Genomic DNA, 115,343 nt, shown 5'->3' with positions numbered 1-115,343 from the left:
GGCCGCTTCGGCGCGGTATTCGCTGCGGAGATGCTCGCCGAGGCCGTAGGCGTGGAGTTGGTGACCCGCGAACTCGTACCGGATCGATCGCGTACCCGGCACTCACTCGGCGTGCGAGATCCCGACGACCTTCGCAATGTCGTGTTCGGAGATTCGGCGAGCAGGGTGCGCACGGCGTTGGCTGCCCTCCCCGCCGACGACTATGCGAACGCGGTGGACAGGCTCGCGCCGCAGCGTGGCGCGCGAATCGGGTGCAATCTGTTGACGTCGTTCCTGTTCCCGACCCAGCACGAGTGGGTTGCTGCGGACATCGCGCGGTCGCAGACCGTCCACCGCTATTACCGGAGCTACTGCTATTACCTCTTGGCCAGCGTCGACTCGGTCGAGTCGGTCGAGAAAATTCTCGCGCTCGAAGAAACGCGAGATCATGCGATCTGGTCCACCGGGATGAGCATGAACTTCGTATACGCACTGTGTGCGAATATCGGACCGGGTGTCGAGCCCTTCGTAGCCGAGTTGTTCGAGGGCAACCTGTCTGCCCAGCACAAGAAATGGTGTGCCGGGATACTCGGTGAGATAGACACGGACTCGGGATTCGAGCACTTGGTGTCTCGGCTGGGTAGCAAGTACATCGAGCCCGCCGTGATCGAGGCGATAGCACGATCGCCCGAGCGAGCCGCGCGGTTGCTGGCCGACGCCTCCGGGCCGGAGGCGGAGCGGCTGCGCCGGGATCTGGAGCACGTTCATCCGGAGTCCGCGATGCGCAAGCGGGTATCCGGAACAACGCTCGAATCGTCGGATGTCCCTGCGCTGCTGCGTGATCCACCGTGGCTCGACCGCGCCGAATCCATGGATCGCGGAGACGTCCGAGAGCAGGTATTTCGTCTCGAAAGTCCCCCAGCGCCGCTGCGTGTGGCATGGCGGGGAGACGAGCAGCGACAGTGGGCCGAGGCCATCGACGTCTATGTGCCCTATCTCGGGCGCCGGGATTGGCCGGAGGTGGTCGCCGCGTTCGGTCGAGGCACAGGTTTCTGGTCGTTGCACGAGATCTCGTACGCTCCGGAGCATCTGCTGCGTCCGGTGCTGTCGTACGCCCCGACGCCGCGTTACGCGTATCGAGGTGCCATCTCGTTGGGCCGACTGTTGGCCCGATTCGAAGGCGATGCACTCGATTTCGTGCTTCGTGCCGTCCTCGCTGCACCGGCCGGTCAGGCGCAGGTGTTACTGCCCGTCGTCGGGGGACAACTGACGACGACAATGCTCGAATGGCTCGGCAAGAAGTCGCTCAGACCGGTCGCGTTCGAATGGTTCGATCGCCACATCGACAGTGCAACATCGGATCTGGTTCCTCTTGCTCTCGGCCGTACCGGACCGAGCCGAACCCTTGCCCGACGCGCACTGTGCACTCTTGCGCGACGCGGACATCGAGACGCCGTGGTCGCTGCTGGACGGTCGTACGGGGCGCCGGCTGGTGCGGCGATAGTAGATATCGTCGACGCAGATCCACTTCTGGCCCTGCCGCGGCACATTCCGGTCATCCCGGACTGGCTGGACCCGGCGTTGCTCCCCCCGTTGACGTTGCAGGGAGAGCGCGCACAGCTGCCGTCCGACGCGATCCGCACGATCTGCACCATGTTCTCGCTGTCACGAATGGACGAGGTGTACGCCGGCGTCGATATCGTTCGTGAACTCGTCGGCCATCCCGAACTCGCGAAGTTCGTCTGGGACATGTTCGAGAGGTGGTTGCGGGCGGGCGCTCCGGAAGCGCAGAGCTGGACTCTCGACGCCCTCGGGATAGTGGGTGACGACGACACTGCGCGGCAATTGACCCCGCTGATCAGGACCTGGCCGCTTCAGTCGGCGCACCGACGCGCGGCGATGGGACTCGAGGCCCTCGCCATGATCGGGAGCGACGCCGCGCTCGGACACCTGTGGTCGATCTCGCAGTCGCTCCGGTTTCCTGCTCTTCGCGCCAAGGCCGACAAACTGATTCACCGAATCGCCGACGAGCTGAATCTGACGCCTCTCGAACTTGCCGACCGATTGGTGCCGAACCTGGGGCTTGATGCGGACGGTACGACGACCTTCGATTACGGAGACCGAACCTTCACCCTCACGTTCGATCACGAGCTTCGAATAGTGGTCGAAGACAACGACGGTAGGGTCCGAGACCGGGTACCGAGGCCCGGCCGCACCGATTCCGACGGTGCGCGCGAGGAATACCGTCGGTACACCGACCTGAGGAAGGATCTCGAGGGGGTGCGCACCGAACTCGTTTCTCGGTTCGAGAAAGCCATGGTGAACCAGCGGCGCTGGACCCTGTCGCAGGTTCGGACCCATCTCGTCGGGCATCCGTTGACCTGGCATCTGTGCAGTGCTCTGGTGTGGTCGACGACGGACGGACGATACTTCCGATTTTCCGAGCTGCGTCGCCCCGTGGGCCCGGACGGCCGCGATATCGAGGTCGCAGACGGCGATCTTGTTGTCGTGGCCCACCCGGCAACGATGGGCGACTCGCTCGGCAGCTGGACCTTCATGCCGGAACAGGCTTTCGAGCAGGTCCGACGGGAGGTCTTCAGGACGGATGTCGCCGCCGAGATGGCAGCACTCGAGGGTCGTAAGACGACTACCGATCAGCTGCTCGCGCTGGGTGAAAGAGGATGGAAGCGTGAGGATCCGCAAGACAAGGGTGCCCAGATCTCGCTGAACAAGCGTCTGGATTCCGCGACGGCGGTGATCATGGCGTTTCCCGGCTTCAATGTGTCGAATCCGAGAATGTGGGGCGAACAGAAGATCGTCCACGTCTTTCACAGCGGACTCGAATTGTCGGTGATTGCGGCATCGGAACTGCTCCGTGATCTGGCGATGCTCGAGACCGAGCCGATTCGAGGCGACGAACCCGACCTTCGAGGTGAACCGTGAGTGTCCGTACGGTCGAGTTCTTCGAACGGCTGCAATTTCGACGAGAATGATCGACGATGATTCGGCGCGGTATGCGCCTGGCGAAGCGAGGAGCGCGACATGACGGTCGACAAAACGGGTGCGCAGGTCGAAATCACCCAGCAGGCAGATCGTTTCACCGTCTCGGTCGACGGCACGCAGGTCGGCTTCACCGAGTTCGTCGACGACGAGGATGCGCGACGGATCTTCTTCCATACCGAGGTCGACGCGGCCTACGGCGGACGTGGACTGGCAACGATTCTCGTGCAACAGGCGCTCGACGCCACCCGCGTCGACGCCAAGCGCATCGTGCCGATCTGCGAACTGGTTGCAGCCTTCGTGGGCAAGCACTCGGAATTCGACGACATCGTCGAGCAACCGACCGACGAGATCAGGCAATGGCTGGCCGACCGGCAGGGCTGACCGCGGGAATACCGCCGGACACCGTCGGGTTGAGGTCGGTATAGTAGTTGCAGAGTCAACTACATTGCCGAAAGGGACGCCCATGCCCGCAGTGACCGTCGACAACATCCTCGCGTTGCCCCGAATCCCCATGCCCGACGCCACCGCCGTCCCTCGGCCGGTCCGGTCCGTCACGACGGCACCGACGGGATACGAGGGCGAAGGCTTTCCGGTCCGTCGAGCGTTCGCCGGGTTGGATATGTCGTCCCTGGATCCGTTCATCCACATGGACCAGATGGGCGAGGTGAACTACGCGCCCGGTGAGCCGAAGGGAACGCCGTGGCATCCGCACCGCGGATTCGAGACGGTGACTTACATGATCGACGGCATCATGGAGCACAAGGACTCTCACGGCGGCGGCGGAATCATCAGCGGTGGCGACACCCAGTGGATGACGGCGGGCGGTGGCATTCTGCACATCGAGGCCCCGCCGGAGCATCTGGTGATGTCCGGCGGGCTGTTCCACGGTGTTCAGCTCTGGGTCAATCTGCCGCGTGAGAACAAGATGGCGCACCCGCGTTACCAGGACATCACCGGCAGCAAGGTCGCGTTGGCGTCGAGTCCCGACGGTGGTGCGTTGGTCCGCGTCATTGCCGGCGAGATCGCAGGAATGCAGGGGCCGGGTTCGACATACACTCCGATTGCGCTCTCGCACAGCACGATCGCACCGGGCGCGGCGCTGACGCTGCCGTGGAATCGTGAATTCAACGCACTCGTCTACGTTCTCGCGGGAGAGGGCACGGTAGGCGCGGAGAAGCGTCCGATCAGGATGGGGCAGACTGCGCTGTTCGGCCGCGGCGACACCATCGAGATGTCTGCCTCGGCGGTGGGGGAGTCGCTCGAGGTGTTCGTTCTCGGCGGCAAGCCGATCAGGGAACCCGTCGCGATGGCAGGCCCGTTCGTCATGAACACCAAGTCCGAAGTGCTGCAGGCATTCGAGGACTACCAGGCCGGTCGGCTCGGCGTTCCCGTCGAATGATCTCGCCCACCGTGCAACGATCTCCTGCATGAGCGACGCAGAACCCCGTATTCGCAGAACACGGCTGTATCGCCGATTGGTCACCCGCGCCGACGGCCCGCTGGAGCCGGCGCGGGCGGCCAGGAGGCTGTCCGCCTACGTCTACGGAAACATCCTGGTCCTCGCAGCGGTCGCTGCATCGACGCCCAGCTCGATCGAACACGGAACGGCCGCTGTTCTGGTTCTGGCCACTGCGGTGACGACGTTCCTGGCGCACGTGTTCGCGGATTTCGTCGCAAGCAGTCAGATTCCCGAAGCGCACGGTGATGCGACCGACGAGCAGCGCACGTTCAAGGCCTTCGAGGAACTGCGCGACGCCGTGCCCATCCTGAGCTCCGGCACCATCCCCGCGCTGATGTTGGCACTCGGTTGGTTGTCGGTGCTTCCTGGGCAGTGGTCGGAACTGCTGGCCGGTGGCGTCATCGTGGTGCGCATGGCCACGATCCAGCTGGTCACTGAACGAATTCGTGGCAACCCGTTGACCTTCCGCGCGATTCTGGGTGGGTTGGCCACTGCCGCGGTCGCCGCGCTCATCGTGCTGGCGAAAGTATTCTTCGGCCACTAGCCGCCGAGAACGATCAGCCCCCGAACTCCTCGTACAGCTCCGGTAGGAAACCGGCGAGGTGGTTCATTTCCTGTCCGCAGTGCAGCAAGAGATCTCGGGCGAGGTCGAGTCCGAGAACCAGGTCCGTCGGGTCCACCGACGCCCCACGGCGGACGGCGCACGCGGCCTGCTTGACGTCCGGTACGTGCAGCCCTCGCAGGTTCAGAAAGAAGCGGCTACGCATCTCGGCACCGCCGTCGACGGGGCGTACCTGGTGGGCCAGCCAGCCCAGGTCCACCGGTGCTATGGAGCTGCCCACTCGGCCGAAGACGATCGTCTGATCTTCGGGAACGTCGAAGCCGTGCGCAATCGGATCGCGAAAAGCGATACCCAGCTGCTGCAGCTTCGGCCCGACGTACTCGTCCACGAACGTCGTGTTGCCGACGTACTTGGCCTTGTCGGGTATGTCGAGTGCTGTCCGATCCTCCGCGAGAGCGGCGTACAGGTGGGCATCCGGGTGCCACAACTTGTAGCGGGCGGCCTCGGTGGAATGCCAGCCGAACCACCAGTCCCACATCGCCGCGGTCACGCGCGGCATCGCGGTGCGGACCGCCACGAACGTCACTCCGTCGGCGCGTCGACCGTATCCGGTTTCGATCGTGGAGTAGCCGGTGGGCGCGAGATCGGTTGTGATCGAATCGAATCCGGGAATCGACTCGGGCGCGAGCGCGGGGCCCGCACAGGTGTCCGCGACGACGGCCGGTGCCGGCGTCGTTCGCTGCGCCATGTATCGGGCGTACGGCAGATGTCGATCGGCGTCGCGATAGCCCTGATAGCGCTCGCCGCACTCGTCGCTCGAACCGGTCGCCGGCACCGCTGCTGCCCTGGCTACCGGGCCGACCACGGCGATGGTGGCCGCGGCGGCCGCTCCGATCATGATCTGGCGTCTGGAAGGCCCCCGGCTCATGTCCCCACCCTGCTCAACATTCGTTGAGGCTAGGGCCAGGAATCGGCGGATGTCAATGGCCTGGCACTACACTGCGCGGTATGAGTCCGGCACACCCCAAGGACGATGAGTCGAGAGTGCGTCGGCGCGACGAGATCGCCACCGCCGCTATCGAGGTGCTCGCCACCCAAGGGCTCCGCGGCTTGACGCACCGGGCAGTGGACGCGGCAGCAGGACTCGGTCCCGGGTCGGTGAACTACCACGCGCCCACCCGGAGTCGGCTGCTTCACCTGGCTCTCGGCCAATTGTTCGTCCGCGACTTCGAGGTGGCCGGAGCGACGTTCGGCAGCCTGGTCGACGTCAAACCACTCACCGCCGATGTCGTGGTGTCCCGCATCATCGATTTCATCGACGCCATGACGTCGGGAGATGCCGTCAAACGGGTGATCGCTCGCCACATCATGCTCGGCGAGGCGCAGCACGACGACGAGATCCGCGAGTTGTTCGACAGTCAGCGGGCAGCATTCGTCACGTACACCCAGTGGATCGTCGCCTCGCTGGACTCCGAGGATCCACCGTCCGACGCCGAAACCCTCGTGGTGATGATCGAAGGTCTGGTGCAGCGGCAAGTGCTGATCGGATCGCGCCTGTCCTCGAGCTTCACGGAGCAGATGTTGCGCAAGATCGTCGTGGCCTCGCCGCTGGTCGAGGGCTGAACCGGATCGGTGGCTTCACCCCAGCAACGTGCGACGCTCGGTGTGGGTGAAGGTGAAGATCGTCGCGCCCAAGCTGATCAGGGCGGTGAGGAGCAGTACCTGCGGGCCGGTGATGACGACGCCGATGAAGGCACCGATCGCACCACCCAATGCGAAGGATCCGAGAAGGGCTGTGTAGCAGAGCCAGTCGTAGCGCGTCCCGCCGCCGAACATGTGCCGCTCGATACCCTGGCCGAGTTTGACCATGGTGCCGGTGACATAGCTCAGGGGAATGTAGGTCTCCTCCTTCTTCGTGAACGCGGTGTTCAGTGCACCGAGTGCGAAGGCCACCAGCAGAATCGGGTAGAAGTTCACGGTGGCCGACGACCATCCGGATATGGCGATGTCGATCGCTCCCGCTCCGGCGAGCGCGATCGTGGTCAGCACCGTTGCTCCGTGTGGGTGGTTGGACCAGTAGCGACGCCGACAGATCGACGAGACGATCACGCCGGCCAGAAAAGACCCCATGAGCGAGAGAGCCGCGATCGGTGAGGCCCCCGGGGTGACCTCCTTGCCCTCGGGGTGCCCGAAGTGCCCGACCACAGCACGTTCGGTGTTGCCGGTCATGAAGGTCACGAAGTAGCCGGCGGAATGCAGGAAGGCGACTGCACCCACCATCCCCGCGAGTCCGGACAGAATCCAGGACAGACGAGCTTCGGCACCGACGGCTGTCTCCCGGCTGATCGTCAATGGGGAAGTCATGACTCGATTCTCCTGACCTGAAGCGAACCGGCAAGACTTTGAGTTGTCGGTCACACAACCGACGCAGGTTTCCCATTCGCGACCATTCCACGGTGCATCACCCTGTTTCCCGACACTGCGCTGTGATCGGCTCGATGCATCACACATCGGTTGTCCCACATCACCACATCGTCCGGTGCCCACGAGTGCGTCAGCAGGTTCGTCTCGCGAGTGGAGTGCTCGAACAGGTATCGCACGGTCTCGTGCGCCTGCTCGGTGGACATTCCGCTGATCGCCACGCACCGGGCGGGTGCCGACAACGCCAATGCGGTGCGGCCGGACACGGGATGCACTGCGAACAAGGGATGTTCGGCACAGGAATCGGTGTCCGACGCCACCCCGGTGACTCGGTGCGTCACCGTTCTTCCGGCCAGGTCCGCTTTGCGGTCGGCAGGCAAGGTGTCGTACGCCGCGTACTGGTCGCTGAACAACGTGCTGCCACCCGACTCCGGTACTTCGACCGCGCGTAATGCGGTGTAGGCAGGCGGATTCGCCACGTACGTGGTGTCCACGTGGAAGGTCGATTTCGGCGGTGTGGTTCGGCCGACGTTACTGATGACGTTCAGATCGGGAAAGCCCGGCACGGGCGTCTCGCCCTCGGTGAACATCATGTCGCCGAACCGTCGGAGGAACGCCAGGAAGCGTGCGTCGTCCAGGGGCTGCTTCCGCAGAATCAGCACGCCGTGTTCGGCCAACAACGTTCGCAGTTCTTCGATCGCGGTGGAGCTCAGGTCCACTTCGTCGATCTCGATTCCCAGCGTCACGAGGACATCTCCTTCACCGACAGTTCGTCGAGCGATCGTGCGAACAGTTCGTCCACGGCGATGCCTGCCGCCGAGGCCATCACCGCCAGCACGCTCGACGGTGAGTACGAGCAGTACAGGCCGGCCTCGAGAAACCACGGTCTACCGTCGGGGTCGATCCGGAAGTCGAAGAGACCGTAGTGTCGGCAGCCGAGCGATCGATAGCACGATCGTGCTGCCGCCCAGACCTTCTCGGTGATCGGATCGGAGACGTCGACCATCCACGCCTTGGTCTGTTCCTTCGCGACGAGATACAGATCCCCGTCCGACGTGCGATTCAACTTGTCGGCGCTGGTACGAATCGACTCGACGGCATACTCCTCGAGCGGTAGGCAGATCAGCTCACCGTCGCGTTCGACGATGCCGCAGCGGACTTCGCGGCCCAACGGGACGTACGACTCCACCAGTGCCGCAGACGAGTACGTCAACGCCTCGCTCACTGCGGTTGCCAGACGGTCGGATTCGCGAACGAGCGTGACGCCCATCGAATTGTCCGAGTCCACGGGCTTGACGACCACCGGCAGATCGACGTCGATGTCGTCGCCGCAGCGCACCACGACACCGGCGGGAACGGCGACTCCGGCCGCCGCGACGACGGCTCGGGCACGGGCCTTGTCGGCCGTCATCGCCATCACGTCCGGACCGTTGCCCACGTACGGCACACCCAACAGATCGAACAGGCTGCGGTATGTCGTCATGCCGGGTAGGCAGAACATCTGCGGCACCATGACGTCGAAATGCCACGACGAGATGACCTCCACCGCCTGCGCCAACGGCATCTGGTGCGCCGCAGCCACACTGGCGGCATCGATGCCACCGGGGAAGCTCCAGAGCCCACCGGGGGAGACGAACGCCACCTCGAACCGGTAGGCGGGATCACCACCGAGCGCCTCGAGGAATCCGCCCGCGTACACCCGGGACAGATCGCAATGGAACTCGTCCACCGACGATCCGACCAAAACCAGGACCGACAGGGCCATCAGTCGCCTCCGTTCTCCACGAGCTTGCCGATGTTGAAGTCGATGCGAGACCATCCGCGTCGTGCCAGCAGATTCCGCACGAGCAGCGACGGAATCTGGAGGTGGTGCACCAGCAGGTACGGCACTGGATCCCATCCCGTCAGGATGGCGTCCTTGCCGCGGAAGATGCTGCCCAGGCGCGCCTTTCGGTTGCCCTCGGTGAGCAGTCGCCACACCTCGTGGTAGATCCAGTAGGTCGGGCGGGCCGAGGAGAGCGGCACGATCTCGGGGTGTCCGTCCTCGAGGTACGCCGCAGCGACGTCGGGGTGGTCGTAGAACATGGTGATCGCCGAATGGGTGCGCGGATTGCACTCGATCGCATGGACGGCACCGTCCGCATCCTCGATGAAGTCGAACGACAGCTGGCCGGTGACTCCGAGGTCGGCGACGAACTTCTCGACCCAGGTACGTATCTCGGGCTTGTCGACCATCTCGTAGTTCACCTGGAACGCCGACGATTCGCAGCAGCCGTACACCTGCAGCCGTCCTCCACGGACGGTGCCGTGGGTGCAGTACTCCTGCCCGGCGATGAATTCCTGCAGAATCCACGGATCGTCCTCGGAGATCCCGAGACCGCGTGCGAACCGTACGTTGTCGGCAGGCGTGTCGCGGGTCAACCGCGTCAGGTCCATTCGGCCGACCGGGTTGTAGGAGATGCGTTTGAGGATGTACTCGCGGCCCGGTGGGAAGTCGAACTCCTCGATCTGTTTCACATCGGTGATGCGCCGCCAATCGGGAACGCGCAAGCCGAGCGCTGCAGCGCGTTCGGAGAATCGGGACTTGTCGTCGAGCATGCGAACCGTATCGCCGTCACCGTGAACCACCTCGCAGTGTGGATCGAGGAGTGCCCGTGCGTCGGCATCGTGAATGCTTGCAGCGGGACTTGCTACGGGGACGAAGACGTCGACGCCCTCGCGGAGCACCACATCCAGAAGTGCTCGGGCGTAACCGGGTTCGGTCGGCTCGGGTACGCAGTGAAATCGGTCGACCGCCCGGGAGAACCGATGCCCGGTGAAGCGGTACTTGGCCGATTCCACCAGGACGACGCGATGCCCGGCGAGGTGGAAAGACCGCGCGAGCTGCAGGGCCTTGGTCATCTTCCCGCCGCTGATCAGGACAGTCTTGGGTGAATCGGATCGGCGCGTGGCGGGCCGTTCGCCGCGAACGACAGCCACCCCGGCCGCCGCGAGATCGGCGGGAAGGGTGACTGCGAGGCCGAACAGCGCGGCAACCGTACGAATCATGTTCGACGGATCAGAGTCACGCCGTCGCGCAGAGGAAGCAGTACCTGCTCCACGCGGGGGTCGTTCGCCACGTAATCGTTGAATTCGGCGACGGCTCGGCCGTTCTCGGTGGGCTGTTCGCTGTACGGCTCGCCCTGCAGCAGGGTGTTGTCGACGGCGATCACGGCGTTCTCGGCCAGCAGCTCGCTACCGAGCAAGTGCTCCACGTATTCGCGGTATCCGGTCTTGTCGGCGTCCACGAAGACCAGATCGAACGTTCCGTCCAACCGGCGCAGGGTGTCCAGTGCCGGCCCCACCTCCACCGTGATGGACGAGCCCGCAGGTGATTCCGCGAAGCAGGACTGCGCGAACTCGGCCACGAACGGATCCACCTCGCACGCGACCACCTCGCCGCCCGCGGGCAGGGCCTCGGCCATCGCCAGAGCCGAGTAGCCGGTGAACATACCGATCTCGAGCACTCGCTTTGCTCGGGTCATGTGCACGAGGAACGCAAGGAAGCGTCCCTCCACGTGGCCGGAGAGCATTTCCATCTCCAGGGGCCCCGAGCCGGAGACGACGTCACGTGATCTCCAGTCCTCGGTGCGGGTCCGCGACGCCAGTGTCGCCAGTGCTGCGGATTGGGAGGTGGTGCAGGTGTCGAGGTACGGGTCGAGTCCCGCTGCGAGATCGCGGGCTCGATGAACACGGGTGGTCAGCTCGTCGGTGACCCCGACGCCGGCGGCGAGCAGATCTGCTATCTCGCTCAGCTCACGCGCCAGAATGGTCGTCGGGGTCACCGGTCGCGGGGCCTTCGTCACGGCGTCGGCGCGGTGAACATGTCGAGGCCTTCGCCTGCCCGCGGAAAGTCCAGGCAGATCTTCTTGTGCAGCGTCAGGACATCGGCCAGCTCGGCTGGGTCGAGGTCGTTGAGGAAGCGGCACGTACCGATCGGATCCGGCACCGCAGCCCGCAGAATACCGTCGCGAGTCTTGAGGATCGATGCCGTTGCCTCGGAGAGCAATTCGGGTGTCAGGTAGGGGCTGTCCAGTGCCAGGCCGATACTCGCCATCACGCCGAGTACGCGGTCGCGGTCGGCCGTGGACAGGTGCCCGCGCTGCTCGGCGACGGTCGTCGAGAGCGCCATGTCGATGTTGATCGCGTGGCCGTGGAAGAACGGTGCAGGCGGGGTCAGCTCGAGAGTCGGGCTCCAGGTGTGGCCGAAGGCGATGACACGATCGAGGTCGATCTCGTGGAGATTGGGGGCTTCGAGTTCGAGCATCGTCGCGATCGCCGAGTAGGTCAGTCTGTCTGCGACCGAACGCAATTCCGCTGTTCCGTCCAGATGACCGAATCGGGTTCGCAGCAATTCGGGACCGTACTGTTCGAGCATCTCGAAGATCTCCAGATTGCCGACGACGGAGATCTTGATCAGCTCGGCCATGCCGTTGCGCACCTGATCCTCGGGCAGCGTGCCGAGGAACGAGAAGTCCAAGAGCACCTTCTGCGACGCGTGGTAGGCACCGAGGCGGTTCTTGTGCTTTCCGTAATTGACGGCCACCTTGATGGACACACTCGCGTCGATCAGGCCGATCAGCGTGGTGGGAATGCGAATGTACGGGGTGTTGCGACGGTAGCTGGCGCACGCGAAACCTGCTACGTCCGTGGTCAATCCGCCACCGACCACAAGCACCGGCTCGGTGCGGACCAGGCCGAACGCATCGAACTCTCCCACGATGCGCTCGAACGTCTCCAGCGACTTCGCGGTCTCCGCGATGTGAACCGGAACCACCGTCAGGTCGATGTCGTAGTGGTCGAAGTACGCGCTGATCCGGTCACCGTAGATTTCGTGCACAGACTCGTCGACGACCATCAGCGCGCGACCGTACGGTCGGTAGCTGTCGGCCAGTTCGGTGTTCTCGATTGCGAACACGCCGTCGACGTAGATCAGGTCGTACTCGATGCGCTCGTATCCCTCGACGCGAAACGACCTGTCCCCGGCAACGACCTGGGCCTGAAGATTGCTCACAATTACTCCTGGGGTGGATGAAGGGTCAGGCTGCGATCAGAGCGCGTACGCGCTCGGGATCGAGTGCATCGACGGTGTCGGTGGCCGAGCCGAACTCGGTGCCTGCGGTGTTCTCGTTCGGGAATGCGACGCACGTGATGCCCGCGGCCGATGCCGCCGCAACGCCGCCGGCGTTGTCCTCGATGGCCACGCTGTCGGATGCGTTCTCGCCCAACGTCTTCAAAGCGAACTCGTAGGATGCGGGGTCGGGCTTGCCTGCGTCCACCGAGGATGCGTCGACGATGACGTCGAACGAGTCGGCGGTGAGCTCGGGAGACAGGGCAGCAAGCAGTGCGTCGATGTTGTCCCGCGAGGTGGTCGTCACGAAGCCGACTTTCAGGCCGTTAGCCTTCGCGGAGTCGATCGTGTCGGCCACGCCCGGTCGCGTCTTCACGTCGGATTCGCCGATCAGACGCTGGAAGATCTCGGACTTCGTTGCATGCACGGCGGCGGCGTCCACCTCGGTGCCGGTATCGGATGCGTACTCGCTGATGCGGTCGGCACCACCGTTCGAGCCGAGCATCGCCCGGTAGTCGTCACGGGACCAGTTCCAGTTCAGATCGTGCGCTGCGAAGGCCTCGTTGAACGAGCGGCGTTGCAGTTCGGACGTGTCGACGAGTGTGCTGATCGAGCCGAAAAGAATTGCGGGCATGGTTGCCTTTCGGAGCGAGAGACGTTGTACCAGTCAACGTCTCGCGCATGCGCGATGGGGTGAGTTGGTTCGGGGGGTATGCCCCATCGGCACCGAACGGGAAACCTTCGAATTTTTCGCCCGAGGTTCGGACGTCGGCGGGGACCCTCTAGCCCGTCTCCCAGAGCGAGTGCTCGGCTGGAGCGCCGAAGATCATCAGTGCGGTCTCGCCCTCGAACTCGTTCACGACACCGCCACCACGCTCTCTGTGTCCTGCACGCTCGAACTGTAGGGACGAGCGAAAAGAATCTGGAACTTTCTGCCGGAGTGACTACCTGTGTCGCTGAGTACCTGGTAATCTCCGTAACAGTTACCTACAGCTTTTCGACGATGGAAGGAACCACGGCGATGACCAGCACACTCTCCAGGAACGACGTTCTCGAGCCCGAGGACGTTTCCGCTCGTTTGCTCGATTCCGCCGCCCAGCTGTCGTACGACCCGTCCGAGGAGGTCGATTGGGAAGCCGATCTCGATCCCTCCCTCTACGGACTGAACCCGGAGTGGAGCACGCTCTACGGCACGAAGCTGTGGGACGAGATGACCGAGGAGCAGCGCATCACGCTCACTCGTCACGAGGTCTGCTCGATCATGAGCACCGGAATCTGGTTCGAGATGATCCTGCAGCAGATGGTTCTGCGCGATCAGTACTGCAAGGACTCGTCGAACTCGGACTTCCAGTTCGCTCTCACCGAGATCGCCGACGAGTGCCGTCACTCGATCATGTTCGCCCGCGCCTGCCAGAAGATGGGTATCAAGGCATACCTGCCGCGTCGATCGAGCATCGAACTCGGCCGTGGCTTCAAGGCTCTCGCGTCCGCCGAGGTCGCCTACGGAGGCATCCTCGTCGCCGAAGAGGTGCTCGACGTCATGCAGCGCGACTGGATGCGCGGCGAGAACGTGCTGCCGCTCGTGCGCACCACCAGCAAGATCCACGTCGTCGAAGAGTCGCGGCACATGACGTTCGCGCGCGCTCAGATGCGTGAGGAGATCGCCGAGAAGAGCCCGGCTCGCCGTAAGGCCAGCGCGCTCGTCGTCGCGATCGCCGCCCGCATGATCGTGTCCAACATGGTCAACAAGGAGGTCTACGCAGCAGCGGGCCTCGACGTCGACCGCGCAGTGAAAGAAGCGAAGAACAACGCCCATCACCACACGATGATGCGCACCTCGAGCGAGCACTTGATGGCATTTCTTCTCGACTGCGGTTTGGTCACCAAGCCGGCCGAGATGATCTACCGTCGTCTGCACATGCTCTGACCACTCTTTTCGAGGCCGTGAAGGACATCCGAGAACAATGCCGTTCGCGATCACGCAGAACTGTTGCAACGACGCATCCTGCCTGTCGGTGTGCCCCGTCAACTGCATACACCCGACGCCGGACGAGCCGGATTTCGGCAAGACCGAGTTGCTCTACATCGATCCGCGCTCGTGCATCGACTGCGGTGCCTGTGCCGACGCCTGTCCGGTGGACGCGATCACTCGCGTCTCGAGATTGACGCCCGATCAGCAGATCTACGCCGACATCAACGCCGACTACTACAAGGACAAGCCCGCCGTGGCGGAGTGGGGCGCGCCTCGGTTCCCGGTGGCGACGGTCAACGACCTACCGCCGATCGACATCGCCATCGTCGGCACCGGACCGGCTGCCTGCTACACCGCCCAGGCGCTGCTGCGCGTGCCCGGCACCAACGTCACGTTCTACGACCGGCTGCCCACCGCGGGCGGTCTCGCCCGCTACGGCGTCGCTCCCGACCACCTCGGTACCCGACGCATCAGCGAGCACTTCCGTGGGATCTTCGTGCATCCACGAGTGACGATGAAGCTCGGCGTCGAGGTCGGTAAGGACGTCGACCACGTCGAACTGGCCCGAAAGTTCGATTCGGTCGTCTATGCAGTCGGTGCCGACAAGGACCGAGCCCTCGAGATTCCCGGCATCGACCTCGATGGATCCGTCAGCGCGCGCACCCTGGTGGGCTGGTACACCGGCCACCCCGACGTTCCAGCCGATGCCATCGATCTCACCGGCGTCGACCGCGTCACCATCATCGGAAACGGCAACGTCGCACTCGACGCGGCTCGTATCCTCACGGCCGACCCGGACCGGCTCGTCGGGACCGAGATCGCACCGCATGCGCTGGCCGAGCTGCGTCGCCACCGCGTCACCGAGGTCGTCGTTCTCGCGCGCCGCGGCCCCGAGTTCGCGGCGTTCACCCGATCCGAGTGCAAAGCCCTCGTCGACCGCCCGGACGTCGACGTCGTGGTGGCAGGACCGGACGGAATCGTCGACGCCATCGATCGCCTGCCGTTGTCCGCTCCCGCATCGGCTCTGGCCGGGGCGGCGCGAGTCGAACTGGGGTCGCAGGCACAAGACCGCCGCATCGTCTTCGCGTTCGGCCGAGCTCCGTCCGCTCTCCACGGCAGCGGCTCGGTGCAGTCCATCGAGGTCGGCGTCGGTGAGCATGCGGTCGAGTTACCCACGGAGTTGGTGCTGCTCGCCATCGGCTACCGCGGAACCCCGTCACCGGGAATTCCGTTCGACGACATCAGTGGCACCATTCGCAACGACGGTGGCCGCATCACCGCTGCCGACGGCACTCCGGTTCCGGGGTGTTACGTCGTCGGATGGGCCAAGCGAGGTGCCACGGGTGGCATCGGCGACAACAAGATCGACGCCGAGGAAACGGCCGAGGCGTTGCTTGCGGACGTGCCGACACGCGGACCCGCGCGTCCGCTCGGGTGGTACGGAAAAGTCAGTGCCGCCCTGGGGGACCGCGTTTCCAGAGCGCGCTGACCGGCCGATATCGGCCGGTTCTGTTCACCTTGTGTAGCAGTCTCATTCGAGTCTGAGCGATTCGGATGTGTAGCACGGCGTACAGGGTTACCGTTGAGTATGGCTGAACGGGGGGCCAAGCCCCAGGTTTCTTTTGTGCGACGGACGATGCTGCGTGCAGTCCGATCGTTGTTCAATCCACTCCGGCCCGACGACTATCTGTCGATGATCAATCCGCTGTGGACCACGCGCGAACTTCGGGGGAAGGTCGAGCGGGTTGCTCCGGAGGGTTCGGAAGCCGTATCGGTGTACATCCGTCCCGGTTTCGAGTGGCAGGGCCACACACCCGGGCAGTACGTCCGGCTCGGAGTACTCATCGACGGTCGTTACCACTGGCGAGCGTATTCGCTGACGTCCGATCCCGATCCTGCCGACGGTCTCGTCAGCGTCAGCCCCAAGCTGGTGCCGTCGGGCACGGTCTCTCCGTATCTGGTGGGCAGCATCAGAACCGGCGACATCGTCCGCCTCAGTGAGGTGGAGGGTGAATTCACTCTGCCGAGCCCGATTCCGGACAAGATGGTGTTCATCAGCGCGGGCAGCGGAATCACGCCCATCATCAGCATGCTGCGGTCCCTCGATCATCACGATCAGGTTCGCGACGTCGTGGTGGTGCACTCGGTGCACAACCGTGAGCAGTTGATGTTCGCCGACACTCTCGACCAACTCGAAAGCAAGCACGACGGACTGACGGTGAAGCTCCGGATCACCAGCGACGAAGGTCGGATGAAGGCATCCGAACTGGACGAACTGGTCCCGGATTGGCGTGACCGAGAAGCATTCTGCTCCGGTCCTGGCGAACATCTGGACGATCTGCGCTCGTACTGGAAAGACCAGGGCGACTACGACAAATTTCATCACGAAAGTTTCCAGCCGGTCATCGGCGGTGGCGACGACGCAGGCGAAGGCGGCACCGTCACGTTCCTCAACAGCAAGAAGGACGTCGAATGCGACGGCGGCACAACGATTCTGGCTGCGGGTGAGGATGCCGGTCTGGATCTGACGTTCGGTTGTCGCATCGGCATCTGTCACACCTGTGTAGGTACCCTGAAGAAGGGGCGTTTACGTGACCTACGTAACGGGGATGTCTCAGAACCTACGGGGCAAGCGGTTCGGATCTGTGTCAATACTGCTGAGGGCGACATCGAAATCGAACTCTGATCTTCCATTCGAACAGGGGAATGTATGTCTATCGACGAAACCACGAGGCGCGTCACCGACACGGATGAGCCGGTGAACCCGCTGGCGCACCTGAGTGACGAGACGATCGCCGAACTCGCCAAGGAATTCGACGCCATCCACGACGAGGTCTACGCCAGCCTCGGTGACAAGGACCGCAAGTACATCACCTCGGTGATCGCCGCGCAGCGTCAGCTGCTGGTCGCTGGACGCGTGCTGTTGCTCGGTTCCACCAGCAAGCCCGCGTGGCTGGCCGGCACCGCATGCCTCGGGATCGCGAAGATCCTCGAGAACATGGAGATCGGTCACAACGTCATGCACGGCCAGTGGGACTGGATGAACGATCCGGAGATCCACTCGTCGGTGTGGGACTGGGACACCGCGTCCACCGCCAACTCGTGGAAGCACTCGCACAACTACGTGCACCACACGTACACGAACATCCGTGGCAAGGACAAAGACCTCGGCTACGAGATCATGCGCATCGACCCACGTCAGAAGTGGAGCCCGGTCTACCTGGCCCAGCCGTTCTACAACGTGCTGTTGATGGCGTTCTTCGAGTGGGGCGTGGCCCTGCACGATCTCGACATCGAGGCGATCCGCCGTGGCGAGAAGCCTGTGAAGGATCTGGTCGAGGATCTCAAGGGCATCGGAGTCAAGGCACGCAAGCAGTTCGTCAAGGACTACGTGGGCTGGCCGCTGATCAGTGCCGGAGCGTTCGCGTTGGCACAGCTGGCGTCGGGCGGTCGTGTGCCGGAGAGCAAAAGGTCTCGGCTGGCGTCCAAGCTCCGCGGGTCGGCTCGCTTCGGCAAGAACCGTAAGACGGCGGCGCTACTGGACAGTCGGTTCAGTGGTGTCGAGAGCACGTTCCTGTCGACGGTGGCGGCCAACTTCACCGCCAACATCATTCGTAACGTCTGGTCGAACGCAATCATCTTCTGCGGTCACTTTCCGGACCAGGCCTACACCTTCAGTCAGGAAGAGGTCGAGAACGAGACTCGCGGCGGATGGTACGTCCGTCAGTTGGTCGGAGCCGCGAACATCGATGGCGGTCCACTGTTCCACCTGATGAGTGGCAACCTGAGCTACCAGGTGGAACACCACCTGTACCCGGATATGCCCAGCACTCGGTACTCGGACGTCGCGCCGAAGATCAAGGACATCTGCGAGCGTTACGAATTGCCGTACAACACCGGGCCGTTCTTTCAGCAGTGGGGCATGGTCCAGAGGACCATCGCGCGATTGGCCTTCCCGGGCGGCAAGGTTCGGCCGAAGCCGGGCCCCTACCGTCCCGAGGAGAGCTGGCGTCGCAAGTTCGCCGAGGGTGCGACCAAGGACAGCGAGGCCGCGAAGACGCGTGGCCGCGTACCTGCGAGTCATCCCGCGGCGGGACCGGAACACAACTCCGGCGGCGTAGATGTCGAACCGCCGCCCCGCGGCGACGACTAGAGATCGTCCGCTCCGAAACGACGAGCAACCGCGGCCACCCGATCATCGGATGGCCGCGGTTCGTCGTTGTTGCGGTTCTTTCGCGGTGGATCAGGCCATGTCGACGTCCTTGGTCTCGATCAACCGCTTGGTGCACACCAGACTGAGTACCGACAGCAGTGCCAGCATGACGCCGATCGAGATGCTGCCGAACGCGGCCGTGAGCGGTGCCGCAAGCATCGGCGGAATCGCGCCACCGAGAACTCCGGCGAGGTTGTAGCCCAAACCTGCTCCGGTGTAACGGAATCGGGTCTGGAACAGCTCGGGAAGCAGGGCTCCGGTCGGTCCGTAGGCAACTCCGAAGATGGCGAGCGTGACGCACATGCCGATCACGAATGCTGCGGGTGATCCGGTGTCGAGGACGGGGAACAGTGCGATCGACCACGGTACCGCGATGATGCACGCCCCCATGATCACTCGGCGTCGGCCGACACGATCGGAGTAGGTCGCCGAGACTGCGATGGCGACGCCGAAGATGACTGCGGCACCGATTCCGGTGATCAACACGAAGGGGCGGTCGAACCCGAGTGTCTTGGTGCCATAGCTCGTCAGATACGCGGTCCCCATGTAGAAGAAGGCGAACAGGGATGCCAATGCGCCTGCAGCAGTGATGATTTCCCGCTTCTGGATGCGCCAGGCGTCGAAGATCGGCAGTTTCGTCGGTGCCGCGTTGGCCGGTGCCTGCTCCTCGGCGAGCTTGTTGGCCCGAAAGACCGGGGTCTCCTCGATGGCCAACCGCATGTAGAGGCCGATGAGTACCAGAACGGCGCTGAGCAGGAACGGGATTCGCCAACCGTAGTTCAGGAACGTCTCGTTGGTATCGCCGAGCAGCAGACCGGTTGCGAGGAACGTCGCGCTGGAGAAGATGAAGGCAGCCGACGGTCCCAGCTGGGGGAACATCGCGTAGAAGCCGCGTTTGCCGGGCGGTGCGTATTCGGCCGTGAGCAGGGTTGCGCCCGCCCATTCGCCACCGACCGCGAACCCCTGACCGAACCTGAGCAGTACCAGGATGATCGGCGCGGCCACGCCGATCGTCTCCGCGCCGGGCAGCAGACCGATGGCGAACGTGGACACCCCCATCAGCAGCAGCGTCGAGATCAGGGTCTTCTTGCGACCGATGCGGTCACCGAAGTGTCCGAACAGGACTGCACCGACGGGCCTGGCGATGAACGCGACCGCGAACGTCGCGAACGAGGCCACAGTGCCCGCGGTGGAGCCGAGTGCCGGAAAGAAGATCGTCGGGAAGACCAGCGCGGCTGCGGTGCCGTAGATGAAGAAGTCGTAGAACTCGATCGTCGTGCCGATGCCACTGGCGACAGCGACCCGTCGAACACTGGTCTTGGTCTGCACCACAGGTGGCGTCGGTGCGGACACACCCGGGTCGTCGGGTGAGACAGTGGTCATGGTTCCTCCGTTTTGTCGGGTATCGGGCGAATGTGCGATACCGAATGCGAGGAACGGTAGTGATCCGAGTCACCCCACGAATACCCCCGGATGGGGGTGTGGCGGACGCACGGGACCTCAGGCGCACCTCAGGGTTCGCCGGTACCGTCTGACCACAGGGGCGGGACGCTTGTGTCAGCGGTGTGGGAAGCGGAGGTGATCGCGTGTCCATAGACCACAATCGAGACGTGTTCGACAGCGCACGGGTGACCGCTGCGTATGTGGAGTATGCGGGTCCGACCGATGGGTTTCTCGACCGTGGGGAGGCGGCCGCCCTGGTCGCGGCTGCGTCGGTTGCTCGCGGAACGCCGGTACTGGACGTGGGGGTCGGCAGTGGCCGAACCACGGCGTTGCTACGGCTGATCAGCGACCGCTACGTTGCGATCGACTACGCACCCACCATGGTCGACGCCTTTCGTCGGAATTTCCCCGACCTGCAGGCGCACGTGGCCGACGCGCGTGATCTGGTGGACTTCTCCGACGGCGAATTCGGTCTGATCGTGTTCAGCAACAACGGAATCGACACCGTGACCCACGACGAACGAGTTCGGGTACTGAAAGAGTTTCACCGAGTTCTCGGTGAGTCCGGAATTCTGGTGTTCTCCACTCTCAACCGCAACGGACCGTCGTTCGGGGAGAAGCCGTTTCAGTTGAGCAGACCGACCCAACGGTTCACGTTCTCACCCCGACGCGTCGTGACGGCCATCGGTAGGCGACTGCTCGATCCCGCCGGAGTCGTTCGCAGCGTTGCCAATTGGTGGTCTGCGCGTTCTCGAGTAGTCGATCGCGGAACGTGGGCGGTCGCTCCGCTCGCCGCGCACGACTTCGCTCCGTTCATGCACTTCACCACTGTGGCGGACGTGCGACGACTGGTGACCGATGCCGGGTTCACCATCTCCGAGATCTTCGCCGACGACGGTTCGATCGTGGCACCCGACGTCCAGGCGAGCTCGGCGGACAACTTCACCGTCGTCGCACGTACGTAGGGCGTCAGCTCAGTCGCTCGAGCGCCTCGGTCATCTTCTCCACGGTGTCCGGCGCGACCTTCGCCTCGAAGCCCGCCTTCAGGAACGGGCCGGCCACCTTGGCAGCACCGTTGAACTCGATCTGCGCGTGGTAGTCGATCCGCGTCGATCGGTCACCTTCGGCCGTCAGCGTGATGTCGTCGACGCTGGTGGCCGTTTTGTTCTCGCCTTCGAACACGATGTGATCAGGCTCGTCCGTGACCAACGTGTAGGTCAACTCAGTGGTGATACCGAACAGCTTCGAGACGTTGTGCCACTGCGTTCCGACGGCGACCGGTCCGTCCGAAATCTGGGTGCAGCTCTGGGTTCCGGGATCCCACGACGGCGCATTGGAGAAGTCGCGAAGAAACGCGGCCGCCTTCTCCAACGGAACAGCGGCGGTGAAGGTGCGGGTGACGTCGACCATGAGAGTTCTTTCCTGCCGTTGAGGTTCAGTCTTCGAGTGGAACGCCGAGATGGTCGGCGAGCCGGCGCATGGTGCCGACGATCTGGTCCTCGGTGACCCGCGGAAACCCGGCCATCTTGCGGAACTCCGGGTCGGTGACACGCGACCAGTCGTACACCTGTGTGAGCGCTGTCCGGTCGTCGGCGACCTCCTCGAGCTCCCAGGACCACCGCGTGCCACGAGGTTCCATGCCCTGGCGATTGGGAATCCAACCGATGCGTCGGTCCTGCTCGAACACGAACAAGGTGTTCTCCATGACGTACTCGCCGATTTCCGGCTGGTACATGTCCATCGCGAAGGTATCGCCCACTGCACTCAGCGGCGTCGGGTCGATCGCCCCACGCAGCATTTCCGAGCCGTCGACTGCCGCCTGGACCTCGGGATTGGCGAGGGCGGTGAACACGGAGGCGGGGGGAGCGTCGATCACGCGCCGAACGGTCAACTCGTCGGTCATGGAACACGCCTTTCAGTTGTTTATGCTGGCTATGGAGTTACCCCCGTCTGCGGGGAAAGAAACTCCGATCGCCGTTATTGCCTCCCCGTCTGTTTTGCATCGCAGTGGACACAACGACGAAACACGACCGCCACGTCGCGTTCGTACAGTCGCCGGGTCGGACTCCGCAAAATCCAGCTGTGGAGCAGCACCTTGTCAAGGGGTAGCCATGAGTGGAAATACCGTACGCCTGCAGGCGATCAAAGACGTCGAGGCGTATGTGCCGCCTGCGGTCAGCTTCGTCGGAGACGAGAAGCCGGGCGAGATCTTCGGTGAGAACGTCTTCAGCAAGGTCGTCATGCAGAAGCGTCTGCCCAAATCGGTCTTCAAGTCCGTGATGGCGACGATCGACAAGGGCAAGAAGCTCGATCCCATGGTCGCCGACGCGGTCGCGTCCGCGATGAAGGACTGGGCTCTCGAGAAGGGTGCGACGCACTACGCGCACGTCTTCTACCCGCTCACCGGACTGACGGCCGAGAAGCACGACAGCTTCTTCGACCCCGTCGGTGACGGCAGCGCACTCGCCGAATTCGCAGGCAAGACGTTGATCCAGGGCGAGCCCGACGCCTCGAGCTTCCCCAACGGCGGCCTGCGCAACACGTTCGAGGCGCGCGGATACACCGGTTGGGACGTCACCAGCCCGGCGTACGTGCTCGAGAACCCGAACGGCAACACCCTGTGCATCCCGACGGTGTTCGTCTCGATGACCGGTGAAGCCCTCGACCACAAGACGCCGTTGTTGCGTTCGCAGCAGGCGATGGGCGGACATGCCGAGCGCATCCTGAAGTTGTTCGGGCACGAGAACATCGAGAACATCGTCTCGTTCTGTGGTCCGGAGCAGGAGTACTTCCTCGTCGACCGACACTTCTTCCTTGCCCGTCCCGACCTGCTCAACGCCGGTCGCACCCTGTTCGGCTCGAAGCCGCCCAAGGGCCAGGAATTCGACGACCACTATTTCGGAGCCATCCCCGAGCGTGTCCTCGGCTTCATGATGGACACCGAACGCGAGCTGTTCAAGCTCGGCATCCCGGCCAAGACCCGGCACAACGAGGTCGCACCAGGACAGTTCGAGATCGCCCCGATGTTCGAGCGCGGAAACATCGCAGCCGATCACCAGCAACTGTTGATGACGACGTTCAAGACCATCGCCAAGAAACACGGCATGGAGTGCCTGTTCCACGAGAAGCCCTTCGAGGGTGTCAACGGCTCCGGCAAGCACGTCAACTTCTCCCTCGGTAACTCCGACCTGGGATCGCTGCTGGTTCCCGGCGACAACCCACACGACAACGCGCAGTTCCTCGTCTTCTGTGCCGCCGTCATCCGCGCGGTGCACAAGTACGGCGGTCTGCTGCGCGCCTCGGTGGCGTCGGCGACCAACGATCACCGCCTCGGTGCCAACGAGGCTCCGCCCGCGATCATCTCGATCTTCCTCGGCGATCAGCTCGCCGACGTGTTCGACCAGATCGCCAAGGGTGCGGCCACGTCGTCGAAGGGCAAGGGCACCATGATGATCGGTGCCGACACCCTGCCCGTGCTGCCGACCGATCCCGGCGACCGCAACCGAACCAGCCCGTTCGCCTTCACCGGCAACAGGTTCGAGTTCCGCGCCCCCGGTTCGATGCAGACGGTCAACGGCCCGATGGTCACGATCAACACGATCATGGCCGAGGCTCTCGACTACATGGCGACCAACCTCGAAGCGGCCGTCGCCGACGGCACCGATTTCGACACGGCCGTGCAGAACCTGTTGACGGAGATCATCACCGAACACGGCACGGTGGTGTTCAACGGCGACGGCTACTCCGACAACTGGCAGATCGAGGCCGAGGCACGCGGCCTACCGAACCTGCGTACGACGCTCGACGCATTGCCCGAGCTGATCTCGGATTCGGCTATGGAACTGTTCGAGAAGTACAAGGTCTTCAACCACCGAGAGATGCACTCCCGCTACGAGATCGGGCTCGAGCAGTACGCGCTGACCGTGTTCGTCGAGGCGCGTCTGACGCTGGAGATGGGTCAGACGTCCATCCTGCCCGCTGCGGTGCGCTACCAGACCGAGTTGGCGCAGAACGTCAGTGCGCTCAAGGGCGCAGGCGTCGACGACGTGGACATGACTGCGCTGCAGGCGGTGTCGGCTCCACTGTCGGAGCTGCGCGCAGCGTTGGCGACGTTGAAAGCCGCTCTCGAAGCCGACCCCGGCGGCGAGGCCCTCGCGGAGGCCACCCACGCCAAGGACGAGCTGCTGCCTGCGATGGCCGCCGTTCGTTCCGCAGCGGACACCCTGGAAGCAATGGTGGCGGATGATCTCTGGCCGCTGCCGACGTACCAGGAGATGCTCTACATCCTCTGAGTGCCTTCGGCAGGAGCTGGAGCCTGCGGAACGACCAGATAGGGCAGTGGTGTGGATAAGTGCCTCAGGCGGCACTCAACCACACCACTGTTGTTTTCGGCGTGAGCAATATCTCGAGGCGGAATAGCTCGGTGGATCTTTCGGGTTCGGAGTGGACAGTGGCAAAGACTGTGCACGCACTCGTGAGGAGAGAGATCCATGAAGTTGTTTTCCCCGTTGGAGCTCGGTGACCTGAAGCTCGACAACCGTTTGGTGATGGCCCCGCTCACGCGGGTTCGGTCCGGTCAGGACGGCGTGCCGGGCCCACTGGTGGTCGAGCACTACAAGCAGCGCGCGTCCCTCGGCCTGATCGTCAGCGAGGGCACCTACCCGAGCCATGCCGGCCAGGGCTTCCCCGGTCAGCCCGGTCTGGTCACGGACGAGCAGATCGAGGGTTGGCGCAACGTCGCCGACGCGGTGCATGCCGACGGCGGACTGATCGTCGCGCAGGTCATGCACGCGGGTCGGGTCACGCACGAGGCGACGACGGGTGGCCGTGAGGTCGTCGGACCCAGTGCGATTGCCATCGACGGCGAGACCCACACGTACGAGGGCAAGAAGGCGTACCCCACCCCGCGCGCGTTGCGTGAGGACGAGTTGCCGTCGGTGATCGAGGACTTCGTGCAGGCGTCGAAGAACGCGATCGCGGCCGGCATGGACGGCGTCGAGATTCACGGTGCCAACGGATACCTGTTGCACGAGTTCCTCTCGCCCGCATCGAACCAGCGCGACGACAAGTACGGCGGCTCGCCCGAGAACCGGGCGCGTTTCGTCGCCGAGGTCGTCGAGGCAGTGGTCGCAGCCCTGGGCGCAGGCAAGGTGGGCATTCGAATCTCACCGGCGCACAACATTCAGGATGCGCTGGAGACGGATTCCGACGACGTGCGTGCCACCTACCGTGCGTTGGTCGACCGAATCGCACCGTTGGGGCTGGCGTATCTGAGCGTGTTGCACAAGGATCCGGCCGGCGAGCTGGTTCAGGACCTGCGGCAGGCCTTCGGTGGTGCCGTACTGGTCAACAGTGGCTTCGGTGAGATCACCAACCGCGACGAGGCGCTGTCGCTGCTCGACAACGGCATCGGTGACGCAGTCGTCGTCGGCCGTCCGGCGATCGCCAACCCCGATCTTGCCTACCGCTGGCGCGAGGATCTGCCCCTGAACGAGCCGGATCCGAGCACTTTCTACACCGATGGTGCCAAGGGCTACACGGATTACCCGGCTCTGCAGCACTGAGAGTGCTTCGCAGTGGTGTGGTTCACGTGCCCCGGAGGGCACTTAGCCACACCACTGCGCGGAGCGCACTCAGAAGTCGGCGGTCTTGCGGGCGCGGACCTTGCTGACGATCGAGAACACCACGGCGATGATCATCAGTGCGTACAGCACGATGGTGATGCCGCTGCTGACGAGGATCGACGGGTCGCCCTCGCTGACGGCCAGTGCGCGTCGCAGTGACTCCTCGGCCAGCGGGCCGAGGATCACTGCGATCAACACCGGTGCCAACGGAATGTCGTAGCGGCGCATCATGAATCCGACGATGCCGAGCCCGAGCATGAAGATCAGATCCACGATCGAGGCGCTCGACGCGTACACGCCGAGGGCGGCGAACACCGAGATGCCGGCGTAGAGGTAGTTCTTCGGGATCTTCAGCAGCTGCGCCCACAACGGTGCGAACGGCAGGTTGAGGATCAGCAGCACGATCATCGCGACGAACAGACTGGCCAGCAGGGCCCAGACGATGTCGCCGCTGCGCTCGAACAACAGTGGTCCGGGCTGCATGCCGTACTGCTGGAAGGCAGCCAACATGATGGCCGCCGTCGCCGACGTCGGCAGACCCAGAGCCAGTAGCGCTCCCATTGCCGTTCCGGCCGTGGAGTTTCCGGCGGCCTCGGGACCCGCGACGCCTCGGATGGCACCCTTGCCGAACATCGGCTTCTCGCGCTTGCGATCGAGCCGACGCTCGGTGCCGTAGGCCAGGAAGCTCGGCACCTCGGCGCCGCCCGCTGGTATGACGCCGAACGGCACGCCGAATGCCGTCCCGCGCAGCCAGGCCGGGAGTGCTTCGCGGAACTCCGCCTTGCTCAGCCACGGTCGTCCCTGCGACTTGATCAACGAACGATCCTCGGGCCGGCCGATCTTCGACGCGATGTGGATGACCTCACCGAGAGCGAGCATCGCCACGGTGATGACGACGATGTGGATGCCGTCGAACAGGGCCGGCACCTCGAAGGTGAATCGTGAAGCGCCCGAGGGTCCGTCGATACCGATCACCGCGAGGGTGAGGCCGATGAGCAGGGCGGTCAGACCTTTGAGGGCGGAATCCGAGACCACCGCCGAGGTGGCGATGAACGCGAACACCGCGAGTGCGAGATATTCGGCGGGTCCGAAGTTGGTCGCCAGCGCCGCAAGCGTCGGGGCGAAGAACACGACCAGGGTCGTGGCGATCATGCCACCGATGAACGACGCGATGGCCGAAGTCGCCAAAGCCTGTGGGGCGCGGCCGTTCTTGGCCATTCGATGTCCCTCGAACGTACCGGCGATGGCGGTGCTGTTGCCGGGGGTGTTCATCAGGATGCCCGAGATGGAATCGCCGAACAGGCCGCCGAAATACACTCCGGCGAACATGATCAGGGCAGCGGTGGGGTCGAGAGTGAAGGTGACCGGCAGCAGCAGGGCCACCGCCATGGCAGAGCCGAGACCGGGCAGCACGCCCACAGCGGTGCCGAGCAACGCGCCGACGAATACCCACACCAGGTTCATCGGAGTCAGCGCGGTGCCGAACCCGTCGAGAAGATTACTCAATGAATCCATCGGAAATTCAGCTCCGTCAGAAGATCTGGGCGAGAACGCCGCCGGGCAAGGTCAGGCCGAGGCCCGCGGAGAATACGATCTGGACGGTGCTCGAGACCAGCAGTGCGACTGCCGCGTCGAACACGTAACGGCGACCACCCAATCCGATCGAGACGCCCCAGAACAGCAACGCTCCGGCAAGTACCCAGCCGAGCGGGTCGAGCAGGGCGATGAACAGGGCCACCGATCCGACGGTGATCGACAGGGTGCGCCAATTGCTCACGGTGCCGGTGTGCGGCACGCCGTCGGCGTCGACTCCGCGGTCGATCACGTCGGGCTTGACCATCAGTTGGATGGTGATCAACAGTGCGACCACGAAGCAGCCGCCTGCAACGATGGCCGGAAAGACCTGCGGGCCAGGTGATGTGGCGGTGGGTGGAACCTGCATCGTGACGGTTCCGTAGACCAGGAAGGCTCCGAGTGCGACGAGAAGTGCCGGAACGATCAATCCGCTACGGCCCGTCCAGAACGATCGGGACGTACCGGTGTCCGTGTCGGTGGTCGTTGTTGTCATACCAGCCCCAACTCCTCGAGAATTCCGGTGATGCGTGTCTGCTCGACGTCGAGGAATTCTCCGAATTCGTCTCCGGTCAGAACGGATTCCTTCCAGCGGTTGCGCTCGACGGCCGTCGCCCATTGCTCGGTCTCGACCATCTCGGTGACGATGTCGACGAGCGTCTGTCGGTCCTCGTCCGAGATCCCCGGGGGCGCAACGATTCCGCGCCAGTTGACGAGGTCGACGTTGTAGCCCTGTTCGATGAACGTGTCCACGTCGAATCCCTCGAGCGGCTCGGGTGCAGCCACTGCGAGTGCACGCACGTTGCCTGCCTCGATCTGGTCGCGGAAGTCGTTGAACCCGCTGACCGCGACGCCGACGGTGTTCGACAGCAGCGACGTCAGCACCTCGCCGCCGCCGGAGTAGGCGATGTAATTGATTGCGGCCGGATCGATGTCGGCTTCCTGGGCCAATTGGCCCGCCACGATGTGGTCGATGCCGCCGAGCGACCCGCCGCCGATCGGGAGGCCTCCGGGGTTGGCGCGCCAGGCCTCGATCATGTCCTCGAGATTCTGGATCGGCGAGTCCTTCGGGACGACGAACACCTCGAAGTCCTCGGCGAGTTTGGCGATCGGAACGGTGTCGGCGAGGGTGGTCTCGGAGTTGTTGATCGCAATGCCGCCCAGCATCACGGTGCCGGTGATCATCACGGTGGTGGGCTGACCGCTGAGGTTCTCGAGTTGGCTCAGACCGATGGTGCCGCCGGCACCGGGGACGTTGACGACCTGGGCGTTGTTGACGATGCCATCGCTGCGCAGCGCTTGCTGCGACTCGCGGGCGACCAGATCCCAGCCGCCGCCCGCGGCAGCCGGAGCGATCAGTGTCAGTTTGGCTCGGGCATCGGAGCCGCTGGCACTGCGAGCGGCGTCGATTCCCGCCACGGTCACCGCTCCCACCACCGCCAGGGCACCGACTGTTCGAAGCAACGTGGGCGGTATCGCCATCAGAGACCTTTCGTGTGGTGTGTCACAGCGTCAGGTTAGATACAGTTTGTCCGATTAGTCCAGTTCACAACTCTCCGAGGGTGATCCTCGGTGGATACGAGCAACGAGCAACGGGAGAGAACGTGTCGGTAGCGAGCGCAGTGGCAGTAGCGATGAGCAACACACCGGAGGGTCAGGAAGCGTTGCGCCGCGGTGCCGCCGAGGCCGAGCTGCGTCAGGCCCCGTTGATCGTGTTGTCCGTGGTGGACCGAGATTCGGTGTCCGCGGACGATCGCAATTCGGCGCAGGCAGAGGTCGAGCGAACACTGCCGGGGATCGCGACCACCGTGCGTGTCGAACCCGACGGCGGCGACCCGGCCGGCGCTCTCGTCGACCTCGTCGCAGACGTCGGTGCAGGCATGGTCGTGATCGGCTCCAAGCGTCGTTCCGCGGTGGGCAAGTTCCTGATGGGCAGCACCGTGCAGCGGGTGCTCCTGGACTGCCCGGTTCCCGTACTCGTCGTGAAGGCGCCGTGACCCGGTAGTATCGGACAAACTTCACCCCATACGACCCCGAGGAATCATGGACAGCGATAAACCCGGGCCGGACACGGCCCCCCGCACCACAGCTACTACGTGCGAGGCGGTGTCCGGCGAATGAGCGTTCTGCTCACTCTTCTGCTCGGCCTGCTCGTCGTTTTCCTCATCACCGTCGCGACCGGCTACTTCGTAGCCCAGGAATTCGCGTACATGACCGTCGACCGGTTCCGGCTCAAGGCTCGCGCCGAGGCCGGTGACGCCGTCGCAGCTCGTACGTTGACCGTCACCAAACGCACGTCGTTCATGCTGTCCGGTGCTCAGCTGGGCATCACGGTCACCGGACTGCTGGTCGGCTACGTCGCCGAACCTCTGATCGGTCAGTCGTTCGGCGCGATACTGGGCGGCGTCGGAGTTCCGACGGCCGTCGGTGTCGGCCTGGGTGCCGTTCTGGCGATCACGTTCGCGACGTTCGTGCAGATGCTCTTCGGTGAACTGTTCCCGAAGAACTTCGCCATCGCCCGCCCCGAGCCGGTGGCTCGATGGCTCTCGCTGTCGACGACCATCTACCTCAAGCTCTTCGGGTGGTTGATCACCATTTTCGACCAGTCGTCGAACCTGCTGCTCAAGGCGCTCAAGATCGAGCCGGTGCACGACGTGGAGCATTCGGCCAGTCTGCGCGACCTCGAGCACATCGTCTCGGACTCGCGTGAGACCGGCGATCTGCCCGACGAGCTGTCGACGCTGCTCGACCGCATCCTCGACTTCCCCACTCGCACAGTCGAACACGCGATGATCCCGCGCTCTCGTTCGGCCACGGTCCGAGACACCGACACCCTCGCCGAGGTCGCGGCCCTGATGGGTCAGGAGCATTCTCGCTACCCGGTGCTCGACGAGGACGACGGCATCGTCGGCGTCGTGCATCTCGCGGACGTCCTGTCCGCGACGGTGCCGGCTTCCACGCCGATCTCCGAGCTCACGCGTGACGCGCTGATCCTTCCGGAGATCCAGAGCCTGCCCGACGCGATGCGCGAGTTGCGTTCGACGAAGAACCAGTTGGCTTGTGTCATCGACGAATACGGCGGTCTGACCGGCGTCATCACGATCGAGGACCTGGCCGAGGAGCTGGTCGGTGAGATCACCGACGAGCACGACGACGACCTGTCCGACCCGAGCCCGGTCAGTGCCGACGACGGCAGCTGGACCATGGCCGGTGAGGTGCACGTCGACGAGGTCGAACGCGCCATCGGTATCGATCTGCCCGAGGGCGATTACGAGACCATCGCCGGTTTTGCCATCGCGCACAACGGATCTCTCCCCGACGTCGGGGAACGGATCGAAGTGGACCTACCACCGGACAACGCCGATCTGGCGAACGACGAGGAGAGTCCCGTTCGCTTCGTGATCCTCGAGATCGAGGAGATCGACAGCCACGTCCCGTCCCTGCTGACTCTGACGCTCGGCGAGCGTGACCCCGAGCACGACGACGAGTCGGCCGAGACGAAGGAAAGTGTGCACCGATGAGCAACATCTGGGTCTTCCTGGCCGTCACGATCGGCCTCATCGCTGCCAGTGCGTTCTTCGTGGCCGTCGAGTTCGCGCTGTTGGCCGCCAAGCGGCATCGGCTCGAAGACGCGGCTCCCAATTCGCGCTCTGCGCGTGCCGCGCTCCGCAGCTCGTCCGAGCTGACCGTCCTGCTCGCCGGCTCGCAACTCGGCATCACGGTCTGCACCCTCGGCCTCGGCGCAACGACGAAGCCGGCGGTGCACTACTGGCTCACTCCGCTGTTCGAGAGCGGCGGCCTGCCGTACTGGTTCGCCGACGTTCTCGGCTTCGTGCTCGCGTTGATCGTCGTCACCTTCCTGCACCTGGTGGTCGGTGAGATGGCTCCGAAGTCCTGGGCCATCGCCCATCCGGAGAAGTCGGCGACGATGCTCGCAATCCCGATGCGCGGGTTCATGTTTCTCACCCGTCCGGTTCTGACGGCACTGAACAACATGGCGAACTGGTGCCTGCGACGGGTCGGCGTCGAGCCGGCCGACACCGTGGGTACCGGCCAGAACGCCGACGATCTACGTCAGCTGGTGGAGCATTCGGTGAACGTCGGTGCTCTCGACGCCAGCTACCAGGCGCAGATCTCGAGTGCGCTCGAACTGCAGGAACTGACCGTCGGCGACCTGGTGCGCCAGTTCGGCAAGCCCACGTCGGTACCGTCGACGGCCACCATCGACGACGTGCGCGAAGCCTCGCGTCGCTCGGGGCATCTGCGGATCCTGGTCAGCGACGCGGACGTGGTCAAGGGAGTGGTGCACGTGCGCGATACGTTGACCGCTCCGCAGACTCTCGCCGAGATCACGCGTCCGGCATACACGCTCGAGGCGACGACGCCGGTATACGTTGCCCTGCAGTCGATGCGCGAGACCCGGCATCATCTGGCCCTGGTGGTCGACGGTTCGGCGGCTGCAGACGATCCGGCGCGCAGCGTCGGCGTCGTGACTCTGTCCGATGTGCTGACCCGACTGTTGCCCCAACCGGTCTGATTCGATTCCGGTTTCGAACGAGGCATCCCCGCCCGGCCTGCGTGGCCGAGCGGGGATGCCTTTGTCGTGTCCGGCCTCAGAACTCAGACCGGGGCGACAACCAGCAGGTGCGCCCAGTACGACGCGACGTCGTGGCCGAGTTGGGGGAGCAGAACGTCGTAGAGCAGGTAGGACATCATTGCCGTCGAACTCCTTGTTCAGCGGGTCGTTGCCGGCCCGCGTTCCGAGACTGTGGGTGACCGAGACTGTAGGTCATTGAGACTGTAGATCACGCGGCCTTCGGTGACACCCATATCGCCCACTCGGCGCACTCCGTTGCGCAGAGCCCCCCGTAGCGCGCGTCAGCCGATGCAGCCCTGCAGAGTGGTGAAGCTGCCGGCAATTCCGGCACCGTCGCACACCGCGCCGGTCGGGGTGAGGGTGATGGTGGAGCCCGGTGCTGCCACCGCGATGGAGAGTCCGAGGCCGGCTGCGGTGTTCTGCGCGACGGCACCGGGGCCGAAGGCGATCGCTGCAGGCGCACCACCGAAACTGCCGTTGCTGACTGCGGTTCCACCATTCAGTCCGAGGGCCAGGGCGGCTGCGTTGTTCATCGCCTCGGCCGAACCCCACCCCTCGAGGCCGAGGCCGGCCGCAGCACTTGCGACGTCCGCGGAGCTGTCGCACTGCGATCCTCCGACGAGCGCAGCGACGTCGGCCCCTCCGGGTGCGGTGGTACAGGCGACCGGTGCTGCGGATGCGGTGCCGGGTACCAGTGCTGCGAACGCGCAGGCGAATCCGAATGCTGCCGCTCCGCCGACAATCCTCTTGGTGTGGAACATGGTGAATGCCTCCCCAGATCAGTGCGTCGGCACCGGTGTGCCGAGCGTGTCGGTCGCCGGGCCGAGGTTGCGGACGGCCCGCACGTCCTGGCTTCGAGTCTCGACCTGCCCGGGCGCGGCGCGGGTTCATCGGGATCTCGAAAGCGTCTCGGTAAAGTAACGCTGAGATAACGCAACCTGGTGCTGTTCTCGGTCCCTACGATGAGGCCATGATCGGACGCATCGACGAGGTCGTTTTCGACTGCCGAGAGCCGGCGGTGCTGGCGCGATTCTGGGCCGGGTGCTCGGCGGAGAGCCGACGGTGCGCGACGAGTCGTGGCATTTCGTCGACGTCCCCGGGTTCACTCGGTTGGCATTTCAGCGAGTCCCGGAGGGCAAGGCCGGCAAGAACCGGCTCCATCTCGACGTCGATGTATCGGATATCGACCGTGCCGTCGGGCAGGCTGTGGCACTGGGCGCGAGGGTGCTCGGCGACCGACACTCCGACGCAGCGGGAACCTTTCAGGTGCTCCTCGACCCCGAAGGCAACGAGTGGTGCCTGGTGACGCCTCCCGCGTGAGCCCGGCCGATCAGCGGGCGTCGTGTTCGGCGCGTGATTCGAGAACGGCAGGCATGTTGCCCTCGATGAGTTCGATGAGACCGCTCAATCGGGTGCCGACGTCGCGGCCCAGCGGAGTGAGGCTGTACTCCACCTTCGGTGGGATGGTCCCCTGCACGGTGCGCACCACGAGCCCGTCCCGCTCGAGGGTCTGCAGGGTCTGCGAGAGCATGCGCTCGCTGACGCCGTCGACTCGTCGGCGTAACGCATTGAATCGGTAGTCGCCCTCGGTGAGGGCGGCGAGCGCGAGCACACCCCACCTGCTGGTGGCGTTCTGCAATGTCTGCCTCGACGCACAGTCACGCGCGAAGACGGATGCTTCGAGTGATTCCGTGGGCTCTGGCATATCGCCATGCTAGCGCATGCGAAAGAGTGAGTGATGACGTGAGGGGTTGCACTGCACGAAAAGTAAGTGCATAGTGAGTGGGTACTTGAAACCTCAACCTCAGGAGTTCGATCATGACCACAGCGGTAACCGGAGCAACGGGCAACCTCGGCGGACTCGTCGTCGACGCACTCATCGAGCGTGGCGTCGCACCCGCCGACATCGTGGCGGTCGTCCGAAACGCAGACAAGGCCTCGTCGCTGGCCGAACGGGGCGTCGTGGTTCGGGTCGCCGACTACTCCGATTCCGCCGCGATGACGGCGGCTCTCGCGGGCGTCGACAAGCTGCTGCTCGTCTCGGGCTCGGAGGTAGGCCAGCGAATTGCGCAGCACATCAACGTGATCGAGGCAGCGGAGGCCGCCGGAGTGGGCCTCATCGCCTACACCAGCCTGCTCGCCGCCGACACGTCGGGAGTGAGCCTCGCGCCCGAGCACAAGGCCACCGAGGAACGCCTCGCCGCGTCCGACATTCCGGCGGTATTTCTCCGCAACGGCTGGTACTGGGAGAACTACCTCGGCTCGCTCGCACAGACCATCGAGGGCGGGGTGCTCCTCGGCGCGGCAGGCAACGGCAAGCTCGCCGCCGCGTCTCGCGTCGACTTCGCCGCCGCGGCCGCAGCCGTACTGACACTCGACGATCAAGGTGGAAAGATCTACGAGCTCGGCGGCGACGAACGCCTCACCTACGCCGAGCTTGCGGCCGTCATCGGCGAGCTCTCCGGCAAGTCGATCGTCTACAAGGACGTCACCGAGTCCGAGTACGCCGCAATTCTTCAGGGCGCGGGACTGCCCGACTTCGTGGCAACCATGTTGGCCAGCGCGGACGCAGGAATCGCTCGCGGCGAGCTGGATACCGATTCCGGAGACCTGCAGACCCTGATCGGTCGTGCATCCACCCCGGTCGCAGACGTACTCCGCGCCGCTGTGTGACGGGCACCGGGGGCGGTACTTGTAGCGTGGGCGCGGTGAATCACTCCTACACCCGCACCGTGTTCCTGGCCGCCTCCGTCTTGCTCGCCCTGCTGACGGGTGCGTGCAGCTCGGACTCCGACACCTCGTCCGCGGCGACCTCCACCTCCTCGGCGTCGTCCGCCGCCGGTGCCGCGGCCGCCTCGAGCACCTGCCCCACGGCGACACCCGACGCCGCAGCCACCCCCGGATGGACGCTGGCCGGGGACTCCGGCAGCATCGCCGTCGTCGGATCGACCGACACGGCCGCGCCCGCTGTCACCGTCGAGACGCCGTTCACCGTCGCCGAGACGCAGGTCGAAACTCTGACGGCGGGGGACGGGCCGGTCGTCGCAGCCGACGCCGAGGTGTCCGTCTGCTACATGGGCGTCAACGGACGCACCGGCGAAACGTTCGACAGCAGCTTCGAGCGGGGCGCGCCGGTCGAATTCCCACTCGACGGAGTCGTCGCCGGCTTCCAGAAGGCCATCGCCGGACAGACCGTCGGCTCGACCGTCGCCGTGGCGGTCACCTCGGCCGACGGCTATGCGAGCGGCAATCCGGCAGCTGGAATCGAGCCGGGCGACAGCTTGATCTTCGCGATCTCGATCCTGTCCGCGAGCTGAGTGCGGTCCGCACAGTGGCGCGGTTGAGTCCCCCCTGGGGCACTCAACCGCGCCACTGCGGCTCCGCCGCAGTTACACCGTCGAGAGCTGCTGAATCGTCGTCGCGCCGCCCGGGGTGGGCGTCGTGGTGATGAAGTTCGAGTCGTAACCCAGCGATTCGACGACGCTGCGGATCTCGCGGAACTGATCGACGCTGACGTCGGGCGTGCGCTTGAGCACAAATCCGGACGTGCGGGTGGGGCTTCCGACGAACGCCCACGAGTAGTCGTCAGCGATGTAGGCCACGATGTAGTTGGTCGGCCCCTCCTGGCTCTCCTGTGTGGGGACGCCCGGGAAGCTCACGTGCAGTTGGGCATTGGTGACGGTGTCGTTGACTCGTGCGTTGCCGACGATGCGGTTCTCCTGGCCCGTCCAGGTGGTGCAGGTGTTCTCGACGCGAATGTTGGACGCGTCGATCATCTGGTAGTTCGCCTGGGTGTCTCGGGCGCAGATCAGGTTGAACGGCTGCGGTACCGCGGCAACCTGGTTCCAGGTGCCCAGGTAACGCTCGACATCGAGCGACGGGATCGGAGCCAGTGGCTCGAGGCCGACCGATCCCAGCGGTCCGACCGGCTGTGCCTGAGCCGGGGCCGCGGTCAGCAGTGCACCCGCGGCGAGGGCGCCGACGAGTGCGGTGCGGCCGAATGCGTTGCGGATCTTCATGTGTTCGCTCCTTGAGTTGCGGTTGTGGTCGTGCTCGAGTCGATCCTGTTCGGCCACCAGATCCCCGGGCCGATGAGGGTGAACAGGGCGGGAATCACCACGGTGCGTACCACGAAGGTATCGAGCAGAATGCCGAGTCCGACGATGATGCCGAGTTGGGTCAGGGTGATCAGCGGTAGGACGCCGAGCACGCAGAAGACTGCTGCCAGAACGATTCCGGCGCTCGTGATGACACCTCCGGTAGCCGAGACCGCCCGCACGATGGCAGACCTGGTGCCGTGCCGAGGCGTCTCCTCGCGGGTGCGAGTGACCAGGAAGATGGTGTAGTCCACTCCGAGCGCGACCAGGAACAGGAACGCGAACAGCGGAGTGTTGTCGTCGAGGGCGGGGAATCCGAAGACGTGCAGGCTCACCCAGCTGCCGACTCCGATGGCGGCCACGGCGCTCAATACCGTTGTGGCAACCAGGATCACGGGTGCAACGAGGGCGCGCAGCAGTACCAGGAGCACGGCGAGCACGACCGCAAGGATCGCGGGAATGACCACGAGGCGATCGCGGGCCGCTGCGTCGCTGGTGTCGAGTGCTTTGGCGTCGCTGCCGCCCACCAATGCACGGTCCACACCGGTGAGTGCGGCGCGGAGATCGCCGACGACGGCGAACGACTCGTCGGATGCGGGGGCCGCATCGGTGACGACCGAGAGCCGGGTGAGTCCGGTGTCGGAATCCGCGACGCGATCGACCGAGACGACGCCGTCGATGCCCTCGGCGGTGCTGATGACTCCGTCGATGTCTGCGGTGGGAGCGAGGACCGTCATCGGATCGGCTGATCCGGCCGGGAAGTGCTGGGAGAGAGTGTCGAAGCCTTCGACGGATTCGGCGGTGACGCGGAACTGCTCGGTTTGTGAGAGTCCGATCTGAGTCCCGAACAATGCGCCGCAGCAGGCCAGTAGCGCAACGATCGTGACCGAGGCGGTGGCGACGGGGCGTCGGGCAACGCCTGCGGCGATCGAGTGCCAGACGCCTTCCGTGGTGGTGTCCCGGTCCGATTCCTTGGGAACGAAGGGCCAGAACAGCTTCGGACCGCACAGTTTCAGCAGGGGCGGCAGTACGAACAGCACGAACACTGCTGCGACGACGAGGCCGGCCGCGGCCAGCGCCCCCAGGCTGCGGGTGCTCGGCAGCATCGCGAGGAGCAAGGTCAGCAGTGCCAGCACGACGGTTGCGTTGCTGGCGAGGATGGCGGGCCCGGCCTGGCGAACAGCGCGGTGCAGGGCGAGGCGATGATCGGGCTCGCGACGCAGCTCCTCGCGGTATCGAGAGATGAGCAGCAGTGCGTAGTTCGTGCCTGCGCCGAACACCAGCACACTGGTGATTCCGGAGGTCGAACCGTCGAAGGAGAGGCCGGTGGCCTGGGCGAGCACGGTGCCGACGGTGGTGGCGAATCGGTCGGCGAAACCGATGACGGCCAACGGCACCAGCCAGAGGATGGGCGATCGATAGGTGACGATGAGGAGGACGGCCACCACGAGTGCGGTGACGGCGAGAAGTGTGAAGTTGGCACCGGAGAACGAGTTCGCGATGTCGGCACCGAAGGCGGGTCCGCCGGTGACCTGAGCATCGAGATCGGGTGACAGGCCGTCGCTCGCAGCGGACCGCAGTTCGGTGATCAGTTCGTTGAGCGTGAAGCCCGACAACTCGGAATCGACCTGGACCAGCGCAATCGCAGCTTTGCCGTCGGGTGCGACGATCGGGGGCGGGCCGGGCTCGTCCGGCACCGAGCGATCGACGGCGAGGAGCCTGCTCTGCGCGGCAGCTGCGCCCTCGATATCGGTCGGTGTCAGGTCGCCGCCATCGGCGCGGCTCAGAACCAGGATCACGGGTGCGGTGTCGGAGTCCGAGAACTGGGAGAGCAGCTCGTCCACCTGGTAGGACTCGGCCGACGTCGGCAACGAGTTCGGCGATTGGTCGGCGGAATCGTTGCTGCCGACCAATCCCATCACGGCGACCGCGAGGATGACGATCGCTGCCGCCAAGGCACCGGATCTACGCCCGGTGGCTGCGTCCGCGACACGGTCCCAGACGGTCTTGTTCTCGGTTCGAGTGCTGTCCACGGTCAAACAATCTCATTTACTTAGATATTAAGCAACTGAATCTCTTGCGGGCAGTAGTCTGACGATGACCGCAGCGAAGGAGTTACCACCGACATGGCCGACCGAAACCACCTCGAATCCGCGATTTCCGCGGATCTACGAGCGCTGTCGTCGGTCTCCGAACAGATCGGCCAAGTGTTCGGTGCTCTACACAGCCTGCGGCCCAACGACTTTCGTGCGCTTCTTCACGTCATGGTCGCCGACGTCGAGGGTGCGCCGCTGACGGCGGGGGAACTGGGCACGATGTTGGGGCTGTCGTCGGCGGCGATGACCTACCTCGTCGAGCGGATGATCACCTCCGGTCACATCCGCCGCGAATCCGACGCATCCGATCGACGCAAAGTCATTCTGCGATACGACGAGCACGGGATGGAGGTCGCTCGCGGGTTCTTCGGCCCCCTCGGCAAGCGCACGAGCACCGCGTTGGCAGACCTGCCCGATGATGATCTCGCCGCCGCGCATCGGGTGTTCGAAGCGCTCATCGGAGCCATGCGAGAACACCATGCCGACCTGGGAAACAGCGGTCGCGCGTAAGGTGCCTGCGCGGCGCGGTGTTCGAACTGCTGGTGGGCGGCCTGTGCAGAACCGATGCTGGACGCTGAGGCTGCCTGTGACGTAGGGTTGGCCCTGGTTGAGCTAACAGCCGGTCACGGGGAAACGCAGCGAAGTCGGCGTCCGGGTCAGGCAACATTCTGCTCCCGCTGCGTCAATCGGTTTCCCCCTCAGTTCGACCGATCGATGGGATCTGCCATGAGTGTTGAATCTTCAGGCAACAAAGTTCGAACCACCCCGGTGACAGTCGCGGAGAAGTCCGTGTCCGTCGCAGCAACCGGAGCAATCTTCACTGCGCACGACGGCCCCGACGGCTCACTCGTCGTCGCCGTCCACGGCGACATCGACATGCGCAGCGCGCCGATGTTCTCCGATTTCGTCTGCAGCCGCGTGTCCAGCAAACGGCATGTCACCCTCGATCTGCACAATGTCGAATTCTTCGGCATCGCAGGTCTCACAGTCTTCGATGCAGTCCGTGACTACACGGCCGGCATCGGCGCATCATGGTCGATCGTCGCCGGACGCTCTGTTTCGCGTCTGCTCCAGGTCGCCGATCTCGAGTCCACGATTCCGACGGCTCGTCCTACGAACGACCAGTAGTACCCCGGCGTTCATCGCCGCGACAAGAGGTGGGCAGCTCCAGTACCGGGGCTGCCCACTGTTCGTTCGAACCCCGATTCCACAACGGACGACCCTGCTCGACGGTATGGCCGTGGCTCAGGATCGTCCGAAAGTGTTTCGGCTCAGGCGAACTAGTCCTTGGTTCCTTCGGAGTCGCTGAAGAACGCCCACTCGCCGTCGTGCTCGACCTCGAGTCGCCACCCCAACTCCTCGTTGTCGGCGCGGCTGTCCTTGAACCAGGCGTGCGCGTCCTCGGAACTGGAGATGTCCTTGGTCTCGACAACGGTTCCGTGCGGATCGATAACTCTGTAATTTGCCATGCAGCCAGGGTGCCCCGATGTCGCAGAACCTAATCCACGCCAGAACGCCGAGAGGAAGCGGCGGCCGACTCCTGGGTGCGGGAATCGAGTACTTCGGTGAACCCGCTACGTACGCGAGAGCACCGATCGCGCGAAGAACATCAGATTCGCCGGACGCTCGGCCAGTCTGCGCATGAAGTAGCCGTACCACTGCGATCCGTACGGGACGTACACGCGTACGTTGCGCCCGGCGTCCACGAGTCGACGCTGCTCGGGATCACGGATTCCGTAGAGCATCTGGAACTCGAACTCCTCGGACGACCGTCCTGCGGCCGCCGCCAACCTGTCTGCCGCCTCGATCATCTCCGGGTCGTGCGAGGCCACCATGGGGTAACCGCGGCCGTTCATCAGGATCGTCAGGCACCGGAGGTAGGAGTCGGAGACCTCCCGTGCACCCTGAAATGCCACCGACGACGGTTCGTTGTACGCACCTTTGCACAGTCGGATTCGAGATCGCGGCCCGGACAGGTCCTGGCAGTCCGCTTCGGTGCGCCGCAGGTATGCCTGCAGCACCGTCCCCAGATCCGGAAAGTCCACGCGCAGTTCGCGGACGATCGACAGGGTCGAATCGGTGGTGGTGTGGTCCTCGGCATCCACCGTCACCCACACCCCGGCCGCAGTGGCAGCGGTGCAGATCGTTCGTGCGTTCTCCAGCGCCAGGGTTCGGTCGATTCCTTGGCCGAGCGCAGACAGCTTGAGCGAGATCTCCAGGGCTGTCGCATCGGCCCGGCGAGTCGAAAAGCGTTGTATCAGGGAGAGATACGCGTCCACGGTTGCTCTCGCCTGGCCTCGGTCGGTGGTGTCCTCGCCGAGGTAGTCCACCGAGACGAACCGGCCCGACGCCAGCAGGGCGTCCACTGCAGTGACGGCCGCAGGCTCGGATTCGCCTGCCACGAAACGGTCGACGAGGGATCGGGTGGCGCGTAGCCGCGTCACCGTCGCCTGCAGTTTCGGTGAACGTGCCGCCGCCAGCAGGGCAGGCCGCAGCGGATTGCTCAGTAGCGTGGTCATCGCGTGCCCTCGCCTTCCTGGTGTGGGTAGCCGTGGGTGGTCGGCGGAACGAACGTTTCCTTCACGGTGCGGGCCGAGGTCCACCGCAGCAGGTTCTGCGGCGAGCCGGCCTTGTCGTTGGTTCCCGACGCGCGGGCTCCGCCGAACGGCTGCTGTCCCACCACTGCGCCGGTGGGTTTGTCGTTGACGTAGAAGTTGCCTGCGGCGAATCGCAGTGCCGCATGGGCCTGTTCGACGGCGGTGCGGTCGGTGGCGATGACGGCTCCGGTCAGCGCGTACTTCGATCCGGAGTCGACGGCGCGCAGTGTCTCGGCATAGGCGTCGGGCCTGCTGTCGTCGTAGACGTGCACGGCGAGGATCGGGCCGAAGTACTCGGTGGTGAAGGCCTCGTCGGTGGGGTCGTCGCCGAGAAGCACCGTGGGGGAGACGAAGTACCCCTCCGTGTCGTCGCAGCTACCGCCGGCGGCGATGGTCAGGCTCGAGACGGACTTGGCTCGGTCGAGAGCAGCTGCGTTGCGGTCGAACGCCTTTCGGTCGATGACGGCTCCGCCGTAGTTGGACAGGTCGGTCACGTCACCGTACTTCAACGCCGAGACCTGCTCGATGAACGTATCGCCCATCGAGGCCCACAGAGATTTCGGTACGAACGCCCGGGACGCTGCCGAGCACTTCTGTCCCTGGAAGTCGAACGCACCGCGAATCATGGCGGTGGTCAGCACATCCGGATCGGCCGAGCTGTGCGCGACGATGAAGTCCTTGCCGCCGGTCTCGCCGACGAGCCGTGGATACGAGTGGTAGTTCGAGATGTTGTTGCCCACCTCGCGCCAGAGCGTCTGGAACGTCGCGGTGGACCCGGTGAAATGGATTCCGGCCAGACGCGGATCGGCGAGGGCCACGTCGGACACCATCGGCCCGTCGCCGAGGACGAGGTTGATGACCCCCGGTGGCAGACCTGCGGCTTCGAGCAACTGGAGCGTCAGATACGCGGCCACTGCCTGGGTGGGCGAGGGCTTCCACAGCACGGTGTTGCCCATCAACGCGGGCGCGGTGGGTAGGTTGCCTGCGATGGCGGTGAAGTTGAACGGGGTGATGGCGTAGACGAAGCCCTCGAGTGGACGGTATTCGACGCGATTCCACACTCCCGGTGCCGATACGGGCTGCTCGGCGAGAATCTGCCGGGCGAACGTGACGTTGAACCGCCAGAAGTCGATCAGCTCGCAGGGTGCGTCTATCTCTGCCTGGTAGGCCGACTTGGACTGACCGAGCATCGTTGCAGCAGCAATTCTTTCGCGCCACGGACCGGACAGCAGATCTGCGGCCCGCAGGAACACCGCGGCGCGCTCGTCGAAGGGGAGATCGCGCCATGCGGGGGCTGCTGTCGTCGCGGCGTCGATGGCGTCGCGCACATCCTGGTGGGTGGCCCCGGTGAAGCTGCCGATGATCGACGAGTGCTTGTGCGGTTCGACGACGTTCTCGACCGGGCCGTCGGCCCGGCGGTGAACCCCGCCGATGACCTGACGGATCTCCACGGGGGAGGAACGGAGTTCGCTCAGGCGGCTGTGCAAGCGGGCCCGTTCCGGACTACCCGGGGCGTAGGTGTTGACCGGCTCGTTGGTGGGGGTCGGTACGGATGTGACGGCGTCCATGGCTGCTCCTCGTCTTCGGCGTGTGCTGCTCATTGAAGTCCGATCCGCTCGTCGTTCAATCAGCCCGTCGGCCAAAGAATTCGTGATCTACTTGTCCGTATGGCCAATACGGTGTCGCTGCGTTCGATGCTGACCTCTCTGCACAGCGCCGTCGTCGAACTCGTCCTCGCGCCCGCGGGAACGGACATGGCCGTCGAGTCCGTCGCGCTGCTCGATACCGACGACCTGCGCCTGCCTCCGGGAACTGCGTCCGACCTGACGCTGCTGGTCGGCGTGACCGAGGCCGATGTGGTGCGGTGGTTCGACGATCTCGCGTTGCGCCCCGTCGCAGACCGACCGCTCGCGGTGCTGACCAAAGTCGCAACCTCGACGGCGCTGTCCCACGGTGCGCGGGAGACGGGTATCGCATTGGTCGCGGTGCACCAGCAGACACGGTGGGAGCTCCTGCTGTCGATGATGCGCGGAGTCCTGGACCAGGTGCGCGCCCAGAGCCCCGACGACGGATTGTTCGGAGCCGACACCGACCTCTACGAACTCGCGCAGACGGTGGCGTCACTGACGAAGGGCATGGTGAGCATCGAGGACGAGCGCTCACATGTGTTGGCCTACTCGGCATCCGACGACGCGGCCGACGAACTGCGGACCCTGTCTATTCTCGGACGTGAAGGGCCGGCCGACTACCTGCGCAGACTGCACGAGCGAGGGGTGTTCGATCGACTCCGCCGCACCGACGACGTGATCGACGTACCGGCCGATGCCGAACTGGGCATTCGTAGACGGCTCGCCGTCGGTATACGCCGAAGCTCAGGCAGCGCAACGACTCTCGGGACGATCTGGATACAGGAGGGCTCCGCCCCACTCGCCGCCGACGCCGACGCGGTACTGCGCGGTGCCTCGGCCGTCGCGGCCCGACTGATCACCCGCATCGCGAACGCCCCGACCAACGAGGCCCTGCAGATTCAGCGCCTGCTCGGGGCCAGGGGCGGCGGTGTCGACGTCCCGTCGCTGGCGTCGGCGCTGTCGATACCCACCTCGGGATCCGCGGCGGTCGTCGGATTCGCTGCCTGCGGAGAATTCGAGATCAGCGCCCTGGCACCGTCCATTCGACTGCATGCCAGCGCTTTTCGGCGAGACTCGTTGGTCACCATCATCGGTGAGAGAATCTACGCACTGTTTCCCGGGGTGGCGTCGGGCACGGGGATCGCGGCGTGGACCGCCGATGCCGTCGGGCGGATCGAGGTGCGTACCTCGCTGGCGCTGCGTGCCGCGGTCGCTGCGCCGATCGCCGATCTCGACGGGGTGGCCGTGGCCAGATTCGAGGTGGACCGAGTGCTCGACGGCACCACCGGCGAGGTGCGCGTCACGACGCTGGAAGAGTCGAGAACCTCGGTGTTGCTGGGCGAAATCCTGGAACTGATCACCAATCACGACCAGCTGCGAGACCCACGCATCACCGCCCTCGACCGCTACGACGCCACCAACGACTCCAGAATGCGCGAGAGTCTCGAGTTCTATCTGGCGTGCTTCGGCGACGTTCGGGCTGCCGCCGAGCGACTGCACATTCACCCGAACACCCTGCGCTACCGCATTCGACGCGTCGAGCAGATTCTCGATCTCGATCTCACCGATTCCGACGCACGTCTCCTCGTCGAGATTCAGTTGCGTATGTGAGCGCCGCCGGTGCTCGCTCGGATCACGAGGGTCGGTTCGATACTCGAACGCCTCGTGCTTCGGTTTCCGGTGTCGATCTGGTCGAGCAGAATTTCGACGCTTCGCACGCCGACGTCGGTGAATTCCTGGCGGATGGTGGTCAGGGGCGGCGAGAAGAATTCCGCGTCGGGAACATCGTCGAAGCCGACCACGCTGACGTCCTCCGGCACTCGCTTTCCGTGGACGTTCAGTGCGCGTAGCACCCCGAGCGCCATGGAGTCGTTGCCTGCGAACACTGCGGTGACGTCGGCGTTCCGGGCCAGTTCGCTGCCGGCCAGAAAGCCCGATTTCGCGGTCCAGTCGCCGCTGAGGGTCGCCGGTGGTTCCACGCCGGCATCCTCGTGGGCCATCCGCCATCCGGTGACGCGGTCGGCTGCCTCGTACCACCCCAGCGGGCCGGCAACGTGCCACACGGCGCTGTGTCCGAGCGAGAGCAGATGTTCGGTCGCGGCTCTGGCTCCGGCGATCTGGTCCACCGAGACGACGGCCAGATCACCGGCAGGCGAGCCCTCGACGGCGACCAGCGGGAGCTCCCCGGCCAGATCGGCTATGTCACCGCCGTCGGTTCGCAGAGGCGCGATGACGACGACGCCGTCGACACCCTGCTTCTGCAACCGGCGCACGCAGGTGATGATCGCCGACTCGTCGAACGAGGTGGGCACGCCGACCACCACGGAGTAGCCGGCGTGACGGGCTGCGTACTCGACGCTGTAGAGCGTCGACACCGGACCGTAGAGAGCGTTTCCGGTCCCCACGATTCCGATGGTCTTGCTGCGGCCGGTGACCAGAGCGCGTGCAGCAGTGTTCGGTCGGTACCCGAGCTCCGAGATCGCCTGAGCCACCTTGTTTCTCGTCGCTTCGGTCACGTTGGGATGACCGTTGATGACGCGGGAGACGGTTTGATGAGACACGCCTGCGAGCCGGGCGACGTCGGTCATGGCGGGTCCGCGAGTCGGTGTCATCTTTGCCGAGCCTCCCTTCCTGGTCGAAGACAATCACAGCATGCCCGGTCCTGCGGTGCCCGCGACCGTGTCGATTACGTGGGTGTGGTCACCGCAGAACCGGTCGTGGTGGGCGCAGGCTTACCGGGCTCGGCACCGGAGAACATCTCGGCAGGCACGGGCACCCCCAGATAGCTGCTCGGAGGCGCAGCCTTGTCACCCTTGTTGCCCTTGCCGCTCGCTGCTCGGCGCTTGGTCCAGATGTCGAACGCCACCGCGGCGAGGAGTACCAGGCCCTTGACCAGCTGAACGCGCTCGCTGGGCGAACCGATGAGGGACATTCCGCTGTTGATCACGGCGATGATGAGTCCACCGGTGAGCGCGCCGACGATGCGGCCGACGCCGCCCTGTACTGCTGCACCGCCGATGAATGCCGCCGCGATCGCGTCGAGCTCGAAGCCGTTGCCTGCGGTGGGGCCCGCCTGATTGAGGCGGCCGGCGAAGATGATTCCGGCGAGGGCGGACAGCACGCCCATGTTCACGAAGATCCAGAAGGTGACCGGCTTGACCTTGATGCCGGACAGCGATGCGGCGTGGATGTTTCCGCCGATGGCGTACACGTGCCGACCGAACACCGTCCGGCCTGCCAGCGTGGAGTATCCCATCACCAGTACGGCGAGAAGGATCAGCACGTACGGCAGGTTCTTGAAGCGCGCCAGCTGTACGGCGATGGCGAGAACCAGGCCGCCGGCCAGAATCATCTTGGTCAGAAACAGTGGCATCGCGTCGACGGTCTGCCCGTACTTCTGCCGACCCGTCCGAGAACGCCACTGAGTGAACACGATTCCGGCAACGGCAAGGATCGCGACGAGAAGGGTGAAGATGTCCGCGCCGCCGAGCGGCCCGAGGCCGACGTTGCCCATGAAGCCCGGGAGGAAGCCGTTGGAGAGAGTACGTACGGGCCCGGGGAACGGTCCGATGCCCTGGTTACCGAGAACGATGAGGGTGACCGCGCGGAAGATGAGCATGCCTGCCAGGGTCACGATGAACGCCGGAATGCCGAAGTAGGCAACCCAATAGCCCTGCCACGCTCCGATCAGACCGCCGATGATCAGCGTGATGAGCACCGCGAGCGGCCACGGCACGTTCTGCTGGACCATCAGCACACCGGAGATCGCTCCGGTGGCCGCGACGACCGATCCGACGGACAGGTCGATGTGGCCCGCGATGATGATCACGACCATGCCGATGGCCAGGATGAGGATGTACGAGTTCTGGACCACCATGTTGCTGATGTTCTGCGGGACCAACAGTTGGCCGCCGGTCAGAACGGTGAACAGCAGGATGATCAACGCGAACGCGATGAATATCCCGCTCTGGCGGAGGTTTCGCGTGAGCAGCCCCCGGACGGTCGACAGCTGATTCATCGAAGTACTCCTGTTCCACGGGTCATGAGGTGCATGAGGGATTCCTGTGTCGCGTCCTCGCGAGTCACCTCGCCGGTGATCCGGCCTGCGGACAGCGCGTAGATCCGGTCGCACAGCCCGAGCAGTTCCGGTAGCTCGGAGGAGATCACCAGAACTGCCTTGCCCGCGTCGGCGAGACCGTTGATGATCGAATAGATTTCGAACTTCGCGCCGACGTCGATACCGCGCGTCGGTTCGTCGAGAATGAGCACATCGGGATCACTGAAGATCCACTTGCTCAGCACGACTTTCTGCTGATTGCCGCCGGAGAGCTTGCCGACCACGGCTGAGACGTTCGGTGCCTTGATGTTCATGCTCTTCCGGAAGCCCTCGGCAACCTTGAATTCCTGGTTGTCGTCGACGAAACCGCCGGTCACCAGTTTGTCGAGGGCCGCAGTGGAGATGTTGCGCTTGATGTCGTCGATCAGGTTGAGGCCGTATCGCTTTCGGTCCTCGGTCGCATACGCGATCCCGTGATGGATGGCATCGCTGACGGACTTGACGTGAATTTCCTTGCCGTACTTGTACAGACGCCCCGAGATGTCGATGCCGTAACTGCGTCCGAAGACACTCATGGCCAACTCGGTGCGTCCGGCACCCATCAGGCCCGCCAGCCCGACGATCTCACCACGGCGCAGCGTCAGATTCGCCCCGTCCACCACGGTCCGGCCGTGCTGGGTCGGGCTGTGTACGGTCCAGTCCTCGATGCGTAGAACTTCCTCTCCCACAGTGGATTCGTGGGGCGGGAACCTGTGCTCGAGATCGCGGCCGACCATCAGTGAGATGATGCGATCCTCGGTGACCTCCGGGTTGCGCATGTCCAACGTCTCGATGGTTCGGCCGTCGCGAATGATCGTCGTCCGGTCTGCGATGGCCGCGATCTCGTTGAGCTTGTGCGAGATGATCACGCACGTGATTCCCTCGTCTCGAAGACCGCGTAGCAGGTCGAGAAGATGAGACGAGTCCGAATCGTTCAGTGCTGCAGTCGGTTCGTCGAGGATCAGCAGCGTCACGTCTTTCGACAATGCCTTCGCGATCTCGACGAGTTGCTGCTTGCCGACGCCGAGATCGCCCACGACGGAGACGGGGTTCTCCCGCAGCCCTACCCGGTTCAGTAGGGCTGCGGCCTCGGAGTTGGTGCGGTTCCAGTCGATGAACCCGCGCCTGGACCGCTCGTTGCCGAGGAAGATGTTCTCGGCAATGGACAGATGCGGACTCAGCGCGAGTTCCTGGTGAATGATGACGATGCCCTTGGATTCGCTGCTCCTGATATCGGAGAACGCGCACGGCTGACCGTCGAACACGATCTCTCCGTCGAAAGTTCCGTGCGGATACACACCCGACAGCACCTTCATGAGAGTCGACTTTCCAGCGCCGTTCTCACCGCAGATCGCATGGATCTCGCCGCGCTCCACCGTGAGCGTGACGTCCTGGAGCGCCTTCACTCCGGGAAACGTCTTGGTGATGCCGTGCATCTCCAGAATCTGGCTCGTCATCGCAGAACTCACTTCAATTGATCGTCGGTGTAGTAGCCGCCTTCGACCAGCAGCTGCTCGTAGTTGCCCTTGTTGACGATCTCCGGCTGCAGCAGGTACGCGGGAACGACCTTCTCGCCGTTGTCGTAGTCCGTCGTGTTGTTCGTCTCCGGCGTCTGACCGTCGAGCATGGACTGAGCCATCGAGATCGTGACTGCGGCCAGCTCACGGGTGTCCTTGTAGATCGTGGAGTACTGCTCGTCGGCGATGATGGACTTCACCGAGGGCACCTCGGCGTCCTGGCCGGTGACGATCGGGTAGGGCTGACCGGCCGTTCCGTAGCCGTTGCTCTTGAGCGCGGAGAGGATTCCGATCGACAGGCCGTCGTACGGCGAGAGCACGCCCTGCACCTTCTGGCCCGAGGAGTACGTCTTGGTGAGCAGGTCCTCCATGCGCTTCTGGGCGGTAGCCGGATCCCAGCGCAGCGTTGCAGCCGTCTCGAAATCGGACTCGCCACTGCCGATCTTCAGAGTTCCCTTGTCCAGGTACGGCTTCAGGGTTTCCATGGCACCGTCGAAGAAGAAGGTGGCGTTGTTGTCGTCCGGCGAACCGGCGAAGACCTCGATGTTCAGCGGGCCCGCGGGGGCGTCGGCCTTGTCGGTGCCGTCCTCGTTCTTCAGGCCGAGACCGACCAGAAGCGACGTGGCCTGGTCGACGCCGACCTTGTAGTTGTCGAACGTCGCGTAGTAGTCGACGTTGGGCGAGTTACGGATGAGGCGGTCGTACGCGATGACGCCGATGCCGTTGTCCTTGGCTTCCTGCAACTGCGTGGTGATGGCCGTGCCGTCCACCGAGGCCACGATGAGAAGCTTTGCGCCCTGGGTGATCTGGTTCTCGATCTGGTTGACCTGAGTGGGGATGTCGTTCTCTGCGTACTGCAGGTCGACCTTGTAACCCTGGCCCTCGAGCGCGCTCTTGAGGTTGTCGCCGTCGGCGATCCATCGAGCCGAGGACTTCGTCGGCATCGTCACGCCGATCAGCGCGCCCGCCGTGCTGCCGCCTTCGGCCGGAGCCTCGTCCGCGGTCTTGGTGCTCGATCCGCACGCGCCGAGCGTGAGGGTGAGTGCCACCGCGGCCGCGGCCATGGATAGGTGTCGAAACTTCATCGTTTCTCCCTGCGTAGTGAAATCGAACCGTGGGTCGCGGTCGAGGCCTCGTCTGTGCCTCACATCACATCAAGACGAAAGTGTGAGCGATAACATCGGCATTGTCAAAGATTATTTTCCGCAACCCCGCTCACCAGTGTGAGCGCTAACATCCGCCGCCGACGGTATCGAACCGTTGCCCTCTGCTTTTGAACCCTCAGCGACCTCCCCATCATGGCCAAGACGGCTGATGCCACGTGTGCGATCCCGGTTGTGCTCGACGGACCCAGCCTCGCCGCTCGTGCTGTCCCCCCTGCTCAGGGGTGACTGCACTCCCGCATGGAAAGAGGCAGTCCGCATTGCGGCTGGCCACTGCATCCCGCACCCGGCAATTCCGCCGCCGCCCGTGACTCGACCTGGCGACGATCGGGTGGTGCTGATCGACGTCGACGAAGTCCTAGCGGACCTCGGCGCCTACCAATCCCCACTTGCCGCCGAGGAACGGCCGGCCGAGCAGCGGTGGCAAGAGTTCTCCGCCCACATTCCCGACGCCGCCGTGATCAACACCGGCTTCGACCTCCCCGGACGAACTGCACCCATAACCAGCCTGGCAAACCAAGCGTTTCCACGCCCGAGCTGTCACCCACCAATACCGGGCCTGGCTCAGCGCATTCATCGACGACGACCCCGTTGTGCTCGCCAAACCGGCCGATGCCGAGATCTCCGCCGTTGACGCGAACCCTCCCTCGCACCTCTGACCACGCATGCCTGCGTAGTGCACTTGATCCACCGACGTGACCTGCTGATGGTCGGCCGCTCGCACGGACCCAAAATTAACGGCCGCGGGGTAGCCCGTGAACGCAGTCGACTCCGACACTGATTTCGGTGACGGAAACGTTTCTGGCACCCCTGTCGGGTCCCATCTTCCGGAGATCGATGATGGCCATAGCGAAGCACGGCGCAAGAGCTGTAGGAACCGCATACCGGATGGTCTCCTGTCGGGCTGCGCCGCTAGTGTCTAAAGCACTGAATCGGGTCCGGAGTGAAAGAGGACGGCGCACCATGAGCAGCTACGAGGTCGAGTACGCCAGAGGGTCTGAGTGGAGAAAGTGGGACCTTCATGTCCACGTCCCAAGCGCAACCGGTGCCGAGAACCGCTACACGATGCTGCCCAACGGTGAACCGGACTGGGACAGATTCTCCACCCTTGTCGAGGCTTCGGATGTTGCCGTCGTGGGAATTACAGATTACTTCAACTTGGATCGTTACTTTGATTTTGTAGCTGCTTTCAGGCTCAAATATCCCACGTCTGACAAACGTTTTCTTCCGAACATGGAGGTTCGCTTGAATGAGGCTGTCAATAAGGCGGGGGAGGAAGTAAATCTGCACCTAATATTCTCTGATAGCCTGACCGTAGACGATGCAGACCGGTTTATGCGTTCGTTGCGAACCGAGCTGCACACATCAGACGATCGGCAAATGTCTTGCCGTGACCTCAAGACTGCAGAGCACCTCGGTTCCGCGACGGTAACCCGGAAAGCGATTGCCGATGCGATTAGAGACACCTTCGGGATGAAGAACGACCAGCAGGATAGTGTCCTTATTTTGACCTCTGCGAAGGGCGATGGCATGCGCCCGCAGCGTGGAGCAAAACGCAAAGCAAACTTGACTGACGAGATTGATAAAATGTCTGACGGTTTCTTTGGTAGGTCGACGAGCAGCGAATATTTTCTCAACACGTCGCGTCTAGAGAATGAGCATGATGAAATCCGTGCAAAGCCGGTTTTCTCCGGCTGCGACGCTCATACATTCGACGATCTCAAGGACCGGCTTGGAAAATCGATCTTAGATGGTCCCAACCAAACTGAAGTGACTTGGGTTAAAGCCGATCCAACTTTTTCTGGGCTGCGTCAAACTTTGATTGAACCGTTGGACAGGGTGCGAATACAGCCGACGATGCCAGATTCTAAGGAACCGTACAACGTCATTTCAAGCGTGTCTTTCTCTGATACCAGTACTTTTCCTGCTGAAATCAAGTTCAATCAGAATCTCTGCTCCATCATTGGCAGTAGGTCTTCCGGAAAATCGTCTCTCCTAGCCTACATCTCACACGCAGTCGATCCGCAGCTAACGGTTGAGCAGCAGATCGCTGCGCGAATTGCGTCCAATTCAGAAGCGGCAGGTCCGGCAGCAGGTTACAGTTGGTCGCAAGTGCCTGCTGGCACGTGTCAAGTAAATTGGGGCGGTACGTCAGGCGGCTCTGGGCAGGTTATCTATATTCCGCAAAACTCTTTGTACGCGATCAGTGAGCGCCCTGACGAAATCACCCAGAAGATAAAGCCCGCGCTGTTTCGTGACGATGCCGAGTTTCGGGCTGCAACGGAACGGGCGACAGCCGACCTTGAATCGGCAGATTCCGCGATGGAACACGCAATCAAGCTCTGGTTCGACCTTTCTTTGAAGATCGAGAAGGCGGAGCAAGACCTGCGATCCATGGGCGATCCCGATGGAATCGCTGCGGTGAGGGATGAGCTAGCAGCCGAAATCAATAAGCTTCGGGATGAGTCTTCGTTGACGCCGGAGCAGGTGCAGCAATATGAAAAGGTTATCCAGGCCATCGCAACTTCGCGAGTGCAAGCAGCCGAGATTGAGGAGAAAATACGGCAATTATCGGTGTACGTGGAGCCTCAGGCGGACGGTGGGAACAGCGCAGGGCAGCTACAAAACTGGGCGGTAACGGAAGCCGTGGGCGTCCAAGTCGAAACCATTCCAATCCCTTCCGATGTGCATCAGACTCTCGCAACTGAGATCACCAACCTAGTATTGAGTACCCGCGAATCCATTCTCGAATCTCTCTCGAACTTGTTGGTCAACGCTCGTACACAACTGGAGGCTGATTTGCGTGAGGCCCGCCTCTCTGGTCAGCGACTGGAGGCGGAAAACGCCGATCTTATTGCAATGAACGCTATGAACGCCGAACTGGATTCGGTTGTCCAGCGGCATCAAAACCAGGTGGAGGCGCTAAAGCGCATAGAGGTCCAGAAGGACGCGATTTTACGACTGGCCGCACAGCAGGCTGAATCGGTGAATGCGGTAAAGGGGTCCTTGGGTACACGTAACGATGCGTTAGCAACGCTTCGCACTGTATTTGATCGGCGACGGCATGAGTTGGACGAAATGGTACTGGGTATGGAGATTTCCCTGAACCCTGACACCGTTGAGGCGCTGAGTCAAGATCTCCACAAACAAAACAAGAGTCCATTCTTGACTGAAGATAAAGTGCTCGATTTGGCGCATGTGCAAGCCAACCCGGAAGTATTCATGCGTGCTTTGTCGTCAGGCACGCAGAAAGTGAAGCAAGGAAGAAGTCCGGCAGATGTAGCGACTGCAGTGCTGCAAGCCACGCCCGAGGTTCGATATTTTGCGGAACTCGATGGGGACAGGGTGGGAGGTTTCGCGGTCTCAACGATGACCCCTGGGAAGCAAGCTCTGTTTGCATTGACGTTAATCCTCAACGAGTCAACCGACAAATGGCCTCTACTGATTGATCAGCCAGAAGACGACCTGGATAGCCGGTCCATTTTTGAACAAATTGTTCCTTATCTCGTGAAAAGGAAGTCAGACCGGCAAATAATAATGGTTACTCACGACGCGAACCTAGCAGTCGGAGCGGATTCTGAACAGATAATTGTTGCGAACAGGCATGGAGACGACCGGCCGAATGCAAATGGGCGGACTTTCGATTACAGATCTGGCTCTTTGGAGCACAGTGGGCCGATGATAGATCATGCGGAGGCTCTGAAAGTGTGTGGTACACGGGAGCATGCGTGCTTAATCCTGGACGGAGGTGAAGATGCGTTCAGGAAGCGGCGCCAGAAATATCAGATTTGAGATTAATTACTTTCGCTTGCCCGCTGAAGGTCGCGGGCCAAGCGCTTGCCGCCAACCGATCTTACTACCTCTACCTCTACCTCCAGCTGCAAATGGGAACCTGCCCGACCCTGCGTAGGCCGAAGCTGGCCTCGTAGCTGGTATCGAAAGACGGGAAGATCTGACTGACAACTACTTTGACTGGAGATGTCGATAGATAATCGGCCTTGTACCACTGAATTTTTTGGCGATCGTCGCAGACGGTGTACGCGCGCTTACCGTCTGCGACGAGTTCGTCATACATCGCGCGGGTCATCTGCACCTGTCTGGCATCGAGTTTGGGCGTCCTACCGCCGGTGCATACCCGAGCGCGAGCGGCCGTGAGACCGTCGGCCGTCCGCTCCGACATCAGGACATACTCGAACTCGGCAATCGCTCCGAGTATGGAGAAAAACATCCGCCTACCGGCGTCGAAGTGTCGACGCCCTGGTCGAGGACAACGAGATCCACTTGGCGGTCCCGCAGGAGCTCCGCCAACTCGATCAAGTTCAACAGGGAACGACCGAATCGGTCGTGCTTCGTGACGACGAGCTGATCGCTGGCCCGGGCTATCAGCAGCGCCTTCTCGAGACCGGGTCGTCGCGCTAGAACCCCGGAGGCGTGATCGGTGAACACTTCTTCGCAGTCGGCTGCCTTCAGCGCGTCTTCCCGTGCAAGCGGATGCTGATCGCGAGTGGACACACGTACAAGATCGATCTTCAACTCATAAGTGTACGTAAGCGATGGTTCGCGTTACATCGAATCGGTCTGAACATCGAATCGGTCTAAGAGTCGAGCTAAGTTCATAGTGTAAAGAAACTTGTGTCCGCAGCCGCACGAATGCGTAACCAAGGCAACATAATAGGTGGCATCGCCGATGCTCTCGGGTTGAGTAGACGCACCCTTTACAGGCGCTTCGAGAGCATCCGGCAAATCAGGCCATGACGTACGGGTGAAGTCAACACCGCCTCCAACCGACTGCGAGGCCAGGTGATGCGTGGCTTGGCATATGCGGTGTTGGTGCCGTAATCAGCCTGTGGTGTCCATCGGCAACTCGTTCCGCCGAGTTGCAACAACCGGGTACGAGAGTAGTTGGGCGATGACATCTGCGAGTCCCTCAAGTTCAGCATCTGGTATCAGATTCGATATGTCTGAATCATTGAGGCGTGCAACGATTTCTGTTCTCGAAGAGGGTTCCAATCGCAAGATATCTGTATCTTGCTCGCCCACGCTTTGGGCAGTACTACCTGTCACTGCCGCCAGATCTCTCCGGGCTTGATGCTCTGCGGTATTCGCTTCCGCCCGGGCTCTTCTTTCCTCTTCTTCGGCGGCATTTGCTTCCGCTCGGGCGGTCCGAGCGGCGAAGTACGCCTGTCGCTCACTAGGCCGTGCGAAGGTCAGCAGGAGCGACCAGACGCGACCGGCGTCCGCGGAACCGTCACGCAAGCTCTTGACCACTATGCCGGCAGTTGCCCCTACGCCTCCGGTCGCAAGATACGGCCAGACTGCATCCCACACCTCCACCACCAGTGGGCTCCCGTACTGCACGCGCTGCACGACAATAGGTGCGAACGAATCCCCGGCGGCCGAAATCAGTACAGCAGTCCCACCATTGCCTATGTCCCCGCTCAGCCGCCGGCCGAGCTCGACGCCGACCCGCTCCGACAACTCGGCAATCACGGCTATTGCGTTCGACAAACCCGCCAGCTCAGCGGGCCCGATGCCCGTACGGAGTTCTGGAAGTGCAATCCGGACTATGCCCGGATCCGGTACATCAGGCTGGACGGTTTTTGCCTGTTCGCTGGAAAGAAGGTCACCTATCTTGATGCCCTGCGTATTGACGGTATCGGGCGACATTCGCAGTCCGGCGACATACGCATTCGTCAATTTTGCGTTCGTAAATACCGCGTCGGTGATGTCTGCTCGGATCAGGTTTGCGTCAGTGAGGTTCGCCTCGCCGAGGTCTGCATCCCGCAGGGTCGTCTCAGACAGGTCTGCTCTGGTGAGGTCTGCTCTGGTGAGGTCGGCACCGGTTAGATCCACGCGGTGAAGATTTGCTGCACTGAGGTTTGCTCTAGCGAGCTGAGTGTAGAAGAAATACACCCCAGTGAGGTCTACGCCGTGCAAGTCCATATCCTCAAGGTGAGCATGGCTCAGATTTACTGCTGTTAAGTTCGCACTAGTGAGGTTTGCGCCAGTGAGCCTCGCGCTGGCCATGTATGCGTTGGTCAGATTCGCATTGGTCAGGTTCGCGCCTGTTAGATCTACAGAAGCTAGGTACGCGTTTGTGAGGTTCGCGCCAGTAAGGTCCGCATTGGCGAGTCTCGCGTATCGGAGGTTCACATTGGAGAGATCCGCATACGGGAGCGATGGATTCGCATACGGTAGGTCGGGGTTGGGAAGTTCTGCGTCAGACAGGTCTATTCGCGACGCGCTTTCTTGCCCCTGGGAGTGATCGGAGCGAAAGCGCGACCACGCCTCGACACCTGCCATTAACGCTTTGAGAGCCTGCTCATCCGCCATGAGGGCAAACAATATCTTGCAGCAATGGATCCTTACCCGGTGGACGGTAACGGCGAGCTCGGGGCCGACGGTAAATTCACCGACTAGGACTGCTAACGCCTGGCAGAAATGGGCCGATGGGCACTTCCTAGGGCCTCGATCTCGTACAACGACACGTGTTCTCCTCTATGTTCGACATCGGCGAATTGGGCCACGTCTCAGGACCGGCGGGCGTGACACACCGTAGCGAACTCGCATCCATCCTGCCAAGCTGAAGAACTCGTAAAGATGTTGCGCAGCAACCAAAATGAGAATAGAGCAGAGAATTTCCAATGGCCGCCTAGGTCCTACGGCGAGCGTGGCCAGGCGAGAAGGAAGGTTGCCGGTAAGCCCTAAGGTCTTACCGACGAGCTCCCGCGACACCGAGCGTGGCCGGTCTCTCGACGACGACACCGAAGTCGAACTCGGATGGGACATCTACGCCACCGTCACCGACTCCGCCCTGATCACCCGAACCAATAATGTCCTCGTCGCGGTCTCCGATCGAGCTGCAGCCCGCCGCGCACTGGCGGACCAGGACCAAACCGAGGACTCTGACAACCAGAACGATCAGGAGGGCCCACGATGACCACGACCGAAAAGCGCACCGACCGCCCCGCCGAGCGGCCCCGAGCCGCCGCTGCCGCAGCCCGCGCCTCGATCGCTCGCCGTGAACGCAGCGGCCGCAAGGTATCCCAATGGCTCCGTGGCTCCGCCGAAGCGCGCCCGACCACCCTACCGGCCGAGCTGACCTAACACTCGCTCACGGCGCGTAGAACCAGACAAGGCCCGTACCCCGATACACCGGGGCGGGCCTTCTCCGTTCCACAAGGACGGGCCAGCGGAGAGCCAGTCGGCGGTGCCGGCCACCGGGGGGCGTCAGTGCAGTTCGTGAACCGACTGCTTACCGCTCTTGAGCCAACGACTCGGGAGCCGTCCGACCAACTCTCCCAGTGGGTGAACCGCAGCCGAGAGGATCTCGACGGAATCCTGCAGGATGTCGATCGAGATGCTCATCCGCTCGATGTTCGGTGCCACCGACGTCAGCGTTTCCGACAGCTTGACCAACTGATCGAGCGGACCGCCCTTGGCCGTCAGTCGCTCGATGGCACCGTCCTCGGCGAGAAGTGTTTCGAGGATGCCCTCCTCGGCGATGGCCCGCTCGATGAGTCCGTCCTGACGCGTGAGCACCTCGAGCGGACCGTCCTTGGCCGTCAGTCGTTCGAGCGGTCCGTTGGTGGCGGTGATGCGGTCCAGCAGACCACCTTCGGCGAGCAGTCGTTCGAGCGGGCCGTCCTCGGCGAGCAGCCGGTCCAACGGCCCGCCGGGAGCCAGGATGCGCTCGACCGGCCCGCCCGGGGACAGCAGTCGCTCGAGAGTACCGTCCTCGGACGTGAGGCGATCGACGACGCCTCCCTGGGCGAGTAGGCGATCGAGCGGACCGCCTTCCTTGAGCGCGTTGCCCAGGGCGCGGTCGTCGGAGGTGAGCTGGCCGAGCTGGGCGAGCAGTTGCATCGTGCCGCCGCGCGGGTTGGCGAGCGAGGCGACACCTGCGGTGCCGGACGCACCGGTGGCCAACGCCATCCTGGTGGTCGCCAACGCGACCTCCGCGACGCCGATCGCCTGCTCGGCGATGGCAATTCCGGCGCGCGCAGGCAGTGTGATCGCTGACACCCAGTTCATCGTTTTACTGTAACTGCTCGTAGCTCGGAAAATCAGTGAAGAACCTTCAGTCCGACGACGCATCCGACGATGCCGACCAGAAGCGCAACCTTGAGCAGCGAGGCGGATTCGGCCCCGGTGATCATGGCGTACGTGACGGTGAGGGTGGCACCGATTCCCACCCAGACGGCGTAGGCGGTGCCGGTGGGCAGCGATCGCATCGCGATCGCGAGTCCGATCATGCTGAGCACCACCGTGACTCCGAAGACGACGGACGGTCCGAGTTTGGTGAAGCCCTCGGACTTACCGAGCGCTGTCGCCCAGACCGCTTCGAGGACGCCGGAGACGACGAGAATGAGCCACGCCATGAGAGATCACTCCTTGCACCGTCTTGTCGCTGTTCGGGTACGGTGCGCTCGTCCGATTGTCGGAAGTGACTTGTACGATCGTACCAATTTCGGCCGGTGGTGGCCACGGGTTTCGGGTTGTCAGTAGGCGTACGTGTTCGCCGGTGCCTCGATTCGCTCGACCGTCGATACGGTCATCGTGGGTGTGAATGCGGTGTCCTCGGTCGCCGTGGCAGCATCGACGGTTCCCGAGATCTGCAGCCACGTGCCGTCCGGAATGTCGTCGAGAACTTCGCTACCTGCGTCGAGATGGATTCGGACGGACCTGGCGTCGGCCGCGCAACAGATGATCAGAATGCGGGCGAGGTCGAGGCCGTCTCTCGTGCCGTCGGCCCGCGGCGAGCCTCCGTTCGCGGTGGCGACCGCGAATCCGGTGACGCGAATCTCCCGCCCGTCGAGGCTGCCTTCGGTGTCCCTGACCGCGCGTTGTACGACATCGAGCAGTGGAACCTCGGGCGCGCGCTCGTCCGGCAGGGGTGGAAACGCTGTCCTCTGACGATCGGCCGCCGACGTGACGGAACGATCGCCCACTGCCGAGACCCCCAGCGCGGGCGGTGCGACGAACAGGATGACCGCGAGCGGGACCAAGAGCAGCCAGTACGGACGCGAATCGTGATCATGACCGTCGTCGCCGGGCCCACCGCGGCGGATGTCGGCAACGATCGACGCGATCGCCAGGGCGACGATCAGCACCCCGGCGGTCAGTAGATAGGGATGCAGCGACGGTTTGACGTATCGCACAAAGCTGCCGTCCCACGAGATCTTGACCATGGCTCCGCCGAGGAGGAGTAGCAGCAGATTCTGCACCTCGCGCTTCATCGCGCACCCAGGAACACGTAGCCGCTCACCGAGGCGCACACGATCGCGACGACGAAGGTCAGCGGGGCGAAGCGTGCGACGAACCCGCGTCCGAAACTGCCCGCCTGCATCGCCATCAGCTTCACGTCGACGGCAGGTCCGACCACCAGGAAGACCAACCGCGGCAGCAGCGGCAGCATCGACATGCTCGCCGCGACGAATGCGTCGGCCTCCGAGCACAGTGCCAGGATCACCGCGAGGACGGCCATCACCAGGATCGACAGCAGCAACTGCCCGGCGAGATGGGCGAACACCCAGTCGGGAACCACCAGGTGCAGCAGCGCGGCGGCCGCGGCACCGAACACGAGGAAGGCACCGGCCTGGAGCAGGTCCGCACGCGCCGATTCGCGGAACGTCACCCACTTCGAGTGACCATGGTCGTGTCCGCGATCGACGAGTCGAGCGGTGATCCACTCGGCCTTGCCGAACCTGGTCCACAGCCAGCCCATCACCAGGGCGGTGGCGAGCGAGCCGATGAACCGTGCGAGAACCATCGCCGGTTCACCGGGAAAGGCCACAGCGGTGGACACCAGGACGACGGGGTTGATCGCCGGTGCAGACAACAGAAACGCCAGAGCTGCCGACGTCGGAACACCCTGATCCATCAGCCGCCGCGAGACGGGAACGGCACCGCACTCACAACCGGGCAACGCCATTCCCGCGAGACCGCTCACTCCGACAGCAGCGGTGGCGTTCTTCGGCACCAACTTCCGCAGCACACCGGGCGAGACGAACGCGGCGATACTTCCGCTGACGAGTACACCGAGCACCAGGAACGGTGTGGCCTGCACGAAGATCCCGGTGAACACCGTCGCTCCGGTCTGCAGGGCGGGGGACGAGTCGACCCACCGGGCGACGTCGGCGCCGAAGACGATGCCCAACACGAGCAGAGTTGCGAATACGTGCATGGATGACACCGGAGGCCGAGTCCTGATTCGGCCGTCCGTCTTCGCGTCGAGCATCTCTGCCATCATGCCCCCTCATCGGTGGCTCACAGCAACCTCACAGCGAGAGTGCAGCGATCGAGCAGCCTTTCGCGCGATGATGGACACCGTGAGCGAGACACCCGAGGCCCGAGTCCTGATCGTCGACGACGAACCGACCATCGTCGAGCTGTTGTCGGTCAGCCTGAGGTACCAGGGATTCGAGGTGGCGACGGCGTCGTCCGGTCCCGAGGCACTCGACAAGGCGCGCAACTTCAGGCCCGAGGCTCTCATCCTCGACGTGATGATGCCCGGCATGGACGGCTTCGGTCTGCTTCGCCGGCTGCGGGCGGACGGAATCGATGCGCCCGCCCTGTTCCTGACCGCGCGAGACTCGGTGGAGGACAAGGTGACCGGACTGACCCTCGGTGCGGACGACTACGTCACCAAGCCGTTCTCGCTCGAAGAGGTGGTGGCCCGGCTCCGGGTCATCCTGCGTCGATCGGGCAAGAGCGAGGACATGCAGCCGTCACGAGTTGCGTTCGCGGACATCGAACTCGACGACGACACTCACGAGGTGTGGAAGGCGGGCGAGCCGGTCTCGCTCTCGCCCACCGAATTCACGTTGCTGCGGTACTTCATGGTCAATGCGGGCACCGTGCTGAGCAAGCCGCGCATTCTCGATCACGTGTGGCACTACGACTTCGGCGGTGAAGTGGGAGTGGTGGAGTCGTACGTGTCGTATCTGCGTCGCAAGGTCGACACGGGTGACACCCGGTTGATCCACACGCTGCGGGGAGTCGGCTACGTGATGCGCCAGCCGCGGTGACGGCCATTCGAGGTCGGATTCGAAGTCTGCCGCTGCGTTTCACCTTGGTGGCAGCGTTGCTGCTCCTGGTCGGGCTGGGTCTGTTGGCGTCGGGAGTGGCGGTGACGTCGTCGCTCGAGACGTCACTGATGCGTCGCCTGGACAGTCAACTGATCGAGGCGTCCCGTGGTTGGGCGCAACCCGACGCCCGCCCGCTCCCACCCGTGGACGAGCCGAACCCCGGTCGTCCGCCGTCCAACTTCTTCGTTCGCTCGGTGGCCAACGACGGTACCGTCCGCGGCCCGATCAACGATGTGGCCGAGGATGTTCCGGATCTGTCGGGTACTCCGTCGGCAGTCCCGACGACCGTCGGTTCCGAGGGTGACCCGGCGAAGGAGTGGCGGGTGATCACGGTGACCAACAACGAGGGCTCCACCACCGTGGGAATGTCGCTCAACGCCAACCAGCAGACCGTCAGCAGGCTCGTGGTACTTCAGTTCTACATCGGCGCGGCGGTCTTGCTCGCCCTGGCCGTGATCGCCTACTTCGTGGTGCGGCGCAGTCTGCGACCGTTGCGGGAGGTGGAGACGACTGCTGCGGCCATCGCTGCCGGGGATCTGCATCGCCGAGTGCCCGAATGGAGTGAGAAGACCGAGGTGGGCCGACTGTCGGCGGCCCTGAACGGCATGCTCTCGCAGATCCAGCGGGCCTTCGCCGCAACCGCGGCCTCGGAGGAGGCGGCACGTGCGTCCGAGGATCGGATGCGCCGCTTCGTCGCCGACGCCAGTCACGAACTACGGACGCCGCTGACGACCATCCGCGGGTTCGCCGAGCTGTACCGACAAGGTGCGATGAGCGACATCGCCTTGCTGATGAACCGAATCGAGGGCGAGTCGGCGCGCATGGGACTGCTCGTCGAAGACCTGCTGATGCTCGCGCGCCTCGACGCCCAACGACCCCTAGAGGTCCGCCGAGTCGATCTGCTCACCATCGCCGCCGATGCCGTGCACGACGCGAAGGCAGTCTCACCCCAGCGAGACATCTCGTTGAAAGTGTTGGCGGGACCGGGGATTCCCGAGGTCGACGGTGACGATGCCCGGCTGCGGCAGGTACTCGCGAACCTCGTCGGAAACGCAGTTCGGCACACGCCCGAATCCGCGTCGATCACCGTGTGTGTCGGGACCACCCAGTCTTCGGTGCTGCTCGAGGTGCAGGACACCGGACCGGGTCTGCGAGAGGAGGAGGCTGCGCACGTCTTCGAGCGCTTCTATCGAGCCGATTCCTCGCGGACCAGGGAGAGCGGCGGCAGCGGACTCGGCCTGTCGATCGTCGCGGCGCTGGTCGCTGCTCACCGCGGCACCGTACGCGTGCAGAGCGTCCCCGGGCAGGGCGCGACCTTCCGGGTCGAATTACCCCGCTCCGACGGTTGATTCACTGGTCGTCCTGGCCTTCTTGCGTTCGGCCAGCTTCGTGTACGCGGCTGCCGCGAGTGGAGCGGCGACGAGCATCGACACCAGCCGAATCACCTGAACGCAGGCCACGAAGGTGACGTCCGATCCGGTCGTCGCAGACACCGCGAGCACGGCGGCCAGCCCGCCGGGTGTGGTGGCCAGGTAACCGGTCAGCATGCTCACGCCGGTGATGGCGGAGAGCGCCCAACCGAACAGCGCGCACACCAGGCCGATCGAGAGAACCAACAGCGCCGCCCACGGAAAGATACGACCGATCGCCCGCAGGCTCGCGGTCGTGAAGGCAAGTCCCGCTTGCCATCCGATGACGATGAACGCCACCGGCAGCAGGACCGTGGGCACCGAGATGTCCACGGGCCACCCGAGCAGTTCGCATGCGCCCGCCACGATCAGCGGTCCGAGTGTCGCCGGTGCCGGGAGTCTGATCAGACGCGCGAGCACGATTCCGACGACAACGGCTCCGAGCAGAAATGCCGTACCGAGATACCACGGCGTCGTCGATTGCTCCGTCGAGTCGGTCGCACCGCCGGTGTCGGTGTGGAAGGCGAACGTGACGATCAGGGGCATCGTGACCACCACGAGTGCGACACGCAGGTATTGGACCACTGCGACGATCCGCTCGTCGCCGCCGAGTTCACGGGCGATGGAGACCAGACCCGTTGCGCCACCGGCGATCAGGGACAAGGCTCCGGTGACCGGGTCGACATCGCGATGAAGAGCCAGCAGAGCACCACAGCCGGCGCTGACGACCAGCGTCCCCGCGCCGACGAGAACGGCGGGAATCCAGTTCTCGCCCAACGCACCGAGTGTTTCGGTGTCGAGCATCAGACCGATCGTCACCGCCAGGGTCCCCTGCGCAGCCATCGACAACGGACGGGGGACGGCCGCGGGTCCGAGGCCGGTGAGCGCGAAGATCACGGCGACGACGAGAGCCGCGAACAGTGACGGTGCCGTGAGTCCCAGCGACGCGAAAAGGGCCCAGCCCCCGACGGATACGGCCGCGAGGCCGATCCATCGGAGGCTGTGCCGCAACACTGTCGTAGCTCGGTCGGAGACGCTCACGCCCCGGACTTGACGAGCAGAACCGGGACCGGGATCTCGAGCAGCAGACGCTGAATCGTCTGTCCCATCAGGAACTTGCCGACGGCCGAACGGTGGCGCGACCCGACGACCAGGATCTCGGACTTCTGCTCCTCGACCAGTGTCAGCAGGGTGTTGACGGCATCGGGATCGGGCCTGCCCACCGCCACGGTCCAGCTGACGGTGTCGGCATGGTCGATGTCGGCCAGAGCGGTCTCCACCGACGTGGATACTGCCTGCGTCTCGGCCGCCTCAGCGGACGGTTCGGCCGATCCCGACAGCGCGTGCAGGACGACGAGGTCCGTCTCACGAATGCGTGCTTCTCGAACGGCGGCCGCCAGTGCTGCGCGGCCCTCGGGTGAATTGTTGTGCAGTACGCCGACAGTCATGACGATTTCTCCTACGCGAGGTGGGGTGGGGGATCAGCCGAACGGGATCTGGCCGAGGACGATGCCGACGGCCAGCATCGCGAGGGAGACGACCACCGCTCGCCACAGGACCTTCTTGTGGTGATCGGCCAGCGACACTCCGGCGAGGGTGACGAGCAGCAGGATGGCCGGAACCAGCGGGCTCTGCAGGTGGACGGGCTGACCGGTGATCGATGCACGGGCCATCTCGACCGGGTCGATGCCGTACTTGCTCGCCGTCTCGGTCAACACCGGGAGGATGCCGAAGTAGAAGGCGTCGTTGGTCATGAAGAACGTCAGCGGAATGCTCAGGATGCCGGTGATGACGGCCAGGTACGGGCCCATGCCGGACGGGATGACGTTGAGCAACCACTCGGCCATGGCCTCGACCATGCCGGTGCCCTGGAACACACCCGTCAGAATTGCCGCGGCGAGCACCATGGCGACCACCGAGACGATGGAGGACGAGTGCCGGGCGATCGCGTCGCCCTGCTCCTTGACCTTGGGGAAGTTGACCGTCAGCGCAATGGAGGCGGCGATCATGAACAGCACCGGGATGGGCAGGATGTCCATGACGAGGATGACGAGCAGGATGACCGTCAGAGCGGCGTTGAACCACAGCAACTTCGGACGCAGGGTGTCGCGATTGGGGTCGAGGCCGTCGAAGAACTGACCCGATTCGCCGGAGTCGTTCGATCCGCCGGTGCCGGAGCCACTGCCGCCCTTGCCGCCCTTACGGATACTGCCGCCGCCACCGGAGGCCACCAGTTCTGGTTCGTAGATCAGCTTGCCGATGCGACGGCGCTCCATGATGCCCAGGTGAACGGCGAAGAGCAGCACGATGATCAGGCCGACGATCATCGAGGGGACCATGGGAACGAAGACGTCGGAGGGGGAGATGCCGAGAGCGGAAGCAGCGCGAACCGTCGGGCCGCCCCACGGAATGATGTTCATCGTGCCGTTGGCGAGACCGGCAACGACCGTCAGGATCACCGGGCTGACACCGAGTTTGAGATAGAGCGGCAGCAGGGCGGACGTCACGATGATGAACGTCGTGGAGCCGTCGCCGTCCAGCGAGACGACCATGGCCAGAATGGCAGTTCCGACAACGAGTTTCATCGGGTCGTTGCGTACCAGGCGCAGAATGCCGCGCACCAGTGGGTCGAACAGTCCGACGTCGATCATGATTCCGAAGAAGATGATGGCGAAGAACAGCAGCGCCGCGGTGGGGGCCAGGGACTTGATGCCGTCGGTGATCATGTCACCGATGCCGAGCCCAGCGCCTGCCAGCAGGCCGAAGATGACGGGTACGAGGGTGAGTGCGACGACGGGCGTGGCTCTCTTGGTCAAGATCAAGAACATGAAGGCGGCTACCATGAGGAAGCCGAGTATCACCAACATCGTGCACTCCTTCTCGAATGTGTGAGGTGGGTCCGGTTGGACTGCGTGTGTGACTGAAGTTACGTAACCGGCATCACAGGGTCGCTGTTGTGCGCACTACCCGCGCAAGCAACGTAAAGAGCCTTTTGCGCATTGTGCTCGAGCCCGCCCGGCGCATAGCCTGGGTGGGTGCGATTGAGGACCCAGGTGCTGTTGTTGCAGGCAGCGCTGGTGGCGGTGGCCCTGGCAGTGGCGTTCGGGGTGTTCGCGATCAGCAGTGGCAGGCAGGCGAGCGAGGAGTACGGCGAACGTGCGCTCGCGGTCGCCCGGACGGTGGCGTCGGACCCGGAGGTGCGCTCGCTCGTCGAGCAGTTCTCGGCGGTCGACACCGCGGGCACCGATGCCGCGCCCGCGGGAGTGTTGGCGGGCGGGGCATTGCAGCGTGCGGCCGAGGGAGCCCGAAATCGCACCGACGCGCTGTTCGTCGTCATCACCGATGATCGGGGTCTGCGGTTGGCGCACCCCGATCCGACGGTGCTCGGTCAGCGGGTGAGTACCGATCCGTCGGGGGCGTTGGCCGGCAACGAGGTGGTCGAACAGGAGCGCGGCACCCTGGGCGACTCCGTACGCGCGAAAGTGCCTGTGCTGGCGCTCGGTTCGACCGACCTGGTGATCGGCGAAGTGAGTGTCGGTATCTCGACCACGGCCGTGCGCACCGAGCTGGTGAAGGATCTGATCAACGGCGCGTTGGTGACCGGTGCCGTGCTGCTGCTCGGGCTGATCGGCTCGACTCTGCTTGCGCGCAGGTGGAAGCGGCTGACGCTGGGGCTCGAGCCGGAGGAGCTCGCCGAACTGGTCCGTGAACAGGAAGCGGTGCTGCACGGCATCGGCGAGGGTGTGGTCGCCATCGACCCCGACGGAGTCGTCACGGTCGTCAACGACGAGGCGCGCACCCTGCTCTCGATCGATGGTAAGCCGGGGATGCGCATCGAGGACATCGGCCTGACCCCGAGGCTGCTCGAAGTCATCGAATCCCCGACGTCCGAGCCGGTACTCGCCGCCGTGGACGAGGTGGTCGTCATCGCCTCCGCCCGAAAAGTGCTGCGTGACAATCGCAATCTGGGCACGGTGCTGACCGTGCGTGACCGGACCGACGTGGAGACACTGACGCGTCAGCTCGACGCGGTGCAGTCCATGTCGGCGGTGCTGCGGGCCCAACGCCACGAGTTCGCGAACCGGATGCACCTGGTCAGCGGACTGCTGCACGAAGGTCACCCGGACCGTGCGTCGCAGTACATCGACGAGATTCTCGGGGTGGGGCCGAGATCGGAAACCGTCGAGGGTATCGATGCCGTGGCCGACGCCTATCTGCGGTCGTTCCTGACGGCCAAAGCCGCGCACGCCCGCGAGAGCGGAGTCCGAATGGTGTTGGGCGAGAACACCTGGGTCGGGGGAGAGGTGGCCGTTCCGGTCGACGTGACGACTGTGCTGGGCAATCTCGTCGACAACGCGATCGATGCTGCCAGGCTGGGAGTCAGGCGGCCGGCCGAGGTGGAAGTGGAACTGGTGCAGGACGGTTCGACCCTGCACATCGTGGTCGTCGATTCCGGCGACGGGGTGAACCTGGAGCTCGATCAGGTGTTCGTGGAGGGAGTCTCGACCAAGTCGACGGCCGACTCGCCCGGCGGTCGAGGAGTGGGACTGGCGCTGAGCCGGCAGATCGCGCGCACCCGCGGTGGCGACGTGACGCTGGCCGATGTCGGTGGGCAGATCACCGAGGAGAACGAACGAGGAGGCGCAGTGTTCATCGCGTCGATCCCGGATGCACTACTGACCGACGAGGTGTCGCAATGAGAGTACTGGTCGTGGACGACGATTTCCGGGTCGCGGATCTGCATGCCGCACTGGTGAATTCGCTGGGCAACTACGAGGTGGCCGCGGTGGCGACGAGTATCGCCCAGGCTCGGGAGCTGGCATCGACGCAGTCGTTCGATCTGGCGCTGGTCGATGTCTATCTGCCCGACGGATCGGGAATCGACCTGGTGCGCGAACTCGAGTGCGACGCAGTGGTGCTGTCCGCCGCGGCGGATCAGCAGACGGTTCGCTCGGCGATGACCGCGGGTGCCTGGACGTATCTGATCAAACCGTTTCCGCGCTCGGCATTGGTCGATCGCCTCACCGGATACCTGACGTACCGCGGCGCACTCGACCGTTCGGACGAGCTGAGCCAGGCCGACATCGACAGCGGACTCGATGCGCTCCGTCCGCGCGCTGCGGCACCGCTGCCGTCCTCGCAGTCCGTCACCCGTGATCTGGTGCTCGACGCGGTGCGCACGACGGCCGAGCCGATGTCCGCGGGTGAAGTTGCTGCGGCCATCGGCATTTCACGCGCGACGGCCCAGCGCTATCTGGCAACCCTGGTGTCCAAGGGACGACTGCGCATGCAGCTGCGCTACGGATCGACCGGGAGGCCGGAGCAGGAGTACTCGCTACCGCCGGGAGCGTGAGGCCGCCACGACCACGGCACCGAGAACCGAGATCGCGGCAGTGACCAGAGCTGCCGTGTTCCAACCGTGCACCAGTCCGCCGGCTTCGTTCGCACCTGCCGGTACGGCTACCACCGCAACAACGGTCACCCCGATGGCAGAACCGACGTAGCGCGCAGTGTTGTTAGCCCCGCTGCCCATGCCGCCGCGCCCGGCGGGAACACTGGCCACGGCCTCGCGTCCGAGAGCGGCGTTGAGTACCCCACTGGCAACGCCTGCCACCAGCAGTCCCGGCAACAGTCGCGGCCAGGATGCGGTCTCGGACAACCCCGTGAGCATCACCATGCCGATCGCGACGCCCACCAGACCGACGGCGAGTTGCGCTCGACCGCTCAGCGACGCCGGCAGCCTGCGGGCAAGCAGAGCGGTGACGACGGACGTGGCAGACCAGCCGAACAGCAGCAGAGCGGCACCGAGCGCATCGATTCCCAGTACGGTTCCGAGGAATCCGGGCATGTACGACATCAGAGCGATGATTCCGCCGCCGGTGGCCAGCGCGGCGACCGTGGCGGCCAGAAACGGGGGGTGTCGGAAGAGGGCGAGATCCAGCATCGCTGTGGCGCTGCGTAATTCGAGGACCACAAAAGCGGCCAGCAACAGAGCCGCGAGGACGAACAGAACGATCGGGGTGACGGCTGTCCAGCCCTGCCTGCCCTCGACCAGTGCGGCCAGCAACGCGGCGATGCCCGTCGCCAACAGCAGCGCGCCGATCGGATCGAGGCCACGCGGGGCGTCGGACCTGGATTCTTCGACGAGCAGGTGTGCGGCGACGGCCAGCGCGAGCGTGGCGATCGTGAGCACCACGTAGGCCTCACGCCAACTTGCCCAGCGATCCAATACTGCGGCGAGCAAGGGCCCGAGCGCGATTCCGGCACCCACGCTCGCACCCCACACGCCGCTGGCTTTCGCGCGCACCGGACCGGCCGGGTGGGTGTGGGCGATGATGCCGAGACTCGACGCGATGACGGCCGCGCCGCCGAGGCCCTGCACGATGCGCGCCACGACGAAGATCAGCGTGTTCGGCGAGACTGCGCAGGCGATCGCGCCGACGGCGAGGACGGCTGCACCGACTGCGAACGTGCGTCGACGGCCGAAGTCGTCGGCGACGGTGCCGGTGGTGAGCAGGGCCGCGGCGAGGCCGATGCTCATGGAGCTGAGAATCCAGGTGCGTCCTGCGGCGTCGGACATCAGGTCTGCCGCGGTGCTGTTGATGGTCGCGAGCGGTGCGGTGAACGCCATCAGAGTCAGCAGGGTGCCGAGCGCTGCGATGGTGAGTGCGCGGGTGCTGTTCGCAGTGCCGGCGGGCGAGGGGGCAGTATCGGTCATCGTTGTCCTTGTGGTCTGGTGATCGAACTGTAAACGCCCGACTTGGTTCGGTCAACAGACTGTACTATCGCGGCATGGCACTCGGAATCGACTACGCCCGCCAGGACTGCTCCCTGGCCCGTGCCCTCGAGCTCGTCGGCGAGCGATGGACCATGCTCATCGTTCGCGACTGCTTCTTCGGCGTCCGACGCTTCGGTGATTTCCAGGTCCACCTCGACATCTCCAAGGCCGTCCTGGCTCAGCGACTCGGCGCACTGGTCGACGCCGGGCTGCTCGAACGACTTCGTGTATCGGAGGGCGGACGCGAGAACTACGTTCCGACCGCCGCCCTCGAAGGACTCTGGCCCGCCGTCTTCGCCCTGAGCTACTGGGGTGAGGAACAGACCGCGAAACCCGCAGGGAAGCGTCGACGATTCATCCACGCGCCCTGCGGTACCGACCTCGGACCACTGGGGATGTGCCCCGAATGCGGACTCGCGCCGGGACCGCACGACATCGACACCGACATCGGCCCTGGTTACGACCCCGACACCCGATCGGACGACGTGTCCATACAGCTCAGGACGCGTCGACGGCTGTTGGTGCCGCTGCGGTGAGCGAGATGTCTCAGTTCGGGACGTGAGCCTCGTGCCCGAGGTGGCGTAACGCTGCTCGGAGCTTGGCCGCGGCCTCGTCCTGCGACTCCGCCGACGGATTCGGATCGGCACCCGAAATGTCGAAGTTCCCCATGTCGTACGCCGGGAACACGTGCAGGTGCAGGTGCGGAACCTCCAGCCCGGCGATCAGCAGACCGGCGCGCGGTGCGTCGAACGCGGTCCGGACGGCCTGGCCGATGATCTGCGCGACGGCGGTGATCTTGGCGAACGCGGCACCGTCGACGTCCTGCCACTGGTCGATCTCCTCACGCGGAACCACCAGCGTGTGCCCCTGCGTGACCGGCGCGATCGTCAGAAACGCAACCACGTCGTCGTCCTGCCAGACGAAACGTCCGGGAATCTCACCGGCGATGATCTTGCTGAAAATGGAAGCCATGGGAACAGGATGCCCTACCCGACTCGACCGGGGCCCTACCAGTGGTCGTGGCTCCCAGGTAATTGCCAGGTCGGTCGCAGGGCGATTCAAGGTCCGGGCCCGATCGTTGTCGTCATGACAACGAATTCCCTCGCACGAGCAGCAGGCCAGCGGCCCGGCTCGAACGCCACGGCCACTCTCGAGGTGGTCATTCCGGTATACAACGAAGAGGCGGATCTCGAACAGTGCATTCGTCGTCTGCACGAGCACCTGGAAGAGCGGATCCCGTTCCGGTCGCGAATCACCATCGCCGACAACGCCAGTACCGACAGCACCCTCGCGGTGGCACATCGGCTCGCCGACGAGATCGAGGGAGTTCAGGTCCATCACCTGGACGAGAAGGGTCGCGGACGAGCACTCAAGGCCGTCTGGCTGGCATCGGACGCCGATGTCGTGGCCTACATGGACGTCGACCTCTCCACCGACCTCAACGCTCTGATGCCGCTGATCGCGCCGCTGATGTCCGGTCACTCGGACCTCGCCATCGGATCTCGGCTCAACCGATCGTCCCGGGTGGTCCGCGGTGCGAAGCGTGAATTCATCTCGCGCAGTTACAATCTCATTCTGCGTACCTCGCTGCGAGCACGATTCTCCGATGCGCAGTGTGGTTTCAAGGCCATGCGAACCGATGTGGCCCGGCAACTGCTGCCGCTCGTCGAAGACACCGGATGGTTCTTCGACACCGAACTGCTCGTCATCGCCGAGAAAGTCGGCCTGCGTATCCACGAGGTCCCCGTCGACTGGGTCGACGACCCGAACAGCAGCGTCAACATCGTCGATACCGCCGTCAAGGACCTGCAGGGATGCTGGCGCGTCGGCCGCGCCCTGGCCACCGGAGTGTTGCCCGTCGCCGAACTGCGTCGAAGCCTGGGACGGGAGCCGCTCGTGCCCGGAGTACCGCACGGAATGATCAGTCAGATGGTGCGATTCGGCATCATCGGCGTCGCCAGCACCATCGCCTACGCGCTGCTGTATCTCGTGCTGCACTCGTTGATCGGCGCGCAGGCCGCGAACTTCTTCGGACTGCTGATCACCGCGGTGCTCAACACCGCGGCCAACCGCGCCTTCACCTTCGGCGTCCGTGGATCGGATGGTGCAGGCAAGCACCAACTGCAGGGACTGGCCATCTTCGGCTTCGCCCTGCTCGTCACCAGTGGATCGCTCGCGGTACTGCATGCCTGGGTGCCCGATGTGTCCCGGCACGTCGAACTCGCCGTCCTGATCGTCGCCAATCTCGTTGCCACCGTGTGCCGATTCGTCGCCCTGCGGTGGGTCTTCCGTAGTTCCTCCGACGCAGGCTCGGAGTCCGCGAGTTCGGAGAAGAGCCTGTGACGACGACGATCGAGCGGCCCTCCGCGGCTGCCGATTCCACACCGGTGACGTCCCCACGTTGGGAACTGATCGGGCTGGTGGCTCTGCTCTTCGGAACCGGCGTTGCCTACATCTGGGGACTCGGCGCGTCGGGCTGGGCCAACTCCTTCTATTCCGCTGCGATACAGGCGGGTTCGGTGTCGTGGAAGGCCTTCTTCTTCGGCTCCTCCGACGCGGCCAATTCGATCACCGTCGACAAGCCCCCGATGTCGCTGTGGTTGATGTCGTTGTCGGTGCGCATCTTCGGACTCAACACCTGGGCGATGCTGGTGCCGCAGGCGCTCCTCGGCGTCGCCTCCGTGGCACTGCTGCGAGCGACCGTCAAGCGGCGCTTCGGCGGATCGGCGGGTCTGCTCGCCGGCCTGGTACTGGCCGTGACTCCGGTTGCCGCACTGATGTTCCGGTTCAACAATCCCGACGCGTTGCTGGTGCTGCTGATGATCGCCTCGGTCTGGGCGTTGCTGCGAGGCGTCGAGACCGGAAAGACCAAGTGGCTGTTGATCACCGGCATGTTCGTCGGATTCGGCTTCCTCACCAAGCAACTCCAGGTGATGCTCGTCGTACCGCCGCTGGCTCTGACCTACCTGATCGCCGGGCCGCCGAAGTTCCTCACCCGGCTGTGGCAGCTCTTCGGCGCGCTGGGCGCGATGCTCGTCTCGGCGGGATGGTGGATTCTGATCGTGGAATTCTGGCCGGCGTCCTCCCGGCCATGGGTCGGTGGCTCGCAGAACAATTCGATTCTGGAACTCACGCTCGGGTACAACGGATTCGGTCGCCTCAGTGGCGACGAGACCGGAAGTGTCACCCCCGGGCGCGGCGGTATGGGCGCGGACATGCCCGGCGGAATGGCGGGTGGGATGCCCGGTGGGATCTGGGGAGAAACCGGAATCTTCCGTATGTTCGACTCCTCCCAGGGTGGCCAGATCGCCTGGCTGATCCCGGCTGCGTTGATCCTGCTCGTCGTCGGACTCGTGTTGCGCGGCAGGTCACCTCGAACCGACGGCCAACGCGCGTCGCTGATCGTCTGGGGATCCTGGCTTCTCGTCACCGGTCTGACGTTCAGCTTCATGGCCGGAATCTTCCACGCGTACTACACCGTTGCGCTCGCACCCGCCGTTGCCGCGCTGATCGGCATCGGCAGCGTGGTGTTGTGGCGTCGACGCGACACGTACTGGGTACGCATCGCGATGGCCGTCGCGGTGGCGTCGACCGTCGTGACGGCGTGGGTGTTGCTCGGTCGCAGTGAAAGTTTCGTGCCATGGCTGAAGTGGGCGATCGTCGTCGTCGGAGTTGTGGCAGCGGTAGCACTGCTCGTCCCCGCGCTGACCCGCGGCAGGCTGGCGGCGGCGTCGATCCTGGCGGTGATGTTCGCCGGACTCGCCGGGCCGACGGCCTACGCGGTCGACACGATCAATACTCCGCACACCGGTGCCATCGTCTCGGCCGGTCCGAACACCGGTATGCGCGGATTCGGCGGAATGGGCGAAGGTCGGGGCGGCCCGGGCGGAATGCCCGGCGGTATGCAGCTGCCTGCCGGGGTTCAGTTGCCTGCCGGAATGCAACCGCCTGCGGGTTTCCCGGGTCAGGCGGGGACTGCCGGCGGCGACGGCGGCGCCGAGATGGGCGGAACGGCTCGGGGTATGGGCGGCGGTATGGGTGGTCTGCTCGAAGGCAGTGCACCGACCGCGGCCATCACCGAGATGCTCGAGCAGGACGCCGACTCCTACACCTGGGTGGCAGCGGCCATCGGAGCCAACACCGCGGCGGGCTACCAACTGGCCACCGAGGATCCCGTCATGCCGATCGGTGGATTCAACGGCACCGACCCCTCGCCGACCCTCGCCCAATTCCAGCAGTACGTCGCCGACGGAGAGATCCACTACTTCATCGGAGGCGGCGGCATGCCGGGCATGGAGTCGGGTACCTCGGCGGAAATTTCCGCCTGGGTCACCGAGAACTTCACCGCGACCACGGTCGACAACGTGACGTTCTACGACCTCACCCAGTAACACCGAACCACCACGAAAGAGCCCCGCGCCGTGACAGGTGCGGGGCGCTTTCGCGTCGAGCAGATAGTCTGATGCACTGTGCGCGTACTAGTCATAGGTTCCGGTGCTCGTGAGCACGCCCTCCTTCTTGCGTTGAAGGCCGATCCGTCGGTCGAGAAGCTCTTCGTGGCTCCCGGCAACGCAGGTACCGCGAAGCTCGCCGAGCAGCACGCGGTCGATGTCGCCTCCGGTGAGGCGGTGACCGCGTTGGCGAAGAAGATCGAAGCCGATCTCGTCGTCATCGGACCGGAGGTCCCGCTGGTCCTCGGCGTGGCCGACGCCCTCCGTCAGGCCGGCATCGCCGTGTTCGGTCCCTCCGCCGAGGCCGCCCGCATCGAAGGGTCCAAGGCATTCGCCAAGGACGTCATGGCCGCGGCCGGTGTGCGGACCGCGCACGGTGAAATCGTCGACTCGCCCGCCCTGCTCGACGCAGCCCTCGACCGTTTCGGCCCCAACTGGGTGGTCAAGGACGACGGCCTGGCCGCAGGCAAGGGTGTCGTCGTCACCACCGATCGCCTCATCGCTCGCGATCACGCGGCGGAGCTCCTCGAGAACGGCCACCCGGTTCTGCTCGAGTCGTTCCTCGACGGCCCCGAGGTGTCCCTGTTCTGCCTCGTCGACGGCGAGTCCGTGGTGCCGCTGCTGCCCGCGCAGGACCACAAACGCGTCGGCGACGGGGACACCGGACCCAACACCGGTGGCATGGGTGCGTACACCCCGCTGCCGTGGTTGCCCGAGGGCGCCGTCGAGGAGATCGTCCGCGATGTCGTGAAGCCCGTTGCCGTCGAGATGGTGCAGCGCGGCGTGCCGTTCTCCGGTCTGCTGTACGCCGGTCTGGCGATGGGTGCCGACGGCCCGGCAGTCGTCGAATTCAACTGCCGCTTCGGCGATCCCGAGACCCAGGCGGTGCTTGCGCTGCTCGAATCGCCCATCGGTGAGGTGTTGAACGCGACCGCAACCGGCACGCTTGCGTCACTTCCGCCGCTGCGTTGGAAGGACGGTGCTGCCGTCACCGTCGTCATCGCCGCCGAGAACTATCCCGGTCGACCGCGCACCGGTGACGAAATCCTCGGCTCCGAGGGCGCAGGCGTCCTGCATGCCGGCACCGCAGTGAAGGACGGCGCGGTCGTCTCCGCGGGCGGACGCGTGCTGAGCGTGGTCGGCACCGGATTCGACCTCACCGCCGCCCGAGACGATGCCTACTCCCGTATCGCGGGAATCCGATTGCCGGGCAGCCACTTTCGCACGGACATCGGCCTGGCCGCGGTGGAGGGTCGAATCGCGCTGTAGGTGCGCTGCGTCGGCCGGGTTTGTCGAGGCCGGTCGTCGGGGGCAAACGCGCGCGCATTCGTCGGATGCGCGCAGAATCGCCTCCGAAACGACGCGGTTTTGCGCGCACATGGCAAATGCGCGCGCGTTTGCGAAGGCTCGAGGTACCGAGCGCCCCAGGATCGGTAGGGTCGAAACAATGCACAGTGAATCGCAGCGATCGAAGGTCGAGCCGTTCCATGTGATGGATGTGTTCGTCGCAGCGGCCGAGCGGTCGCGCACTCATGGCGACGTGCTCTCACTTGCTGCAGGTCAACCCTCCACCCGGGCACCCGAGCCGGTCTTGCGTGCTACCCGCGAGGCCCTGGATGCGCACCTGCTCGGGTATACCGAGACGCTCGGAATTCTGCCGCTGCGTCGTGCGATCGCCGAGTACCACAGCGCGCGGTACGGCATCACCGTCGACGCCGCGGACGTGGTGATCACCACCGGGTCGTCGGGCGCGTTCACGTTGCTGTTCCTCGCTGCGTTCGACGCCGGCGACACCGTCGTCATGGCGAGGCCTGGCTATCCGGCATATCGAAACACGTTGGCCGCGTTGGGCTGCCGCGTCGTCGAACTGGACTGCGTGGAAGAGACGCGGTTCCAGCCGACCGTCGCCATGCTCGACGAACTACCCGAGCCGCCCGCGGGTCTGATCATCGCGAGCCCCGCCAACCCCACCGGCACGATCATCGACCCCGACGAACTGGCCGCGATCGCGCGCTGGTGCGACGAGCACGGAACCCTGTTGATCTCCGACGAGATCTATCACGGCATCGCCTACGGGGACGCGCGCACGTCGAGCGCCTGGGAGACCTCCACGGAATCCGTCGCCATCGGATCGGTGTCGAAGTATTTCTCGATGACCGGATGGCGGCTGGGGTGGATGCTGCTGCCGACCCGATTGCGCAGAGCCGTCGAACGATTGGCGTCGAACATGACGGTCTGCCCACCGGCGATCTCTCAGGTTGCCGCCATCGCCGCGTTCACCGAAGAATCACGCCGAGAGCTGGATTCACACGTCGAGCGCTATGCCGTCAACCGCCGAATTCTGCTCGACGGTTTGCCCGCGTTGGGCATCACCGATCTCGCACCGGCCGACGGTGCGTTCTACGTGTACGCCGACATTGCGCACCTGACCGAAGATTCGCGGACGTGGTGCGGGCGAGTGCTTTCCGAGACCGGTGTCGCCTTGGCGCCGGGGGTCGATTTCGACACCGTGCGCGGCCATAACACGGTGCGCTTCTCGTTCGCCGGCACGACCTCCGACGTCGAGGAGGCATTGGAGCGACTTCGTCGCACGTGAGTGGAAACTCGGGACGGGATCTGCACCGAAGTTCCGCTCACATGCGGCGCAGCCGCTCCAGCACCTCGGAGATATCGGCGGCGTCGACGTCGCGGTGGGTCACGAAGCGCACCTTGCCCGCGACGGTCACCGCGGCGATGCCCAGCTCGGCCAGCTCGGTGACCGTCGTCGCCGGGTCGGGAACCGTTGCGAGGACGATGTTCGTCTCCGGTTCCGCCACCTCCCAGCCTCGCTCGCGCAGCCCGGACGCGAGTGCGGACGCGTTGGCGTGATCCTCGGCCAGGTCACCGATGCGACCCAATGCGACGAGCCCGGCGGCGGCCAACACGCCACCCTGACGGACGCCGCCGCCCAACATCTTTCGGACACGTCGCGCCTCGTGGATACGTGCGGAGTCCGAGACCAACATCGAGCCGACGGGTGCACCGAGGCCCTTGCTCAGGCAGACCTGCACCGTGTCGGCGCCCGCAGTGAGCGACGCGATCGGAACATCCAGGGCCACAGCGGCATTCCACAGTCGCGCGCCGTCAAGGTGAATCTTCAGACCCGAGTCACGGCCCGTGGCAACGAGTTCGGACCATTCGTCCGGGCCGAACACGGCACCACCGGCGAAGTTGTGGGTGTTCTCGAGCGACAGCAGCGTCGTCCGCAGCGAGAAGTACGGTCCGGCACCGCCCGCTTTCGCACGCACCGTCGACGCGAGGGGGCGTCCGGGGCCGCCGTCGTGGGGGAGGGCGTCGGGCATCCCGCCTGCCAGCCATGCGGCGGTGCCGAGCTCGGAACCCAGCACGTGCGCATGCTCGGGGGCCAGGAAGCGATCGCCGCGTTGCAGATGCAGCATCAGCGCGATGATGTTGCCCATCGAGCCCGACGGCACCCACAGTGCCGACTCGAACCCGAGCAACCCTGCCACTGCTTCTTCCAGCGCCGCCATCGTCGGATCGTGATCGAGGACGTCGTCGCCCACTTCGGCGTCGGCCATGGCTTTTCGCATGACCGAATCGGGTCGGGTGATGGTGTCGGAGCGAAGGTCGATCGTTCGATGTGCCACGAGTGACGACAATTCCATAGCGCGAAAGCAGTCCGACGAATGGCCTCGAGCTGGCACGATGACTTGAATGTCCGCAGGTCCGACCGAGTCGCAGCACAAGGTGTCGGGTGCGACTCCGAAGGGGGTGCGCCGCCGCCAGGCATTGGCGTCGGCCGCTGCGGACCTTCTCGTCGAGGGCGGATTCGACGCGGTGCGGCACCGATCGGTGGCCGCACGAGCGGGGTTGCCGCTGGCGTCGACCACCTACTATTTCGAGTCCCTCGGAGACCTGGTAGCCGCGGCGGTCGACGTCGTCGGGACGCGCGAGATCGACGTCATGCGCGGTCGCATCGACGACGAGGGCAAGTGCTCGAACGAGATGGAGTCGACGGTCGACCTCATCGTCGACCTGCTCATCGGGCCCCAGGACGGCCATGAGCAGCTGATCGCGAGATACGAACGCTTCATCGCCTCGGCCCGGCATCCCGAACTGCGAGAGGTGCAACTGCGGCTGCGCGCCCAGATCGACGACCTGCTCACCGACGTGCTGCGCAGATCGGGCCGAACCGTGCAGGAAGAGCAACTGAGACGACTCGTGGCAGTGGTCGACGGGGCCGTCGTCGGAGCGCTCAGCGAAGTGGACCCCGACCCGCGCCACATGGCGCGAAGCATGCTCTTGGCCGTCATCGACATCGTGGCACCGGCGGAACAGGTGCCGGCCGATTGAACTGCTAGTCGGTCTCGCCGGAGTCTGCGTCTCGGATCGGCGGCACCTCGCACACACCGTCTTCGCAGACGGGGCCGTGGTCGTCGCCGACCATCTCCAAAGGACCGCTCATGAGTCGGCAGCGGCCTTCTGCAGGACGTCGGCGAATACCGACGGGGCCTGCGCGCCCGACACACCGAGCCGTCCGTCGATCACGAAGAACGGCACACCGCTGATCCCGTAGGCGATGGCCTGTTCCTTGTCCGCGCGCACTGCCGGCAGGAACTGCTCGGACTTCAGTGCCTCGACCACCTCGTCACGGTCGAGGCCGACCTCCGCGGCCAGGTCGGCGAGGTCATCGGTGCGGCCGACGTGGCGGCCCTCCTCGAAATAGGCCGCCAGGAGCCGTTCCTTCATCTCGACCTGCTTGCCCTTCGACTTGGCGAAGTGCAGGAGCTCGTGCGCCTTGACGGTGTTGGTGTGCTGCAAGGCGTCGAAGTCGTATGCGAGCCCCTCGCCTGCGGCCAGCTCGGTCATCTGCCCCAACATCTGCGTGACCTGGGCGGCCGGCATTCCTTTGTGAGAGACGAGGAAGTCGACCTCGCTGCCGTCGAAGTCGACAGGTGTGTCGGGTGCCAGCTCGAACGAGTGGAACTCCACCTCCAGAGTTCCGCCCCCGGCGGTGAACTCCGCAGCGCCTGCTTCGAAACGACGCTTGCCGACGAAGCACCACGGGCACGCGATATCGGACCAGATGTCGACCTTCACTGTTCGGCTCACGGCGGCTGCAACATCGGAACGCGCCGCGGTTATTCCGCGCGGCGAGCCGGCACGCGGGTGCGATCGCGGGAGGTCGGTGGTGCAGTCCACACTCGAAACAGTGCAGTCGTCTTCCGAGACCGACAACGGCGCCCCGTAAGCTGGACGCTCGTGAGCATCCCGAATGTCCTGGCCACCCGTTACGCAAGCCCCGAACTGGTGGAGCTGTGGTCTCCGGAGCACAAGATCGCCCTCGAACGTCAACTGTGGATCGCCGTGCTGCGTGCGCAGTCCTCCCTCGGAGTCGACGTCCCCAACGCGGCCATCGCGGACTACGAAGCCGTCGTCGACCAGGTGGATCTCGCGTCGATCGCCGAGCGCGAGCGCGTCACCCGCCACGACGTCAAGGCCCGCATCGAGGAGTTCAACGCCCTCGCCGGCCACGAGCACATCCACAAGGGACTCACCAGCCGCGACCTCACCGAGAACGTCGAGCAGCTGCAGATCCTGCGCTCGCTCGAACACGTCCACGCGCACGGCGTCGCCGTCGCGAAGCGGTTGGCCGAGCGCGCCGCCGAGTACTCCTCGCTGGTCATGGCCGGTCGCAGCCACAACGTCGCAGCTCAGGCCACCACGCTGGGCAAGCGTTTCGCCTCTGCCGCAGACGAGCTGCTGTTGGCGCTGTCGAGGGTGCAAGAACTGATCGCCCGCTACCCGTTGCGCGGAATCAAGGGCCCGATGGGCACCTCGCAGGACATGCTCGACCTGTTCGGCGGCGACTCCGCCAAGCTCGTCGCGCTCGAGCGCATCGTCGCCGATCACCTCGGTTTCCGGCACACACTCACCAGCGTCGGCCAGGTGTATCCCCGTTCGCTCGATCATGAGGTCGTCTCCGCGCTGGTCCAGATCGGTGCCGGACCGTCCTCGTTCGCGCACACCGTCCGCCTGATGGCCGGCCACGAACTCGTCACCGAGGGCTTCCAGGCGGGCCAGGTCGGCTCGTCGGCGATGCCGCACAAGATGAACACCCGCTCGTGTGAGCGCGTCAACGGCCTGCAGGTGGTGCTGCGCGGCTACGGCTCGATGGCTGCCGAGCTCGCCGGAGCGCAGTGGAACGAGGGCGACGTCTTCTGTTCCGTCGTGCGTCGCGTCGCGCTGCCCGACGCCTTCTTCGCCATCGACGGACTCATCGAGACCTTCCTGACCGTGCTCGACGAATTCGGTGCCTACCCGGCCGTCATCGCCAAAGAACTCGACCGCTACCTGCCGTTCCTCGCGACGACCAAGGTGCTGATGGCCGCCGTGCGCGCGGGCGTCGGACGCGAAACCGCGCACGAGGCGATCAAGGAACACGCCGTCGCCGTCGCGCTCGCGATGCGTGAGCAGGGCCTCGAACCGGACCTGCTCGATCGCCTGGCCGCCGACGATCGTCTTCCCCTCGATCGGGCCGCCCTCGACGCGGCGTTGGCCGACAAGACGGCCTTCGTCGGTGCCGCCGACGCTCAGGTCGCTGCGGTCGTCTCGGCCGTGGAGCGTCTGATCGCGAAATTCCCGGCCGGGGCCTCGTACACGCCGTCGCCGATTCTCTAGTCGCCGAGGACGTCGGGCAGGTCGGCGACCGAGTCGATCACGTGGTCGGGTTCCATCGCGAACTCATCGGTGCTGCGTCGATCGAGCACGTCCTGACGGAACTTCCCGGTGCGGACGAGCACTCCCGTCATGCCGACGACCTGGGCGGCGAGGACGTCGTTGTCGAGGTCGTCGCCGACCATGACGACGTCGTCCGGGTCGACACCCATCCGCTCGGACGCGGTCCGGAATCCCAGCGGAGCCGGCTTGCCGATGGCCTTCGCGGTGTGTCCCGACGCCTGCTCCATGCCGCCCAGGTACATACCCGTGTCGATGCGCAGTCCGGCTCCGGTGCTCCACATCAGCGATCGATGCATCGCGACGACGGGTATGCCCCGACACAGCCAGTCGTAGACGCGGCTGAGTCGCTCGTGGGTGAACTCCGGGCCTGCTCCGCCGACGACCACGACATCGGGATCCTCGGACGTCTGGTCGACGAACTCGATTCCCGGCATGTCGCCTGCGATCTCGCCGTTGTTGATCAAGACCACTCGCGCATCCGGATAGTTCTCCCGGAGATGATCGGCGGTGAGTGACGCGGCCGTGACGATCTCGTCCGAATGCACGTCCAGCCCCACGTCGCGCAGTGCCGTAGCGATCTGCTCACGCGTCTTCGACGTCGTATTGGTCAGGAACGCGCGCGCAATGTCCTTGCTGTCCAGGTACTTCAGAGTGGCCGCTGCCCCTGGCACCGCCTGCCACGACGACACCAGGACGCCGTCGATGTCGAAGAGAACCCCGCCGATGCTCATCGGCAAACAGTAGTCTCCGGGTCCGGGCCCCGCAGCGTCAGAGGATCGAGCGCCTACGCTCGGTGGCTGTGAACCCCTACACGATTTTCGCCGAGATCATTGCCGGGACGGCCGAGGCTTCTCGCGTCCACGAGGACGAGACAGCGATTGCGTTCATGGACATCAGGCCGCTCACCAGCGGACATGTGTTGGTGGTGCCCAAGGAGCAGTATCGGACGCTGGCGGAGTTGCCGCCGGAGATCGGCGCGCACCTGTTCGTGGTGGGACAGAAGGTGGCCGCCGCTGTGCGTGCCAGCAATCCGCGTGTCGCCGGGGTCAACTTCTTTCTCGCCGACGGCACGGTGGCCGGTCAGGAAATCTTCCACGTGCATCTGCACGTCATCCCACGAATGATCGGCGACGGCTTCGGCCTGCGGGCTCGGCCGTCGTCGCCGCAACGAGCCGAACTGGACCGGCAGGCCGGAGAGATCGCAGCGGCGCTGTAGAGGCCGCCTCGACGAAGTACGGGGTCACCGGCAGATGTCTGCCGGTGACCCCGTAGCTCACGGTCCGCCGAATTACTCGGCAGTGACCTTCTGTGCCTTGGACAGTGCGTCCGCGTAGACGTTGATCGTGTTGGTGTAGCGGCTGTAGCTCTTGTTGGCGCCGTAGTCCCACAGCACCATCTGTTGCTTGTCGACGGCGGCGATGGTGTCGAAACCGGGGTAGCGGCTCGGAATGTCGGCAAGCTTCACATCAGCTGCGTTGGCAACGTCGTGGTAGACGAATGCGACATCGGCATCGACACTCGATACGTTCTCCCAGGACACCTTCTTCCAGTATCCGTCGTCGGTGCCGTCAGGGGTGTACATCTTCAAGCCCCAGCTTTCGTAGTCGCTGAAGTCCGGATCCGCAGACGGATCGAGGACGTACGCGACATCGAGGGGCCAGACTCCGACTCCGGTGAGGTCCTGGCGTTCGGAGGCAACCTTTTTGAAGTTGTCGACGGCAGCGTCGTAGTCGGCCTTGATGTCTGCCAGTTGCGGGGTGTCGAGGTCGACGCCGAGCGAGGACGCGAGTCCGGCGTAGTTCTCGATGGTCTTGGCGGTCGACGTCGTGTCCAAGGTGACCCCGAGGGTCGGAGCGAGCTGATCGATCGTGTCGGCCTTGGACGAGTCGGCCGTGGTGGTCAGCTTGCCGAATTGGCCGAATCGTGGGTTGAACTCACCGATGACCAGATCCGGTTCGAGGCTGGCGGCTTTCTCGAAATCGAATGTGCCCCAGCTCTCGCCGACCGATTCGATGCCGGTGAGATCGGAGCAGCTCAGAATGGGGCTGGTGCTCATCGGAGTCGTCGACCAGATGGCGATGGGCTTGATTCCGTACGACATCAGCGCTGCGGCCGATTCCTCGTCGGCGATGATTCTGCTCGGTTGTGAATCGAGGGAGATGGTCCGTCCGCGGCCGTCGGTGTACGTGAACGGTCCTGACGCGCGGTCGACCGTGTCGACGCGGTCGTTCTCGCTGCACGCGGCCGGGTTCGCGTTCAGGTCGACGACCTGGGTGCCGGCATCGTCGGTGTCGGCGGTGCCACTGCTGCACGCTGCGGCAGCGGCGAGCACGAGAACCGCGATACCTCCTGTGAGGGCGCGGGGTGCGGATCGGAATCTGCTCGAAGTGTGGGCTCGGGAGTCGATCATGTGTCTGCTTTCGTAGTCGATCGTGGATGGTCGAACGTGTCGAAGGGGGTCATCTACTCCTCTCGAGGATGTACTGGGCGACGGCAGGGCCGATGGCATTCCATCCGCGTGCCTGCCCGAGTGCGAGGTGCGGCAGATCATAGGGATCCACCCGAAGTTCACCGCGGATTCGCTCCCGCCACAACGTCTCTCGTTGCGCACCGAAGTCGGGATCGAGCCCTTCGGTGGCGGACACGAGGAGTGCGTCGCCGTCGAACGGTGCGGGGTCTGCCGAGGCCGTCAACCGGAGGTGGCGTACGTGAGCCGACACGAGTCGCTCTCTGGTGGTGTCGTCGAGCGCACCGAGGAGCGAGTCGCTGCGTACGTAGGCCGCGATGTCCTCGCGCTGGGACTCCATCTGCTCCTGTGCCGGTGCGTCGGACGGAACGATGAACGAATCCAGCAGCACGAGCGACGCAACGGTCTCACCCGCAGCGTGGAGCCGTGCGGCCACCTCGTGGGCGATCTGGCCGCCGAACGACCACCCGAGCAGATGATAGGGGCCGGAGGGCGACACCTCGCGCATTCGGCGGTACTGGTCGTCGACCAGGGCGTCGAACGTGTCGAGTTCGATCTCGCCATCGGACAGGTACGGATCCTGCAGTGCCACTACCGAAGTGGGAGCGGGAAGGAAACGCACCAGGCCCATGTACGACCACGCCAGGCCACCTGCGGGCTGGAAGCAGAACACCGTGTTCGGCCCTGCGTCGCGCAGCCGCAACACCGGATCGAGCATCGTTCCGGATTCCGATCCCGACGCGGCGGTTTCGGCGAGTGCGGCAGGCGTCGGCCGGGCGTAGACGTCTCGAACTCCGACGGATCGGCCGAGCACGGACTCGAGTCGACGCGTCAGGCGGACGACGAGCAGCGAGTGCCCGCCGAGTGCGAAGAAGTCGTCGTCACGGCCTACCCGCGTGGTTCCGAGAATCTCGACGAAGATGTCTGCGATCGCTTGTTCGAGTGCGTTTTCCGCGTCGGCCGAATCTGCCGCCGCGGCATCCCACTCCGGTGCAGGCAGTGCACGGGTGTCCAACTTGCCGTTGACGGTCAGTGGTACATCGTCGACCACCGTGATGGCGGACGGAACCATGTACGCGGGAAGCTGCTGACGCAGAGCGGCTTTGACGATCGCAACGTCGATCGCGGCACCCTTCTCGGGGACGATGTACGCGGCCAGTGCGCGATCTCCGGCCGAACCGGTCACGGCGACGACCGCAGCGCGAGCGACACGATCCTGCGCGGTCAAGACGTTCGAGATCTCGGCCGGCTCGATGCGATGACCGCGAATCTTGACCTGATCGTCGGCTCGCCCGAGGTAGTCGAGTGTGCCGTCGGGGCGACGCCTCGTCAGATCACCGGTCCGGTACATCCGTGCACCAGGTGCACCGAACGGGCAGGCGACGAAACGGTCCGAGGTCATGGACGGCATCGCGAAGTATCCCCGTGCCAATCCCGCTCCGGCCAAATACAATTCGCCGACTGCACCGATGGGTGCCGGTGACAGAGTGGAATCGAGTACGTACGCCGCGGTGTTCGCGATCGGTCGCCCGAGGCTCGGCCGCTCGGTGTCGGCGACATCGGCACCGAGTGCGTTGATCGTGTATTCGGTCGGCCCGTAGAGGTTGTAGCCGTCCACACCGGGGGCGGAGCGCAACGCATCCCACAGACCGTCTCCGACGGCCTCCCCGCCGAGCGAGACGAACACCACGCCCGTCGCTCCGGAATCGACCGACCCGGATGCCGAATCCCGGCAACGCTCGCGGTCCAGCAGTCCTTGATCGACGAGATGTTCTCCGTACGTGGGCGTCACGTCGAATGCATCGATCCGGTGCTCGTCGTAGTACTCGAGCAGTTGTTCCGGGTCGCGTCGCAGATCCTCGTCGATCACGTGCACCTCGTGGCCCGCGAGCAGCCACAGCAGCTGCTCCCAGGAGGCGTCGAACGAGAACGACGTGGTGTGCGCAATCCTGATCCGTCGGCCGCCCTGACGGAGAAGAACCGGCTCGAAGATGGCGGCCTCGTGGTTGTAGAACATGTTCGTCAGACCTCGGTACGGCACGGCCACACCCTTGGGGCGCCCGGTGGAGCCGGACGTGAAGATGACGTAGGCGAGTTGGTCGAGATCGGTGTGTGCGCCGCGATCGTCGTCGGTCACGGCCGCGCCGGATGCGTCGTCGATCGCCTCACGCGACAGATCCAGAAGCACCGTGCTCGGCGCAGTCCGAAGATGCTCGGGAAGCCGATCGACGAGAGACGAATCCGTCAGGATCACCGCGGGTTGGGACACCGCGAGCATGTGACCGATCCGGTCCTGCGGGTGTTCGGGGTCGATCGGCACGTACGCACTGTGTGCCGCGAACACCGCGAACAACGCGACCACCATGTCCTCGGATCGGGGGAGCAACAACGCAACCCGACGGTCCGGCCCCGCTCCGAGCGACAGCAGGACACGGGCGGTTCGGTTCGCTCGCTCGACCAGCTGTGCATAGGTCATGACGGTGTCGCCTGCACGAACCGCGGGAAACGATGCAGAACTCTCGGCCTGGCGCAGCAGAAGGTCGTAGACGGACAACTCCGGGACAGCACGCGCCGTGTCGTTGAAACGGTGCACCAGCAGGTCGCGTTGCGCGTCGGTGAGTGGGTCGCAGCGTGCGACGAGACCGTCGACGTTCTTCGTGATCGCGTCGAGCGTCCGGGTGAAGGTGTCGATCCACTCGCGTACCGTCACTTCGTCGACGACGTCCTCCTGGAACATCACCCGCAGCCCGGCAGTCGGGGCCGAGGTGGACCCGGCGTCCGGGTCGACGACTATCGACAGCGGGTAGTGCGTCGCGTCGCGCAGCGTCACGTTCTCGACGCGCACCCGGCTGCCCGGCGGACCGAACGGTGTTTCCGGTGAGATCACCGGGGTGTTCTGGAAGACGAACAGTGTGTCGAACAGTGCGCGGTGTCCCGACATCTGCAGCAGCGCCGACAGGGTGACGTACGGGTGCGTCAGATGAAGTAGCTTGTCCTGCTGGGCTTTCTGCAGCATCTCGGTCACCGTGTGCGACGGGTTCGAGGTGAATCGTGTGGGAAGAGTGTTGAACAGCAACCCGATCGTGGTGTCGATTCCGTCGATCTCGGGTGGGCGTCCCGACACCACCGATCCGAAGAGCACGTCGTCGGTGCCCAGAATGCGACGCAGTGTCATTCCCCACGCCGCCTCGAACACCGTCGAGAGGGTGACGCCCGCGGTGGCAGCGACCTCGAGCAGACCCTGGGACACCACGGGATCCACGGTCACGCGTAGGTCCCGAGAGTTCGACGACGACGTCGCACCGAGCGATCGGCGGCGCGGAGCGACGAGGGTGGGCTCGTCTATCCCTCCGAGATATCTCTGCCATTCTCTCTCGGCGGCGGGCAGGTCCTGTCGAGAGAGCCACGCCAGGTAAGTGCCGAAAGATGCTGTGGATCTGCTGCGTTCGACCTCCTCGTCGGTGTAGCTGTCGAGGACGGACATCAGGAATCGCCAGATCGACCACCCGTCGAGCAGAATGTGCTCCGCCGTGAAGACGAGATGATGATGGGTCGGTCCGTCGGACAGAAGACCGAAGCGAAGAAGCGGCGGGTTCGAGGCGTCGAACGGTATCGACGCCTGTTCGCGGGCGAACCCGTCGACATCACTGCCGGTGCGGTACGTCCACGGAACATCGAACGTCTCCGGAACCACCTGCACTGCGCGATCACCGATCTCGGCGAAACCCACTGCAACGTTGGGGAATTTGTCGATCGATGCCCTCGCTGCCGCGGCGAGGCGGTCTCGATCGATGTGTCCCGACAGCTCGACCACGGTCTGCGAGACGTAGACGTCCGCCTCGCCCTCGCTCCCGGCGAGCAGGTGAAACAACAGGCCGGTCTGGAGGGGCGAGAGCGGCCACACGTGCCGCACCGGTCCGAAACTCCGCCGCAACCGAGCCGCATCCATGTCCGACAGCAGGGGAACGAGGTCCGCCGAATCCCCGTTGCGCCGCGCATCGGTGAGCGCGGTCCGCAAGTGTGAGGCCCAGGTTCGAGCGGCATCCGCTACCGGTAGGCCGCCGAGAGCCCGGTCCGCCGCCGTCACACGAGCGCGGATCGACGAGCCCGTCGTCAACGCGAACGTCGGTGCAGAGCTGCGCATCTCCGTGAACTGTGGAGATCGGCCGATGACGAGAGCGACGGTTGCTCGTGGCATCTCCTCGAACACACCGACCGTGTGTTCGCTCGTGTATGCGGCCACGTCGTAGGTCGACGGGTCCGGATCGTCCCTGTGCGCATTCAGGAATTCGTCGATGCTCCTCTGGGCATCCGCCGAACTCAGGGAGAACGGATACCTTCTGCGCAGATGCCCGATCGTACGAGCGTGTCCATCCCGGTCGGGTTCGTCGATCTCGACCAACCACGCCTCGCCGGCACCGAGATCGGTGAGAGTGCGCGCCAGGGCGATCAGTGCGGCAGCGCGGGTGCGGTCGGTATCGAGCGCATCCGCGGTGTCCAGCGCATCCGCGGTGTCCCACACGTCTGCATCGGCCGTTCCAGGTTCTCCGGCCGGGAACTCGGTGACGGTGGCTTCCAGCACGTCGTCGCCGAAGTCCAGCCAGGCTTCTGCATGCTCGACGATCCCGAGATCCGTCGCACGAGAATCCAACTCGCGCAGGTAGTCCGCGAAGTCGAGCGTCGAGTCCACCGCGACGGGTGGCCACGATTCGGCATCGACGAACAACGGATGGGCGCGTAGTACGGTGCCGGACTCGGATTCGGTTGCGGTGACCGGTCTCGAGCCGACGTCGATGGTCCCATCGAGCGGGCGTGCGATGGCATCGTCCACCGAGGCGATCGCGATGTGCCGCCCACCGTCGCCGTCGCGAACGAGGGTCATCCGCAGAGCGTCGAATTCCGCCATCAGTCGGTAGGCGGTGGCCGGCGACCCGCCCGGCACCGTCCATTCGACACAGGCGTCGTCCGAGATTCCGGCATCGAGCATCCTCAGTTGCGCCGGTGCGAGCCGGGCGGTGCCGGACGATCCTGGGGTGGTCGGTACAGCGATCTCGGCCACCACGAGTCGCGGATGACGAGTGCCCTGCACGAGGACGGCGTGGACCCCGGAGAGCAGCGTCCGCGCGGTCGTCTCGGTGAAGAGGTCGCGGTCGTACACGAGGGTGAGCGAGCGTCGGCCGTCGGCGGTGAACCCGATTCCGAACGTCAGGTCGAACTTCGCAGCCAGCGATCCGCCCCCGAAAGCCGAACGGGTGCCGACGTGTCCGAAGTTCGGACGGATCGGGCGATCGTCGACGTCCGCGATCATGACTTGGAACAACGGGTTGACACCCGGTGTCCGCGGCGGGTCGAGGGTCGCGACGACTGCTTCGAACGGCACGTCGCGGTGGTCGTACGCCTCCAGATCGCTCGAGCGCACTCGATCGACCAACTCGGTGAACGTCAGCGCGTCGTCGACCGATGCCGAGAGCACGACAGTATTGACGAAAAAGCCCACCGTGCTTGCCAACTGTGCATCATTGCGACTGTCCACCGCGGTGCCGATCGGGACGATGTCACCGGAACCTCTGGCTCGCAACACCATTGCGACGGCAGTGTGCAGCAGTACGAGTGGGGTGACCGCATTTTCGCTCGTGGATCGATCGATGGCGTCCGACAGTTCGTCGGACAACGGAACGGTCACCAGTTCTCCGGTGCCGCCGGCGTCGGCCCTGCGCTCGAAGTCGTGCGGGAGCGCAGTGACCGGAGGAACGTGGCCGAGTCGCTCGACCCAGAAGTCGAGGTCGGACCGATCGGTTGCGGTCTCACGCTGCCACCGCGCGAACTGCGCGTACGTCGCGGCGGTGTGCGTCGTCGACGGCAGTGGGTCTGCGGCGTTGCCGAGAGAGCGCCCGTACGCCGCGGCGAGCTCGTCGACCAGAATCTTCACCGACTCCTGATCGCACGCGATGTGGTGCAGCGTGATGCGTAATCGGGTTGCGTCGCAGGACAGCCGAATCGGCAGCTCGGACTGCAGATCGATGGGCGTCGGCACCGTGACTGTCGGTTCGACGCGGAACTTGTCGGCTGCCTCGTCGACCGACAGAACGTGTTGGGTCCAGTCGCCCGAACCGGCCGGATACACGGTGCGCAGAATGGGATGTCGCGCAACGAGTTCCACGCCGGCTCGGTGCAGGGCGACGGGGTCGAGAGGCTCGTCCGGTTCGAGATCGAGCGTGAGCAGATACGCCGTGGACGGGCCGGACAGGCTCTCCAGGAACAGTAGTTGTTCCTGCCCGAACGACACGGGTGCCCCGTCGGCGTCCGAATGGTCACCTGGCCTGCCGACCTGAGCACCTGCAGTGAAATCGATTGCTGCGCCGAGTGAGGCGACCGTCCGATGATCGAACAACACGGGCAAACCGACGCGGACACCGAACTCGGCGTGCAGTGCAACCGCCAGTCGTAGCGCCATCAGCGAATGACCGCCGAGAGAGAAGAAGTCGTCGGAAACACCGATGTTCGGCACGGACAGCACCGCCGCGAAGACCAGGCACAGACGCTTCTCGATCTCGGTGCGAGGAGCGTCGCGACCCGCGGGGTTCGCTGTCGGTTCCGGGAGCGCTCTGCGGTCGAGCTTGCCGTTCGCGGTGACGGGGACGTCGTCGAGGATGGTCATGTACGTGGGGACCATGTACTCGGGGAGCTTGCTCTGTAACCACGACGTCAGGACCGTCTGCAGCTGTTCGCGATCGATGCCTTCGCGATCCGTGGGGATCGCGTACGCACTCAGCACGTCTCCCGACTCTCGGTGCAGGACGGTGACCGCGGCGTAGCGCACCGAGGGGTGGTCGGACAGTGCCGATTCGATGTCTTCCAATTCCAACCGCATGCCGCGAATCTTGACCTGGTTGTCGGCCCGACCGAGGAAGTCGAGTGAGCCGTCCGACCGCCACCGGGCGAGGTCGCCGGTCCGGTACATCGCCGAGCCGTCGGCTGCGAACGGGTTGCCCACGAATCGTGCCGCGGTCAGCGCCGACGCGTTGCGGTATCCGCGTCCGAGCAGCGCCCCTGCTGCGTAGAGTTCGCCGCCGCACCCGATCGGGACCGGGCGAAGTCGTGAATCGAGAACGTAGAGTTGAGTGTTGGGGTTCGGTCGACCGATGGAAGTGGCGATTCGGTCGTCCGCGTCGTGGTAGATCACATGGGAGACACCGATGGTCGCCTCGGCCGGCCCATAACCGTGGTAGAGGGTCGTGTCCAGTCGATCCCGAAAGCGGGAGAACAGGTCAGGGGTGAGGACCTCTCCGCCGCACCAGACGTGCCGCAACCCGGACAGGGCGTTGTCGGTGTCGAGGTGCAGCAGTGACTCGAGCATCGACGACACCAGGTAGACGAACGTCACGCGTTCGCGGGCGATGGTGTCGAGGAGATAGAACGGGTCCCGCTCGCCGCCGTCCTTCGCGACGACGACGCGGCCACCGCACACCAGCGGCAGCAGGATCTCGTTGATCGAGATGTCGAATGCCAACGGTGCCTTGAACAGTGCCGCGTCGTCCGCGCCGAAACCGAGGATGTCCGTCCGCTGCCAGTTCAGGCGTTCGGAGATCGCACCGTGTCGAATCATGGCACCCTTGGGTCGGCCGGTGGATCCCGACGTGAAGATGACGTAGGCCAGCCGATCGGCCGTGAGAGCCTCGAACTCGCAACGGACCGCCGGGTGATCGAACTGCCAGTCGTCGAGGTTCACGACCGTCTCGTTCGGCACGACGGAGGAATCGTCGAGGTGCGCCGAATCAGGATGCGAGAGAACGACTCGTGTGCCGGAATCGGTGAGTACGCGTTCTCGTCGGTCCCGTGGCCAGGACGGGTCCAACGGTACGAACGCGCCGCCTGCCCGCAGGACGGCCAGCAGAGAGATCACCATTTCCGCCGAGCGCGGCATGCTCAGGGCCACGACGTCCTCGGCGCGAAGGCCGTTCGCGACGAGCGTGGACGCCAGCTGCTCGACCATCGCGGCGGCACGCTCGTAGGTGATGTGGCGCGTACCGTCGACGATGGCGATGCTGCCGGGACGATCACGCGCGCGCTCGGCGAACATGTCGGGTACCGGGGTGCGGTCGATCACGGAGTCGGTGTCGTTGAAGGCGTGGACGATCCGTGATCCGGTCGGTTCGTCGACCAACGTCAGTTCGCTGATCGGCAGATCGGGTGCGGCGCCGATCGCGGCCAGTAGAACGGCCAGTGCGTCGAAGCGCGTGTCGATATCGGAGGCACTGGCGCGGTCCCCTCGCATCTGAACCGTGACGGGCGCGGACGGCCCGATGCAGGTCAGAACGAACTCGAGGTCGTTGAACGGCCCTACGCTCAGTGCCTGTCCCGACCAGCCGATACCGTGCGAATCGACCTCCCCGACAATGATGTTCGCGCCAGGACCGAACGAGCGTCCGGCTGTGCTCGGCTGTCCGAGCGCGCGATCGCGGATCATGTCCTCGCCGCGGTAGCGGCGGTGGGGATGCGATTCGGCCAGCGAACTCCTGATCTTTCGTGCGACGTCGGCGACGCTGTCGAGCGGCTCGATACGCACCGTCAACGGATGAGTCGTCGAGACGGTGCACGGTTCGGAGCGCAACAGGTCCGTGGTCCGTGCAGCGGTGGGCAACGTCAGGGTCACGTCTCGTTCTCCCGACCAGCGGTGCACGAACGCCGCGTAGACGGCGAGATAGACGTGCGCCGGCCGTACCCGAGCGGATTCGGCGAGGCCGCCAAGCGCACCGACCAGATGGGCGGGCAGGTCCGTCCTTCTCTCGTACACCGACCCGGTGGGGGCTGCAGGCATCGGTAGCAACGTGATCGGAGGTGCGGCCGCTGCGAGCCGCGTGCGCCAGAACTCGCGGTCGCGCAGGAACTGCTCGGACTCCCGGTACGAAACATCCTCGGCCACAGCACTGTCGGCGAGCCAGGGGCTGCGGTCCGTGTCGCCGTGGACGTACGTGTCGGTGACAGCGGTCGCGAGCAGCACCGCACCCGCAGCGTCGAGAACGATGTGGTGTGCGCGGAAGTACCACACGTGACCGTTGTCGCTCGACACCAGTACCGAGCTCATCAGCTGATCGAATTCGAGATCGAGCGGGGTGCTCAGATCCTTCGCGGCGAGGACCGCCGTCGTCGCTACTGCATCCTGTCCACGTCCGTCGACCAGCGTGGTGACGATTCGAGCGTCGGACGAGATGCGGACGGGCCTGCCGTCGTGATCGGTGGTGAAGCGGGACCGTCCGCCTCGGTATCGGTCGAGGACCGAATCGATGGACGTGAGCAGTCTGTCGACGTCGAGGTCCGAGGGGAAGGAGATCTCGAAGCCGATGTTGAATGCGGCGCTGGTCGGGTCGGCCTGGTGCGCAATCCACATGTCCGTTTGTGCGGCGGACAGTGTCGTGCCGACCGAACGAGCTGCGTAGGTGGTGTCATGCACGGAGTTGAGCTCCTTCGTCGGAGGTCGGGCGGTGATGCGAGCGGATGTCCTCGGGCGACCGGCCGGCGGCCACAGCCGCCACGGCCGCGGCGAGGTCGCGCGCTGTGGTGTCGTCGCCGATCAGTGCGTGGACCGTCACCTCGACGTGTGGGCCGTCGGACGAGGCCACCGACTCGATGCGGTACCCCCGTCCCGAGGACGTGTCGAGAGGTTCGGCCGATGGTCCGTCCGGCGGCACGATACGGGCGCGCCACAACGTCTTTCGCCGTGTGTCGATCGCCAACCGCAGCCCTTCGTTGCGTTCCCGAAGCGACCGTTCGATCTCGACGAGGTCGTCGGCGGACAGCGGGCGGGCAACGGGCGTGCTGACGGTGTGCACGTGTTCGACGATCCCGGCGTTCTTCGCTGCGCGTACCCCGGTGGGCAGTGGCACCGGGGTACCCGGCGATGCCGTCGTTGTGCGTGCGGGGGAGCGGTACTGCGCGGATGCAGCGCTGCGCCGGGCGATGTCGGCCAACGTGCGGAGTTCGAACACATCGCGGACGGTGAACGTCAGACCCGTTCGAGTTGCTTTGGCGGCGAGCAGAACCGCGCTGATGCTGTCTCCGCCCGATCGGAAGAAGTCGTCGTCGAGGCCGATACGCAGGCCCAGATCGTTCTCGGCAATGTGCAGCAGTGCGCGTTCGGCATCGGTATCGGGTGCGCGATGATCACGAGCTTCGACGGCCGGCTCCGGAAGCGCGCGGCGGTCGAGCTTGCCGTTGACGGTGACGGGTATCGCACCGAGCGGGACGATCGCTGCCGGAACCATGTGCTCGGGCAGACGCTGCCGGAGTCGATCGTCGATATCTACAGGCAGAGAGCCGGATACGCGAGCCACCACGTAAGCGATGATCGAACCGTCGCGCACCACGGCTACCGCGGACTCGATGTCGGGGCATTCGTCGGTGATGGCGGCGGCAACCTCGCCGAGCTCCACCCGCTGGCCGCGAATCTTGATCTGGTCGTCGGCTCGCCCGAGAAATTCGATGTCCCCGCTGCGCCGCCACCGGGCGATGTCACCCGTGCGGTAGAGACGATCACCCGGGGACCCGTGTGGATCGGCGACGAATCGCGATGCGGTGAGGGACGGGCGCCGGTGATATCCCCGCGCGAGTTGTATCCCCGCGATGTACAGATCTCCCGCCACACCGAGAGGAACCGGCCGAAGGTGAGAGTCCAGAATGCGAATACCTGTGTTGTGCACAGGCGTTCCGATCGGGACCGAGGACCGGGGGTCCACGTCGGCGACGGTGTACGCGGTCACGTCGATCGCGGCCTCCGTCGGGCCGTACAGATTGTCCAGTCGTACGCCGGGAAGAGCTGCCCGAGCGCGACGCGCCAGATCCGGGAGCAATGCTTCACCACTGCAGATGATCCGACGAAGCGAGGTGCACGCGGACGCATCGGTGGCAGAGAGAAACGCGTCGAGCATGGGCGGGACGAAGTGGATGATGGTCACCGCTTCTTCTCGGATCACCCGGCCGATGTACTGCGGGTCACGATGCCCATCGGGCTCGGCCAGCACGGTCGATGCACCGACGGTCGCAGCGAGGAAGAATTCCCACACCGACACGTCGAAGCCCGCGGGAGTCTTCTGCAGAACCACGTCGTCGTGGCCGAGCCGGTACTCGTCCTGCATCCATCGAAGGTGTCCGACGATGGCCCGATGTGTGTTGACAACGCCTTTCGGGCGCCCCGTCGACCCCGAGGTGTAGATGACGTAGGCGGCATCGTCGGGTGCCGGGCGAACAAGCGTCGTCGACGGCATCGCGGTCGAGGAATCGAGCGGATCCACCACCGGTGTTGTGCCGTCTGCGAACTCGACGTCGCCGGGTCGGCCCACGATCGCTATCGGCCGAGCATCCTCGACGGTGAAGCGAATCCGGTCCTCGGGGTAGCTCGTGTCCAGAGGCAGATACGCCGCCCCGGAACGGATCACGGCCATGATCGAGACCAACAGTTCGAGCGATCGGGGAACGGCGACGGCGACCACCGAGCCGGGCCGCGCTCCGAACTCGGACAGTCGACGCGCGAGAGCCTCACTGCGATCGGTCAGTTCACGGAATGTCAGGTCGCTCCCGGCGAACCGAACTGCCACCGCGTCCGGGCGGTGTGCTGCACCGCCGTCGAGCAGATCGATCAGGGTGGCGTCGTCGGCCGGGAACGAGGTGTCGTTCCATTGCGCGACGGCGTCTGCCTCGGCGGCCGAGGGACCGCCCAACTCGGCGATCGAGACCGCCGGATCGGTTGCCAGAGCGGTGGCGTTGTTCACCAGCCGTTCCAGCAGAGCGAGGGCAGTGTCGTCGTCGAACACATCGGTGGCGTAGTCGATCGTCACGGCAAGGCCGTCGACGCTCTCGGCGAACTCCACGAGCACGTCGAATTTGGCGGTGTGCGTCGACACGGCCTCCGGTTCCAGTACCGAATCTCCCAGCGTCAGTTCGGAAGACCTCCGCGGTGGCACCTGGTGCACCACCATCACGTCGAACAGTGACTCGGAGCCGGATGCGGCGACCACGCGCTCGAACGGCACATGAGCGAGGTCGTATGCGTTCAGCGTTGCGCCGCGCACACGGTCGACGACGGTCCGAAGGCTCGGTGATCCGGACAGGTCGACGCGGAGGACGACGGTGTTGAGGAAGTAGCCGATGGTGTCCGGAGCGCCGGCGCGGGTGGATACCGGCAGACCGATGCAGACGTCGTCACCGGCCCCACTGCCGGCGAGGGCCACTGCAACCACGGCCGAGGTGAGCATCGGCATCGTCGTACCGGTCCGTACCGCAACGGACTTCAGGCCCGCAACTGCGCCCCGAGGCAGGTTCCGCTGCACGCTGCCCGCCGTTCGGGTGTCGGTTCGGCGGGCTCGTCTGGGCCGATCGAGGGGCAGTTCGGTCGATTCGGGTGCCCCGTTCAGTACCTGCATCCACGAGTCGAGTCCGGAATCGATGTCGACGGGTTCTTCGACGTCTGCGTACTGGGTGGCGTCGGAGTGCCACAAGGGACGGTGTCCCGCCGAGCGCGCCGAGTACGCGAAGGTCAGGTCGTCGAGCAGCACATCACGTGACCACTCGTCGAATGCGATGTGGTGCACCACGATCACGAAGTGCTCAGCGGTGGTGAATGCGCGGATCGGGATGTCGGTACCGAGGTCGAACGCCGTCCGCACGACATCGGTGACGCTCTCCTCGGTGGAGACCATGATGGTCTCGGGTACCGGCACGATCCTCGCAGTGGGCTCTCCGGCCGGACTCGGATACACCGTCCTGAGAATCTCGTGCCGCTCGACCACGTCTCGCAGCGCCGCACCGAGCGCCTCGGTGTCGACGGACTCGGATCTGCGCCACGCGAGTGGAACGTTGTAGGTCGCTCCGGTGCCACGGACGTTCCAGTCCATCCACATGCGGAACTGGCCCGGTGTGAGCGCCGATCGATCACGCCGGGCGACGTTCTCGGTCGTCCGGATGTCGCACGGCGACGAGGACTCACACAACCGGGCCACGGCGTGCACGGTTGGCTCGGACATGAACCCGCCCAGAGGAATCCGAACACCCAGTTCTCGGCGGATACGGCCGAGCACGGCGATGGCGCCCATCGAGTGACCGCCTGCAGCCAGGAAGTCGGTGGTGCGACCGACGCTGCGGATGCCCAGTGCGTCGGCGAACGCCGCCGCCACCGCCCTCTCGGTCTCGGTTCGAGCAGGCTCGTCGGCGGCCTCGACCCGAACCGGGTCGGGTAACGCACGCCGGTCGAGCTTTCCGTTCGACGTCGTCGGAAGCGAATCGAGACGCACACAGGTGGCTGGAATCATGTGTCGCGGAAGCGTGGTGGACAACGATCGGACGACGTCGCCGTCGGAGAGATCGGTACCCGCACTCGTGACCACGTATGCGATCAGCGAGCCGTCACGGACCAGCACAGCAGCATTGTCGATCCCGGGCACGGTCACCAACGCGTCCACGATCTCGCCGAGTTCGACCCGCATGCCGTTCAACTTGACCTGGTCGTCGTCACGTCCGAGGTACACCAATTCACCTGTGGCCGACCAGAGGGCGCGGTCGCCTGTGCGATACAGCCTGCGTCCGTCTCCGGAGTGCGGGTCGGCGACGAATCGCCCGGCGGTCAGGGCAGGCGCACCGGTGTAGCCACGTGCCAGCTGTACTCCACCGAGGTAGAGATCGCCGGGTGCGCCGGGTGGAACCGGTCGCAGCGCGTGATCGAGAACGTACGTGCTGGTGTTTCTCACCGGCGCTCCGATCGGCACCGACGCGGCCTCGTCGTCAAAGCGTACCCGGTGCGCCGTGACGTCGACAGCAGCTTCGGTGGGGCCGTAGAGGTTGTCCAACCTGACGTGCGGCAGTGCGTCGAGAGCCCGGCGGGCAGTGCTGCGCGGCAGAGCTTCTCCGCTGCACACGAGCAGGCGAAGTGTGGGGTTGGGCGCGTTGTCGAGGGGAGTACCGGCGAGATACTCGGTGAGCATCGACGGAACGAAATGGGCGATGGTGACCCCGGCATCGTCGATGAGGCGATGAAGATACTCGGGATCGGTGTGACCGTTGGGATCGGCGACGACCAGGGTCGCGCCGGTGATCAGGGGCAGGAAGAACTCCCACACCGACACGTCGAAACCGGCAGGCGTCTTCTGCAGAATGCGGTCGTCGATTCCGACGTCGTATCGATCGCGCATCCACTCCAGTCTGTTCACCGCCGCGCGATGAGACACCGCGGTGCCCTTCGGTTTTCCGGTGGAACCGGAGGTGTAGATGACGTAGGCCGTGTTGTCCGGTCGCAGCGGTGCGGGTACCGGCCGGGTGCCGGTGGCGGATGTGTTCGACGGGTCGAGGACGGCGACGTCGGTGAACGGAAGCGAAAGTTCGGTGCTGAGGACGACGCGTAATTCGGCATCCGCGGCAATGTATCTCAGCCGTTCCTCGGGCAACCCCGAGTCGAGCGGAAGATATGCAGCGCCCGCGCGGTGCACGGCCACCAGTGACAGCACCAGCTCGTACGAGCGCGGCACATGAACCCCCACCACGTCGTCCGGTCCGACACCTGCGTCGAGGAGCGCGCCTGCGAGTGCATCGGCATCGCGGTCGAGTTGCGCGAAATCGACCGTGTGATCACGGTGCACCACCGCAACGCGATCGGGGTGTGCGCGGATGGTGTCGGAAACGAGCTGGGGCAGAACGGATTCAGCCATCGGTGCGGGTTCACCGTGTGCCCAGGTGTCGGCCACGAGACCGGTGACGGAGGGGTCGGTGAGGGTGCGCCTCGACACCGGGACCGACAGATCGTCCGCAAGTGTGCGAAGAGCGTGGGAGAAGCTGCGCGCGTACTGTTCTGCGAGGTCCGCGTCCAGTACGGCGGTTGCATATTCGACCGAGTACGCCATCGACGATCCGCGATCGTCGACGGTGAACGTGATCGGGAACTTGGCGGTAGCGGTGCTCGGTGCCTCCCGGCGACCGTCCTGTGTGCCCAGCTGCAGGCGGGTGTCCTCGCCGGTGTCGGAGAGGAGGACCGTCATGACCGACGGAACCGTGGTGTCCGAGAGTCCGCACTGCGAGACGACGTCCTCGTACGCGAGTGCCTGGTGATCGAAGGCAGAGAGATCCGCGGATCGGACGCCGTGCAGGAATCGATCGAGAGTCTCGTCTCCGACCATCCGGGTTCGCAATATCAGCGTGTTGAGGAAACATCCGATCGAGGCGTCGAGCGCGGAATCGGTGCGTAGCGACACGGGAGCAGCCACCAGGATGTCGGTGGCACCGGTCATGGCGGACACCGCAAGTGCGGTGGCCGCGTGGCACATCATGAACAGGCTCACTCCTGCGTCGGCCGCAGCACGGCGGAGAGCATCCGCGTCTGCGGACGAGAGTGCGAAGTGAAGCGTCTCGCCGGCGTCACCCACCGCTCCGGTTCGTGCCAGCGGCGACACCGGGGGCTCGGCCAAGGTCCGCTTCCAGTGCGCGAGCATGCGCGACGCCGTGGACGTGGGGTCGTCGGACGTCCCGAGCACGTCGTGCGACCAGGAGGCGAAGTCGCCGTATTGCACTGCGAGCGTGGGTAGCTCGGGCTCTACGCCGTTCGCTCTCGCGGCGTATGCGGCTGCGAGATCGGACCGGAAGACGGATTCGGATCGGTCGTCGGTGGCGATGTGATGAAACGCGACGGTGAGGCGGTTGTTCGTCCGGTTCCACCAGGCTCGGACGGGTGGCTCCTCGGTCACGTCGAACACGATCGACTCGGGTGCCGGGGACACCTCGGTCACGTCGAGCACGGAATCGACCGTGTCGAGAACGACCGGCCGTTCGTGATCGGGGTAGACGGTTCTGAGTATCGCGTGTCGATTCACCACGTCGAGCAGAGCCGCACCGAGTGCCGTGCTGTCGATCGGGCCGTCGAACTGCCACTCGACAGGAACCGTGTACGACGCGCTGTGCGGTGCCCACTGATGCAGGGCCAGCATTCTGCGTTGTGCGTCCGACAGAACCGGTTCGGACACATCGCCTCCGGTTGTGAGCGGCACGGTCGCCGGTGCCGCATCGACGAGCCAACGAGCCAGCGCTGACGGGGTCCGGTGATCGAACACGGCACTGATGGGGACGCTCTGACCGGTGCGTCGTGCCAGCGACTGGCCGAGGCGCACCGCGAGAAGCGAGTCGCCGCCGTGGGAGAAGAAGTCGTCGTCGGCACCCACCCGATCTCGACCGAGCACATCGGCGAACGCACTGCACACCGTCGCTTCACGCGGGGTGGACGGAGCGCGGTAGTCCTCGCTTCCGGCGAGTTCCGGTTCCCCGAGCGCACGACGATCGAGCTTTCCGTTCGCAGTCAGAGGGAATGACTCCAGAACGAGAACTCCACTCGGAACCATGTATTCGGGCAGATTGTCCGCGGCCCAGGATCGAATTCGCCGCGCGTCGGTTTCGGCTCCGGCGACGGGGACCACGTATGCAGCAAGGTAGGCCGAACCCGCGGGCGTGGTGCGCACCGTGACCGCACAGTGGCGCACGTCCGGATGACCGGCGAGAACCGACTCGACGTCCTCCAGCTCGAGTCTCATCCCGCGGATCTTGACCTGGTTGTCGACGCGGCCCGCGAACTCGAGAGTGCCCTCCGGCGTCCAGCGTGCCCTGTCGCCGGTGCGGTAGAGACGGCTGCCGTTGTCGCAGAACGGGTTCGCGACGAAGCGGGACGCGGTCGACGCTGGGGCGTGAACGTAGCCGCGGCCCAGAAGGTAACCCGCTGCGTACAATTCGCCGTCGGTGCCGATCGGAAGCGGGCGAAGGTCCTCGCCCAGCACGTACAGCGCAGTGTTGGGGTTCGGTGCACCGATGGATGTGGCGATCCGGTCGGCGGTGTCGGAATACACGACGTGCGAGACGCCGATCGTCGCTTCTGCGGGCCCGTATCCGTGGTACAGGGTGGTGTCCAGTTGCGCTCTGAAGCGCGCGAACAGTGAGGGCGTGAGCACCTCACCGCCGCACCAGACGTGCCGCAGTCCAGTCAGCCGCCCCGCGCGGTCTCCAGTGGCGGAGGCGTCGATGTCGAGCAAGACGTCGAGCATCGACGACACGAGGTACACGAACGTCACGCGCTCGTTCGCGATCAGGTCGAGCAATCTGTCCGGATCGCGTTCGTCACCTGGGCCTGCGATGACCACCCGTCCACCGCTGACGAGCGGAAGCAAGAACTCGTTGACCGAGATGTCGAAGGACAGTGGTGCTTTGAACAGGGCAGCGTCGTCTCTCCGGAAGTTCAGCAGTCGATTCGTCTGCCAATCCATCCGAGCGCAGATTGCGTCGTGACGGATCATCGCGCCCTTGGGTTTTCCAGTCGATCCCGACGTGAACATGACGTACGCCAACGAAGATCCGTGGATGTCCGCCTCGGGCATCGTGTGTGCGTGGTGCGCGTGCACCCAGTTCTCGAGATCGACGGGCACCGATGCGACGGAGTCGAGCGCATCGCTGTCGAACCGGATGCACAGGAGGCCGATTCGGGCCTGCGCGGCCACATCCTCGCGCCTGGCCAGAGGCCACGACGGATCCACCGGTACGAAGGCTCCGCCCGCTGCCATCACCGCGAGGGCCGCGACGACGGTCTCGGCGGAGCGGGCGATGCCGATACCGACCGTCTGTTCCGATGTCAGTCCACGGGCGGACAATTCGGTCGCCAACTCGTCGACCCGTCGTTGCAGTTCGGCGTAGGTGATGCGGCGGGGGCCGTCCACCACCGCGACCGACTCGGAGTGCAGACGCGCGGATTCGCGAAACACGGCGGGCACCGTGCGCTCCTGCGTCGGCTCCGCCGTGTCGTTGAACGAGTGCACGACAGACTCGTATTCGGTGTCGGACAGAATGTTCGGTGCCGACACGGGAGTGTCGGAACGAAGGGCGCGAAGGAACGACCGGAGCCGATCACGGTGTACTCGCGCCGCGGCTCGCGGACCCCGTACGTCGATCACGGTGCCGAGACCCGGCTCGCTCTCGACGGCGAAGTCGATGTCGTCCACCGGACCCAGGCGGACTCCACGCATCCGAATCTGCTGATCTCCGAACGAGATCGGACTCTTCCAGACCATCATGTTGATGCTCGCGCAGTGGGTGGGCGAGCCTGCCGCTCGACCATGAGCGCGTAGTGCGTCGAGTTCGGGGACCAGCCCAGCTTCGACGTCGGACAGCCGGTCGGACGGCTCGATCGTCACGCGCATCGGATGGGTACGAGAGAGCATTCCCAGCTGCTCTCGCCGGACCGAGTTGGACCGTGTGTGCAGAGCCGTCGACACAGTGACGGTTCTGTGGCCCGACACTCGGTACACGTACATCAGGACCGCCGCGGTCAGTGTGCGCGCGTCGGCGGGTAGGTCGATGTCCGACTGTGCGAAATCCAGGGTTGAACACCCTGTTTCCGTCGGATCTGCCTTGTCCGCCAGGGCCACGGCGTTTTCGACGCGATCGGCTCGACGTGCGATCTCCTCGGAATCGATGCGCGCGTGGTCGCTACCGCGGTACTCCAGTTCCTCGTCCAGGAGCATCCTCGACGACCACGTCGGAGTCTTACCGCCGTTCCACACGTCCGCGACCGCGCGCGTGAGTGCGCGCACCGCATACGCGTCGACGACGATGTGGTGGTAGCCCTGATACCAGCGCAGGTGGCCGTCGCCCAGATCGAACACCGTGTGCGTGAACAGTGGCCCGTCGAGCGATCTGACCGTGTCGAGGTCGGATCGGATCGCCTCGTCGGCCGCGGCCGGATCACATTCGACGCGTTGGACATTCGCCGTCGGCGGTGTGAGAACCTGACGAACCTGCGACCCGTCGTCGGTGAACATCACGTGCAGGTTGTCGGCCGCGCGGAGCACCGTGTCGATGCTGTGCACCAATCGCGCCGCATCGGCGTCGGACATCTCCTTCAGGTCCACGACCCAACCGATGTTGAACTCCGCGCTGTCCGGGCGCAGCTGCTGGGCCGTCCACACGTCCAGCTGCGACGGCGTCAGGTCCAGCGATTCTCCACGGGCGCTGTGCATTCGGTGTGCTCCTCGACATTGTAGATCCGGTGGACTGTTGATCTCGGGAGTCGGTCAGCCCGGGTTCTGCACCCCGACCGCGTCCGAGCCCTTCCACGCACGCCAGAGTTGTGCGTACGGCCCACCTGCGTTCACCAGGTCTTCATGGGTGCCGTGTTCCACCACCCGCCCCGCGTCGAGGACGGCAATGGCATCGGCTGCAGCCGCTTGAGTGAGCCGGTGGGCGACGACGAGTGTCGTTCGGCCGCGCGTTGCGGCGTGCGCCGCTCGTTCGAGTGCGCGCGCTCCCGAACTGCCTGCTTCTGCCGTGGCCTCGTCGAGGACGGCGACCGGGGTATCGACCAACACGAGTCGGGCGAGTGCCAACTGTTGCTTGCGGTGAGCGGTGAGCGAATACCCGTCGTCGCCGACGACGGTGTCGATGCCGTCCGGTAGTTCGCGCACCCACGACGCCGCACCGACGACGTCGAGTGCCTTCCAGATCCTGTCGTCGTCGCGGACGTCACCGAGCGCGAGACGGAGGTCGTCGATCAACGGCCCGGCGGTGACGTGGACGTCCTGGCTCAGGATCGACACGTAGCGGCGCAGTTCCGCTGTTCCGAGATCGTGCAGCGGCACCCCGCCGATGGTCACCGTTCCCGAGTCGGGCTCGATGGATCCCGCTGCGACGAGTGCAGCGGTGGTTTTGCCGGCTCCGGTGGAACCGACCAGTGCCAGCGAGGTCCCAGCAGGCACCGTGAGGTGGATGCCGTGCAGAATTTCGTCGCCGGAGACGTACGAATACCGAACCCCGTCGAGGCTGAGCGTGTACTCCGACGGAGTGGCAACCTGTGGGCGGTCGGGTAGAGCGATGTCCACGACTCCGACGAGTCTATTCAGACTTGCACCGGCCGATTGGATTTCGTCGAACAGGAACAGGATGGTGCCGAGGGGGTTGAACAACCGGTGGAAGAGCAGCACTGCTGTGGTGACGGCACCGATCGTCACCTCGTCACGTGAGAACAGGAAGTATCCGACGACGAGCAGGATCGACAGGCCGAAGAACTCGGCTCGGTTCTCTCGGCCGACGAACCGCGTGAACAGTCGGAAGACCGAAATGGCCAGCGTGCGTGCCTGGTTCGATGCCGATTCGATCTCGGCGAGCCGCATGTTCTCGGTTCCGTATGCCCGCACCGTGCGAAGTCCGTGAATGCTGCTGGTGAGTGCTTCCGACCGGTCGCCCATCGCCGCCCTCTCGGCGGCGTACAGAGGGCCGCTCCGCGGCAGGTACCAGCGAAGCGCGAGCAGATACAGCGGCAGTGCGAGCATTCCGGCGAGACCGAGGCGGTAGTCGAGCCCGAACATGGCCACCACCGATACCGCGACGAGCAGAGCAGCCGAGATCATCGACGGGACAACGTCTCCGGCAGCACGGGTGATCCGCGCGACGTCGTCTCCGATCCGAGACAGGAGGTCGCCGCGCCCGGTTGATTCGACCGTGACGGGGGGAAGGTTCAGAACACGTTCCAGAGCCGATTCACGAAGTCCCGCAACGATGGTCTCGCCGAGGCGGGAGACGGCATAGCTCGTCCCACCGGAAAACGTTCCTGCCAGTACCGCAGCCACCGCGAGGATGGCCACGATCGGGAGGATGGACCGAGGCGTACCGCCGTCGGTCACTTCGTCCACCAGTCGACCGAGAACGAAGAACGGCACCAGAGCGGCCAGCGAGGACACGATCCCGGTCACGAGGGCACCGACGAGAGCACCGGGATGCCGACGAATCCGTGCGCCGAGCCACCGCCGGGACCGACGGGCCTCCGCGATCGGCAAGCGGTGTCGATCCTGTACGTTCGCGTTCATCGTAGAACCGCCTCTGCGTACTCGGCGTTGGTTGCGGTCAGATCGGCGTGTGTCCCGGTGTCGCTCACGTGCCCGTCGCGCAATACGACGACGACGTCTGCTGTTGCCAGCAGCGCCGGTGACGACGTGACGACGACAGTGACGTCGTCACGATCTGCCGAATGTCGCACTCCTCGAATGCCATCGGCGATGGCCTGTTCGGTCACGGCGTCCACTGCGGTGGTCGGCTCGTGCAGCACGAGCACGGGTGGACGCGCATACAGCGCTCGGGCCAGTGCCAGGCGCTGGCGCTGCCCACCGGACAGATTCTGTCCCCGGTCGTTCACTCGGTGCTCGAGTCCGTCCCGGTGCACGGTGGCAACCTGGGCGGCAGCCGAAGCCGACAGCACCGCGTCGAGGTGCCCTCGATCCGTGTCGGTTTCGAATCCCACGATGTTCTCGATCAGCGAGCCGGCGAAGAGATCGGTGGTGTGCGGCTCGGCCAGCACTCTCGTCCGGAACGACTCGCGCGAGACCTCGCGCATGGACACACCGGCGAACATCACGTCCCCCGAGTACTCGTCGGAGGCGACTTGGCCGCCGAGAACGGTGGCAAGAGCGTCTCCATCCGAGGGATCGAGCGCGATCACCGCGACGAATTCGCCTGGACGGGCGTCGATGTCGATGCCGGCAAGAGATCGAAAGGTCACGTTCCGCACCGACAAACCCGTCGGCACCGGTACCGATTCGGGTCCGTCGGACAGAAGGGAAGGGGCCGAGAGCACGGTCGACACGCGTTCTGCGGAACCGCGCGCACGCGCAACCACTGTGGGCGCGGAGGTCAGCAGGGTGAGCGGCTCGATGAGGAACTGGGCGAGACCGACCACCGCGATCAGCTCCCCGATGGAGATCCGCCCGTCGAGTGCGAACCATCCGGCCAACGATGCGACGCAGGCAGCGATCAGCGCACTCACGGTCGTCGTGACACCTCGCTGGAGCGCGAGTGACCGGACGGTGGCGAGGGCTGCGTTCAGTGCTGTTGTGCTCGCCGCGCGGTAACGAGCAGACGCGGCATGTTGGGCACCGATTCCCTGGAGAGACCGCAGGCCGACGACCAGATCACCGGCCATCGCGGTTGCCTTGGCCACGCGAGATTGCTGCTGCACCGTGCGTGCGGTGATCAGCGGCGTCGCGAGTCGGAGCAGTGCCATGAACAGGGGTGTGCCCAGTAGTACCGCGAGGCCGAGTGGGACGTCGATGACGAACAGGGCGACGGCTGTCGCGAGAACCGCAGTTGCTGCTGCTGCCATGCGCGGAAAGAGATCGAGGAACCATGCTGCCTGTTCGGCGTCGCTGCTCGACACGGTGAGCATCTCGCCGTCGGACAACGGAGTGCGCACCCCGCAGGTGGACAGGACGCGACCGGACACCTCCATGCGCACCAGGTGTGCTTCGCGCTGGAGGGCCAGGTTCAGCTGGCGCATCCCGACCTGGAACGCCGTCGTGAGTGCGACGAAGAGCACGGCCAAGGCGGCGATGGACCAGATCAATTCCACCGGACCTCCGTCTGCGATCCCGCGATCGATGATCACGCCGAGGGCCAACGGCACTGCCGTCTCCGCGATCTGGTGCGCGCACAGCAGGACAGTTCCGACTGCGAGTCGTCCTCTGTTGCGGGTCAGTGTGCGACGAACGATGCGGCGCGCGGTCAACGGTGCTGCGGGGTTCGCCTGCGCGGTGAGGGCGGTCACGGGGTGGTGGTGAGGTAGCCGCCACCGCTCGGAAAGTACTCCAGAGCAGCGTGATCGGTGCCGTCGTCGGTTCGGACGCGGTCTATGACGAGTGCCCGATTTGTGCCGCGGTGGGCATTCGGGCCCGCGACGATGGCCATGCCGTCGCCTTCACGAATGAACACTCGGCCTGGAGTGCCTCCGTAGATCCCCTGTGACACATGAGCTTCCACGACGGAAATGCGCTCGCCGCGGTAATGCGTGAACGCGTTCGGGTACGGGTCGGACATCGCTCGAATCAACCGGTCGATGTCGGTCGCGTCCCAGGACCAGTCGATCAGACTGTCGGTCTCGTGTCTCTTGTGGAAGAACGTGCGCTCCGACAGGTCTTGTGGGCGCCACCCGGCTGTGCCCGCTTCGATGCTGTCGAGTGACTCGAGGAGGACCTCGGGAATGAGATCTATCGTGGCCAGCACCAACTCCGTCGCGGTGGAACGGGGGCCGATCGGCACTGCGGCCTGAGTGAGGATGTCGCCGGTGTCGAGCTCGCCGTCCATGCGGTGGGCGGTCAGACCCACCTCGGGTGCGCCGCTGATCAGGGCCCATGCGATGGGTGAGAATCCGGTGAATTTCGGAAGGAGCGAGTCGTGAAGATTGAGCGTTCCGTGGGGCGGGTGATCGAAGATCTCCGGCGGAAGCCAGGTGCGCCAGTTGTTGGCCACGATGATGTCGGGGGCCCACCGGTGAATCCGGTCGATCAGCGCGTCGTCGGGCCGTCGGGCCAGATGTACGGGTACGTCGTGTCCGCGGGCCAGGTCCTCGACCGAGTCGGCCCAAATGCTTTCGTACGCTTGATCACTGGTGGGATGAGTTACCACGCCCACCACCTCGTGCCGCGACTCGATCAGCGCCTGGAGAGTCTTGTGACCCCAGGTCTGATAGCCGAACATCACCACTCGCATGACGAGCCTTTCCTCGGAACGGTTACATCGAACGTCGGTCACGGGAGTCCGGCCACGGCTGTTCGTGCAACCGACGGACCCGACGCCTCAGCGAGGGTAGCCTAGCCTAGCTTCGGAATGTGCGGTGCCGTGCTTCTCTAGTGAGGTGAGGCTTGCCTCAATGGTGTTACCTTGTCAGTCGCCTCGCCCCGTCGGGTGTGGGACGCAGTGAGTGCCAGGTCGAGTGGAGAGGTTCCGAAGAACGATGAAGGTTCGTACGAAGTGGATGAGGAGCGCCGCGTCGATCGCGCTCGCCGGAGGGCTGACCATCGCCCTCGCCGCCGGATGCAGCAGCGATACCGAGGAGACGCGTGCCGCCGACTCCACGACGTCTGCGCAGGAGTCCGCATTTCCGGTCACGATCGACTCGGCACTCGGATCCGCGACGATCCCCGAAGCACCGAAGCGGATCGCGACCTGGGGTTGGTCGAACCAGGACGCGATTCTCGCCCTCGGAGTCGTACCCGTTGCGATGCCGACATTCGACGGTGCCCAGTACGGTGCGGACGAACGCGGTGTTCTGCCGTGGGACGCGAAGGCTCTCGCCGACCTGGGCGGCGACGCGCCGACACTGCTCTCCGGTGACGGCACCGGAGCGGTTCCGGTCGAGCAGTTCGCTGCCGCCGCACCGGATCTGATCTTCGCGCCGTACTCGGGGTTGAGCCAAGAGGAGTTCGACAAGCTCTCCGACATCGCGCCCGTCGTCGCGTACCCGGACAAGCAGTGGACCACCTCGTGGGAGGACCAGCTGACCATCGCGGGCAAGGCGCTGGGCAAGGAGAAGGAGGCCGCCGACCTGGTTTCCGGAGTCGAGGCCTCGATTGCCGATGCGGCGACGAAGTACTCTGCGCTGCAGGGCAAGACGGTCACCGTCGCGCTGCCCAACTCACCCGGCACTTTCGCCGTCAGCAAGGACGACGACGTACGAGTCGAGTTCCTCGAGCAGCTCGGTCTCGTCAACGAGCCCACCATTCAACAGGCCGACCCGGCCAAGGACCCCGACGCCGTGTACTTCGAGCTCAGCCTCGAACAGGCGCAGTTGCTGAAGTCCGACGTGCTGTTCGTCGTGGCGTACGACAAGGAATCGCTCGCAGGGTTCCTGGCCGAACCCGCCGTGGCCTCGCAACCCGTACTGGCGCAGGGTCGTACCGCCTCCACCGAGGCCCTCAGTGCGGACAAGAACTTCGCGTTCGGTGGCCTGACGGTGCTGACGATCCCGTACATCCTCGACGACGTGGCCTCCGCGCTGAACACTGCCGCCGAGAACGTTCAGGGCTGACAACACTCGGGCGGCCCACTCGACACGAGCACAGGCGGATTCACTTTCGACGACAGGAGCGTGTTTCACCGTGGCAAGGTCTCATCGACTTCAGGTCGTCTTTCCCGAAGTCCTGCGCACGGCAACGGTGATCGAAGCACGCCGGCTGGGTTCGGGTATGCGCCGAATCGTGTTGGGTGGGCCGCAGCTGCGGGAGTTCTCGCGCGGCGACTACCGGTTCCCGGCGTTGCGCAGCGAAGGATTCGACGACTTCGTTCGGTTGTTCTTCCCGGCGGAGACCGACGGCACGGTGGTGCTGCCGACCCAGCACGAGCGCACCGTCGAATGGCCGCGTGATCCGCGTCCGGTGACCCGCAACTACACCGTGCGCAGCGTCGATCCCGAGACCGCGCAGGTGACTCTCGACTTCGTCACCCACGACACCGGCATCGCGTCGACGTGGGGTCGGCGTTGCCGCGTCGGCGATTCCATCACCCTGCTCGGACCGGTGCGGTCGGGCCATGCCCCGGCCGGTGTCGACTGGGTGTTGCTCGTCGGGGACGAGACCGCGTTACCTGCCATCGCTCGATATCTCGAAGAGGCATTGCCGGGCCGACGAATCAGGGTGTTCGTCGAGGTCGCCGACGTCGAGCGAGAGTTGCCGTTGCCGACGGCCGCCGACGCCGAGATCACGTGGGTCCACCGGGACGGCGTCACCGCCGGCACCGGCGACTTGCTCGACAGCGCGGTGCGGGCGGCACCCTGGTGGGACGGAACGGTGTTCGCCTGGGTGGCGGGGGAAGCAACCGCTCTCAAGGGAATCCGTCGGTATCTGCGCGAGGATCGCGGCCTGCCGCCTGAGATGGTCGACGTCACGGGGTACTGGCGTCGCGCCGAGGTTCTGACCCGGGCCGACGATCCCGAGGTGCCCGACCTCAGCGGCGGCGAGTCCGAGCCGTTCGACAGGCTCGCCGAACGTGCGGAAATACTGTCGCCCTTCGCCTTGAGGGCGGCCAACACGTTACGTATCCCGTTGCACGTGTCCCGAGGGGCGTGCTCCGTCGAATCGCTGGCGGAAGCCACCGAGACGGACGCGCGCGCCCTCGCGAAATTCGTGCGCTATCTGCGTGCCGTCGACGTCCTCGCCGAGAACTCCTCCGGTGACCTGATTCTCGGCGATATCGGTGAGGCGATGCTCGGCGACGACTGGATCTCGCACTGGCTGGACCTGGACGGGATCGAGGCACGGGTGGAGCTGTCGATCACAGGTCTGGTGGACAGCCTGCGGACCGGCACCGCCAGCGCGAGCCTGCTGACCGGCAACACGTTGGCCGAAGACCTCGAGGCGTCCCCGCGGCTCACCGAACTGCATCACAACCACATCGCCGACGAGGCCGCGTTCCTGGGTCCTGCTCTGGTGCAGGACTATTCGTTCGACGGGGTCTCGTCCCTGTTGGTGGCGGGCGCAGGATCCGGAGTGGTGCTCGGCTCCGTTCTGCCCCGGTACGACGGTGTATCGGCGGGTGTGCTCGGGTTGCCCAGCGAACTCGACCTGATTCGACGTGACCTCGGGAAATGGCCCGAACTCGAAGGGCGAGTGGTGAATCACCCGCAGAGCGTCATGTCCGAACCGCGTGTGGAGCACGGGAACGGATTCGACGCGTATCTGTTGCTCGAGGTCACCGGACACTATCGAGACGACGACCTCGCGCTGCTGTTGCGCAACGCGGCAACAGGCTTGGCCGACAACGGAAAATTGGTGGTCGTCGAGCGACTTTCGAGTGACGCTTCGTTCAACGAGGACCAGGCGGAATTCGATCTACTGATGCTCTGCATGCACGGTAGCGGTGTACGAACGGTATCCGAATTCGCCTCCGTGGCAGCCGATGCCGGCCTCGCTGTCACGGCGTCGACCCTGGTCGGTTGGGGCGTCACGGTGCTGGATCTGCGCCGTGTTCCCTGACATCGTCGAAGCCGTTGTGATAGTGCGCTAGTTAGGTTAGCGTTGCCTATTGAAGGCGTGCGCGGATGGCCAGGCACTTTCGTAGCGCGCACAAACGCGGTCATGGACCCATTCACTGTCAGGAGCGCTTGCACGATGACTGTCGACGACAACTCGCGAGAATACGACCTCACCGAAGACTGCGAGTACGACATCGTCGGTGTCGGATTCGGGCCCTCCAATCTGGGACTGGCCATCGCGATCGAGGAGCACAACCGAACCTGCACTCCAACAGAACGATTGACGGCCTGCTTCGTCGAGTCCAAGGGCGAGTTCGCTTGGCACCCCGGCATGTTGCTGCCGGGGACGTCGATGCAGATCTCGTTCCTCAAGGACCTGGCGACCCAGCGCAACGCCAGCAGTGAATACACCTTTCTGGCCTATCTGTCGGAGCAGGGCCGGCTCAATCACTTCATCAACCTGCAGACGTTCTTCCCGAGCAGGCTCGAGTTCCACGACTACCTGGCGTGGGCCGCCGGAAAGGTCGACGCGATGGTGCACTACGGCACCCGGGCGGTGGACGTCGTCGACACCGGCGACGGGTACGGCGTCCGAACCGAAGGCCGACGAACCGGGACCGTGCGGGGGCGCAACATCGTGCTCGCCGGAGGGCTGACCGCCACCCTGCCCGACGGAGTCACGGCGTCGGCGCAGCAGTTCCACAACCATGATCTCCTCGGCCATCTCGATCGGTTGCCGTCGCGGTCGCATCGCACGTTCGTCGTCGTCGGTGCCGGGCAGAGCGCCGCCGAGGTGGTGGACTACCTGCACTCGACGTACAGCGATGCGTCGGTGCACGCGGTGTTGCGCAAGTACGGGTACAGCCCGGCCGACGACAGCCCCTACGCCAATCGCATCTTCGATCCGGCGGCCGTCGATGACTTCTACTCGTCGTCGCACACCCTGCGCGAGCAGCTGTTGCAGTATCACCGCGGCACCAACTACTCCGCCGTCGACCTGCCTCTGATCGAGGAGCTGTACGCCCGCGAGTACGCCGAGCGGGTCAGCGGGCAGCGGCGGTTGTTCGTGCACGGAGCAACCCGCTTGATCGGAGCCACCGAAGAGCCGACGGGCGTGCGTGCCTCCGTCGAGCACGGCCCGACGGGTCTTGCCGAGGACATACTGTGCGACGCTGTCGTCTATGCCACCGGCTTCACGTCCCTCGATCTACCCGAGATCCTCGGTCCGCTGTTCGACGCCGTCGAATACGACTCTCGCGGTCCTCGCGTGACGCGTGACTACCGACTCGTGACGCGTGAACCGAGCGCGGGTTCGATCTACCTGCAGGGCGGCACGGAACACACGCACGGCCTGACCTCGTCGTTGCTGTCGAACATCGCTGTTCGCAGCGGTGAGATCGTGAAGTCCGCTGTGAGCGCGAGGGTGCGATCGGTGGTGTGAATCGGGTGAGCACGAGGACGGGCGACGAGCCGGAACAGCGAGATGTTCCGGCCGAAGTCGGTGGTCTCGCTCGCACCGATGCGCGTCGGGCCGCGGGGTTGTTCGTCGTCCTCGGTGTTCTGGCAGCGCTGTGCCTGGTGAGCATCTCGGTGGGCACCGAGTACATCCCGATCGGTGAGGTGTGGCACGGGCTGTTCGTCGCCGACGGATCCACCGAATCCGTGATCGTCCGCGAACTACGGCTTCCGCGTACCGTTCTGGGGTTGCTCGTCGGAATCGCCCTCGGGGTTGCCGGTGTACTGATTCAGGCGATGACGCGGAACCCGCTGGCCGACCCGGGAATTCTCGGCGTCAATGCCGGGGCGGCATTCTTCGTCGCGATCGCCGTCGGCGTGCTGGGTGTCACCGACATTCGGTCCTACATATGGTTCGCGTTCGCCGGGGCAGTGGTCGCCACGATCGTGGTGTACGCGCTGGGGTCGCTGGGGCGAGCGGGAGCCACTCCGATCCGGTTGACACTGTCCGGAATTGCGCTCGGTGCGGTACTGGGCGGCGTCACCTCGGGCATGCTGTTGCTCGATCCGGACGCCTTCGACAGGATGAGGTTCTGGGGAGCTGGGTCGTTGGCCGGTCGAGGTCTGGACATCGCATCCGAAGTCGCCCCGTTCATCGCGCTCGGAGTCTTCCTGGCGGCCCTGATCGCTCGTCCCCTCAATGCGATCGCACTCGGCGACGATCTGGCCCAGTCGTTGGGGGCGAACGTGATTCGTACGCGAATCGTCGGCGTCGTTGCTGTGACTCTGCTCGCCGGCGCTGCGACGGCGGCGGCCGGGCCCATCGGGTTCGTCGGACTGATGATTCCGCACATGGTGCGCTGGTTCGTCGGACCGGACCAGCGTTGGATTCTGATCTACACGGTGTTCGCGGCACCGGGATTGCTGCTGCTCTCGGACGTGGTCGGACGCATCGTGATCAGGCCGGGGGAGCTGCAGGTCGGTATCGTCACCGCGTTCGTCGGCGCACCGGTGCTGATCGTGCTGGTTCGCCGCAAGAAGGCGAGCGGACTGTGACCCGTGGACAACGCGGCGGCGACATCGATTTCGGCCGAAAGCTGTGGGTCGTGCGAATGCGGGATCGGGTGGACGGCCGCATCGACATCCGAACGGTGGGCGTCTGCGGGGCGTTGCTCCTCGTGACGGTGGTGGTCTCCGTCGTCGCGGTCGGTACCGGCGACTACTACATTCCGCCGAACGAGGTGCTCGCCGCGGTGTTCGGCGACGCGCCACGCCTGACCGAGATCGTGGTGATGGAGTGGCGGTTTCCCCGAGTGGCACTGGCCTTCCTGTTCGGAGCCGCCCTCGGGGTATCGGGCGCGGTCTTTCAATCCTTGACGCGAAATCCCTTGGGCAGCCCGGACATCATCGGATTCGGCACCGGTGCCTACACCGGCGCGCTCGTCGTCATACTCACTCTCGGTGGTGGCTACTACCGGACCGGCGCGGGCGCGCTCGTCGGCGGTCTCGCGACGGCTGCTGTGGTCTACCTGCTCGCGTACCGGCGCGGGGTGCAGGGCTTTCGGTTGATCATCGTCGGGATCGCCGTCAGCGCCGTTCTGGCCTCCGTCAACACCTGGCTCGTGATCAGAGCCGACCTGGACGACGCGATCGCGGCCGCCGTGTGGGGTGCGGGCACCCTCAACGGCCTGGGGTGGTCGCAGGCGGGACCCGTGCTGGCCGTGTCGGTCGTCATCGCGTCGTGCTCGGCGGTGCTCTCGCGTCGGCTGCCGATGTTGGAGATGGGGGACGATGCGGCGAGGGCGCTCGGTGTGCGCGCCGAGCCGACCCGGCTGATGCTGGTGTTCCTGGGGGTTGCGCTGATCGCAATGGTCACCGCGGCTGCAGGGCCCATCTCCTTCATCGCGCTGGCCGCGCCGCAGTTGGCGCGCCGCCTCACCGGCACGTCGGGAGTGGCGATGGTGCCTGCCGCGTGCATGGGGGCGCTGCTGTTGGTCGTGAGCGACGTTGCTGCGCAGCGCGTCTTCGCACCCACACAGCTGCCGGTGGGTGTGGTGACCGTATCGGTCGGCGGCGCATACTTCGTGTGGTTGTTGGCGCGGGAAGGCAGGAAGCAGTGACGAAGCCTCGATTGCACACCGACGACATCACAGTCGGATACGACAGGAGCGTCGTCAGTGAGAACCTGACCGTCGAGATTCCCGACGGCAAGTTCACCGTCATCGTCGGACCGAATGCCTGTGGTAAATCGACTCTGCTGCGGGCACTCTCGCGGCTGCTGAAGCCTTCTCGCGGAACCGTTCTGCTGGACGGGAAGGCGATCTCCTCGTACCCGGCGAAGGAAGTTGCCCGACGCCTCGGCCTGCTCCCGCAGACCTCCATCGCGCCCGACGGTATTTCGGTGGCCGATCTCGTTGCGCGGGGCCGTTATCCGCATCAGAAGCTGATCCGGCAGTGGTCGACGACGGACGAGGCTGCGGTGATCGAGGCCATGAACGCCACCGGAGTGACGTCGCTGTCCGCCCGTCCGGTGGACGAACTGTCCGGCGGTCAGCAGCAACGCGTCTGGGTGGCAATGGTTCTCGCGCAGCAGACGCCGCTGTTGCTGCTGGACGAGCCGACGACCTTCCTCGACATCGCGCACCAGATCGAGCTTCTCGACCTGCTGGCCACGCTGAACCGCGAGAACGGCCGCACTCTCGTCGCCGTGTTGCACGACCTCAATCACGCCTGCCGGTACGCCGATCACATCATCGCGATGAAGGACGGCGCAGTGGTCACCGAGGGCGCGCCCGCCGACGTCGTCACCGCCGAGCTGGTCGAGGCGGTCTTCGGGCTGCCGTGCCGCATCATCGACGATCCGGAATCGCACACGCCGTTGGTGATCCCCAAGGTGGTCGGTCGCAGGCTAGGCAAGCCTTAGTTTAGAATCGGGGGAGAGTGGCCGCCGAGGCTGCCTGAACGTTCTCGCAAGAGTTACGACGAGATATGCATCGAGGATCGAGATGAACGAACAACCGCGTGGTTACTACTACGCCGATGTCGTTGCGGTGGAACGACTCACGGTGCACATGGTGCGTGTGACGTTCGGCGGCGAGCACGTCGCCTGCTACCGCACGCTCGGGGTGCCCGACGAATGCGTCGGAGTCTATTTCCCCAGGGCAGGCGAGGTGATCCCGCCGCCGATGACCGAGGTCGACGGGTTCTGGTGGTTCCACGGTCTCGACGATGCCCCCGAAGGCCGCAACTACACCGTTCGTCGTCTCGATCCGGAGCGCGGTGAGCTGACCATCGACTTCTTCGCACACGAGGGCGGTGTCGCATCCACCTGGGCTCAGCAGGCCGTTCCGGGGCAAACGGTGTTGTTCACCCGCCCACGATCCTGGTACTCGCCGCCCGCCGACGTCGAATGGCTGCTGTTGATCGCAGACATGACCGGGTTGCCCGCGCTCGGCCGACTCGTCGAGCAGTTACCCGCGGGGGCAAAGGCCCACGCGATCGTCGAGGTTCTCGAACGCGGCGACATCCAATACTTCGAGACCCAGGCCGATGTGACGTTCGATTGGCGCATCGGTTCCGGAAACGGCGACAGCGCAAGCGTTCTCGACGATGCAGCATTGGCGTATCCGTTGCCGGAGGGACGCGGGTACGTGTGGTTCGCAGGCGAGGCGTCGTCCTCGCGTCGGGTGCGCAAGTACTTCCGCAAGGAATTGGGCTACGACATCGCGTACTTCGACATCATCGGATACTGGCGCGCCGACTCCGAGAAGTGGCTCGAGAAATACAAGCAGTACCAGGAGGAGGCGCTGGCGGTGTACAACGGCGTCATCGAATCCGGCCGCTCCGAGCAAGAAGCCAGCGAGGCATTCGATGCGCTGCTCGAGCGGGTAGGGCTCTAGCCGGCGTTGTCGAACGCGTAGTCCGGCAGCTCCAGTGTCGCTGCGTCGGGGCCGAGGAGCTTGCTGGTCACGGCTTGTACGGGCTTCGATCCGGCCAGGCGAAGTACGGTGCGGAACGCGGCCACTCCCGCCGAGGTCTTCGGATGGGCGACGCGAGGCACACCGGGTGGGAGTTTCTGAGCCTGCTCGACGAACGGACGCATACGCGCCTCGAAGGCCTCGAACCCGGCGCGATGATCACTCGCTCGCGCGAGCTCGCCGGCGAGAACGTACGCGCCGGTGACCGACAGCGTGGTGCCCATGCCGCTCAACGGCGTTGCGCACCAGGCGGCATCGCCGAGCATGCCGATTCTGCCGTCGGACCAGCGCGGGGCCTTCACCTGCGCCAGATAGTCGACGTACAGTTCCGAGTCCGGTCCCAGTGAGTCCAGAATTCGGGGCACTTCCCAACCGACGTCGGCGAACGTCGAACGCAGGGCGGCGACGACGCGTTCGGTGGACGCGCCCTCGTAGCCGCTGTCGTCGGAGACCCAGGACAGGCTGAATCGCGTCGTGCCGAGGTTGTCCGGTCGTAGATTCGCCACGCGAGATCCGGGGGCGTTGAACCAACGCCACCACCCGTCGTCGCTCGGCCCCTTCGGCAGCACGCCGTAGGCGGTGTACAGGCCGACGGGTGTGGTCTCGGCCTCCCCGGCGAAGACCAGTTCCCTGCTGCTGGAGCGGATTCCGTCGGCGAAGAGAACCAGATCGAACCGCTCGGACGGTCCCGACGCGAACGTCACATCGACTCCGTCGGCATCCTGGGCCACGCCGACGGCGCGATCGCCGTAGCGGTATTCGGTTCGCGGTCCGGCGGATTCGACGAGGATCCGCGCGAACTCGCCGCGCAGAATCTCCAACTCCGCCGTCGGTCCGTCGTGGGTTCCGTCGCCGGCCGGGAAGGCCGCGATGGTGGCGTCGGCGTCGTCGACGAATCGGGTGCCCTTCTCGGTGGTGCCGTTCGCGAGGAGGGTCGCGTCCAGACCCATGCGACGCAGCACCTCGCGGCCGGAGCCGCGAACGTCGATGTTCTGGCCGCCGAGTCGCAGTCGCGGTGAGCGTTCGAGA

90 protein-coding genes and 1 riboswitch (2 of these 91 running past the window's edge) are annotated in these 115,343 nt (G+C 64.9%); of the genes, 44 read left to right on the top strand and 46 right to left on the bottom strand.

All coding sequences use genetic code 11. The features are described 5' to 3' along the window. The 4 genes from CH295_RS04600 to CH295_RS04585 all read left to right on the top strand — a co-directional run. Nucleotides 1-2,922 carry the 3' portion of a DUF4132 domain-containing protein gene (locus CH295_RS04600; RefSeq protein WP_170945742.1) on the top strand. 234 nt of this gene lie to the left of the window's left edge, so 2,922 of the gene's 3,156 nt are visible here — the last part of the coding sequence; the start codon falls outside the window, past its left edge; it ends in the stop codon at nt 2,920-2,922. A gap of 99 nt (nt 2,923-3,021) precedes the next feature. Beyond that, complete coding sequence (locus CH295_RS04595) at nt 3,022-3,363, top strand: GNAT family N-acetyltransferase (protein WP_094739898.1); 342 nt, start codon at nt 3,022-3,024, stop codon at nt 3,361-3,363. Nucleotides 3,364-3,445: 82 nt separating this feature from the next. Continuing rightward, a complete protein-coding gene (locus tag CH295_RS04590; protein ID WP_037194448.1) occupies nt 3,446-4,381 on the top strand; it encodes a pirin family protein in 936 nt (311 codons plus the stop codon). Between the two features lie 28 nt (nt 4,382-4,409). After that, on the top strand, nt 4,410-4,985 hold the full coding sequence (locus CH295_RS04585; protein ID WP_037194450.1) for a hypothetical protein: 576 nt from the start codon (nt 4,410-4,412) through the stop codon (nt 4,983-4,985). 13 nt (nt 4,986-4,998) lie between these two features. Here the strand turns inward: CH295_RS04585 and CH295_RS04580 are convergent, their stop codons facing one another. Continuing rightward, nucleotides 4,999-5,931, bottom strand: a complete 933-nt coding sequence (locus CH295_RS04580) for a DAPG hydrolase family protein (RefSeq protein ID WP_252341902.1) — start codon at nt 5,929-5,931, stop codon at nt 4,999-5,001. Between the two features lie 80 nt (nt 5,932-6,011). Here CH295_RS04580 and CH295_RS04575 point away from each other — a divergent pair, with 80 nt between their 5' ends. Next, a complete protein-coding gene (locus CH295_RS04575) occupies nt 6,012-6,626 on the top strand; it encodes a TetR/AcrR family transcriptional regulator (protein ID WP_052047997.1) in 615 nt (204 codons plus the stop codon). A 15-nt stretch (nt 6,627-6,641) separates the two neighbouring features. Here the strand turns inward: CH295_RS04575 and CH295_RS04570 are convergent, their stop codons facing one another. Genes CH295_RS04570 through CH295_RS04540 form a run of 7 tightly spaced genes read right to left on the bottom strand, consistent with a single transcriptional unit; the run spans nt 6,642 to nt 13,168 of the window. Then, nucleotides 6,642-7,367 carry a YoaK family protein gene (locus tag CH295_RS04570; protein ID WP_052047998.1) on the bottom strand — a complete coding sequence of 242 codons (726 nt, stop codon included), beginning with the start codon at nt 7,365-7,367 and terminating at the stop codon, nt 6,642-6,644. 50 nt (nt 7,368-7,417) lie between these two features. Further along, the gene (locus CH295_RS04565) at nt 7,418-8,170 is read right to left on the bottom strand and encodes a TauD/TfdA dioxygenase family protein (RefSeq protein WP_094739897.1); all 753 of its coding nucleotides are present in this window, start codon (nt 8,168-8,170) and stop codon (nt 7,418-7,420) included. Further along, nucleotides 8,167-9,189, bottom strand: a complete 1,023-nt coding sequence (locus CH295_RS04560; protein ID WP_094739896.1) for a D-alanine--D-alanine ligase family protein — start codon at nt 9,187-9,189, stop codon at nt 8,167-8,169. The genes CH295_RS04565 and CH295_RS04560 overlap by 4 nt, the downstream gene beginning before the upstream one ends. Then, nucleotides 9,189-10,472 carry an ATP-grasp domain-containing protein gene (locus tag CH295_RS04555; RefSeq protein WP_094739895.1) on the bottom strand — a complete coding sequence of 428 codons (1,284 nt, stop codon included), beginning with the start codon at nt 10,470-10,472 and terminating at the stop codon, nt 9,189-9,191. The genes CH295_RS04560 and CH295_RS04555 overlap by 1 nt, the downstream gene beginning before the upstream one ends. After that, nucleotides 10,469-11,248: an O-methyltransferase gene (locus CH295_RS04550; RefSeq protein WP_094739919.1), complete on the bottom strand. Its 780-nt coding sequence runs from the start codon at nt 11,246-11,248 to the stop codon at nt 10,469-10,471. The genes CH295_RS04555 and CH295_RS04550 overlap by 4 nt, the downstream gene beginning before the upstream one ends. 17 nt (nt 11,249-11,265) lie before the next feature. Then, nucleotides 11,266-12,477: a sedoheptulose 7-phosphate cyclase gene (locus CH295_RS04545; RefSeq protein ID WP_094632955.1), complete on the bottom strand. Its 1,212-nt coding sequence runs from the start codon at nt 12,475-12,477 to the stop codon at nt 11,266-11,268. Between the two features lie 25 nt (nt 12,478-12,502). Next, the gene (locus CH295_RS04540; RefSeq protein ID WP_037194457.1) at nt 12,503-13,168 is read right to left on the bottom strand and encodes an HAD-IA family hydrolase; all 666 of its coding nucleotides are present in this window, start codon (nt 13,166-13,168) and stop codon (nt 12,503-12,505) included. A 387-nt stretch (nt 13,169-13,555) separates the two neighbouring features. Between CH295_RS04540 and CH295_RS04535 the strand changes: the two genes are divergently transcribed. The 4 genes from CH295_RS04535 (at nt 13,556) to CH295_RS04520 (ending at nt 18,659) form a co-directional block, all read left to right on the top strand. Further along, nucleotides 13,556-14,461, top strand: a complete 906-nt coding sequence (locus tag CH295_RS04535; protein WP_082323821.1) for an AurF N-oxygenase family protein — start codon at nt 13,556-13,558, stop codon at nt 14,459-14,461. A gap of 37 nt (nt 14,462-14,498) precedes the next feature. Continuing rightward, complete coding sequence (locus tag CH295_RS04530; RefSeq protein ID WP_037194459.1) at nt 14,499-15,995, top strand: FAD-dependent oxidoreductase; 1,497 nt, start codon at nt 14,499-14,501, stop codon at nt 15,993-15,995. 99 nt (nt 15,996-16,094) lie between these two features. Continuing rightward, the gene (locus CH295_RS04525; RefSeq protein WP_170945740.1) at nt 16,095-17,192 is read left to right on the top strand and encodes a ferredoxin reductase; all 1,098 of its coding nucleotides are present in this window, start codon (nt 16,095-16,097) and stop codon (nt 17,190-17,192) included. Nucleotides 17,193-17,216: 24 nt separating this feature from the next. Further along, nucleotides 17,217-18,659 (top strand): fatty acid desaturase family protein, encoded by a 1,443-nt coding sequence (locus tag CH295_RS04520; RefSeq protein ID WP_037194461.1) that lies wholly within the window; start codon nt 17,217-17,219, stop codon nt 18,657-18,659. Nucleotides 18,660-18,749: 90 nt separating this feature from the next. Here CH295_RS04520 and CH295_RS04515 read toward each other — a convergent pair whose 3' ends face one another. Next, on the bottom strand, nt 18,750-20,102 hold the full coding sequence (locus CH295_RS04515) for an MFS transporter (RefSeq protein WP_094739893.1): 1,353 nt from the start codon (nt 20,100-20,102) through the stop codon (nt 18,750-18,752). Nucleotides 20,103-20,305: 203 nt separating this feature from the next. Here CH295_RS04515 and CH295_RS04510 point away from each other — a divergent pair, with 203 nt between their 5' ends. Then, nucleotides 20,306-21,127: a class I SAM-dependent methyltransferase gene (locus CH295_RS04510; protein WP_094739918.1), complete on the top strand. Its 822-nt coding sequence runs from the start codon at nt 20,306-20,308 to the stop codon at nt 21,125-21,127. 4 nt (nt 21,128-21,131) lie between these two features. On the opposite strand, the gene CH295_RS04505 is transcribed toward CH295_RS04510, so the two are convergent. Beyond that, the gene (locus CH295_RS04505) at nt 21,132-21,572 is read right to left on the bottom strand and encodes an SRPBCC family protein (RefSeq protein WP_094739892.1); all 441 of its coding nucleotides are present in this window, start codon (nt 21,570-21,572) and stop codon (nt 21,132-21,134) included. A 25-nt stretch (nt 21,573-21,597) separates the two neighbouring features. Then, entirely contained in the window at nt 21,598-22,065 is a 468-nt protein-coding gene (locus CH295_RS04500; protein ID WP_037194464.1) for an SRPBCC family protein, read from the bottom strand. 208 nt (nt 22,066-22,273) lie between these two features. Between CH295_RS04500 and CH295_RS04495 the strand changes: the two genes are divergently transcribed. After that, a complete protein-coding gene (locus tag CH295_RS04495; RefSeq protein WP_094739891.1) occupies nt 22,274-24,454 on the top strand; it encodes a glutamine synthetase III family protein in 2,181 nt (726 codons plus the stop codon). Between the two features lie 198 nt (nt 24,455-24,652). Further along, nucleotides 24,653-25,726, top strand: a complete 1,074-nt coding sequence (locus CH295_RS04490; RefSeq protein ID WP_094632960.1) for an alkene reductase — start codon at nt 24,653-24,655, stop codon at nt 25,724-25,726. Nucleotides 25,727-25,795: 69 nt separating this feature from the next. On the opposite strand, the gene CH295_RS04485 is transcribed toward CH295_RS04490, so the two are convergent. From CH295_RS04485 to CH295_RS04475, 3 genes are read right to left on the bottom strand one after another with little or no spacing between them, the layout of a single operon-like run. Continuing rightward, nucleotides 25,796-27,301: a tripartite tricarboxylate transporter permease gene (locus CH295_RS04485; RefSeq protein WP_094739890.1), complete on the bottom strand. Its 1,506-nt coding sequence runs from the start codon at nt 27,299-27,301 to the stop codon at nt 25,796-25,798. A 16-nt stretch (nt 27,302-27,317) separates the two neighbouring features. Then, the gene (locus CH295_RS04480) at nt 27,318-27,854 is read right to left on the bottom strand and encodes a tripartite tricarboxylate transporter TctB family protein (protein ID WP_094739889.1); all 537 of its coding nucleotides are present in this window, start codon (nt 27,852-27,854) and stop codon (nt 27,318-27,320) included. Beyond that, on the bottom strand, nt 27,851-28,840 hold the full coding sequence (locus CH295_RS04475; protein ID WP_094632963.1) for a Bug family tripartite tricarboxylate transporter substrate binding protein: 990 nt from the start codon (nt 28,838-28,840) through the stop codon (nt 27,851-27,853). Before CH295_RS04475 ends, CH295_RS04480 begins: the two co-directional genes overlap by 4 nt. Before the next feature lie 80 nt (nt 28,841-28,920). On the opposite strand from CH295_RS04475, the gene CH295_RS04470 reads away from it, so the two are divergent. The 3 genes from CH295_RS04470 to CH295_RS04460 all read left to right on the top strand — a co-directional run bounded on the left by CH295_RS04470 (nt 28,921) and on the right by CH295_RS04460 (nt 31,895). Then, nucleotides 28,921-29,355 carry a universal stress protein gene (locus CH295_RS04470; protein WP_230596414.1) on the top strand — a complete coding sequence of 145 codons (435 nt, stop codon included), beginning with the start codon at nt 28,921-28,923 and terminating at the stop codon, nt 29,353-29,355. Nucleotides 29,356-29,475: 120 nt separating this feature from the next. Continuing rightward, the gene (locus CH295_RS04465; RefSeq protein ID WP_094739888.1) at nt 29,476-30,879 is read left to right on the top strand and encodes a hemolysin family protein; all 1,404 of its coding nucleotides are present in this window, start codon (nt 29,476-29,478) and stop codon (nt 30,877-30,879) included. After that, nucleotides 30,876-31,895, top strand: coding sequence for a hemolysin family protein (locus CH295_RS04460; RefSeq protein ID WP_037194473.1), 1,020 nt, complete (start codon nt 30,876-30,878; stop codon nt 31,893-31,895). Before CH295_RS04465 ends, CH295_RS04460 begins: the two co-directional genes overlap by 4 nt. 341 nt (nt 31,896-32,236) lie before the next feature. Here CH295_RS04460 and CH295_RS04455 read toward each other — a convergent pair whose 3' ends face one another. Next, entirely contained in the window at nt 32,237-32,716 is a 480-nt protein-coding gene (locus CH295_RS04455) for a DUF6764 family protein (RefSeq protein ID WP_037194474.1), read from the bottom strand. Between the two features lie 280 nt (nt 32,717-32,996). Between CH295_RS04455 and CH295_RS04450 the strand changes: the two genes are divergently transcribed. Further along, nucleotides 32,997-33,275, top strand: a complete 279-nt coding sequence (locus CH295_RS04450; RefSeq protein WP_252341901.1) for a VOC family protein — start codon at nt 32,997-32,999, stop codon at nt 33,273-33,275. Between the two features lie 10 nt (nt 33,276-33,285). On the opposite strand, the gene CH295_RS04445 is transcribed toward CH295_RS04450, so the two are convergent. Beyond that, on the bottom strand, nt 33,286-33,660 hold the full coding sequence (locus CH295_RS04445; protein WP_037194476.1) for a winged helix-turn-helix transcriptional regulator: 375 nt from the start codon (nt 33,658-33,660) through the stop codon (nt 33,286-33,288). A 113-nt stretch (nt 33,661-33,773) separates the two neighbouring features. Between CH295_RS04445 and CH295_RS04440 the strand changes: the two genes are divergently transcribed. Then, nucleotides 33,774-34,628: an SDR family oxidoreductase gene (locus tag CH295_RS04440; protein ID WP_037194477.1), complete on the top strand. Its 855-nt coding sequence runs from the start codon at nt 33,774-33,776 to the stop codon at nt 34,626-34,628. 26 nt (nt 34,629-34,654) lie between these two features. Further along, the gene (locus CH295_RS04435) at nt 34,655-35,272 is read left to right on the top strand and encodes an FKBP-type peptidyl-prolyl cis-trans isomerase (protein ID WP_094739887.1); all 618 of its coding nucleotides are present in this window, start codon (nt 34,655-34,657) and stop codon (nt 35,270-35,272) included. Between the two features lie 72 nt (nt 35,273-35,344). Here the strand turns inward: CH295_RS04435 and CH295_RS04430 are convergent, their stop codons facing one another. Together CH295_RS04430 and CH295_RS04425 are read right to left on the bottom strand one after the other, a co-directional pair. Beyond that, on the bottom strand, nt 35,345-35,974 hold the full coding sequence (locus tag CH295_RS04430) for a lipocalin family protein (RefSeq protein ID WP_094739886.1): 630 nt from the start codon (nt 35,972-35,974) through the stop codon (nt 35,345-35,347). Continuing rightward, nucleotides 35,971-37,971, bottom strand: coding sequence for an MMPL family transporter (locus CH295_RS04425; protein ID WP_170945748.1), 2,001 nt, complete (start codon nt 37,969-37,971; stop codon nt 35,971-35,973). Before CH295_RS04425 ends, CH295_RS04430 begins: the two co-directional genes overlap by 4 nt. A 207-nt stretch (nt 37,972-38,178) precedes the next feature. On the opposite strand from CH295_RS04425, the gene CH295_RS04420 reads away from it, so the two are divergent. Both CH295_RS04420 and CH295_RS04415 read left to right on the top strand, forming a co-directional pair. Next, on the top strand, nt 38,179-38,658 hold the full coding sequence (locus tag CH295_RS04420) for a MarR family winged helix-turn-helix transcriptional regulator (protein WP_037194479.1): 480 nt from the start codon (nt 38,179-38,181) through the stop codon (nt 38,656-38,658). 279 nt (nt 38,659-38,937) lie between these two features. Next, nucleotides 38,938-39,276: an STAS domain-containing protein gene (locus CH295_RS04415; RefSeq protein ID WP_230596416.1), complete on the top strand. Its 339-nt coding sequence runs from the start codon at nt 38,938-38,940 to the stop codon at nt 39,274-39,276. 152 nt (nt 39,277-39,428) lie between these two features. Here CH295_RS04415 and CH295_RS04410 read toward each other — a convergent pair whose 3' ends face one another. From CH295_RS04410 to pruA, 3 genes are all read right to left on the bottom strand, one after another. Beyond that, on the bottom strand, nt 39,429-39,617 hold the full coding sequence (locus tag CH295_RS04410) for a hypothetical protein (protein WP_037194480.1): 189 nt from the start codon (nt 39,615-39,617) through the stop codon (nt 39,429-39,431). Nucleotides 39,618-39,722: 105 nt separating this feature from the next. Further along, a complete protein-coding gene (locus CH295_RS04405; RefSeq protein ID WP_037194481.1) occupies nt 39,723-40,667 on the bottom strand; it encodes a proline dehydrogenase family protein in 945 nt (314 codons plus the stop codon). Continuing rightward, entirely contained in the window at nt 40,664-42,313 is a 1,650-nt protein-coding gene (gene pruA / locus CH295_RS04400) for an L-glutamate gamma-semialdehyde dehydrogenase (protein ID WP_094739885.1), read from the bottom strand. Before pruA ends, CH295_RS04405 begins: the two co-directional genes overlap by 4 nt. A gap of 99 nt (nt 42,314-42,412) precedes the next feature. Between pruA and CH295_RS04395 the strand changes: the two genes are divergently transcribed. Beyond that, nucleotides 42,413-43,984: a PucR family transcriptional regulator gene (locus CH295_RS04395; protein ID WP_094739884.1), complete on the top strand. Its 1,572-nt coding sequence runs from the start codon at nt 42,413-42,415 to the stop codon at nt 43,982-43,984. Here the strand turns inward: CH295_RS04395 and CH295_RS04390 are convergent. From CH295_RS04390 to chvE, 4 genes are all read right to left on the bottom strand, one after another. Then, nucleotides 43,969-44,985: a LacI family DNA-binding transcriptional regulator gene (locus CH295_RS04390; protein WP_037194486.1), complete on the bottom strand. Its 1,017-nt coding sequence runs from the start codon at nt 44,983-44,985 to the stop codon at nt 43,969-43,971. The two genes, CH295_RS04395 and CH295_RS04390, sit on opposite strands and share 16 nt — an antisense overlap. A gap of 74 nt (nt 44,986-45,059) precedes the next feature. After that, nucleotides 45,060-46,391 carry a multiple monosaccharide ABC transporter permease gene (gene mmsB, locus CH295_RS04385; RefSeq protein WP_094632972.1) on the bottom strand — a complete coding sequence of 444 codons (1,332 nt, stop codon included), beginning with the start codon at nt 46,389-46,391 and terminating at the stop codon, nt 45,060-45,062. Continuing rightward, the gene (gene mmsA / locus CH295_RS04380) at nt 46,388-47,926 is read right to left on the bottom strand and encodes a multiple monosaccharide ABC transporter ATP-binding protein (protein ID WP_094739916.1); all 1,539 of its coding nucleotides are present in this window, start codon (nt 47,924-47,926) and stop codon (nt 46,388-46,390) included. Before mmsA ends, mmsB begins: the two co-directional genes overlap by 4 nt. 8 nt (nt 47,927-47,934) lie before the next feature. Continuing rightward, on the bottom strand, nt 47,935-49,071 hold the full coding sequence (gene chvE, locus CH295_RS04375) for a multiple monosaccharide ABC transporter substrate-binding protein (RefSeq protein ID WP_094739883.1): 1,137 nt from the start codon (nt 49,069-49,071) through the stop codon (nt 47,935-47,937). Nucleotides 49,072-50,112: 1,041 nt separating this feature from the next. Between chvE and CH295_RS04365 the strand changes: the two genes are divergently transcribed. Beyond that, a complete protein-coding gene (locus CH295_RS04365) occupies nt 50,113-52,941 on the top strand; it encodes a TrlF family AAA-like ATPase (protein WP_094739881.1) in 2,829 nt (942 codons plus the stop codon). 387 nt (nt 52,942-53,328) lie between these two features. Here the strand turns inward: CH295_RS04365 and CH295_RS28080 are convergent, their stop codons facing one another. Beyond that, the gene (locus CH295_RS28080) at nt 53,329-53,682 is read right to left on the bottom strand and encodes a recombinase family protein (RefSeq protein ID WP_212556140.1); all 354 of its coding nucleotides are present in this window, start codon (nt 53,680-53,682) and stop codon (nt 53,329-53,331) included. Nucleotides 53,683-53,799: 117 nt separating this feature from the next. On the opposite strand from CH295_RS28080, the gene CH295_RS27455 reads away from it, so the two are divergent. Further along, entirely contained in the window at nt 53,800-53,904 is a 105-nt protein-coding gene (locus CH295_RS27455; RefSeq protein ID WP_141216952.1) for a TetR family transcriptional regulator, read from the top strand. A gap of 84 nt (nt 53,905-53,988) precedes the next feature. Here the strand turns inward: CH295_RS27455 and CH295_RS04355 are convergent, their stop codons facing one another. Then, entirely contained in the window at nt 53,989-55,482 is a 1,494-nt protein-coding gene (locus CH295_RS04355; protein ID WP_094739880.1) for a pentapeptide repeat-containing protein, read from the bottom strand. 358 nt (nt 55,483-55,840) lie between these two features. On the opposite strand from CH295_RS04355, the gene CH295_RS04350 reads away from it, so the two are divergent. Together CH295_RS04350 and CH295_RS27680 are read left to right on the top strand one after the other, a co-directional pair. Beyond that, nucleotides 55,841-56,089 (top strand): hypothetical protein, encoded by a 249-nt coding sequence (locus CH295_RS04350; RefSeq protein WP_094739879.1) that lies wholly within the window; start codon nt 55,841-55,843, stop codon nt 56,087-56,089. Further along, on the top strand, nt 56,086-56,256 hold the full coding sequence (locus CH295_RS27680; protein ID WP_170945739.1) for a hypothetical protein: 171 nt from the start codon (nt 56,086-56,088) through the stop codon (nt 56,254-56,256). The genes CH295_RS04350 and CH295_RS27680 overlap by 4 nt, the downstream gene beginning before the upstream one ends. Before the next feature lie 123 nt (nt 56,257-56,379). On the opposite strand, the gene CH295_RS04345 is transcribed toward CH295_RS27680, so the two are convergent. The 4 genes from CH295_RS04345 to CH295_RS04330 all read right to left on the bottom strand — a co-directional run bounded on the left by CH295_RS04345 (nt 56,380) and on the right by CH295_RS04330 (nt 59,389). Beyond that, a complete protein-coding gene (locus CH295_RS04345; protein ID WP_037194493.1) occupies nt 56,380-57,183 on the bottom strand; it encodes a hypothetical protein in 804 nt (267 codons plus the stop codon). A 32-nt stretch (nt 57,184-57,215) separates the two neighbouring features. Continuing rightward, on the bottom strand, nt 57,216-57,530 hold the full coding sequence (locus CH295_RS04340; RefSeq protein ID WP_037194494.1) for a DMT family transporter: 315 nt from the start codon (nt 57,528-57,530) through the stop codon (nt 57,216-57,218). A 12-nt stretch (nt 57,531-57,542) separates the two neighbouring features. Beyond that, nucleotides 57,543-57,605, bottom strand: a riboswitch (guanidine-III (ykkC-III) riboswitch). 45 nt (nt 57,606-57,650) lie between these two features. After that, nucleotides 57,651-58,388: a TIGR03943 family putative permease subunit gene (locus CH295_RS04335; protein ID WP_094739878.1), complete on the bottom strand. Its 738-nt coding sequence runs from the start codon at nt 58,386-58,388 to the stop codon at nt 57,651-57,653. Further along, entirely contained in the window at nt 58,385-59,389 is a 1,005-nt protein-coding gene (locus CH295_RS04330) for a permease (protein WP_094633187.1), read from the bottom strand. The genes CH295_RS04335 and CH295_RS04330 overlap by 4 nt, the downstream gene beginning before the upstream one ends. An 82-nt stretch (nt 59,390-59,471) precedes the next feature. Here CH295_RS04330 and CH295_RS04325 point away from each other — a divergent pair, with 82 nt between their 5' ends. Together CH295_RS04325 and CH295_RS04320 are read left to right on the top strand one after the other, a co-directional pair. After that, nucleotides 59,472-60,179 carry a response regulator transcription factor gene (locus tag CH295_RS04325; protein WP_037194723.1) on the top strand — a complete coding sequence of 236 codons (708 nt, stop codon included), beginning with the start codon at nt 59,472-59,474 and terminating at the stop codon, nt 60,177-60,179. A gap of 26 nt (nt 60,180-60,205) precedes the next feature. Continuing rightward, nucleotides 60,206-61,588 (top strand): sensor histidine kinase, encoded by a 1,383-nt coding sequence (locus tag CH295_RS04320; RefSeq protein WP_094633188.1) that lies wholly within the window; start codon nt 60,206-60,208, stop codon nt 61,586-61,588. Here the strand turns inward: CH295_RS04320 and CH295_RS04315 are convergent. From CH295_RS04315 to CH295_RS04305, 3 genes are read right to left on the bottom strand one after another with little or no spacing between them, the layout of a single operon-like run. After that, complete coding sequence (locus tag CH295_RS04315; protein ID WP_094632975.1) at nt 61,568-62,689, bottom strand: AbrB family transcriptional regulator; 1,122 nt, start codon at nt 62,687-62,689, stop codon at nt 61,568-61,570. The two genes, CH295_RS04320 and CH295_RS04315, sit on opposite strands and share 21 nt — an antisense overlap. Continuing rightward, nucleotides 62,686-63,096, bottom strand: a complete 411-nt coding sequence (locus tag CH295_RS04310; RefSeq protein ID WP_094632976.1) for a universal stress protein — start codon at nt 63,094-63,096, stop codon at nt 62,686-62,688. The genes CH295_RS04315 and CH295_RS04310 overlap by 4 nt, the downstream gene beginning before the upstream one ends. A gap of 33 nt (nt 63,097-63,129) precedes the next feature. Beyond that, nucleotides 63,130-64,515 carry a CitMHS family transporter gene (locus CH295_RS04305; RefSeq protein ID WP_037194501.1) on the bottom strand — a complete coding sequence of 462 codons (1,386 nt, stop codon included), beginning with the start codon at nt 64,513-64,515 and terminating at the stop codon, nt 63,130-63,132. Nucleotides 64,516-64,683: 168 nt separating this feature from the next. Between CH295_RS04305 and CH295_RS04300 the strand changes: the two genes are divergently transcribed. Together CH295_RS04300 and CH295_RS04295 are read left to right on the top strand one after the other, a co-directional pair. Continuing rightward, nucleotides 64,684-66,348 carry a sensor histidine kinase gene (locus tag CH295_RS04300; protein ID WP_094739877.1) on the top strand — a complete coding sequence of 555 codons (1,665 nt, stop codon included), beginning with the start codon at nt 64,684-64,686 and terminating at the stop codon, nt 66,346-66,348. After that, a complete protein-coding gene (locus tag CH295_RS04295; protein ID WP_094739876.1) occupies nt 66,345-67,001 on the top strand; it encodes a response regulator in 657 nt (218 codons plus the stop codon). The genes CH295_RS04300 and CH295_RS04295 overlap by 4 nt, the downstream gene beginning before the upstream one ends. On the opposite strand, the gene CH295_RS04290 is transcribed toward CH295_RS04295, so the two are convergent. Further along, nucleotides 66,984-68,366, bottom strand: a complete 1,383-nt coding sequence (locus CH295_RS04290; protein ID WP_094739875.1) for an MFS transporter — start codon at nt 68,364-68,366, stop codon at nt 66,984-66,986. The two genes, CH295_RS04295 and CH295_RS04290, sit on opposite strands and share 18 nt — an antisense overlap. A gap of 74 nt (nt 68,367-68,440) precedes the next feature. Here CH295_RS04290 and CH295_RS04285 point away from each other — a divergent pair, with 74 nt between their 5' ends. Then, complete coding sequence (locus CH295_RS04285; protein WP_094739874.1) at nt 68,441-68,962, top strand: winged helix-turn-helix transcriptional regulator; 522 nt, start codon at nt 68,441-68,443, stop codon at nt 68,960-68,962. 10 nt (nt 68,963-68,972) lie between these two features. Here CH295_RS04285 and CH295_RS04280 read toward each other — a convergent pair whose 3' ends face one another. After that, nucleotides 68,973-69,398 (bottom strand): HIT family protein, encoded by a 426-nt coding sequence (locus CH295_RS04280; RefSeq protein ID WP_094739873.1) that lies wholly within the window; start codon nt 69,396-69,398, stop codon nt 68,973-68,975. 114 nt (nt 69,399-69,512) lie between these two features. On the opposite strand from CH295_RS04280, the gene CH295_RS04275 reads away from it, so the two are divergent. The 4 genes from CH295_RS04275 (at nt 69,513) to CH295_RS04260 (ending at nt 75,473) form a co-directional block, all read left to right on the top strand. Continuing rightward, on the top strand, nt 69,513-70,769 hold the full coding sequence (locus CH295_RS04275) for a bifunctional glycosyltransferase family 2/GtrA family protein (protein ID WP_094739872.1): 1,257 nt from the start codon (nt 69,513-69,515) through the stop codon (nt 70,767-70,769). After that, a complete protein-coding gene (locus CH295_RS04270; RefSeq protein ID WP_094739871.1) occupies nt 70,766-72,817 on the top strand; it encodes an ArnT family glycosyltransferase in 2,052 nt (683 codons plus the stop codon). The genes CH295_RS04275 and CH295_RS04270 overlap by 4 nt, the downstream gene beginning before the upstream one ends. Nucleotides 72,818-72,895: 78 nt before the next feature. Then, the gene (gene purD / locus CH295_RS04265) at nt 72,896-74,146 is read left to right on the top strand and encodes a phosphoribosylamine--glycine ligase (protein ID WP_094739870.1); all 1,251 of its coding nucleotides are present in this window, start codon (nt 72,896-72,898) and stop codon (nt 74,144-74,146) included. 178 nt (nt 74,147-74,324) lie between these two features. Continuing rightward, a complete protein-coding gene (locus CH295_RS04260; protein ID WP_094739869.1) occupies nt 74,325-75,473 on the top strand; it encodes a pyridoxal phosphate-dependent aminotransferase in 1,149 nt (382 codons plus the stop codon). A 37-nt stretch (nt 75,474-75,510) separates the two neighbouring features. Here the strand turns inward: CH295_RS04260 and CH295_RS04255 are convergent, their stop codons facing one another. Beyond that, nucleotides 75,511-76,524 (bottom strand): threonine aldolase family protein, encoded by a 1,014-nt coding sequence (locus CH295_RS04255; protein WP_252341900.1) that lies wholly within the window; start codon nt 76,522-76,524, stop codon nt 75,511-75,513. Between the two features lie 67 nt (nt 76,525-76,591). On the opposite strand from CH295_RS04255, the gene CH295_RS04250 reads away from it, so the two are divergent. Then, the gene (locus CH295_RS04250) at nt 76,592-77,230 is read left to right on the top strand and encodes a TetR/AcrR family transcriptional regulator (RefSeq protein ID WP_052048002.1); all 639 of its coding nucleotides are present in this window, start codon (nt 76,592-76,594) and stop codon (nt 77,228-77,230) included. Nucleotides 77,231-77,338: 108 nt separating this feature from the next. Here the strand turns inward: CH295_RS04250 and CH295_RS04245 are convergent, their stop codons facing one another. Further along, complete coding sequence (locus tag CH295_RS04245; protein ID WP_037194731.1) at nt 77,339-77,989, bottom strand: DsbA family oxidoreductase; 651 nt, start codon at nt 77,987-77,989, stop codon at nt 77,339-77,341. Nucleotides 77,990-78,139: 150 nt separating this feature from the next. On the opposite strand from CH295_RS04245, the gene purB reads away from it, so the two are divergent. After that, the gene (gene purB, locus CH295_RS04240) at nt 78,140-79,558 is read left to right on the top strand and encodes an adenylosuccinate lyase (protein ID WP_037194525.1); all 1,419 of its coding nucleotides are present in this window, start codon (nt 78,140-78,142) and stop codon (nt 79,556-79,558) included. On the opposite strand, the gene CH295_RS04235 is transcribed toward purB, so the two are convergent. Next, complete coding sequence (locus CH295_RS04235; RefSeq protein ID WP_094739867.1) at nt 79,555-80,349, bottom strand: HAD-IIA family hydrolase; 795 nt, start codon at nt 80,347-80,349, stop codon at nt 79,555-79,557. The two genes, purB and CH295_RS04235, sit on opposite strands and share 4 nt — an antisense overlap. 68 nt (nt 80,350-80,417) lie before the next feature. Between CH295_RS04235 and CH295_RS04230 the strand changes: the two genes are divergently transcribed. After that, on the top strand, nt 80,418-80,834 hold the full coding sequence (locus tag CH295_RS04230; protein ID WP_037194529.1) for an HIT family protein: 417 nt from the start codon (nt 80,418-80,420) through the stop codon (nt 80,832-80,834). Nucleotides 80,835-80,906: 72 nt separating this feature from the next. Here the strand turns inward: CH295_RS04230 and CH295_RS04225 are convergent, their stop codons facing one another. Genes CH295_RS04225 through CH295_RS04200 form a run of 6 tightly spaced genes read right to left on the bottom strand, consistent with a single transcriptional unit; the run spans nt 80,907 to nt 105,623 of the window. After that, a complete protein-coding gene (locus CH295_RS04225) occupies nt 80,907-82,028 on the bottom strand; it encodes an ABC transporter substrate-binding protein (RefSeq protein WP_170945737.1) in 1,122 nt (373 codons plus the stop codon). 49 nt (nt 82,029-82,077) lie between these two features. Next, nucleotides 82,078-91,536 carry a non-ribosomal peptide synthetase gene (locus CH295_RS04220; protein ID WP_094739865.1) on the bottom strand — a complete coding sequence of 3,153 codons (9,459 nt, stop codon included), beginning with the start codon at nt 91,534-91,536 and terminating at the stop codon, nt 82,078-82,080. Next, on the bottom strand, nt 91,529-101,110 hold the full coding sequence (locus CH295_RS04215; RefSeq protein ID WP_094739864.1) for a non-ribosomal peptide synthetase: 9,582 nt from the start codon (nt 101,108-101,110) through the stop codon (nt 91,529-91,531). Before CH295_RS04215 ends, CH295_RS04220 begins: the two co-directional genes overlap by 8 nt. Before the next feature lie 54 nt (nt 101,111-101,164). Further along, nucleotides 101,165-102,952, bottom strand: a complete 1,788-nt coding sequence (locus CH295_RS04210) for an ABC transporter ATP-binding protein (protein ID WP_094739863.1) — start codon at nt 102,950-102,952, stop codon at nt 101,165-101,167. Beyond that, nucleotides 102,949-104,682: an ABC transporter ATP-binding protein gene (locus CH295_RS04205; protein ID WP_252341899.1), complete on the bottom strand. Its 1,734-nt coding sequence runs from the start codon at nt 104,680-104,682 to the stop codon at nt 102,949-102,951. The genes CH295_RS04210 and CH295_RS04205 overlap by 4 nt, the downstream gene beginning before the upstream one ends. Then, nucleotides 104,679-105,623 (bottom strand): methionyl-tRNA formyltransferase, encoded by a 945-nt coding sequence (locus CH295_RS04200; RefSeq protein WP_094739862.1) that lies wholly within the window; start codon nt 105,621-105,623, stop codon nt 104,679-104,681. Before CH295_RS04200 ends, CH295_RS04205 begins: the two co-directional genes overlap by 4 nt. Nucleotides 105,624-105,867: 244 nt before the next feature. Here CH295_RS04200 and CH295_RS04195 point away from each other — a divergent pair, with 244 nt between their 5' ends. The 7 genes from CH295_RS04195 to CH295_RS04165 all read left to right on the top strand — a co-directional run bounded on the left by CH295_RS04195 (nt 105,868) and on the right by CH295_RS04165 (nt 114,236). Further along, the gene (locus CH295_RS04195) at nt 105,868-106,941 is read left to right on the top strand and encodes an ABC transporter substrate-binding protein (RefSeq protein ID WP_252341898.1); all 1,074 of its coding nucleotides are present in this window, start codon (nt 105,868-105,870) and stop codon (nt 106,939-106,941) included. Nucleotides 106,942-107,011: 70 nt separating this feature from the next. Further along, a complete protein-coding gene (locus CH295_RS04190) occupies nt 107,012-108,883 on the top strand; it encodes a siderophore-interacting protein (protein WP_094739861.1) in 1,872 nt (623 codons plus the stop codon). A gap of 135 nt (nt 108,884-109,018) precedes the next feature. Further along, nucleotides 109,019-110,323, top strand: a complete 1,305-nt coding sequence (locus CH295_RS04185; RefSeq protein ID WP_094739860.1) for a lysine N(6)-hydroxylase/L-ornithine N(5)-oxygenase family protein — start codon at nt 109,019-109,021, stop codon at nt 110,321-110,323. Between the two features lie 5 nt (nt 110,324-110,328). Beyond that, nucleotides 110,329-111,393 (top strand): iron chelate uptake ABC transporter family permease subunit, encoded by a 1,065-nt coding sequence (locus tag CH295_RS04180; RefSeq protein WP_037194737.1) that lies wholly within the window; start codon nt 110,329-110,331, stop codon nt 111,391-111,393. 56 nt (nt 111,394-111,449) lie between these two features. Beyond that, nucleotides 111,450-112,457, top strand: a complete 1,008-nt coding sequence (locus CH295_RS04175) for a FecCD family ABC transporter permease (RefSeq protein ID WP_094739913.1) — start codon at nt 111,450-111,452, stop codon at nt 112,455-112,457. Further along, nucleotides 112,454-113,260 carry an ABC transporter ATP-binding protein gene (locus tag CH295_RS04170; protein ID WP_037194544.1) on the top strand — a complete coding sequence of 269 codons (807 nt, stop codon included), beginning with the start codon at nt 112,454-112,456 and terminating at the stop codon, nt 113,258-113,260. The genes CH295_RS04175 and CH295_RS04170 overlap by 4 nt, the downstream gene beginning before the upstream one ends. An 82-nt stretch (nt 113,261-113,342) precedes the next feature. Further along, entirely contained in the window at nt 113,343-114,236 is an 894-nt protein-coding gene (locus CH295_RS04165; protein ID WP_094739859.1) for a siderophore-interacting protein, read from the top strand. Here the strand turns inward: CH295_RS04165 and CH295_RS04160 are convergent. Continuing rightward, a protein-coding gene (locus CH295_RS04160; protein WP_094739858.1) for an FAD-dependent monooxygenase crosses the window boundary here: on the bottom strand, nt 114,233-115,343 show its 3' portion. Its footprint extends 89 nt past the window's final position; 1,111 of the gene's 1,200 nt are visible here — the last part of the coding sequence; its start codon lies off the right edge, out of view; the stop codon is at nt 114,233-114,235. The two genes, CH295_RS04165 and CH295_RS04160, sit on opposite strands and share 4 nt — an antisense overlap.

It is taken from the genome of Rhodococcus sp. 14-2483-1-2 (genome assembly GCF_002259405.1).
Classification (GTDB): Bacteria; Actinomycetota; Actinomycetes; order Mycobacteriales; family Mycobacteriaceae; genus Rhodococcoides.
Note: the sequence above shows the minus strand (reverse complement) of the source record. Positions and strands in the feature narration are given on the sequence as shown.

Coding starts and splice junctions, on each gene's coding strand:
- CH295_RS04595 (WP_094739898.1), top strand. CDS start 3,022: ATGACGGTCGACAAAACGGGTGCGCAGGTCGAAATCACCCAGCAGGCA.
- CH295_RS04590 (WP_037194448.1), top strand. CDS start 3,446: ATGCCCGCAGTGACCGTCGACAACATCCTCGCGTTGCCCCGAATCCCC.
- CH295_RS04585 (WP_037194450.1), top strand. CDS start 4,410: ATGAGCGACGCAGAACCCCGTATTCGCAGAACACGGCTGTATCGCCGA.
- CH295_RS04580 (WP_252341902.1), bottom strand. CDS start 5,931: ATGAGCCGGGGGCCTTCCAGACGCCAGATCATGATCGGAGCGGCCGCC.
- CH295_RS04575 (WP_052047997.1), top strand. CDS start 6,012: ATGAGTCCGGCACACCCCAAGGACGATGAGTCGAGAGTGCGTCGGCGC.
- CH295_RS04570 (WP_052047998.1), bottom strand. CDS start 7,367: ATGACTTCCCCATTGACGATCAGCCGGGAGACAGCCGTCGGTGCCGAA.
- CH295_RS04560 (WP_094739896.1), bottom strand. CDS start 9,189: ATGGCCCTGTCGGTCCTGGTTTTGGTCGGATCGTCGGTGGACGAGTTC.
- CH295_RS04555 (WP_094739895.1), bottom strand. CDS start 10,472: ATGATTCGTACGGTTGCCGCGCTGTTCGGCCTCGCAGTCACCCTTCCC.
- CH295_RS04540 (WP_037194457.1), bottom strand. CDS start 13,168: ATGCCCGCAATTCTTTTCGGCTCGATCAGCACACTCGTCGACACGTCC.
- CH295_RS04535 (WP_082323821.1), top strand. CDS start 13,556: ATGACCAGCACACTCTCCAGGAACGACGTTCTCGAGCCCGAGGACGTT.
- CH295_RS04530 (WP_037194459.1), top strand. CDS start 14,499: ATGCCGTTCGCGATCACGCAGAACTGTTGCAACGACGCATCCTGCCTG.
- CH295_RS04525 (WP_170945740.1), top strand. CDS start 16,095: ATGGCTGAACGGGGGGCCAAGCCCCAGGTTTCTTTTGTGCGACGGACG.
- CH295_RS04520 (WP_037194461.1), top strand. CDS start 17,217: ATGTCTATCGACGAAACCACGAGGCGCGTCACCGACACGGATGAGCCG.
- CH295_RS04515 (WP_094739893.1), bottom strand. CDS start 20,102: ATGACCACTGTCTCACCCGACGACCCGGGTGTGTCCGCACCGACGCCA.
- CH295_RS04505 (WP_094739892.1), bottom strand. CDS start 21,572: ATGGTCGACGTCACCCGCACCTTCACCGCCGCTGTTCCGTTGGAGAAG.
- CH295_RS04500 (WP_037194464.1), bottom strand. CDS start 22,065: ATGACCGACGAGTTGACCGTTCGGCGCGTGATCGACGCTCCCCCCGCC.
- CH295_RS04495 (WP_094739891.1), top strand. CDS start 22,274: ATGAGTGGAAATACCGTACGCCTGCAGGCGATCAAAGACGTCGAGGCG.
- CH295_RS04490 (WP_094632960.1), top strand. CDS start 24,653: ATGAAGTTGTTTTCCCCGTTGGAGCTCGGTGACCTGAAGCTCGACAAC.
- CH295_RS04485 (WP_094739890.1), bottom strand. CDS start 27,301: ATGGATTCATTGAGTAATCTTCTCGACGGGTTCGGCACCGCGCTGACT.
- CH295_RS04480 (WP_094739889.1), bottom strand. CDS start 27,854: ATGACAACAACGACCACCGACACGGACACCGGTACGTCCCGATCGTTC.
- CH295_RS04475 (WP_094632963.1), bottom strand. CDS start 28,840: ATGGCGATACCGCCCACGTTGCTTCGAACAGTCGGTGCCCTGGCGGTG.
- CH295_RS04465 (WP_094739888.1), top strand. CDS start 29,476: ATGAGCGTTCTGCTCACTCTTCTGCTCGGCCTGCTCGTCGTTTTCCTC.
- CH295_RS04460 (WP_037194473.1), top strand. CDS start 30,876: ATGAGCAACATCTGGGTCTTCCTGGCCGTCACGATCGGCCTCATCGCT.
- CH295_RS04455 (WP_037194474.1), bottom strand. CDS start 32,716: ATGTTCCACACCAAGAGGATTGTCGGCGGAGCGGCAGCATTCGGATTC.
- CH295_RS04445 (WP_037194476.1), bottom strand. CDS start 33,660: ATGCCAGAGCCCACGGAATCACTCGAAGCATCCGTCTTCGCGCGTGAC.
- CH295_RS04440 (WP_037194477.1), top strand. CDS start 33,774: ATGACCACAGCGGTAACCGGAGCAACGGGCAACCTCGGCGGACTCGTC.
- CH295_RS04430 (WP_094739886.1), bottom strand. CDS start 35,974: ATGAAGATCCGCAACGCATTCGGCCGCACCGCACTCGTCGGCGCCCTC.
- CH295_RS04425 (WP_170945748.1), bottom strand. CDS start 37,971: ATGGGATTGGTCGGCAGCAACGATTCCGCCGACCAATCGCCGAACTCG.
- CH295_RS04420 (WP_037194479.1), top strand. CDS start 38,179: ATGGCCGACCGAAACCACCTCGAATCCGCGATTTCCGCGGATCTACGA.
- CH295_RS04410 (WP_037194480.1), bottom strand. CDS start 39,617: ATGGCAAATTACAGAGTTATCGATCCGCACGGAACCGTTGTCGAGACC.
- CH295_RS04405 (WP_037194481.1), bottom strand. CDS start 40,667: ATGACCACGCTACTGAGCAATCCGCTGCGGCCTGCCCTGCTGGCGGCG.
- pruA (WP_094739885.1), bottom strand. CDS start 42,313: ATGGACGCCGTCACATCCGTACCGACCCCCACCAACGAGCCGGTCAAC.
- CH295_RS04395 (WP_094739884.1), top strand. CDS start 42,413: ATGGCCAATACGGTGTCGCTGCGTTCGATGCTGACCTCTCTGCACAGC.
- CH295_RS04390 (WP_037194486.1), bottom strand. CDS start 44,985: ATGACACCGACTCGCGGACCCGCCATGACCGACGTCGCCCGGCTCGCA.
- mmsB (WP_094632972.1), bottom strand. CDS start 46,391: ATGAATCAGCTGTCGACCGTCCGGGGGCTGCTCACGCGAAACCTCCGC.
- mmsA (WP_094739916.1), bottom strand. CDS start 47,926: ATGACGAGCCAGATTCTGGAGATGCACGGCATCACCAAGACGTTTCCC.
- chvE (WP_094739883.1), bottom strand. CDS start 49,071: ATGAAGTTTCGACACCTATCCATGGCCGCGGCCGCGGTGGCACTCACC.
- CH295_RS04365 (WP_094739881.1), top strand. CDS start 50,113: ATGAGCAGCTACGAGGTCGAGTACGCCAGAGGGTCTGAGTGGAGAAAG.
- CH295_RS27455 (WP_141216952.1), top strand. CDS start 53,800: ATGCGTAACCAAGGCAACATAATAGGTGGCATCGCCGATGCTCTCGGG.
- CH295_RS04355 (WP_094739880.1), bottom strand. CDS start 55,482: ATGGCGGATGAGCAGGCTCTCAAAGCGTTAATGGCAGGTGTCGAGGCG.
- CH295_RS27680 (WP_170945739.1), top strand. CDS start 56,086: ATGACCACGACCGAAAAGCGCACCGACCGCCCCGCCGAGCGGCCCCGA.
- CH295_RS04345 (WP_037194493.1), bottom strand. CDS start 57,183: ATGAACTGGGTGTCAGCGATCACACTGCCTGCGCGCGCCGGAATTGCC.
- CH295_RS04340 (WP_037194494.1), bottom strand. CDS start 57,530: ATGGCGTGGCTCATTCTCGTCGTCTCCGGCGTCCTCGAAGCGGTCTGG.
- CH295_RS04335 (WP_094739878.1), bottom strand. CDS start 58,388: ATGAAGCGCGAGGTGCAGAATCTGCTGCTACTCCTCCTCGGCGGAGCC.
- CH295_RS04330 (WP_094633187.1), bottom strand. CDS start 59,389: ATGCTCGACGCGAAGACGGACGGCCGAATCAGGACTCGGCCTCCGGTG.
- CH295_RS04325 (WP_037194723.1), top strand. CDS start 59,472: ATGGACACCGTGAGCGAGACACCCGAGGCCCGAGTCCTGATCGTCGAC.
- CH295_RS04310 (WP_094632976.1), bottom strand. CDS start 63,096: ATGACTGTCGGCGTACTGCACAACAATTCACCCGAGGGCCGCGCAGCA.
- CH295_RS04305 (WP_037194501.1), bottom strand. CDS start 64,515: ATGTTGGTGATACTCGGCTTCCTCATGGTAGCCGCCTTCATGTTCTTG.
- CH295_RS04295 (WP_094739876.1), top strand. CDS start 66,345: ATGAGAGTACTGGTCGTGGACGACGATTTCCGGGTCGCGGATCTGCAT.
- CH295_RS04290 (WP_094739875.1), bottom strand. CDS start 68,366: ATGACCGATACTGCCCCCTCGCCCGCCGGCACTGCGAACAGCACCCGC.
- CH295_RS04285 (WP_094739874.1), top strand. CDS start 68,441: ATGGCACTCGGAATCGACTACGCCCGCCAGGACTGCTCCCTGGCCCGT.
- CH295_RS04280 (WP_094739873.1), bottom strand. CDS start 69,398: ATGGCTTCCATTTTCAGCAAGATCATCGCCGGTGAGATTCCCGGACGT.
- CH295_RS04275 (WP_094739872.1), top strand. CDS start 69,513: ATGACAACGAATTCCCTCGCACGAGCAGCAGGCCAGCGGCCCGGCTCG.
- CH295_RS04260 (WP_094739869.1), top strand. CDS start 74,325: ATGCACAGTGAATCGCAGCGATCGAAGGTCGAGCCGTTCCATGTGATG.
- CH295_RS04250 (WP_052048002.1), top strand. CDS start 76,592: ATGTCCGCAGGTCCGACCGAGTCGCAGCACAAGGTGTCGGGTGCGACT.
- CH295_RS04235 (WP_094739867.1), bottom strand. CDS start 80,349: ATGAGCATCGGCGGGGTTCTCTTCGACATCGACGGCGTCCTGGTGTCG.
- CH295_RS04225 (WP_170945737.1), bottom strand. CDS start 82,028: ATGATCGACTCCCGAGCCCACACTTCGAGCAGATTCCGATCCGCACCC.
- CH295_RS04215 (WP_094739864.1), bottom strand. CDS start 101,110: ATGCACAGCGCCCGTGGAGAATCGCTGGACCTGACGCCGTCGCAGCTG.
- CH295_RS04210 (WP_094739863.1), bottom strand. CDS start 102,952: ATGAACGCGAACGTACAGGATCGACACCGCTTGCCGATCGCGGAGGCC.
- CH295_RS04200 (WP_094739862.1), bottom strand. CDS start 105,623: ATGCGAGTGGTGATGTTCGGCTATCAGACCTGGGGTCACAAGACTCTC.
- CH295_RS04195 (WP_252341898.1), top strand. CDS start 105,868: ATGAAGGTTCGTACGAAGTGGATGAGGAGCGCCGCGTCGATCGCGCTC.
- CH295_RS04185 (WP_094739860.1), top strand. CDS start 109,019: ATGACTGTCGACGACAACTCGCGAGAATACGACCTCACCGAAGACTGC.
- CH295_RS04175 (WP_094739913.1), top strand. CDS start 111,450: ATGCGGGATCGGGTGGACGGCCGCATCGACATCCGAACGGTGGGCGTC.
- CH295_RS04165 (WP_094739859.1), top strand. CDS start 113,343: ATGAACGAACAACCGCGTGGTTACTACTACGCCGATGTCGTTGCGGTG.